At 35.3% G+C, this 115,343-nt stretch carries 114 protein-coding genes and 1 other RNA gene (2 of these 115 only partly in view); 80 read left to right on the forward strand and 35 right to left on the reverse strand.

The genetic code is table 11. The features are described from left to right. On the reverse strand, positions 1–3,660 hold the 5' portion of the coding sequence (locus tag BUR19_RS15190) for an Ig-like domain-containing protein (RefSeq protein WP_139297376.1). The gene continues 2,916 nt to the left of window position 1, outside the view; the window shows 3,660 of its 6,576 coding nt (coding positions 1–3,660); the start codon lies at positions 3,658–3,660; its stop codon lies beyond the left edge, outside the window. Between the two features lie 706 nt (positions 3,661–4,366). Next, positions 4,367–5,437 carry a helix-turn-helix domain-containing protein gene (locus BUR19_RS15195; RefSeq protein ID WP_074236286.1) on the reverse strand — a complete coding sequence of 357 codons (1,071 nt, stop codon included), beginning with the start codon at positions 5,435–5,437 and terminating at the stop codon, positions 4,367–4,369. 378 nt (positions 5,438–5,815) lie between these two features. On the opposite strand from BUR19_RS15195, the gene BUR19_RS15200 reads away from it, so the two are divergent. Then, positions 5,816–6,652: a helix-turn-helix domain-containing protein gene (locus BUR19_RS15200; protein ID WP_245799088.1), complete on the forward strand. Its 837-nt coding sequence runs from the start codon at positions 5,816–5,818 to the stop codon at positions 6,650–6,652. 51 nt (positions 6,653–6,703) lie between these two features. Here BUR19_RS15200 and ypfJ read toward each other — a convergent pair whose 3' ends face one another. From ypfJ to BUR19_RS15225, 5 genes are all read right to left on the reverse strand, one after another. Then, positions 6,704–7,552 (reverse strand): KPN_02809 family neutral zinc metallopeptidase, encoded by an 849-nt coding sequence (ypfJ, locus tag BUR19_RS15205; RefSeq protein ID WP_074236288.1) that lies wholly within the window; start codon positions 7,550–7,552, stop codon positions 6,704–6,706. Between the two features lie 198 nt (positions 7,553–7,750). Further along, the gene (gene ribH / locus BUR19_RS15210; RefSeq protein WP_074236289.1) at positions 7,751–8,239 is read right to left on the reverse strand and encodes a 6,7-dimethyl-8-ribityllumazine synthase; all 489 of its coding nucleotides are present in this window, start codon (positions 8,237–8,239) and stop codon (positions 7,751–7,753) included. Between the two features lie 3 nt (positions 8,240–8,242). Next, complete coding sequence (locus tag BUR19_RS15215) at positions 8,243–8,947, reverse strand: tetratricopeptide repeat protein (RefSeq protein WP_074236290.1); 705 nt, start codon at positions 8,945–8,947, stop codon at positions 8,243–8,245. An 81-nt stretch (positions 8,948–9,028) separates the two neighbouring features. Further along, the gene (locus BUR19_RS15220) at positions 9,029–9,565 is read right to left on the reverse strand and encodes an adenine phosphoribosyltransferase (protein WP_074236291.1); all 537 of its coding nucleotides are present in this window, start codon (positions 9,563–9,565) and stop codon (positions 9,029–9,031) included. Between the two features lie 9 nt (positions 9,566–9,574). After that, entirely contained in the window at positions 9,575–10,741 is a 1,167-nt protein-coding gene (locus BUR19_RS15225; protein ID WP_074236292.1) for an NTF2-like N-terminal transpeptidase domain-containing protein, read from the reverse strand. A gap of 403 nt (positions 10,742–11,144) precedes the next feature. Between BUR19_RS15225 and BUR19_RS15230 the strand changes: the two genes are divergently transcribed. Genes BUR19_RS15230 through BUR19_RS15245 form a run of 4 tightly spaced genes read left to right on the forward strand, consistent with a single transcriptional unit; the run spans position 11,145 to position 13,586 of the window. Then, on the forward strand, positions 11,145–11,576 hold the full coding sequence (locus BUR19_RS15230; RefSeq protein WP_074236293.1) for a RapZ C-terminal domain-containing protein: 432 nt from the start codon (positions 11,145–11,147) through the stop codon (positions 11,574–11,576). A 58-nt stretch (positions 11,577–11,634) separates the two neighbouring features. Next, on the forward strand, positions 11,635–12,348 hold the full coding sequence (locus BUR19_RS15235; RefSeq protein WP_074236294.1) for a nucleotidyltransferase family protein: 714 nt from the start codon (positions 11,635–11,637) through the stop codon (positions 12,346–12,348). Then, positions 12,345–13,055, forward strand: a complete 711-nt coding sequence (locus tag BUR19_RS15240; RefSeq protein WP_074236295.1) for an LOG family protein — start codon at positions 12,345–12,347, stop codon at positions 13,053–13,055. The genes BUR19_RS15235 and BUR19_RS15240 overlap by 4 nt, the downstream gene beginning before the upstream one ends. 57 nt (positions 13,056–13,112) lie before the next feature. After that, on the forward strand, positions 13,113–13,586 hold the full coding sequence (locus BUR19_RS15245; protein ID WP_074236516.1) for a DUF6702 family protein: 474 nt from the start codon (positions 13,113–13,115) through the stop codon (positions 13,584–13,586). A gap of 36 nt (positions 13,587–13,622) precedes the next feature. Here BUR19_RS15245 and BUR19_RS15250 read toward each other — a convergent pair whose 3' ends face one another. From BUR19_RS15250 to BUR19_RS15290, 9 genes are all read right to left on the reverse strand, one after another. Continuing rightward, positions 13,623–14,387, reverse strand: coding sequence for a hypothetical protein (locus BUR19_RS15250; RefSeq protein WP_074236296.1), 765 nt, complete (start codon positions 14,385–14,387; stop codon positions 13,623–13,625). Between the two features lie 52 nt (positions 14,388–14,439). Continuing rightward, positions 14,440–15,177: a sulfite exporter TauE/SafE family protein gene (locus BUR19_RS15255; protein WP_074236297.1), complete on the reverse strand. Its 738-nt coding sequence runs from the start codon at positions 15,175–15,177 to the stop codon at positions 14,440–14,442. Then, positions 15,168–15,617: a FixH family protein gene (locus tag BUR19_RS15260; protein WP_074236298.1), complete on the reverse strand. Its 450-nt coding sequence runs from the start codon at positions 15,615–15,617 to the stop codon at positions 15,168–15,170. The genes BUR19_RS15255 and BUR19_RS15260 overlap by 10 nt, the downstream gene beginning before the upstream one ends. Positions 15,618–15,630: 13 nt before the next feature. Further along, entirely contained in the window at positions 15,631–17,082 is a 1,452-nt protein-coding gene (gene ccoG, locus BUR19_RS15265) for a cytochrome c oxidase accessory protein CcoG (protein WP_074236299.1), read from the reverse strand. 124 nt (positions 17,083–17,206) lie between these two features. Further along, positions 17,207–18,085 carry a cbb3-type cytochrome c oxidase N-terminal domain-containing protein gene (locus BUR19_RS15270; RefSeq protein WP_074236300.1) on the reverse strand — a complete coding sequence of 293 codons (879 nt, stop codon included), beginning with the start codon at positions 18,083–18,085 and terminating at the stop codon, positions 17,207–17,209. A 21-nt stretch (positions 18,086–18,106) separates the two neighbouring features. Next, positions 18,107–18,304, reverse strand: a complete 198-nt coding sequence (locus BUR19_RS15275) for a hypothetical protein (RefSeq protein ID WP_027383357.1) — start codon at positions 18,302–18,304, stop codon at positions 18,107–18,109. 13 nt (positions 18,305–18,317) lie between these two features. Further along, complete coding sequence (gene ccoN, locus BUR19_RS15280; protein ID WP_074236301.1) at positions 18,318–20,603, reverse strand: cytochrome-c oxidase, cbb3-type subunit I; 2,286 nt, start codon at positions 20,601–20,603, stop codon at positions 18,318–18,320. Positions 20,604–20,618: 15 nt separating this feature from the next. Next, entirely contained in the window at positions 20,619–20,804 is a 186-nt protein-coding gene (gene ccoS, locus BUR19_RS15285) for a cbb3-type cytochrome oxidase assembly protein CcoS (RefSeq protein WP_074236302.1), read from the reverse strand. A 111-nt stretch (positions 20,805–20,915) separates the two neighbouring features. Further along, positions 20,916–23,294: a heavy metal translocating P-type ATPase gene (locus tag BUR19_RS15290; RefSeq protein ID WP_074236303.1), complete on the reverse strand. Its 2,379-nt coding sequence runs from the start codon at positions 23,292–23,294 to the stop codon at positions 20,916–20,918. Between the two features lie 95 nt (positions 23,295–23,389). On the opposite strand from BUR19_RS15290, the gene BUR19_RS15295 reads away from it, so the two are divergent. The 5 genes from BUR19_RS15295 (at position 23,390) to BUR19_RS15315 (ending at position 27,642) form a co-directional block, all read left to right on the forward strand. Continuing rightward, on the forward strand, positions 23,390–24,103 hold the full coding sequence (locus BUR19_RS15295; protein ID WP_074236304.1) for a Crp/Fnr family transcriptional regulator: 714 nt from the start codon (positions 23,390–23,392) through the stop codon (positions 24,101–24,103). A gap of 99 nt (positions 24,104–24,202) precedes the next feature. Next, entirely contained in the window at positions 24,203–25,018 is an 816-nt protein-coding gene (gene panB / locus BUR19_RS15300) for a 3-methyl-2-oxobutanoate hydroxymethyltransferase (protein WP_074236305.1), read from the forward strand. Positions 25,019–25,098: 80 nt separating this feature from the next. Beyond that, a complete protein-coding gene (locus BUR19_RS15305; protein ID WP_083600791.1) occupies positions 25,099–25,938 on the forward strand; it encodes a carboxylesterase family protein in 840 nt (279 codons plus the stop codon). 85 nt (positions 25,939–26,023) lie between these two features. Continuing rightward, positions 26,024–26,944 (forward strand): fibronectin type III domain-containing protein, encoded by a 921-nt coding sequence (locus BUR19_RS15310; RefSeq protein ID WP_139297378.1) that lies wholly within the window; start codon positions 26,024–26,026, stop codon positions 26,942–26,944. Between the two features lie 17 nt (positions 26,945–26,961). Next, positions 26,962–27,642 (forward strand): RluA family pseudouridine synthase, encoded by a 681-nt coding sequence (locus tag BUR19_RS15315; RefSeq protein WP_074236308.1) that lies wholly within the window; start codon positions 26,962–26,964, stop codon positions 27,640–27,642. Between the two features lie 44 nt (positions 27,643–27,686). On the opposite strand, the gene BUR19_RS15320 is transcribed toward BUR19_RS15315, so the two are convergent. Then, entirely contained in the window at positions 27,687–29,831 is a 2,145-nt protein-coding gene (locus tag BUR19_RS15320) for an outer membrane beta-barrel protein (RefSeq protein ID WP_074236309.1), read from the reverse strand. A 55-nt stretch (positions 29,832–29,886) separates the two neighbouring features. Next, positions 29,887–31,986, reverse strand: a complete 2,100-nt coding sequence (locus BUR19_RS15325) for an outer membrane beta-barrel family protein (protein ID WP_074236310.1) — start codon at positions 31,984–31,986, stop codon at positions 29,887–29,889. Positions 31,987–32,162: 176 nt separating this feature from the next. Here BUR19_RS15325 and BUR19_RS15330 point away from each other — a divergent pair, with 176 nt between their 5' ends. From BUR19_RS15330 to BUR19_RS15370, 9 genes are all read left to right on the forward strand, one after another. Next, a complete protein-coding gene (locus BUR19_RS15330) occupies positions 32,163–32,510 on the forward strand; it encodes a hypothetical protein (protein WP_139297380.1) in 348 nt (115 codons plus the stop codon). Next, positions 32,507–33,523, forward strand: coding sequence for a sensor histidine kinase (locus BUR19_RS15335; RefSeq protein ID WP_074236312.1), 1,017 nt, complete (start codon positions 32,507–32,509; stop codon positions 33,521–33,523). The genes BUR19_RS15330 and BUR19_RS15335 overlap by 4 nt, the downstream gene beginning before the upstream one ends. Before the next feature lies 1 nt (position 33,524). Further along, positions 33,525–34,211 (forward strand): LytR/AlgR family response regulator transcription factor, encoded by a 687-nt coding sequence (locus BUR19_RS15340; protein ID WP_074236313.1) that lies wholly within the window; start codon positions 33,525–33,527, stop codon positions 34,209–34,211. A gap of 88 nt (positions 34,212–34,299) precedes the next feature. Further along, positions 34,300–34,530: an acyl carrier protein gene (locus tag BUR19_RS15345; protein WP_074236314.1), complete on the forward strand. Its 231-nt coding sequence runs from the start codon at positions 34,300–34,302 to the stop codon at positions 34,528–34,530. Then, entirely contained in the window at positions 34,518–35,732 is a 1,215-nt protein-coding gene (locus tag BUR19_RS15350) for an ANL family adenylate-forming protein (protein ID WP_074236315.1), read from the forward strand. The genes BUR19_RS15345 and BUR19_RS15350 overlap by 13 nt, the downstream gene beginning before the upstream one ends. Continuing rightward, a complete protein-coding gene (locus tag BUR19_RS15355; RefSeq protein WP_074236316.1) occupies positions 35,729–36,451 on the forward strand; it encodes an SDR family oxidoreductase in 723 nt (240 codons plus the stop codon). The genes BUR19_RS15350 and BUR19_RS15355 overlap by 4 nt, the downstream gene beginning before the upstream one ends. A 10-nt stretch (positions 36,452–36,461) precedes the next feature. Continuing rightward, complete coding sequence (locus BUR19_RS15360) at positions 36,462–37,037, forward strand: acyltransferase (protein WP_083600792.1); 576 nt, start codon at positions 36,462–36,464, stop codon at positions 37,035–37,037. 195 nt (positions 37,038–37,232) lie between these two features. Next, positions 37,233–37,784, forward strand: coding sequence for an RNA polymerase sigma factor (locus tag BUR19_RS15365; protein WP_245799089.1), 552 nt, complete (start codon positions 37,233–37,235; stop codon positions 37,782–37,784). Positions 37,785–37,797: 13 nt separating this feature from the next. Continuing rightward, positions 37,798–38,181, forward strand: coding sequence for a hypothetical protein (locus BUR19_RS15370; protein WP_074236318.1), 384 nt, complete (start codon positions 37,798–37,800; stop codon positions 38,179–38,181). A 53-nt stretch (positions 38,182–38,234) separates the two neighbouring features. Here the strand turns inward: BUR19_RS15370 and BUR19_RS15375 are convergent, their stop codons facing one another. Together BUR19_RS15375 and BUR19_RS15380 are read right to left on the reverse strand one after the other, a co-directional pair. Continuing rightward, entirely contained in the window at positions 38,235–40,505 is a 2,271-nt protein-coding gene (locus tag BUR19_RS15375) for an aconitate hydratase (protein ID WP_074236319.1), read from the reverse strand. A gap of 306 nt (positions 40,506–40,811) precedes the next feature. Next, positions 40,812–43,589, reverse strand: coding sequence for a bifunctional aconitate hydratase 2/2-methylisocitrate dehydratase (locus BUR19_RS15380; protein WP_074236518.1), 2,778 nt, complete (start codon positions 43,587–43,589; stop codon positions 40,812–40,814). A gap of 365 nt (positions 43,590–43,954) precedes the next feature. On the opposite strand from BUR19_RS15380, the gene BUR19_RS19300 reads away from it, so the two are divergent. From BUR19_RS19300 to BUR19_RS15445, 13 genes are all read left to right on the forward strand, one after another. Continuing rightward, positions 43,955–44,299: a DUF2752 domain-containing protein gene (locus tag BUR19_RS19300; protein WP_379974339.1), complete on the forward strand. Its 345-nt coding sequence runs from the start codon at positions 43,955–43,957 to the stop codon at positions 44,297–44,299. 22 nt (positions 44,300–44,321) lie between these two features. Next, complete coding sequence (locus BUR19_RS15390) at positions 44,322–44,990, forward strand: WG repeat-containing protein (protein WP_083600794.1); 669 nt, start codon at positions 44,322–44,324, stop codon at positions 44,988–44,990. A 241-nt stretch (positions 44,991–45,231) separates the two neighbouring features. Further along, complete coding sequence (locus tag BUR19_RS15395) at positions 45,232–47,334, forward strand: TonB-dependent receptor (protein WP_074236321.1); 2,103 nt, start codon at positions 45,232–45,234, stop codon at positions 47,332–47,334. A 159-nt stretch (positions 47,335–47,493) separates the two neighbouring features. Then, complete coding sequence (locus tag BUR19_RS15400) at positions 47,494–48,165, forward strand: T9SS type A sorting domain-containing protein (RefSeq protein ID WP_074236322.1); 672 nt, start codon at positions 47,494–47,496, stop codon at positions 48,163–48,165. A 91-nt stretch (positions 48,166–48,256) separates the two neighbouring features. Continuing rightward, entirely contained in the window at positions 48,257–48,934 is a 678-nt protein-coding gene (locus BUR19_RS15405; protein WP_074236323.1) for an HU domain-containing protein, read from the forward strand. Next, positions 48,906–49,430 carry an acyl-CoA thioesterase gene (locus BUR19_RS15410; RefSeq protein ID WP_074236324.1) on the forward strand — a complete coding sequence of 175 codons (525 nt, stop codon included), beginning with the start codon at positions 48,906–48,908 and terminating at the stop codon, positions 49,428–49,430. Before BUR19_RS15405 ends, BUR19_RS15410 begins: the two co-directional genes overlap by 29 nt. Before the next feature lie 76 nt (positions 49,431–49,506). Then, positions 49,507–50,439, forward strand: a complete 933-nt coding sequence (locus tag BUR19_RS15415) for a 2-hydroxyacid dehydrogenase (RefSeq protein ID WP_074236325.1) — start codon at positions 49,507–49,509, stop codon at positions 50,437–50,439. 103 nt (positions 50,440–50,542) lie between these two features. Further along, entirely contained in the window at positions 50,543–51,796 is a 1,254-nt protein-coding gene (locus BUR19_RS15420; RefSeq protein WP_074236326.1) for a serine hydrolase domain-containing protein, read from the forward strand. Positions 51,797–51,831: 35 nt separating this feature from the next. After that, complete coding sequence (locus tag BUR19_RS15425; protein WP_074236327.1) at positions 51,832–52,518, forward strand: hypothetical protein; 687 nt, start codon at positions 51,832–51,834, stop codon at positions 52,516–52,518. A gap of 170 nt (positions 52,519–52,688) precedes the next feature. Next, the gene (locus BUR19_RS15430) at positions 52,689–53,207 is read left to right on the forward strand and encodes a sigma-70 family RNA polymerase sigma factor (protein WP_074236328.1); all 519 of its coding nucleotides are present in this window, start codon (positions 52,689–52,691) and stop codon (positions 53,205–53,207) included. Beyond that, entirely contained in the window at positions 53,173–53,898 is a 726-nt protein-coding gene (locus BUR19_RS15435) for a hypothetical protein (RefSeq protein ID WP_074236329.1), read from the forward strand. Before BUR19_RS15430 ends, BUR19_RS15435 begins: the two co-directional genes overlap by 35 nt. Before the next feature lie 99 nt (positions 53,899–53,997). Further along, the gene (locus BUR19_RS15440) at positions 53,998–55,332 is read left to right on the forward strand and encodes a DUF4252 domain-containing protein (RefSeq protein WP_074236330.1); all 1,335 of its coding nucleotides are present in this window, start codon (positions 53,998–54,000) and stop codon (positions 55,330–55,332) included. 11 nt (positions 55,333–55,343) lie between these two features. Then, on the forward strand, positions 55,344–55,868 hold the full coding sequence (locus tag BUR19_RS15445) for a DUF4252 domain-containing protein (RefSeq protein ID WP_074236331.1): 525 nt from the start codon (positions 55,344–55,346) through the stop codon (positions 55,866–55,868). A gap of 15 nt (positions 55,869–55,883) precedes the next feature. Here BUR19_RS15445 and BUR19_RS15450 read toward each other — a convergent pair whose 3' ends face one another. From BUR19_RS15450 to BUR19_RS15475, 6 genes are all read right to left on the reverse strand, one after another. Then, a complete protein-coding gene (locus BUR19_RS15450; RefSeq protein ID WP_074236332.1) occupies positions 55,884–56,255 on the reverse strand; it encodes an iron chaperone in 372 nt (123 codons plus the stop codon). Between the two features lie 2 nt (positions 56,256–56,257). Continuing rightward, positions 56,258–56,713, reverse strand: coding sequence for a YciI family protein (locus BUR19_RS15455; RefSeq protein ID WP_074236333.1), 456 nt, complete (start codon positions 56,711–56,713; stop codon positions 56,258–56,260). A gap of 63 nt (positions 56,714–56,776) precedes the next feature. Beyond that, entirely contained in the window at positions 56,777–57,982 is a 1,206-nt protein-coding gene (locus tag BUR19_RS15460) for an NAD(P)/FAD-dependent oxidoreductase (protein WP_074236334.1), read from the reverse strand. A 92-nt stretch (positions 57,983–58,074) separates the two neighbouring features. Continuing rightward, positions 58,075–61,005, reverse strand: a complete 2,931-nt coding sequence (locus tag BUR19_RS15465) for a T9SS type A sorting domain-containing protein (protein WP_074236335.1) — start codon at positions 61,003–61,005, stop codon at positions 58,075–58,077. A 104-nt stretch (positions 61,006–61,109) separates the two neighbouring features. Continuing rightward, positions 61,110–64,457 carry a methylmalonyl-CoA mutase family protein gene (locus BUR19_RS15470; RefSeq protein WP_074236336.1) on the reverse strand — a complete coding sequence of 1,116 codons (3,348 nt, stop codon included), beginning with the start codon at positions 64,455–64,457 and terminating at the stop codon, positions 61,110–61,112. 238 nt (positions 64,458–64,695) lie between these two features. Then, positions 64,696–66,330 (reverse strand): T9SS type A sorting domain-containing protein, encoded by a 1,635-nt coding sequence (locus tag BUR19_RS15475; RefSeq protein ID WP_074236337.1) that lies wholly within the window; start codon positions 66,328–66,330, stop codon positions 64,696–64,698. Positions 66,331–66,428: 98 nt separating this feature from the next. Here BUR19_RS15475 and BUR19_RS15480 point away from each other — a divergent pair, with 98 nt between their 5' ends. Next, entirely contained in the window at positions 66,429–68,027 is a 1,599-nt protein-coding gene (locus tag BUR19_RS15480; RefSeq protein ID WP_139297383.1) for a hypothetical protein, read from the forward strand. Positions 68,028–68,066: 39 nt separating this feature from the next. Here BUR19_RS15480 and BUR19_RS15485 read toward each other — a convergent pair whose 3' ends face one another. Further along, the gene (locus tag BUR19_RS15485) at positions 68,067–68,543 is read right to left on the reverse strand and encodes a Dps family protein (protein ID WP_074236339.1); all 477 of its coding nucleotides are present in this window, start codon (positions 68,541–68,543) and stop codon (positions 68,067–68,069) included. Positions 68,544–68,677: 134 nt separating this feature from the next. Between BUR19_RS15485 and BUR19_RS15490 the strand changes: the two genes are divergently transcribed. The 6 genes from BUR19_RS15490 to BUR19_RS15515 all read left to right on the forward strand — a co-directional run bounded on the left by BUR19_RS15490 (position 68,678) and on the right by BUR19_RS15515 (position 76,004). After that, positions 68,678–70,051 carry a hypothetical protein gene (locus BUR19_RS15490; protein WP_074236340.1) on the forward strand — a complete coding sequence of 458 codons (1,374 nt, stop codon included), beginning with the start codon at positions 68,678–68,680 and terminating at the stop codon, positions 70,049–70,051. Positions 70,052–70,174: 123 nt separating this feature from the next. Continuing rightward, positions 70,175–70,588, forward strand: a complete 414-nt coding sequence (rpsL, locus tag BUR19_RS15495) for a 30S ribosomal protein S12 (protein WP_031503575.1) — start codon at positions 70,175–70,177, stop codon at positions 70,586–70,588. Between the two features lie 23 nt (positions 70,589–70,611). Further along, positions 70,612–71,088: a 30S ribosomal protein S7 gene (gene rpsG, locus BUR19_RS15500; protein ID WP_074236341.1), complete on the forward strand. Its 477-nt coding sequence runs from the start codon at positions 70,612–70,614 to the stop codon at positions 71,086–71,088. Positions 71,089–71,094: 6 nt separating this feature from the next. Next, on the forward strand, positions 71,095–73,212 hold the full coding sequence (gene fusA, locus BUR19_RS15505; RefSeq protein ID WP_074236342.1) for an elongation factor G: 2,118 nt from the start codon (positions 71,095–71,097) through the stop codon (positions 73,210–73,212). Between the two features lie 18 nt (positions 73,213–73,230). Then, positions 73,231–73,536 carry a 30S ribosomal protein S10 gene (gene rpsJ / locus BUR19_RS15510; RefSeq protein ID WP_002661363.1) on the forward strand — a complete coding sequence of 102 codons (306 nt, stop codon included), beginning with the start codon at positions 73,231–73,233 and terminating at the stop codon, positions 73,534–73,536. A gap of 239 nt (positions 73,537–73,775) precedes the next feature. After that, the gene (locus BUR19_RS15515; protein WP_074236343.1) at positions 73,776–76,004 is read left to right on the forward strand and encodes a zinc-dependent metalloprotease; all 2,229 of its coding nucleotides are present in this window, start codon (positions 73,776–73,778) and stop codon (positions 76,002–76,004) included. Positions 76,005–76,082: 78 nt separating this feature from the next. On the opposite strand, the gene BUR19_RS15520 is transcribed toward BUR19_RS15515, so the two are convergent. Both BUR19_RS15520 and BUR19_RS15525 read right to left on the reverse strand, forming a co-directional pair. Beyond that, the gene (locus BUR19_RS15520; RefSeq protein WP_074236344.1) at positions 76,083–78,599 is read right to left on the reverse strand and encodes a hypothetical protein; all 2,517 of its coding nucleotides are present in this window, start codon (positions 78,597–78,599) and stop codon (positions 76,083–76,085) included. Continuing rightward, positions 78,596–79,585, reverse strand: coding sequence for a hypothetical protein (locus BUR19_RS15525; RefSeq protein WP_074236345.1), 990 nt, complete (start codon positions 79,583–79,585; stop codon positions 78,596–78,598). The genes BUR19_RS15520 and BUR19_RS15525 overlap by 4 nt, the downstream gene beginning before the upstream one ends. A 117-nt stretch (positions 79,586–79,702) precedes the next feature. Between BUR19_RS15525 and BUR19_RS15530 the strand changes: the two genes are divergently transcribed. The 32 genes from BUR19_RS15530 (at position 79,703) to BUR19_RS15685 (ending at position 100,479) form a co-directional block, all read left to right on the forward strand. After that, on the forward strand, positions 79,703–80,155 hold the full coding sequence (locus tag BUR19_RS15530; RefSeq protein ID WP_074236346.1) for a low affinity iron permease family protein: 453 nt from the start codon (positions 79,703–79,705) through the stop codon (positions 80,153–80,155). Positions 80,156–80,370: 215 nt separating this feature from the next. Then, the gene (rplC, locus tag BUR19_RS15535) at positions 80,371–80,997 is read left to right on the forward strand and encodes a 50S ribosomal protein L3 (RefSeq protein WP_074236347.1); all 627 of its coding nucleotides are present in this window, start codon (positions 80,371–80,373) and stop codon (positions 80,995–80,997) included. Continuing rightward, positions 80,988–81,617, forward strand: coding sequence for a 50S ribosomal protein L4 (gene rplD, locus BUR19_RS15540; RefSeq protein WP_074236348.1), 630 nt, complete (start codon positions 80,988–80,990; stop codon positions 81,615–81,617). Before rplC ends, rplD begins: the two co-directional genes overlap by 10 nt. Positions 81,618–81,621: 4 nt before the next feature. Then, positions 81,622–81,912 carry a 50S ribosomal protein L23 gene (gene rplW, locus BUR19_RS15545; protein ID WP_074236349.1) on the forward strand — a complete coding sequence of 97 codons (291 nt, stop codon included), beginning with the start codon at positions 81,622–81,624 and terminating at the stop codon, positions 81,910–81,912. Positions 81,913–81,931: 19 nt separating this feature from the next. Then, on the forward strand, positions 81,932–82,753 hold the full coding sequence (gene rplB / locus BUR19_RS15550; RefSeq protein WP_074236350.1) for a 50S ribosomal protein L2: 822 nt from the start codon (positions 81,932–81,934) through the stop codon (positions 82,751–82,753). A 2-nt stretch (positions 82,754–82,755) separates the two neighbouring features. Further along, on the forward strand, positions 82,756–83,034 hold the full coding sequence (gene rpsS / locus BUR19_RS15555) for a 30S ribosomal protein S19 (RefSeq protein WP_027383317.1): 279 nt from the start codon (positions 82,756–82,758) through the stop codon (positions 83,032–83,034). A 2-nt stretch (positions 83,035–83,036) separates the two neighbouring features. Then, entirely contained in the window at positions 83,037–83,432 is a 396-nt protein-coding gene (rplV, locus tag BUR19_RS15560; protein WP_074236351.1) for a 50S ribosomal protein L22, read from the forward strand. A gap of 8 nt (positions 83,433–83,440) precedes the next feature. Then, positions 83,441–84,178 (forward strand): 30S ribosomal protein S3, encoded by a 738-nt coding sequence (gene rpsC, locus BUR19_RS15565; protein ID WP_074236352.1) that lies wholly within the window; start codon positions 83,441–83,443, stop codon positions 84,176–84,178. A gap of 78 nt (positions 84,179–84,256) precedes the next feature. Beyond that, positions 84,257–84,682, forward strand: a complete 426-nt coding sequence (gene rplP, locus BUR19_RS15570; RefSeq protein ID WP_074236353.1) for a 50S ribosomal protein L16 — start codon at positions 84,257–84,259, stop codon at positions 84,680–84,682. Positions 84,683–84,693: 11 nt separating this feature from the next. Beyond that, complete coding sequence (rpmC, locus tag BUR19_RS15575; RefSeq protein WP_074236354.1) at positions 84,694–84,879, forward strand: 50S ribosomal protein L29; 186 nt, start codon at positions 84,694–84,696, stop codon at positions 84,877–84,879. A gap of 12 nt (positions 84,880–84,891) precedes the next feature. Beyond that, entirely contained in the window at positions 84,892–85,146 is a 255-nt protein-coding gene (gene rpsQ, locus BUR19_RS15580; protein ID WP_015806738.1) for a 30S ribosomal protein S17, read from the forward strand. After that, the gene (gene rplN / locus BUR19_RS15585; RefSeq protein WP_027383311.1) at positions 85,146–85,514 is read left to right on the forward strand and encodes a 50S ribosomal protein L14; all 369 of its coding nucleotides are present in this window, start codon (positions 85,146–85,148) and stop codon (positions 85,512–85,514) included. Before rpsQ ends, rplN begins: the two co-directional genes overlap by 1 nt. Positions 85,515–85,532: 18 nt before the next feature. Then, positions 85,533–85,853, forward strand: a complete 321-nt coding sequence (gene rplX, locus BUR19_RS15590; protein WP_074236355.1) for a 50S ribosomal protein L24 — start codon at positions 85,533–85,535, stop codon at positions 85,851–85,853. Between the two features lie 10 nt (positions 85,854–85,863). Beyond that, positions 85,864–86,415 carry a 50S ribosomal protein L5 gene (rplE, locus tag BUR19_RS15595; protein ID WP_074236356.1) on the forward strand — a complete coding sequence of 184 codons (552 nt, stop codon included), beginning with the start codon at positions 85,864–85,866 and terminating at the stop codon, positions 86,413–86,415. A gap of 3 nt (positions 86,416–86,418) precedes the next feature. Next, a complete protein-coding gene (gene rpsN, locus BUR19_RS15600) occupies positions 86,419–86,688 on the forward strand; it encodes a 30S ribosomal protein S14 (RefSeq protein ID WP_034962852.1) in 270 nt (89 codons plus the stop codon). Positions 86,689–86,814: 126 nt separating this feature from the next. Continuing rightward, positions 86,815–87,213 carry a 30S ribosomal protein S8 gene (rpsH, locus tag BUR19_RS15605; protein ID WP_074236357.1) on the forward strand — a complete coding sequence of 133 codons (399 nt, stop codon included), beginning with the start codon at positions 86,815–86,817 and terminating at the stop codon, positions 87,211–87,213. Positions 87,214–87,231: 18 nt separating this feature from the next. Further along, a complete protein-coding gene (gene rplF / locus BUR19_RS15610) occupies positions 87,232–87,777 on the forward strand; it encodes a 50S ribosomal protein L6 (protein WP_074236358.1) in 546 nt (181 codons plus the stop codon). Positions 87,778–87,788: 11 nt separating this feature from the next. After that, positions 87,789–88,142, forward strand: a complete 354-nt coding sequence (rplR, locus tag BUR19_RS15615; protein WP_074236359.1) for a 50S ribosomal protein L18 — start codon at positions 87,789–87,791, stop codon at positions 88,140–88,142. 19 nt (positions 88,143–88,161) lie between these two features. Continuing rightward, positions 88,162–88,680: a 30S ribosomal protein S5 gene (rpsE, locus tag BUR19_RS15620; protein ID WP_074236360.1), complete on the forward strand. Its 519-nt coding sequence runs from the start codon at positions 88,162–88,164 to the stop codon at positions 88,678–88,680. An 11-nt stretch (positions 88,681–88,691) separates the two neighbouring features. Next, positions 88,692–88,868, forward strand: coding sequence for a 50S ribosomal protein L30 (gene rpmD, locus BUR19_RS15625; RefSeq protein ID WP_027383303.1), 177 nt, complete (start codon positions 88,692–88,694; stop codon positions 88,866–88,868). Positions 88,869–88,951: 83 nt separating this feature from the next. Beyond that, complete coding sequence (rplO, locus tag BUR19_RS15630) at positions 88,952–89,401, forward strand: 50S ribosomal protein L15 (protein ID WP_074236361.1); 450 nt, start codon at positions 88,952–88,954, stop codon at positions 89,399–89,401. 10 nt (positions 89,402–89,411) lie between these two features. Beyond that, the gene (gene secY / locus BUR19_RS15635) at positions 89,412–90,791 is read left to right on the forward strand and encodes a preprotein translocase subunit SecY (protein ID WP_074236362.1); all 1,380 of its coding nucleotides are present in this window, start codon (positions 89,412–89,414) and stop codon (positions 90,789–90,791) included. A gap of 8 nt (positions 90,792–90,799) precedes the next feature. Next, entirely contained in the window at positions 90,800–91,015 is a 216-nt protein-coding gene (gene infA, locus BUR19_RS15640; protein WP_027383300.1) for a translation initiation factor IF-1, read from the forward strand. Between the two features lie 10 nt (positions 91,016–91,025). Further along, positions 91,026–91,142, forward strand: coding sequence for a 50S ribosomal protein L36 (gene rpmJ / locus BUR19_RS15645; RefSeq protein WP_007839480.1), 117 nt, complete (start codon positions 91,026–91,028; stop codon positions 91,140–91,142). Between the two features lie 14 nt (positions 91,143–91,156). Continuing rightward, complete coding sequence (gene rpsM, locus BUR19_RS15650) at positions 91,157–91,534, forward strand: 30S ribosomal protein S13 (RefSeq protein WP_074236363.1); 378 nt, start codon at positions 91,157–91,159, stop codon at positions 91,532–91,534. 12 nt (positions 91,535–91,546) lie between these two features. After that, positions 91,547–91,936: a 30S ribosomal protein S11 gene (gene rpsK / locus BUR19_RS15655; RefSeq protein ID WP_027383298.1), complete on the forward strand. Its 390-nt coding sequence runs from the start codon at positions 91,547–91,549 to the stop codon at positions 91,934–91,936. A 19-nt stretch (positions 91,937–91,955) separates the two neighbouring features. After that, positions 91,956–92,564: a 30S ribosomal protein S4 gene (rpsD, locus tag BUR19_RS15660; RefSeq protein WP_074236364.1), complete on the forward strand. Its 609-nt coding sequence runs from the start codon at positions 91,956–91,958 to the stop codon at positions 92,562–92,564. 31 nt (positions 92,565–92,595) lie between these two features. Beyond that, positions 92,596–93,591: a DNA-directed RNA polymerase subunit alpha gene (locus tag BUR19_RS15665; protein ID WP_074236365.1), complete on the forward strand. Its 996-nt coding sequence runs from the start codon at positions 92,596–92,598 to the stop codon at positions 93,589–93,591. A gap of 8 nt (positions 93,592–93,599) precedes the next feature. Further along, the gene (rplQ, locus tag BUR19_RS15670; RefSeq protein ID WP_074236366.1) at positions 93,600–94,115 is read left to right on the forward strand and encodes a 50S ribosomal protein L17; all 516 of its coding nucleotides are present in this window, start codon (positions 93,600–93,602) and stop codon (positions 94,113–94,115) included. Between the two features lie 110 nt (positions 94,116–94,225). After that, a complete protein-coding gene (locus BUR19_RS15675) occupies positions 94,226–96,232 on the forward strand; it encodes a glycoside hydrolase family 97 protein (protein WP_074236367.1) in 2,007 nt (668 codons plus the stop codon). Between the two features lie 236 nt (positions 96,233–96,468). Beyond that, the gene (locus BUR19_RS15680; protein ID WP_074236368.1) at positions 96,469–97,845 is read left to right on the forward strand and encodes a DUF4403 family protein; all 1,377 of its coding nucleotides are present in this window, start codon (positions 96,469–96,471) and stop codon (positions 97,843–97,845) included. A gap of 81 nt (positions 97,846–97,926) precedes the next feature. After that, complete coding sequence (locus BUR19_RS15685) at positions 97,927–100,479, forward strand: M4 family metallopeptidase (RefSeq protein WP_074236369.1); 2,553 nt, start codon at positions 97,927–97,929, stop codon at positions 100,477–100,479. A 71-nt stretch (positions 100,480–100,550) separates the two neighbouring features. Here the strand turns inward: BUR19_RS15685 and deoD are convergent, their stop codons facing one another. From deoD to BUR19_RS15710, 5 genes are all read right to left on the reverse strand, one after another. Beyond that, positions 100,551–101,258 (reverse strand): purine-nucleoside phosphorylase, encoded by a 708-nt coding sequence (deoD, locus tag BUR19_RS15690; RefSeq protein ID WP_074236370.1) that lies wholly within the window; start codon positions 101,256–101,258, stop codon positions 100,551–100,553. Between the two features lie 90 nt (positions 101,259–101,348). Continuing rightward, positions 101,349–102,053: a LytR/AlgR family response regulator transcription factor gene (locus tag BUR19_RS15695; protein WP_074236371.1), complete on the reverse strand. Its 705-nt coding sequence runs from the start codon at positions 102,051–102,053 to the stop codon at positions 101,349–101,351. Between the two features lie 2 nt (positions 102,054–102,055). Then, positions 102,056–103,090, reverse strand: coding sequence for a sensor histidine kinase (locus BUR19_RS15700; protein WP_074236372.1), 1,035 nt, complete (start codon positions 103,088–103,090; stop codon positions 102,056–102,058). A 67-nt stretch (positions 103,091–103,157) separates the two neighbouring features. Continuing rightward, complete coding sequence (locus BUR19_RS15705; protein WP_175565921.1) at positions 103,158–103,481, reverse strand: DUF4907 domain-containing protein; 324 nt, start codon at positions 103,479–103,481, stop codon at positions 103,158–103,160. Continuing rightward, positions 103,471–104,451 carry a Kelch repeat-containing protein gene (locus tag BUR19_RS15710; RefSeq protein ID WP_074236374.1) on the reverse strand — a complete coding sequence of 327 codons (981 nt, stop codon included), beginning with the start codon at positions 104,449–104,451 and terminating at the stop codon, positions 103,471–103,473. The genes BUR19_RS15705 and BUR19_RS15710 overlap by 11 nt, the downstream gene beginning before the upstream one ends. A gap of 223 nt (positions 104,452–104,674) precedes the next feature. On the opposite strand from BUR19_RS15710, the gene BUR19_RS15715 reads away from it, so the two are divergent. The 5 genes from BUR19_RS15715 (at position 104,675) to BUR19_RS19000 (ending at position 110,661) form a co-directional block, all read left to right on the forward strand. Beyond that, positions 104,675–106,018 carry a DUF4270 family protein gene (locus tag BUR19_RS15715; RefSeq protein ID WP_074236375.1) on the forward strand — a complete coding sequence of 448 codons (1,344 nt, stop codon included), beginning with the start codon at positions 104,675–104,677 and terminating at the stop codon, positions 106,016–106,018. A gap of 11 nt (positions 106,019–106,029) precedes the next feature. Next, entirely contained in the window at positions 106,030–107,259 is a 1,230-nt protein-coding gene (locus BUR19_RS15720; protein WP_074236376.1) for an OmpP1/FadL family transporter, read from the forward strand. 424 nt (positions 107,260–107,683) lie between these two features. After that, positions 107,684–108,595: a helix-turn-helix domain-containing protein gene (locus BUR19_RS18745; RefSeq protein WP_083600796.1), complete on the forward strand. Its 912-nt coding sequence runs from the start codon at positions 107,684–107,686 to the stop codon at positions 108,593–108,595. Between the two features lie 690 nt (positions 108,596–109,285). Continuing rightward, positions 109,286–110,476, forward strand: coding sequence for a T9SS type A sorting domain-containing protein (locus BUR19_RS15730; RefSeq protein WP_074236377.1), 1,191 nt, complete (start codon positions 109,286–109,288; stop codon positions 110,474–110,476). Positions 110,477–110,487: 11 nt separating this feature from the next. After that, entirely contained in the window at positions 110,488–110,661 is a 174-nt protein-coding gene (locus tag BUR19_RS19000) for a hypothetical protein (RefSeq protein ID WP_175565922.1), read from the forward strand. Positions 110,662–110,988: 327 nt separating this feature from the next. Here the strand turns inward: BUR19_RS19000 and ssrA are convergent. Further along, positions 110,989–111,388, reverse strand: a transfer-messenger RNA (tmRNA) gene (ssrA, locus tag BUR19_RS15735). A 555-nt stretch (positions 111,389–111,943) separates the two neighbouring features. Between ssrA and BUR19_RS15740 the strand changes: the two genes are divergently transcribed. The 4 genes from BUR19_RS15740 to BUR19_RS15755 all read left to right on the forward strand — a co-directional run. Next, positions 111,944–112,780, forward strand: coding sequence for a peptidase associated/transthyretin-like domain-containing protein (locus BUR19_RS15740; protein ID WP_074236378.1), 837 nt, complete (start codon positions 111,944–111,946; stop codon positions 112,778–112,780). Positions 112,781–113,159: 379 nt separating this feature from the next. Continuing rightward, the gene (locus BUR19_RS15745) at positions 113,160–114,134 is read left to right on the forward strand and encodes a ribonucleotide-diphosphate reductase subunit beta (RefSeq protein ID WP_074236379.1); all 975 of its coding nucleotides are present in this window, start codon (positions 113,160–113,162) and stop codon (positions 114,132–114,134) included. A gap of 311 nt (positions 114,135–114,445) precedes the next feature. Further along, positions 114,446–114,706, forward strand: coding sequence for a hypothetical protein (locus BUR19_RS15750; protein ID WP_245799090.1), 261 nt, complete (start codon positions 114,446–114,448; stop codon positions 114,704–114,706). A 10-nt stretch (positions 114,707–114,716) separates the two neighbouring features. Then, positions 114,717–115,343 carry the beginning of a ribonucleoside-diphosphate reductase subunit alpha gene (locus BUR19_RS15755; protein ID WP_262494438.1) on the forward strand. It continues 1,056 nt past the right edge of the window, so only the first 627 of its 1,683 coding nucleotides appear in the window; it begins with the start codon at positions 114,717–114,719; its stop codon lies off the right edge, out of view.

Here is a 115,343-nt window from a genome sequence, read left to right on the forward strand (position 1 = left end):
TCCTACATCATTGTTCAGGATATCTATAGTTACTGGGATGTTAGGATAGGTTTGAGACTGGTCATCGTTTGCAAATATTACAAAATCTACACACTGAGGATCCAATGTAAATCCTGCATCCAATGTAGTAGCTCCACTTACTGCAGCAACAGATGAATCCTGGCCATAAACAGCGGAGATTGGTGTTCCGTCACAAGTAAAGAAGGACATACCTCCGTTTCCTGTGCTGGTGAAAACTTTTTGTGCTTGTAGCTCAGAGAGCGTATAGGCCACATCATACTTCAAACCGCAAGGACTTGTCGATCCCGGTGCTGTACTTATGACACTGCCAGTATATTTAACATATACTGTGGTACTCTTGGTAGGAGTGATCCATACCGGATTAGCAGCTCCGGCAGAAGCCATGCCTGGTGCCCAAGCTGTCGTTGTAAAGTTCGTCAGTTGTTCTCCAGGAATCATATTAAATGCCCAGTCATAAGCTAAACCATTAGCATCAGCATCTACGATTGTGACAGCTGTATAGCTTTTCCCGTTGGCGCTCTCAAACTTATAAGCAGTGGCTTGATTCATCTCCAAAGATGTATAACCCTTGGCTGGAATTATGATGCTGCCATTGCCTCCAAGTCCATTTTTCCAATTCACTGTTATATCTTCATTCAAACTGTTTGTGAATACTGCGTATACAGGAGCAGTAGCCAAGGTTGTGTAAACAGGAGAGTAGTAGGTGCTTCCATAAAAGTTACCTGGCAGCAATGGAATATTTCTGGTTCCATAGTTATCTATCCCTCCAAAAACAAGATCTACACCCACCGGTTTGTTACTGGTGATCACAGCACCGGATTTTATATCATTTGACTTGTTTGTATCTCTGGTTTTATTACCTGGGGGTGGGCCAGCTGTTCCTTCATAGAACCATACCATTCCTTCTGCAAGTGTTGGCGATGTAACATCTACCACGCCATCTCCATTATAATCCAGCTGTACTATAGTACCGTTCTCCGACGCTCTTACAAATAGAGAAGTATAGTCGAAAACTGTAGTCGCAATATTAGGATTCAGTAGAGAGCTAATATTCTCTCCAAAAGGAACTACAAACAATCGCCCGAATTTGTTGGTATCGATCACATTACCTTTGGTATTTTGTACTGAGAAAGTTGCATCACTACCTGTAACCTTGGTAAGGGTCAATAACTTGGTAGAATATATTTTGTCTCTACCATCATATTGTATCGTGGTTTCGGTAGAGGTTCTGCCATCCCCTGTTCTGTAAGGGTTGTTATTATCTAATGTAATGATAGCCCCTTCCGGTAAAATGTCTGTCGGGTATCCCGGAGCAACACCATTAGAGGTGTTCCCGTCTCCCCAGATTTCCGTAGTAGTTTGTGTACGGGTTCCTGAGTTAGGCTCATAACCATCTTCCCAATGGTCATAATAGATAAGCGTATTAGAGTAATTGGCTCTGATACCAATAATCCTCCTAGCGTTGGCAGTACTATTACTTATTGCATCACTTCCCGCACTCATTAGTGCTTTTTTAAGTTCCGCATTTTCCGGGAAAGGCAGATAAAATGTTTTTGGTAAACCAGCGGTACTGCATACGTCAGTCAGGTTGGGCTCAATAGTAACCGTTACCGTAGCCTGGCTGCATGCGCCTGAAGGACCAGTACACACCCTATAGACAAATGTATCTGTTCCTGAAAAATCACCATTGGGTAAATAGGTTACAATACCGCCAGTACCAATTTGTACACTACCATTTGCAGGTTGTGTAGCAATGGTTAACGTACTAGAGTCTGGGCTGCAAAGATCATTGGCCAGAATATTGATTGCTAATGGTGTAGCAGACGGTCCTGTAGCAGCATCTGCTACTGCCTGAATTACTGCCGTGCTTACCGTGAAGGTAGAAGATGCTGTTGTGCTACATCCGCTTGCGGTGGCAGTAATTGTTGACGTTCCACTCCAGTTGGCGGCATAGGTTACCTCACCTGTTGTAGGGTTGATTGTTGGTTGCGTTCCTGTACCGGTATTTGTAATACTGTATGCCATACTATCTGCATTGGCAGATGTAGCTGTATAAGTTATCGTACCTGCACTTGTACATCTTTGAGCTGACAAAGCACTATTAAATACTGGAGCAGCAGGTGTAGGAGCTACCGTTACTGTAAACGTTGCTGTTCCTGGTGTACCACAACCACCATTGGCAGTTGCTGTAATGGTTGCTGTTCCTGACCATGACGCATTATAAGTAACAGCACCTGTAGCGCTATTAATGGTTCCTGCTGCTGCAGGTGTAAGGCTATAAGAAACAGTTCCACCGGAAGATGTTACTGTAGCGGTGTATGTTACTGTTCCTGCGCCCTGACATCTATTGGTAGGCAAACCTGTATCAAAGACAGGTGTTCCTGCAGAGGCCAAAGCATTAGCACCACAAACATCCACAGGGGCAGTGGTGTAATAATAAGGAGCTCTTGTTGCATTGATAGTAGCAGAACCATCTCCTGCATTGCCATAATATTGATTTCCTGCAAAGCCAAAATTCTGTGTACAGGATTTGATAACAATAGTTTGCGCCCCTCCTGACTCTACTGCAAGCATCCGGTCTGTAGTAGGACTGCCAGGATCAATAGTGGAAGTAGTACCACCGCCAGACCTAAGCTTGCTTTGATAATTTTGCCCCCAGTTAAAAATTTGTCCAGTAGTTGTAAGTACATTGATTGATGGATCACTGTCCTGATGTTCAGTAGGTGAGATCCATTTAATGTTATTCATCACAGGACCTGATGCAGAAGTGTATCTGGGCTGTATCCAGTTTAATCGATTAGTGGCAGTCCAGTCACCCAATTCCTTGGAAGAATTATTTCCCATTGAATATAGATTACCGTCGGTATACAAGACATAATAAGAACCCGTACTTGCCATACCAATCATTTTGATGGTACCTGAAGGATTGGGTAAGGTCATTTGCACTGCTCTGGTTTGATTGGCGCTGGCAGAGCCATTTCCTAAATAAGCCCCGGTTCCCCAGGTCCATAAGGTACCATCGGCACACAAAGCCATCAAAGAATTTCCTGACCCTCTCAAGACAACCACATTATCCAGCGTAGGATTACCTGGTGCTGAGGTTGTAACACGATTCCAATTATTATTTGCGGTTGTCAGCCCTGTTCCTGCTGAAGCTGCATTTTTCGTCAATACCCATGCTTCTCCGCTACAAGTCAATAATGCTAAAGACGATTGTGTACCCATAAGGCTTTTAACCTGTTGTGGTTGTACACCCGGAGGCAGACCATAAGTGCTGCCAGATGTGTTCACTCTGCCAAAAGCTGCATTAGGTTGAATCGCAGATGGTATAAAGTTGCCAGGAGTTCCCCAAGCATATAAACCTTCAGTAGTTAGTAAAACGGATTGGTTATTAGGACCAGATGTTCCCCCTAAGGCGACTTTCAGGACAGTACCCTGCAAGCCCGGATAGTTGGTGCTATTTATAACAGTGGGACTGAGTAAATTAGATGAACCGTTGGCAGCAGTTCCGTATCCCCATATCTTAAAAGTACCATCAGCTTCTCGGATTGCATTAGTAACAGAAGCCGATATTATATTATCATACTCAATAGTGGCAGCATCATTGTTAGAATTGAGTCCATAGTTACTGTTGCACACTGTGTTACACTGTGCTTTAAAAATGGGCATACCCGCAAAGAGCAGTGTCGAGAATAATAGCAATTTCAATTTCGGGATGTCACGATCTTTTCGATGAAACCATCGGAATAAGTCAAGCGCCAGAAAAAAGAGATTTTCCAACCCTTTATTTGTGCTTTTTAAATGTTTTATCATCATAGTGTTATTGTTTGTCATCATTTATTGTTTAGATATTACCAACTGAAATTATTATACTTAATGTAAAATAATTTTAGGTTTTGCAATAAGGGATATAATATCCCAAAAAAATAATCGTAAGATTTATCTCACTCAGACAGAGTAAGATATAGACAATTAAGCGGTTTTTAGATAACGCGCTCGAATAAATTTTCGAGGAAAAAATAGTGATTAATCATTTGTGTGTTTTTTTGTTGTGTTTTATTAATTGCTAATGTTCTCAATTGATTCATTGAGGGAGTCTGTCAAAAACAAAAGCGCACAAAGAAATACAGATTTAGTAACCTGTAATAATAAGTGCTGTGTATTTTTCATGAAATTCTAACTGCAGAATAGCCTTAGATCTAACATTGTTTATCATTTGTGTTTGTTTTTTGTTGTGTTTATTTTTAAAATTACAATTGTAACTTTCAGTGGTGCAAGTTAATACTTTTTTTATATACTTTACAAAAAAAAAATAAAATGACCTCATTAAGGTCATTTTATTTTATTATAGTTGATTTAATGCAATCAGATTGGTGGGTGGCTGCTCCTCTCTTATATCCTTTTTTAAGTTATTTATAAAGTAAGACGGCGATATGCCTGTTTCTTTTTTGAAAACAACCGCAAAAACTTCTCTTGAGCCAAAGCCACAGCTTTCCGCGAGGTAACTGATTTTGTATTCCCGATAGATAGGATTTTTATAAAGTACTTCCGTGATGTAAACAATTCTCAATCCATTAATATAGTCACTGAATTTTTTTCCTTTGTATTGCTTTAAGATTTCTGAAAGATATTTGTTGTTGGTGTCAAGATAGGTTGCCAGTCCAGATAAGCTCATATCCTGTCGCAGGTACTTTTGTGATTTTTCAAATTTTGCCAGTCTTGCAAGAATGTGTTTAACCGTGTCGTCATTAATGGATATTGTTTTTGTCTTGTGCTCTGTACATTCTGGAGTGTACAATGTCTCGGCCTCAAGGTCTGGAGAAATCTCAGGAGCAGAAGTCTTGAGATTCTCCATAATGTCTTCATAATTCTGTTCTGATGTGTTTTTGCCCTTTTTATAATAATAGCCTAATAATAGAAATGGTAGAAGAATAATGATGAATAATATACTCTTGTTAATATAAACGGCGGAATGATCTTGATGATCGTGAATGATTTCTGCTATAGAAACGTTGCTTCCAAGTTCATTGATAACGTTCAGATTGTCTTTGATGTCCGCATAAACCACCTTGTATCCGGATTTCGGGTGTTTACTGTCTGCAAATTCTTTGATTTGACTATTTAAATGCTTGTCAGATTGAAGTAATTTTGATTTTTCTGGATCAATCTGGCTTACAATGACCATATCTTTAGTAAAAATCAATAAAGTGTCTTTGTTAATCTGTACTATGACATCCTTTTTGTCGATGTTTGTTTCGTTTTGCTTAAACTCTTCTTCCAAAAATCCCGTATTGTTGAAAATAGAGGCAGCATTTATGCTTCCGAAATTCAAAAGGAACATTATAAAATAAAGCAATCTTTTTTTTTGTAAAATAAATCGGTTTAGCAAACCATTTTTATTTATTGTTTGTTCCATATTATCAGATTAATAGTATACTCCAATATTAGTCAGAAGCAAACAAATAATGCAACTCTTTTGTAGAAGAATGACAGAATTAATGTTGTTTGATTTCCAGAAAAGATTCGGAATTTTAACATTTTTATTTACAAATAAACAATATTGATTGTTAGTATTTTAAGATGATTTTAAAATGTTTTTTATACCCGAAAAAATGTTTTTAGAAATTGACATACATTATTATATTTTTTTTGTAATTTTAGAAATGCTAATAATAATGAATTAATATTATCAAAAATTTAAGTATAATCACTGTTAATGGAGGAATGTTGCTTGTTTGGTGTTATTAATTTCTCTAAAAACAAAAAACACAATAATAGTATGGACTTGGGCAAAATGTTAATCCTGTTGTGTCTTTTTGCAGTGTTTGGCTCTGTAAAATCTCAGTCAATTCATCTTAGTGGAACACAAATTCTCAGTAAATATAATTGGGTTGGAAATTCAATTACCCCATCTTTGTATTCAAAAACTTTAGAGTCTTCTGATCCAAAGAAAAAGATTTCTACAAAAGACCAGATTAAAAAATACACGAAAATACTGAAAGATGAGCATAACAAAAGCTTAATCAAAATAATAGGTTTGTCCTCATCACTTACCGTTTTGGTAGTCGTATTGATGTGGTTGTTTTTTAGTGAAAGAGATAAAAAGATTAAAGATAATTACCATTTGGCGCTTGAAGCATTGAAGGATAAGCCGGCTCCATCCTATGTTAAAAAAAATACTGATGCTGCATTAAGGAGTAATTATACAGAGACAAATAATATTATAAAAGATAGAATCAATATATCCGAAGATACAGAGAAAAAACTTTTGAAAAAGCTGGCTGCTTTTGAAGCTTCGGAAAGATTTTTGAAAAAAGAACTTACACTTACTGCTTTAGCGAGTCAAAAAGGAACCAATCCAAAATACCTTTCGAAGATTATCCATACACATAGAAATCAAACATTTACTGGTTACATCAATAAATTGAGAATGAACTATATTATCCAGAAATTATATGATGAACCTAAATATAGAGAATACAAGATTAGCTATTTAGCAGATGAATGTGGTTATACCTCACCACAGGTTTTCGTAGTAGTTTTCAAAAAAGAAACAGGGCTCACGCCTTCCAGTTTTATAGAACAGCTGAAAACAGAACTAGATAATTATAATAATATGCTGATAGTGTAAATATAAAAACCTCGGATATCCGAGGCTTTATTTTTTTATAAATAATTGATACTATCTAAGTAGAGCGCTGAAAGTGTCACCTTCTCTGATATCTCCGGTATTATAACCTTTCATAAACCATTCTTCTCTTTGCGCAGAAGAACCGTGGGTAAAGCTTTCTTGGTTCACATAACCTTGACCTCTCTTTTGGATATTATCATCACCAACAGCCGCGGCTGCACTCATTGCCTCCTGAATATCACCTGGCTCTAAAAACTTTTCTCTGCTATCGGTTTGTTTTGCCCATAATCCGGCATAGAAGTCAGCTTGTAATTCGTTGGCAACAGAGATTTGATTGGCTTGGGTTTCGCTTCCTCTTTGACTTAATTGATGGACTTTATCCAGCGTTCCCAGTAAGTTTTGGATATGATGGCCATATTCGTGCCCCAGAACATAAGCCACTGTAAATTGTCCAACCTGAGCCCCAAACTTCTGCTGCAGTTCATTGAAGAAGCTCATATCCATATAAATAGTTTGGTCTGCAGGACAATAGAAAGGTCCCATCTCTGAACGTGCTGCACCACAACCAGATTGTGTTCCGCTTTCAAAAAGAACCACTTTGGCTGGTGTGAACTGGATTCCGTTTTCTTGGAAAACTTTGTTCCAGGTTTGTTCATTTTCAGCAGTCAACATTTTTACAAATTCTCTAATGTTGAGCTCTTCTTTAGAAAGTTGTCTCTGTTCGCTTTGTTGTGGGGAAGAAGTTGCACTATTTTGTAAAATTGCAGAGGGGTCGCCTCCGAGGAAGAATACGATGGCTGCAATAATGATGGTTCCTAAGCCACCACCAACCAACATTCCGCCACCGCCAGAGCCGCGTCTGTCATCTACATTGTCACTTCTGTCGTTTGTCCATTTCATAATTAATATTTTGTGTTTTTAAAATTAAGAAATTCTTTTGTAGCTAGAGCTAAAAATTATGCCGTTGTTTGTCAATAGCCCCGATAGTAGCGGCATCTTTTTTTGTTTTTATAGTCATCGTTTGTTTTGATGGTAAAATGTTCTGAAAAACAAAAAAGATATAGCGGATAGCGGGATTAAGCTCCTAAAATTTAATACTTAGAGAGAAAACTTGGTATTGAAATCTATCATTTTCAATGCAGTAACCGCAGCTTCGACACCTTTGTTACCAAGATTTCCGCCACTTCTTGCGATAGATTGTTCTTTGGTATCATCTGTCAAAACGCAGAAAATGGCTGGTGTGTCAGTTAAGATATTGCAATCTTTGATGCCTTGTGTTACACCTGAACAAACAAACTCGAAATGAGGCGTCTCGCCACGTATCACATTACCAATGGCAATGACTGCTGCGAATTTATTGGAACGGCAAAGTTTCATTGTTGCAAAGCTCAATTCGAATGCGCCTGGAACGTAATAAATATGGATGTTTTCTTCTTTGATGCCTTCTGCTTTGAGCGTTTCGAGAGCGCCGTTGCGAAGGTTGTAGGTTACGAAGTCGTTCCACTCAGAAACAACAATGCCGATAGAATATTCATCGGCATTGGTTATATTGAGTGGCTTATAATCTGAAAGATTAGTTGTTGCCATTGTTTAATAATATTTTGTCATTTCTATAAAAGCGTCAGATTGACCATTGTCATAATCCTGGTATTTCTCATCAATCACAGAGAAATATTTTTTAGCATCAGCATTTTTCTTAAGTGCCAAAGCTAGCATTCCTGCTTTTTTTGTGAAATAATAAGACGTGTAAGCGTCATCTGATGCAGAAGAAGCTTTGTCTGCCATTGCCAAAGCATCATCAGCTTTGTTGAGGTTGGATAGACAGTCTGCCATCGCACCATATTTAAGAGCTACCAATACTTTGTTGCCAGAGCTGAATTTGTCTAACAAGTCGTAAGCTTTCTGATAATTTCCTTTTTTGAATTCTATAAGACCAGCGTTGTAAGCAGATAATTTACCGGCTTTTGTGCTTCCGTATTCTTCATAAGTTCCTATGAAACCTGGGTTTGCAACAGATTTTCCACCTAAAGCCAAGTCTTCTTTACCATCGGTCAAATTTTTCTGAGCAGCTAAGTAGCTTCTTGTAGCTTCTTCGTTTTTAGGACCCAAAATGAACTGTTGGTAACCAAACCATCCAAGAACTGCAACAATCAAAATACCGAAACCGATACTCAGTGTTCTTGCATTTTTTTCAAGGAAAGATTCTATGTTCAATGCCTCTTTATCTAGGTCTCTGAAGAATTCTACAGTTTCTTTTCCTTCTTGTTCGTTCTTTTTGTTATGTAGATCTGCCATAATTTTTTAGTAAATGAAGTGCAAATTTAATGCTTTCCTTTTGATTTGCAAAAACTTATTTTTCTGATGAGAGAAAATATTTTAATATTGAAGTATCGAATAGACTTCTGAGTTAAATTTCTTTAGTCTTTCAACACCATTCAAATCTTTTAAATCAATTAAAAAACTGAATTGCGTAGGAATGGCGCCTTGCTTTACAACCAATTTTGCTGCGGCTTCCGTAGTTCCGCCTGTTGCCAGAAGGTCATCGTGAATCAAAACGCGTTGTCCTTCTTTCAAATGCCCGGTTTTCATTTCGATTTCAGCTGAGCCGTATTCCAAATCATATTTTTCTCCAATGAAAGGCGGTGGTAATTTGCCGGCTTTTCTGATTAATACAAATGGAACATCCAAGGCTACTGCAATGGCAATGCCGAAAAGATAACCTCTGCTTTCTATTCCACAAACTGCATCAATCTTGCCTCGGCTGAAATGGGCTAAATCTGCGATGACCTCTTCATATAATTTTGGTTGAAGAAAAATAGGGCAGATATCCTTGAATTGGATTCCCGGAATTGGAAAGTCCGGAATGTTATCTATTGTTTCTTCTAATTTCTTGATTAATTCCGCAGATGCCATTTTTTATTTTTAAGGATTGATTTTATAAGTGGTGATTTTCCAATTGTTGTTCACAGATTTTAGTCCGTAGGTCACATTCAGAGAAGTGGTTTTTCCGTTTTTGTCGGTTACGTCATAAGTTACGTTCACGTTTGCAGAATTATCTTTGTTGTAAGGTACTGCAATATTTTTTACACTGATATTCTTAACCGAACCAAAACCTGAATTCGGATTAGAGAATTTGTCGTAAGAACCCCAATTTGGATTGTCAGCAACTTCGTAAGCTGCTTTGAAGTTCTGAGAAGAAAGGTTGTTCAAAAATTTTGTAACCGTTGCTTTTGGATCAGAAGCGGCTGGCTTTGGAGCTGGTGGCGGCGTTACAATGGTTTCGCCTGTTTGCGGGTCAACTGTAGAGGTAGGAACTTGAAGTGAGTCTGCTACAACTGGCGGCGGAGGCGTGTAAAGTGCTTGTCCATTCACAGGAACGCCCATTTTTATCATCTGTAATAACTTCTTGGTTGTTTTTACAGTCAACTTAATATCAATTTTTTCTTCAAAGATTTTCTCTTTCGGAAGCTTAGCATAAAGAACTGTGAATCCTCTGAAAGCTGGATCTTGCATCAGGTTTTTGGAAGTAGAAATCTTGTTTCCTCCGCTGGAAATTTCCATTACAGTTTCCAAGGCTGCACCTTCAAAGTCCACTTTTCTTCCGTTGTTATCTAATAATTGTGGGATAATGATCAAACCTTTCGAACCGGTTAAACTATCACCGGCAATATTTCTTACATTGATGCTAAGACTCGCTGCGTCAATATCATTAGGATCTTTTTCTGAAGCTGCAACATTACCGAAAATGTTCATCTCTCCAAGACTTGGCGGTGCTGTACTGCTCCATGCGATTCCGTTTTTCTGAGCCACTTGGTCTGCCATTGCGAAAATCTCAGCCGTTTTTTTACCATCCAGAAGTTTTCCAAGTGCCGTGATTTCTGCAATGTCGCCTTCAGCTTCTACACCAAAAGTTTTCAAGATATACAAGGCCTCGTTGAATTTTACTTGTTTCAATGTTGGTAAGCTGGAAGCCATATCATTGATACTTTCCTGGAAGCTTTTGCGGCTGCTCCCATCAACACTTGTTTTTTTGCAACCTACCATAAAGAATAATAAAGTTGCTAAGAGACAGTATTTTATAAATTTCATTTTGTGTGATTTATTTTTAAAAGTAAGGAATATGTTTGATTCGCAAACCTTTATATCAATTAATATGCAAAATTAAATTTAAAATCCATAAAATCTCTATTTGATTTGATTTTTTCCAAGTTTAAGTTTTAGTAAAATATCAAGAATGAAAATTGGAATAAAATAAACAAAAAGAGTTAAATTATCTTTAAATATTTCTTTAAAAATTAAATTTTAATTAATTGGTGTCCGATATGCTTAGGACGAACGAAGGACGAACATAGGATATAGAAAGGACGAACAAAGGCAAGTGAAAATTTTTCACATTCGTTTAATTCTAATTTTTAGTCAAAATTAAGACTTAAATCAATCAAATTTTTTCAAAGAAAATTAAAAAGGGTAACTTTACGGAAAATTAAAGTTAATGCAGAACAAATTGGTTATTGATATTCACAGTTTTTCTTATAAAAAGAAAGGAATTCCTAAAGATGATTCCGGAAACGGCGGCGGTTTCGTTTTCGATTGCAGAGGAATCCTGAATCCTGGAAGAATTGAAGAATATAAATCACAAACAGGAAATGATATTGGCGTACAGGAGTTTCTGGAACAACAAACAGAAATGCCTCAGTTTTTAAAATCAGTTCATAGTCTTCTTTCCATCACTATAGAGAATTATCTGGAAAGAGGTTTTGAGAATCTGCAAATTAATTTTGGCTGCACAGGCGGACAGCATCGTTCGGTTTATTCTGCGATTAAAACTTCGGAATTCATCAAGGAAAAATATCCTGAAGCAGAAGTGAGAATCCACCACGATGAACAATTACAACTTAATCTATCATCGATAAGTGATAATTAATTGTTGATTTTTTTCATTATTAGATCATCAATCTTTTATCAATTATCATTTACATAATATGAAAGCATTACTATTTGCTGCGGGAATGGGAACCCGACTAAAACCTTTCACAGACAACCATCCGAAAGCTTTGGCGCAAGTTAACGGCGTTGCGCTTTTAGAAAGAAATATAAAATATCTCCAGAGCTACGGGATTAATGATTTTGTCATTAATATTCATCATTTTGGAGGACAGATTTTGGCATTTTTAGCAGAGAATGATAACTTCGGTGCTAATATAGAAATCTCCAACGAGTCAGAAGAACTTCTGGAAACCGGTGGTGGACTTTTGTTCGCCAAAAGATTTTTGGAAAACGAAAAGACATTCCTGATAATGAATGTTGATATCCTGACTGACCTTAATATCACAAACTTCATCAAGCTTCACGAAATAAAAGGTGGAATGATAACTTTGGCGGTTTCTGACAGAGACAGTTCCAGAAAGCTGATGTTCAATGATAAAATGTATCTTAAAGGCTGGAAAAACTTGACTACAAATAAAAAAACTGTAGTTGGCGGTATTTTCAAATTAAGAGAATTGGCGTTCAGTGGCGTTCATTGTGTAAATTCTGAGATATTTGAGAAAATGACCAGAACCGGGAAATTCTCTATTATGGACGAATATATGGATCTGATGAAAGAAGATATCATCATCGGTTATCAACACACTGCAAACCTTATAGATGTTGGAAAACCAGAATCAATTACCGAAGCAGAAAGACTATTCAAATGACACAACAAGACGAAGATAAAAGATTACAGGAAAGCCTGAGGCAGAAAACCTGGGACGAGACGATTACGAAGGACAGCTGGATGGTTTTCCGGGTAATGTCGGAATTTGTAGATGGCTATGAGAAAATGGCGAAAATTGGACCTTGTGTTTCGATTTTTGGTTCTGCAAGGTTGAAAGAAGACAACTTTTACTATAAAATGGCTTCTGACATTGCACAGAAAATCACAGAAATTGGATTCGGTGTCATCACTGGTGGCGGACCTGGAATAATGGAAGCCGGAAACAGAGGTGCTAGCGGACAAGGAAAATCAATTGGTCTAAATATCGAATTACCTTTTGAACAGCACTTTAACCCTTATGTTGACAAAGGGTATAATATCAATTTTGATTATTTTTTCGTTAGAAAAGTGATGTTCGTGAAATATTCTCAAGGTTTTGTAGTGATGCCCGGAGGTTTCGGAACATTGGATGAACTGTCAGAAGCTTTGACTTTAATTCAAACCAATAAAATAGGCAAATTCCCCATCGTTTTGGTGGGAAGTGAGTTCTGGAGCGGATTGTTGGATTGGTTCAAAGGAACTTTGTTGAAAGAAGGTTTGATTGCAGAGAAAGACTTGTCGCTTTTCCGTGTAGTTGATACTGCGGAAGATGCGGTTGAGCATATCAAATCTTTCTATGACAAATATTCTGTAAGTGTGAATTTCTAATCTGTGGCATATAATTTGACCAAATATTATATTAAATTTATTAAAACATTACAAAAAATGAAAAAATCAATATTTATATTATCTCTGGGAATTTTGTTAATCAGTTTTTTCAGTTTTAAAGATTTTGACTTCTTCTCGTCTATGACCAAAGTTGATTATATTGATGGAAGCAAGACGCTGAAGTTTACAACAAAATTGAACACCAACCATATTTCACAAGCTGTAAAGATTGATCCATCTACTGCAGGTTTTGAAGCAGAAGTGAAAAAATATGTAAATAACAATGTAGATGTTGCTATAAATGGCGCTGCAAAAACATTGACTTTTACAGGTAGTCAAGTGAACGGCGAATCTGTTTGGGTTTATTATGAAGTGGGAAATGTTTCTGATATATCCAGCTTGAAAATCAAAAACAGTATCCTGATTGGACAGTTTCCAAAGCAAGTCAATATTATGAATATTACTTACAAAGGTACTCTGAAAACGCTCAATTTCCAGAAAGGAAAAGAAAGTTCAGAAGTTACTTTCTAGATAAAATTAAAGTCGGCAATTAGCCGACTTTTTTATTTATTCTGTTTCTATAATAATGACATTGTCTTTGTCCTTGAACTGATGATTCTTATCCATCATTTCCTTGAGATTGAAATTCACTTCGATAGTTTTATTGTCAACTTTCTTAATCCAATCATGTTTTCCTGTGATTGATTTTATTTTCTTATCGAAGACTAATTTGTTTTTCAAATCCATTTCCATCATATTCAGGAAACCATCTATATCTTCTTTTGTTGTTTGCCCGTCGGTTTCGCCACCTTTCAAGAGCGCTTCAAAATCACTTGGAGACATTTGAAGTTTTGACATATCTATTTTCAAAGATTTCCCATCCCAGTCATCGAAAGCGGTATTGTTCATCATAGAGCCTTCTTTACCTAAAAGTGAACCAACTCCTGCTAATTCAGCATTAGTCAAAGGGTCAGATTTTACAGAGAAACCTTTGAAGTTGTCTGCATCAAAATTACCTTTGAAGAATATCTTTTTCATCAGTTTTATAGAATCCGGATTGGTGGCTGCTTTGCCTTCCATTTTCTGCATCTCGTACAAATTCTGCCAGTCACGAGGGTACTTTTCCATTTTCATCAAATCTGAACTTTGATTGAGAGAATCCGGCATAAAAGATTTCATCATTTCCACTGCCTGAGACATATCGATGTCTGTCGCAAAACTCACTTTTTTATCAGCATGATAATGATTGGTTGTAGAAATAGAACACGAGTGGAGCAGGAATAATCCGCAAAATATTATGATTGCTTTCCAGATGGTAGTTTGGGTTTTCATTAATTTCAATTTGTCGATTTAAAATTAATTAAAAATTTGAGATAAACTTCAATTAATGACAATTCGTGTGATCCAGATGGAAACCTTCTTTAGAATGCTGAACGTGCAAAGCTTCGGAATGTGGTGAAACGTAAGGAATTCCTAACTCCAAACCTCTCAGAACGAATAATCCGCCCAAGACAATCATCATCACAGGAATCACTCTCAATATTTTGACCCGAAAAGTGGTCGTAATGAAGTTTCCCAAGAAAACTACGGCAAACATAAACGGAAAAGTCCCTAACCCAAATAACAGCATAAAAACTGAGCTTTGCCAGATTCCGCCTGCTGCTAATGATGCGGTTAACGCCATATAAACCATTCCGCAAGGTAAAAAGCCGTTCAGGATTCCTGTGGCGAAACGGGATTTATAATCTGGTCTTTGGAGGATTTTTCCCAATTGCATTTTGACTTTCAACAAAGCCTTTGACACAAAAGGAATTTTAGCAGCAAAATCTTTTCCTCCGAAAGAAGAAATCGCCATTATAATTAATAAAACTCCGACCGAAACTGTTAAGTATTTTTGAAAACCGGCCAACTCAAAGCTTTGACCAATGATTCCAAGAACTGCTCCCAGAAAAGAGTAAGTCAGAATTCTACCGAACTGATAAGTAATATTTTGTAAGTAGAAATTAGCTTTCTGATTTTTGGTAAGACCCATAGATAAAGCGATAGGACCGCACATCCCAATACAATGGAAGCCGGAGGCAAAGCCTAATCCAATCGCTGATATGATGAAGGTCATTTCCATAGAATATCGTAATCTATCTGATATGATTTTTTATTTTCTGTCCATTTTAGCTTCAAAGTGTATGAGCCTGGAGATAAAACTTTTTTAGGAATTAAGAAAACGTTGTGCTGTAAACCGACTTCCTTTTTTACATCCAAATTAGAATCTTCAGTTCTGAATAATACAAAATTTACTTTATCATCATCCACTTTGATACTCTCCGGAAAAGTAATCATCATTCCTTCACTGGTTGCTTTATAAACTGGTTGTTCTTTTAGTTGAGCTGCATTTTTCTTCGCATCAATGATATTCTGATATTGTAATTCCTCTTCGTAGTAATTATTGGAAATCATTTCTGCATTTTGTTTCCCCATCGGAAAGACGAAAATCAAAAATAAGATGAACAGTATAAAACATCCTAAAGCTATCGCCAAACCGTGTCCCCAATGTAATTTTTTCATTTTCTAATTAGATTTAAAATTGAAATTTGAAAGGTCCCTCAAAGTAAGTGTTATAAGAATCTAATAATTCTCCGTTCATATCATAAACACCCAATTCGAGATTTTGTTTGGACAATTTGATTTGACTTTCTGGGAAACTTACATTGATGGTTCCTTTTATCATCGCATCTCTCTTCAGAACAATTTTGTTGGTTGCACTAGAAGATATTTCTCCGTTTTTAGGTTCGATGATTTTGATGATAACGGTTTTTGTTTCGTTCGATTTATTGAGGAAAGTATAATTATAAGTATTAGTAATTTTTCCATCTCTTACAAAGAAAGTTGACCCGGGAGGTTTCAGGAATTTAGCTTCCATTTGCCCTCTGTTGTAAAGCAGAAATCCAAGGAATCCAACTAACAAAGTCAATATCACAGAGTAAATTTTCATTTTGCCGGAGAATTTGAACTGTTGCTGTTCTTCAATTTCTTTTTCAGAAGCATAACGAATCAATCCTGGTGGAAGACCCACTTTTACCATCACTTCATCACAGGCATCGATACATGCTGTACAATTCACGCATTCCATCTGTAAACCATCACGGATGTCGATTCCTGTTGGACAAACTACAACACACTGCTTACAATCGATACAATCGCCTTTTCCTTGGGCTCTTCTGTCTTCTCCTTTTTTCCATTTGGAACGGTTTTCTCCTCTTTTATAATCGTAAAAAACATTGATGGTTTCTTTGTCTATCAAAACACCTTGCAATCTACCATAAGGACAAACCATTGTACAAACCTGCTCTCTGAACCAAGCAAATACAAAGTAGAATGCTGCTGTGAACATAATCATCACCAAGAAATTGGTTGGTTTTGCAAACGGACCTTCCTGCATTATTCTCAACACCTCTTCATAACCTACGATGTACATAAACATAATGTGGGTTATTACTAATGAGATGATGATGAATATTGTCCATTTAAGAGCACGTTTCCAGATTTTTTCAGAATCCCAAGCTTGACTGTCTAATCTTATCTGCTTATTTCTGTCGCCTTCTATTGCGTATTCTATTTTACGGAAAATCATTTCCAAAAAGATGGTTTGCGGACAAATCCAGCCACAAAATATCCTTCCGAAGGCTACTGTGAAAAGAATAATAAATATTAGTGACGCAATGGCGCCTAAAGCTAAAATAAAGAAATCCTGTGGATAAAATGGCTGACCAAAAATGAAGAATTGGCGTTCTATAATATTGAATAAAAGAACCGGATTGCCGTTGATTTTTAAAAAAGGAATTACAAAATAGATTGCTAATAATACAATACTAACCAAATATCTGTAATTGGTATATTTACCCTTTGGTTTTCTTGGAAATACCCATCTTCTTTTTCCGGTATTATCCATTGTCCCAACAGAGTCTCTGAATGTCTCAGCTTCTACCACCCAGCTTTCAGCCTCGTTGTATTTTTTTTCTGTCCCACTCATAATATTTAGATAAAAAAAGAGATTGTCCGAAAAACGAATTGTAATTAATTCATTTTCCAAATATCATTCCGAATAGAACGATATCCTTGTGACAATCTCTTTGTATGTTAAGTTGTTTTACTGCTTATTTTTCCCAGTGTGCTTCTGTTCCCTGAGGAGCAGCGCCACCTTGTGCTTCAGTAATAGGTGCCTGTTCTTGGTTGATGTGATAAACATAAGCTGCTACCGCCTGCATTTCAAAACCATTAACAACACCATTTTTACCCCAAGCCTGCATTGTTGGGTTGTTTTTACTACCGTTATCTACCATATAGAAAACATTTTTGAACAAAGTTTTCTCAGGTTGATTAATCCAGAAATTATCAGTTAAGTTAGGTCCAATTCCTCCTTTTCCACCTTCACCGTGACAAGAAACACAGTTCGTTTCGAAAACAGCTTTTCCAGCTTCTACATTGTCTTCTGAGAAAACAGCAGTTTCCAAAGTTGGTTGAGTAACAGTAGCCATATACTCACTAATTGCAGCAGTTTGCTCTCTGTATTCTTGCTCGTACTCTTTGTATGGATGTGCAAAATCTGTCAAGAAATAAGATGAGATATATAAAATACAGTAAGCTGTACCAAAATAGAAAAGACCTAACCACCATTTTGGAAGCTGATTGTCAAGCTCCATAATTCCATCGAATCCGTGGTCGATAAGAATGTCTTTTTCTTCTTTCTCACCTTGGCTTTTGAAGGCACCATTCCACAAATATTGGAAATATGGAACTTTGGTTTCGTTAAGATAAGCTGCTTTTTCAGCGTCAGTTAATTTTTTGAATTTTTCGTTTTCAATCAAATCACCAATTGCAGTTTGAATGAATACAACTATAATACTGATTAAAGCTGTCCCCAAGAAATATCTGGACGTTAAAAAGTCAGATGACTGCGAGAACATATAAAACACTACCAGTAATAATCCTAAAACAATTAGAATATTAATATAAACAGGTGTTCTTCTTTTCATAGTTAATTATCTTTAATAGAGTTACAAAGTAAACTTGTCATCGTCGTGGTCTTTTTCCAAAGGTGCATTTTCTTCTTCGCTATAATATTTCTTTGGTCTGTTGATTACGATATAAACCACAACTACAAAGAACAAGATGAAGATTATCATTGCTAAAGTTTGGAAAAAACCAGCGTTTTCCACATTGGAGACGATGTCTTTAAAACTTTGCGGAATCATTTTGTTTTATATTTTAATTACTAGCTGTTTTTACTTCAGTTGTTTTGATATCCGTTCCTAATCTTTGCAGATAAGATATCAATGCTACGATTTCTCTCTTCTCAAGTGGTACAAATTGCTCGCCAGCTTTTGTTTTAGCATCTTTAGCTTCAGCAAAAGATTTTTTAACATCGGCAGCTTCTGAGAAAACATTCTTCACAATTGCACTGGCTTGGTTGTTCATCCAAGAATCCATTGTATCGATTTGAGCTTTTGTATAAGGAACATCGAAAGTATTTTTCATCAATTCCAACTTAGCTTTAGATTTGCTTCTGTCAAGGGTATTTTCAATTAACCAAGGATATCTAGGCATAATAGAACCTGCAGATGTAGACCTTGGATTGTACATATGTTTGAAGTGCCAAGAATCTGGTCTTGCGCCACCTTCTCTCTGCAAATCCGGGCCTGTTCTCTTAGAACCCCAAAGGAATGGTCTGTCATAGATGAATTCCCCAGCTTTAGAGTATTGCCCGTTTTTACCGTTGAATCTTACAACTTCATCACGGAAAGGACGGATCATCTGAGAGTGACAAGCATTACAGCCTTCTCTGATATAGATATCTCTACCTTCTAATTCCAACGGAGAATAAGGTTTAACCGCAGAAATTGTAGGGACGTTATCTTTTACAAATATCGTAGGAAGGATTTCCAAAGAACCTCCAATTGCTAATACAACAAAAGATAATATCGATAAATAAAGCGGCGTTCTTTCTAACCAAAGGTGGAAAGTTTCGCCTTCTTTTCTTCCTTTTTTCACCTTTGCCAAAGCTGGTGCTTCTGCAGAAACATCTTTTTGGAAAGAACCTTTTCTAGCTGTTGCAATTAAGTTTACAACCATAAGAATGGCTCCGGAGAAATATAAGAAACCTCCAACAAATCTCATTTTGAAGTATGGAAGGATTGCTGTTACAGTATCCAACCAGTTTTTATAAACCAAAGTCCCGTCCGGATTGAATTGCTTCCACATTAAACCTTGTGTAAATCCTGAGATATACAATGGAACGGCGTAGAAAATAATCCCGAAAGTTCCTAACCAGAAATGCCAGTTAGCTAATTTTACAGACCACAACTTGGTTCTCCACAAAATTGGAACTAAATAATAAATAACACCAAATGCCATAAATCCATTCCATCCCAATGCTCCTAAGTGAACGTGACCAATAACCCAATCGGTAAAGTGACCTACTTTGTTCACTGTTTTTGTTGCTAAAAGTGGACCTTCAAAAGTTGCCATACCATAACAAGTTACAGCCACAACAAAGAATTTAAGAACCGGATTTTCTCTTACTTTATCCCAAGCTCCTCTTAGTGTAAGAAGTCCGTTCAACATTCCTCCCCAAGATGGTGCAATCAACATAATAGAGAAACCTGTTCCTACTGCCTGAGCCCAAGCTGGTAGAGAAGTATATTGTAAGTGGTGTGGACCAGCCCAGATATATACGAAGATTAATGACCAGAAGTGGATAATTGATAATTTGTATGAGAAAACTGGTCTGTCAGCTGCTTTTGGTACGAAGTAATACATCATTCCAAGAACCGGAGTTGTCAGGAAGAATGCAACCGCATTGTGACCATACCACCATTGTACCAATGCATCTTTAACACCTGCGTAAGCTGAGTATGATTTCCAAGTAGAGAAAGATAATGGAACTTCTAAGTTATTGAAGATGTGAAGCATTGCTACGGCAACCCAAGTTCCGATGTAGAACCAAATCGCAACATACAAGTGTCTTACTCTTCTAATCGCAACCGTTGCGAACATATTGATTCCGAAAATAAGCCAAACAACCAAAATCAAAAGATCAATCGGCCATTCGTGTTCTGCGTATTCTTTGGAGGTGTTAAGACCCATAAAGAATGTGATAATTGTTGTCACCAACATCAATTGCCATCCCCAGAAATGCATCCAAGACAGCGTGTCACTCCACATTCTTGTTTTTAATAATCTTTGGATAGAGTAGTAGAATCCTGAGAAAAAGCTGTTCCCCACAAATGCAAAAATCACCATACTGGTGTGCATCATTCTAATACGACCAAATCCAAAGGCACCCTGAGAATGAACTAATCCCTGCAATCCTTCACTTCTAAGCGTTCTGATTGTCGGGTCATCTGTTCCCAAGAAAAATTCCGGTAATTCAGGATAAAATAGTAACAACGCAGCCGTAAGTCCCAATAAAAAACCTACTAAACCGAAAACGACTGTCGCAATAAGAAAGGCGCGAACAATCCCGTTGTCATAACTAAATTTTTGTGTTTCCATATCTACAAATAGCAATTATTCATTTTCATTTTTAGGAGTTTCCGTCTCCTTATCTGTCTTCACCTCATCGTCAAATAAAATTCTAACGGCAGGTGATTCATCATCTTCAAACTGTCCTTTTTTTGCTCCAATTATAAAGATAACCAAGAAGATAGCAGCTAAAGAAACGCTGCAAATAATCATTAAATAGAGAATCTCCATATCTGCTCGCAAATTTAAGATAAAACAGTCGTCAAATTTAGTGAAAATTACTGACTTTGGTCAGAATGGCCGAAATATGGATAATTTATAATCACTCTAAATAAAGGCGTTCTAAATGTTTATCTTAAAATATTTAGAACTTCTGAGCCAAGTGGAAAGTGTTGTGAATGTAACCACGGTTACAGAACTCAGAGGCATAAAAATAGCAGCAAAAAGTGGGTGCATATGTCCCGAAACCGCAAACCCGACTCCAACAACATTGTAACACAAACTAATTATGAATGTGAATTTTACAATTTTGATAGCATCTTTGGAAAGCTTCAGGAATTTATCCAATTCAGGAATTTTTTCGCCGTTCATAATCACATCGGATGATGGTGTGAAAGAGTTGCTGTCGTCTGCAATGGCGATTCCGACATTACTTTGTTTTAAAGCACCAGCGTCATTCAATCCGTCGCCAAGCATAGCTACTTTTTTACCCTCATCCTGTAGTTTTTTGATGAAATCCAGTTTGTTTTCAGGATTTTGATTGAATTTCATTTCAGAAATTGATGGAATCAGTTTTTCTAAAATTGGTTTTTCAGAAGAGTTGTCGCCACTCAAAATATTGATTCCGTAATTTTTTAAATTTTGGAAAAGTTGAGCCAGATTATTTCGATATTCATTTTTGAAAATAAATTTACCGATGAATTCTCCATTTTTGCTAATGTAAACCGCAGTTTCCATATTTTGAGATTCTTGTGCTGTGAAATTAGCTGAGCCAATTTTGTAAATAATTCCTCTTACTTTTCCCTTATAACCTTTACCTGAGATTTCCTCAAAATCTTCAATTTCAAAATAATCATCATTCACATCAATGAAGTCATAAAGCGATTTGGAAAGTGGGTGATTCGAGTTTTTAAGCAAAGATTTGATATTTCTCAAATCAAATTCCTCGATTTCTGTTCCAATATAATTGATATTCGTTTTTTTATTCTCAGTAATCGTTCCAGTTTTATCGAAAACCAAAGTGTCAACTTTTGCCAGTCTCTCGATAGTTAAGGTGTCTTTAACATAGAATTTATTTCGACCCAAAATTCTCATAATGTGACCAAAAGTAAACGGCGCAGACAATGCTAATGCACAAGGACAGGCAACAATCAGAATCGCAGAAACTACTTGGAACATTTTTTCAAAATCAATAGTTGACCAATAGATTCCTGCAACTAAAGTGATTCCTAAAATAATGAATGTGAAATATTTACTAATCGTATTGGTCATTGTATCAAGACCAGTTTCGAACTTTTTGAACGCTTCTTTATTCCAAAGCTGGGTTAAGTAACTTTGGTCAACACTTTTAATCACTTCAAGTTCCAAAATCGAACCTGATTGTTTTCCGCCGGCAAAAATTTTGTCGCCCGGTTTTTTAGAAATATGAGCAGATTCTCCAGTGATAAAACTGTTATCTATGTTGCCTTCGCCTTTAATTAAAATAGAATCTACGGGAATGATTTCCTGATTTCTAACCATAATTCTGTCGCCAACAGCCAAATCGGATAACAAAATATTTTCCTGTTTTCCATCAAAATCGACTTTGGTAACGGCAATCGGATAGAAAGATTTGTAATCTCTGTCGTAGGATAATGAGTTGTAAGTTCTTTTCTGAAAGGTTTTTCCAAGCAACATAAAGAACAGTAATCCGCAAAGTGTATCGAAATAACCTGGACCATAATCTGTTACAGCTTCATAAATACTTCTTCCATAAAGTACAAAAATTCCCAGAACAATCGGAACATCGATGTTGATGATTTTGTTTTTCAAACCATACCAAGCGGATTTGTAATAATCCGAAGCAGAGTAAAATACAACTGCAGTTGCTAAACAGAATAAAATAATTCTGAATAAGTGTTTGAATGAATGGAACCAAACGTCATCTCCAGAAACATATTCGGGAAAGCTGAAAAACATTCCATTTCCGAAAGCAAAACCGGCAACAGCTAATTTGATTAATAGGCTTTTGTCAAGTTTGTCTTGCTTTTTTTCTGCTGTTTCCAGATTAATCACGGGTTTGTAACCAAGATTAGTCAGGAATTTTGCAACTTCACTCAGTTTTATTTCGTCTTCTTTGAAAGAAATCTGAACTGTTTTTCTTGTGAAATTAACCTGAGAATATTTGATTTTATTATTAATGGTGTGAAGACTTTCCAATAGCCAAATACAAGAAGAACAATGGATAACAGGGATTTTGAAAGTCACAAGCGTTGTTCCGCCTTCGGAGAAATCAACAACTTTTGTGAAAATTTCGGGCGTGTCTAGATAATCAAACTGAGCGTTGTTCTCGTTGCTCGGTCTGATTCCGGAATTTTTATTGATATTGTAAAAATTGTCGAGATTGTGAAAATTCAGAATTTCATAAACCGATTGACAACCGTTGCAGCAAAAGATTTTCTCATCGAAAAGAAGTCTTTCTTTGTCGATTTTCTGACCACAGTGAAAGCATTGTTCTGCCATTAAAAAATACTCAGATATTTGGATTGCAAAATTACATCAAAAATCTTGGTATGTAGTGTTAAAAAGTCTTATTTTTGCTGACAAATGTCATAGGTATGTCTCTTGAACAACAATTGGTTATAGAAGAAAATTTCTCAAAAGCATTTAACAAAGAATCTTTGCGCAAAAGTCTTAATCCCGAAGATTTTGAAGTTTACAGCAATGCACTTAAAGTTCTGGAATTTTCAAAAGGTGATGTCGTTTTCGACGATGGTGAGTCGCCGAAGGGTGTTTATTTTATCGAAAAAGGAACTGCAAAATTATCGAAATCAGGTGTTTATGGTAAAGACCAGATTCTTAGATTCTGCAAGGAAAACGATTTGATAGGTTACCGCTCTTTGCTTTGTGGTGAGAATTTTCAGGCTAAAGCAGAAGCAATGACCCCAATGAAAGTTCAGTTTTTACCATCTGATATTTTCTTGAAACTGTTAGAAGTTGACCCAAAACTATCTTACGCAATGCTTCAAAAAATTGCTTACGAATTGGGTGAATCTGCAAACACTGTAACCTTCCTTGCACAAAAAACGGTAAGAGAAAGATTGGCAGAAATCTTAGTTTTGCTGGAACAAAAGTTGGGAACAGACCCGGAAGGTTTTATCAAAATTTCCTTGACCAGAGAAGAAATCGCTAACCTGATTGGAACTGCAACAGAAAGTGCCATTAGATTAATTTCCGAATTCAAACAAGATGATTTGATTTCTGTGGAAGGGAGAAATATCAAAATCCTCAACAGAGAAAAATTGATCAAGCTTGGTCACGTGGTGATATAAGTGATAATCGATAAATGATAATTGATTTTCAATTCATCGTACATTTATCATTCTTATTTTAAATCATTTATCAACTATAATTTATCATTAATAATCCCTATGTCTGTACATTCTGAAATTAAAAAAATCACGACTGAGACCTTACGAAAAATGAAATTCGATAAGGAAAAGATTACAATGCTGACGGCTTACGATTTTACAACAGCGAAAATGGTAGACGCAGGTGGTGTAGATTCTATATTAATTGGAGATTCTGCGGCAAATGTAATGGCTGGTCACGAAACAACTTTGCCAATCACACTTGACCAAATGATTTACCACACACAATGCGTTGTTCGTGGTGTGGAAAGAGCTTTGGTTGTAGCAGATTTACCGTTTGGAACTTATCAAAGTAATCCTGAGAAAGCTTTAGAATCGGCTGTGAGAATGATGAAAGAAGGTGGTGCTCACGCTGTGAAAATCGAAGGTGGAAAAGAGATTGAAGATTCCATCAGAAAAATTGTGAATGCAGGAATTCCTGTTTGTGGACATCTTGGATTGACACCACAAAGTATCTACCAATTCGGGACTTATAAAGTAAGAGCAAAGGAAGATGCGGAAGCTGAAAAATTGATTTCTGACTGCAAATTGTTGGAAGAATTAGGATGTTTTGCAGTTGTTTTGGAAAAAATTCCTGCAGCACTTGCAAAAAAAGCTTCGGAAAGTATTTCTATTCCTACAATTGGAATTGGAGCCGGACCGGATTGTGACGGACAAGTTTTGGTTTATCACGATATGGTTGGGATGAATCAAGGTTTTTCTCCGAAATTCTTGAGAAGATATCTTGACCTTTATTCAGAAATTACAGGTGCGGTTTCTCAGTATGTAAAGGATGTGAAAAGTTCTGATTTTCCGAATGAAAAAGAAAGCTATTAAACTTTAATAATAAACCACAAAAGTCACAAAAGAAATATTCATTAAATCTTTTGTGACTTTTGTGGTTAAAATAATAAAGAATGATTTCTAAAATTCTTACAATTCTATTTTCTGTCATATTTCTATTCTCTTGCACGTCGCAGAAAATGAAATATGGAACTAAGACTGAAATTCACGACAAAGCCGACTCTTTACAATCTTTATCCAGAATCAAATACATTAAAAGTCTGGATTATTCTGCTTTCAAAGCTGGGAAATTTGATAATGGAAAAGTCGCTGTGAATTACCGTTTTCTGAAACCAAAAACAATTGAACAAAATAAGAAATATCCTTTAATTTTGGTGTTTCACGGTTCTGGTGCAATTGGAACAAACAATACTTCACAAATGGGTATTTTGTCCAAAATGTGGCTTCTTCCGGATAACAGAGAAAAATATCCTGTTTATGTTTTGTCTCCTCAATTTCCAATTCGTTCATCCAATTACCATTTCGATGAAAGCAGAAATGTCAAAGTTTCTGAATCTAATGAGCATCTCGATTTAGTTCTAAAGTCCATTGATTCTTTAGTTATTAATGAAAATATTGACCCCGACAGAATCTACGTCATGGGATTTTCTATGGGAGGTGCGACGACTTCTAATGCAATTTCCAAAAGACCGGATTTGTTTGCAGCTGCAATTAATGTTTCCGGAATTTCTCAATTTGATAAAATGAATGAACTTCTCACAATGCCGATTTGGATTGTTCACGGAAGTTTGGATACGGATAATTTCCCTCAAAGCAATTTCAAATTTTTTGATGAAATGAAATCTAAAGGCCAAGTTTTTCTTTGGGAATATAAAGACAAATACCACAACAATATCCTTTCTGCAGAACTAGTGGACGAAATCCCGAAATGGCTTCTGCAACAACATCAATAAAAAATATCAGATAAAAAACAGGTTGTTATTGCTGGAATTATAAAAAATAATATTTTTACAGCAATTAAACACAACAATGATGAAAATGACTAATTTCTTTTATTTACTATTAATTGTATGTCTGTTAGGATGTTCAAGAGAAGAACATACAGATGAACAGGGAAGCAGTTGCGGAAAAGTGAGCAATGTTTCTTTTAGTGCTAGTAGCTCTACTATAACAATCAATTACTCTTCCGGAGACGGTACCAATTCTTATAAAATAGAGTATGGACTTACAGGTTTTTCGCAAGGCTCGGGAACTTCTTTCACAACTTCAAATACTTATGCAGAGATAGGTGATCTGGCTTCATCCACTACTTATGATTTTTATATTACAGGAATCTGCAGCAGTACGGAAAATAGTGTGCCATATAAACTATCGAGTGTCACTACCCAACAAAGTCAGTGCAAAGGAAGTACATCGGTACAGTTTTATCAATATGATCCTAATGAAGTGGCATTACAATTTTCTTACTCGGGAGGAAGCGTATATCAATATGAAGTAGAATATGGACCAACGGGATTCAAATTAGGAAAAGGGATAAGACAAAAAACGGAAAGTTGGAGCAGTTCTTTATCTATAAAAAATCTTACTTATGAAACTGCGTATGATTTCTATGTCAGAACGTTTTGCTCAGAAGGTGACCCAAATCAATTCAAAAAGTTTAGCTATACAACAGGAACTTCTTGTCCAAAACCATTTAATCTAAATAGCTATGTCATATCTGGAAGTTGTAATGTTGGGTTAGGAGCTACAAGAGGTTTTAGTTGGGATTCTTATGGAAGTCCGCAGAGTTATACAATCTCTCTGATCCAGGATGTGAACAGTGCTCCAACCGCTCAAACTTTTACAACCTCTAACAAATCTATTGCAATAAGCAATATGTATTGTAATTGGAAAGGGTTTTATGTAAAATCTAACTGTGGAAATAAAAGCAGTGAATGGGCTGGACCATTTATTTTTTAATATAATTATAACAACTAATGGAATCTTCTCAAATCGTTTACGAAGACAATCATATGATGATCATCAACAAAAAAGCCGGACAACTCGTCCAGGGTGATAAAACTGGTGATTTGTCTTTGCTGGAACTGATTAAAGATTTCATCAAAAAAAGAGACGATAAACCAGGCAATGTTTTTCTGGGCTTGGTTCATAGGATTGACAGGCCAACTTCCGGTTTGGTTATTTACGCCAAAACTTCCAAGGCACTTTCCCGATTAACTCAGATGGTAAAGAATCGTGAAGTTAAAAAAACGTATTGGGCAGTTGTTGGAAAAGAAATGATTCCGAGTTCGCAGAAATTGGTTCATTATCTCCAGAAAAACGAGAAAAATAATAAAGCAATCGTTTATACCAAGCCGACTGCAGGCGCAAAAGAATCGATACTTACCTACAATTTGATCAAGACCTTAGACAATTATCTTCTATTGGAAGTCGATTTGGAAACAGGAAGACATCATCAGATCCGTGCTCAATTGTCAAAAATCGGAGTTCCTATCAAAGGCGATTTGAAATACGGTGCGCCTCGTTCCAATGCTGATGGAGGGATCTCACTTCACGCCAGGAAACTGGAATTTGTTCATCCTGTTACGAAAGAGAATATACAAATCATAGCGCCAGTTCCGCAGAACGATGCAGTCTGGAAAGCTTGTGAAGAATAAATTAATAAAAAAAACCGAAAGAATTTCTTTCGGTTTTTTTAGTTTTATAAAGTAGAGGTTTCTTCTTTCTTCTCTTGGTTCAGCATATTCGGAGCTTCTTTCGCCAACTTGTTTTTCGTTGGGATTTTATAATTGAAAGAAAGTCCAAAGTTTCTTGTGTCATTCTTGTTTCTAATGTAAACATTTGGAAATGCATTTGTTGTTCTCAGATTCGTTTCGTTGGTGTTGAAAACATCATTAGCAAATAAGGTAAGTGTCATTCTATCTTTATTAAATTTTCTTGATAAAGATAAATTCAGTGTGTTGTAGAATGATTTGTTTGGATAGAAAAAGAACTCATTTCCTTTTGTAAGGTAAGTGTAATTCGCATTGAACTTTACTTTGTAAGGTAAAATAAATTGTCCTGATATGTTATAAGTCCAGTAACCTTTCGGATTAATGATTTGATCTATTTGTTGGAATTGATATGAACCGTAAAGGAAGATAAAACTTACCTGATCTGGATTCATATCCATTTTCATAATGTCTTTGAAAGGGGTGTTGAAAATGGCCAAAGGAATTGGGAATCCGATGTTGAAATTATGTGTTTTCAGGCGGTCAAGATTGTTACTGGTTTGTAAAATCACATCGCCTTTTCTCTCTACAATCTGCACGATTTGATTTTTGGTATTAGTAAAGTTGTATCCGATAAATGCATAATTCAAAGCGCTTAACTTAATCTCAAAATTATCAAAAATCGTTGGCTGAAGATTGGGGTTTCCAAAGAAATCGATGTTATTGCCTCCGTATCTGGTGTTATTTGGATTTAGGTTGGCAACATTTGGTAGCGTGATTTTCTTATTATAATTGACATTAAAGAAAGCGATTTTTGGAATAATGTTGTACTGAATGCTCGCATTCGGGAACACTTTGAATTTTTCAAAAGGTACCAGATCTTTATAGATTCCTTCTTCAGGATTTAAACTAATTCCATTAATATTATAATATTCTCCGCGAAGTCCCAAAGCAAAATCCATTTTTCCTTTGGTGGCACTAGCTTCTGAATAAAATGCGGTTGTTTTACTTTTGTAATCCAAATTTTCTATTCCATAACTATCTGCTGAAAATTCCAGTTGATCGTAGTAAGCACCTAAACTTAATTTTCCTTCATCCAAAACATTAATCGGTTGTGCATAATCAACTCTGAAATTATAAACATCTTGATTGGAACCATTTTTACCAATGTTTTTCATATCTGAAAATGCTGGTGAAATCTTCTGATTAGCTTGCTCAAAATCATTACTGAAATTAGTATAAGAACCTTTAAATTCTAATTTTTTGTTTTTATCAACAAATTTTTTCTGATAAGTCGCAGTCACTTCATTTCTCGTATTGCCTTGGTCAATTTTGTCCTTATCAATAGATTCTTGTCCATTCCTCAACGAATAGGCATCTACATAACGGTCAGAAGAACCTAAAGAAAGATTGTAATTCAAAAGCAATCTATCTTGTCCGATATCAAAAGTGAAGGCACTTCGCAAATATTGATTTCTGTTGACATTATCATTGTAAAGTCTTGAAATTTCGTCAATCGTGGATTTGGTTTCGCTTTCGTTATAATTTTGTCCGACATTGAGCTGCCAGCCAAACCATTTATTTTTCGAATTAAGTGTTAAACTATTATTGAATTTGCTTCTAAAATGATCATAATTACTGAAGCGATAACCTCCGGCATAAGTTGCAGACAAATACGATTTTGCATTTTTGCTCGTGATGATATTGATAATCGCGCCACCAGAAGTTGCAGGAAACTCTGCTCCAGGTTGTGTAATGATTTCGATTTTTTCGATGCTGTTTGCAGGAAGTCCTTCCAGATAAGCGGTTAGTTGCGTGCTGTAGATATTCAATGGTCTTCCGTCCATATAAACATCTAACGATTTTCCTTGGTAAATCATCCCAGCCATTTCGGAAACCACTAACCCAGGAATTTTTTGCAATCCTTCTAATGTATTTCCGGAGTTAAGATGTGGTTGCTCCGAGAAATCGTAGATCGTTCTGTCTGCTTTTTGTTCAATTGCTTTTTTAGTTTTGGTAATGGTGACTGCTTCTATTTCTTTTTCTTTGTTGTCATCTTTTTTAGAAGTTTCCTGTGCGAAGTAGATTTGACTTAGAAATAATGCAGAGATTGGAAGAATAGATTTTACTTTCATAGTTTAGTTTGTAATTGATTAGACTTCCAAAACCTCGATTTGTTACATCGATGAACTATTGAGCTCTATCTTTTTCTTCGAAATTGATATTCTTTTTATTGATCTGCTTTTTGTTTCCGAAAGTGTAATTCACGCTCAGACGCAGGCTTCTTCCGTCCCAATAGTTATTAAAATGCTGACTGTTATCAGTGAAATATTTATCTCCACGGAATCTTTGTGCAAAAATGTTTGTTACCGTTGCATTGATTTGAAGTTGCTTTTCCATTAGAGAGACCTTGATTCCGGAATTCAGATTAGAGAAATTGTGGAAGTAAGAATTCACGTTTTTGTAAGGTAAACTTTGGTCGTAGTTTAGGAACAGAGCAACCGTTTTTGCTTTATTTAAAGTGAATGTATTGTTGATAGAATAACTTACCGAAGTTCCTTTTGAGGTTTCTGCCTCGATGTTGAAAACTTCCGAGTTCTGATAAGATGCATTCGCAGAAATGGTAGCCTCCCAAAATTTGAAGAAAGTATCTGTATAAGAAACATTAGCTCCATAAAAATTATTGTTATAGTAGTTCTGATAATCTCCATTTTGAGAAATACCATCCAAGTATCCGATTTGTCCAAAAGCATTAGTCAATCTAAGATAATAAATGCTTGTCGAAAACTTGTTGTTATACGTATAACTTAGTTCATAATTGTTGATGTAGGAAGGCTTCAGCAAAGGATTTCCTGATGAATAAGAATATGGATTTTCATACCAACGGAACGGATTCAGATTGCTCATACTAGGTCTGTTGATTCTTCTGGAATAGGACAAGCTGAAAACATTTTTATCCTCTTTATAAGAAACAAAAGCCGAAGGAAACCATTGCCCGTAAGAGAAATTATTCACAGAGCTTTTTACAACTGTATTTTCATAACGGATTCCCGCTTTCGTTTCCCAATGTTCTCCGAAATTTTTCGCAAAACTTCCGTAAACAGCATAATTTTCCTCGCGATAATTAAAAGTGCTGCTTTTTTTATCATCAATGACATATTGATTTTCTTTTAAATCCAGATATTTTAAATCTGCCGAATTTCTGAATTGATTGAATTTCACGCCTGTTTCAATCGTTCCAAATGAAAAAGGTAATTCCAAATCACCTTGAACGGAGAAAATCTGAGGCTTGATTTTTGACAACGTTTTCACATCTTGAATGGTATTTTCAGGAAGCGTTAACGTTGAAAAATTAACTTCTGTATCATTATTATTTCTGTAAAAATTACTAGCAAAACTCAATTTTTTTCCAAGCGAATCCAACTTCAAATCATAATAAGTGCTGAAAGTTTGCGTCGGAGATTTTTCTCTGTGAAAAGTATTGGTTAACAAGTTTTTTTCTGTCAAATCAGAAGCGATGTTTCTTGTGGTGTTGAGAATATCCATTCCTGATTTTTCGTGTCCGAAAATATACTCAATCCCAACTTCTGAGTTCTTGTTGATTTTGTAAGATGCGTTCAAACTTGGTGTCAAATCTTGCCACATATCTTTTCGTGTAGATTCACTGTAATTCTGAGATGCTCCAAGGATGTTATATTTTTCATTAGCACGTTTTGCACCTTCTATATAACTTGTTTTTAAACTTAAACTAAGTTTCTCGGTTTGATAATTCAAAGTTCCATTCGTGCTTCCGTTGAAGTAAGTTCGTTGTGTCAAACCAGTGCTGATATTGCCGCTGAAACCAAGATTCGGGTTTTTCTTTAGAATAATATTGATGAGTCCGCTATTTCCTTGTGCTTCATATTTCGAAGGTGGCGTTGTAATCACTTCTATTTTCGAGATATTTTCTGAACGAATCGATTTCAAATAATTCAAAAGTGCAGTTCCTGTGAGATTCAGCATTTTCCCATTAATCATCACATTCACGCTGCTTTTTCCTGTGATAGAAATCGTTCCGAGATTTTCATCTACTTTCAGCATTGGGACATTGGCAAGCGTTTCGCCGGCATCCATTCCTTGAGAAGCGATTGATGCGTCGACATTGAAAATCAATCTGTCAGCTTTTCTCTCCAAAAGTTTTTTCTTCACAAGAATATTGACTTGTTCGATTTCTTTAAGACTGTCTTTTTGAGTCTGCGCAAAAGTTGCTGTTGAAAGTAGAGTTGCGATGAATAGGTATTTCAGTTTCATAAGTTTATTTTAATCGTTGTAAAATCTTGATGCAAATGTATTTTCAAGACTTTCCTTATGAAATAGCGTTTAGATTTGATGAGGTTTTAAGTCGACCAAAATATTTTCATCGGTAAAAAACAGGCGTTCATAGAAATTGCCAGTCAAAACCCTTTTGTTGTTACTACTTTTGAGCTATGAAAAAATTAATACTCATTCTAATTTTAATATCTACGGTTTCCTGTATTGGTAAACATAGAGTAGACGTCTGGAAAACGATGATGATTGCCTCTGGCGACAGCATTATTATCAATAAAGTAAAATCGCCCGCAACTTTATCAATTAAAAACCTATCAGATAAAGAGGTAGAATTGGTTTCTAAATTGACTATGCAAAAAAGTATAGAAGCGCAATCCGAATTTAATTACAGATTGCCAAAAAAGAGCAATTTGATTTTAGTGAACGCAAACGCAGAACCAGTTTCTATACATTTGCACTATTCTTCTAATAAACCAATTATCATTAATAACAAAGAACTACGATGAAAAAGAAACAAATCATTTGGCTTCAAATCATCTATTGGAGTCTCAATTTTTTTGGAACTGTGATTACGCCTTTGTATTTCTTTGACAGAGAGAACAATTTGCAGAGTACGGTTTTGAGAATTACCTTTTTTCTCGCGGGGATTATTACGTTCTATATTTGTTATTTGGTCATCATTCCAAAAGTTTTCAGACAGGAGAAAGTTTACACGGTTATTCTTTCATTTTTCCTGTCGATTCTCTGCTTTGCGACAGTCCGATATTTGATGGAGGAAGTTTTGCTGCCGGCTACTTTTGGATTTAGAAATTACAATCAGGAAACAGGATTGCTTTATTACTTTTTTGATAATATTTATTACGGCTGTATCAATGTCTTCATTGCTGGAATAATGTGGTTGTTGGAAAAATTTGGAGTGATTGAAACCGAGAGACAAAAACTGGAACAGGAAAGAAACGAAGCGAAAATTCAGGCTTTGAAGACGCAGATCAATCCGCATTTTATTTTTAATACCCTAAATAATATCTATTCTTTGGTATATCAGAACTCCGAAAAAGCGTTGCCTGCGATTGAGGAATTGAGTCAATTGTTAAGATATAGCACGAAGGATTTGGAGAAAAATTTCATTCCATTGGAAAAGGAAATCGGTTATCTGGAAAGTCTGATAGAATTGGAAAAACTCAGAATCAAAAATCCGGAATTATTAATGATTGAAAAAAAAATCAATCATTCCAACCTTAATATTTCGCCAATGCTTTTGGTCCCATTTGTAGAAAATGCATTTAAACACGGCGATTTCAGTGGGAAAGGTTTCACTATGAAGATTTCGGATGACAATCAAACTTTGAATTTCCACCTTCAAAACTTCAAAAAACAAAGGTCAAAAGATTCACTTTCCGGAATTGGAATTGGGAATGTGAAAAAACGACTGGAAATCCTTTATCCCAAAAGACACGAACTGAACATCAGTGAAACGGAAACCGAATTTTCTGTAGATTTGAAAATTGATTTGAAATAAAATGAAAAGGATAAAATGCATTGTTGTAGATGACGAACCACTTGCAGTTTCTTTGTTGGGAAGTTACGTTGAGAAAATTCCGTTTTTTGAGCTGGTTTTTTCAACGGAAAACCCAATTGAAGCTTTAGAATATATTCAGAAAAACGAAGTCGATTTGATTTTTTTGGATATTCAAATGCCGGAACTCACGGGAATCAATTTTATGAAAATCGTTGGCAATAAGATGAAATATATTCTCACAACAGCTTATGCAGAATATGCTTTGGAAGGCTATGAACATAACGTTGTGGATTATCTTCTGAAGCCGATTTCGTTTGCTCGTTTTGAAAAAAGTGCATTAAAAGCGCAGGAACGGTTTGCAGTAAATCAAGATTCTCAGGATTCTTATTTTTTTGTCAAATCTTCCGGACAGCAGCATAAAGTCAATTTCAATGATATTCTTTTTATAGAAAGTATCAAAGACTATGTCAATATCAAAACTGAAAATCAGGAATACATTGTTCTTGATACTTTGAAATCTTTGGAAAATCAATTACCGGAAAATTTTGCCAGAGTTCATAAATCATTCATCATCAACATTGATAAAATCGAGAAAATGGATGTTAAGAATGTCTCTATAAATTCTGATATAGAAATCCCAATCGGAGAAACTTATAAGTCCGAATTCTTTCTGAAAATTAAAAAATAATAGTTTATATCCATAATATTCTAAATTTCTTCACTTCTAATTGTAAACAAAACAGAAATATTGTTAATTTTGCAAGAAACACATAAAGATGCAAGAAAAATTATTGACGATTATCAACTCCATCAAAAAGAATAAATTCGAAGAACCCGTTTTGGAAATCACTCCGGAACAGACCCTTAGAGAAAATCTTAATTTCGATTCTTTCGATCTGGCTGAACTTACCGTTAAAATTGAAGAAGAATTCGGAATCGACATCTTCGAAGATGGTTTAGTCAATACAATCAACGAAATCTATACAAAACTTCAATGTTTTTCTTAATAGATCAGAATTTTTCTTTGTCTTACGAAGAAATTCTGACAGAAGTCAATACATCTGATTCATATACAGATTGCTACATTTACCCAGATTTGAAATCTTTTTTTCTCAACTGGATTTTTGCATTGGTCAATGAGCAAAATATTGCGTTGATGGATTCTGATATTTCTGAAAAAGAGATTCTGTCAAACGATTTAAAGATCAATCAATTAATCAAAATTGAAAATCCGAAAAAGTTTTCTTCAGTAGAAGAATTGATCAATTCAATTAAAAATTCTCAGTCGGAGATTACATTATTTACTTCCGGAACAACTGGTTTTACAAGAAAATTCACGCATCCTTTGAAAAATCTGATTAGAAAGATTAATGTTTCTGATGAGAGAAAAAATGATGTTTGGGGTTTTGCTTTTAATCCGACTCACGTTGCCGGCGTTCAGGTTTTCTTTCAGGCAATATTGAATCAAAATCTTTTAGTCAACGTCTTTTTGGCGCCGAAAGATTTTATAATTGATTCTATCAAAAAATACAGAATCACAAATCTTTCTTCCACTCCAACTTTTTATCGATTGCTTTTGCCATTGAAAGAGTCTTTTGATTCGGTGAAAAAAATTACTGTTGGTGGCGAAAAATCTGACGCTTATTTGATTTCGGAAATAGAAAAAGCTTTTCCTAATGCTAGAATCAACAATGTTTATGGTTCTACGGAAACAGGACCTCTGTTTTCTTCTCAGAATGACGAGTTCTTTGTTCAGGAAAAGCATATTGGTTTGATAAAAGTGATCGATGACGAATTGTATATCCATAAAGATTTATTTGGAAAAACAACGCAACTGAATTTGATTGATGATTTCTACGCAACTGGCGATTTGATTGAGTGGATTGATGATGAACAAAGAAGATTCCGATTCACATCAAGGAAAAATGAATTGATCAATGTCGGCGGTTACAAAGTGAATCCTTATGAAGTGGAAGACGAATTAACTCAGCACCAAAACATCCGAAATGTAAGAGTCTATGGGAAATCCAATGCTGTTTTAGGAAATATCATTTGTTGCGAAATAGAACTGCATCCAGATACAGAATTGAGAGAAGAAGAAGTCAGATTTTTCTTGAACGGAAAGATTCAAAACTTCAAAATTCCCAGAAAAATAACTTTTGTTGATAAAATAGAATTAACCAGAACCGGAAAAAAGAAAATAGTATGAATGCATTGATAACGGGAGTTTCCAGAGGTGTCGGTTTAGAAATCAGCAGATTGTTTCTGGAAAACGGGCATAATGTTTATGGAATCAGCAGAACCGAATCTGAAAAATTAAAGGATCTTGAAAAGCAATATCCAGAAAATTTTTTCTTCAAGACATTCGATTTGTCCAATCCGGAAAATATCCAACAAGAAGTTTTCAAAGACTTTGTCAAAAATCAAATTCCGATACACGTATTGATCAACAATGCGGCGATGGCTTATGATGATATTGTTACGAATCTTAATTACGAAGATTTGAAAACAATGTTCGATGTCAATCTGTATTCGCCAATGTTTTTGACGAAATATGCCATCAGAAATATGATTTATAACCGAGTTTCCGGAAGCATCATTCATATTTCTTCGATTAGCGCACACACGGGTTACAAAGGACTTTCCATGTATGCCGCCTCCAAAGGCGCTTTGCAATCTTTTTCCAAGAATATTTCCAGAGAATGGGGAGAACGCGGAATACGTTCCAACATCGTCGTTCCTGGTTATATGGAAACCGCAATGAATGCAAAACTGACTCAGGATCACAAAAACAGAATCTTCAAAAGAACCGCATTGAAAAAAGAAACCGATATGCAGTCTGTGGCAGAAACCGTTTTGTTTCTAGCAAGTGAAAAAGCAAAATCGATTACTGGACAAGAAATTTTTGTAGATTCCGGAACATTATAAAACACAAACTATGATCAATCTAATATATAAAGCATTGAATATCATTCCGAAAACGATTGCGAAAATCGAGAAGCTATATTCCTACAGTATTCTCAATTCGCATTCCGGAGTCACGCTTCATTCGGATCTTAAAATAGGAAAGGCGACTACTTTTGAGCTGGATGATAATGCCAAATTCAAGATTGGAACAAATGTTATTTGGAGAGATCATAATGCCATTAGAATAAGAAACGGAGGAACATTAATTTTCGGAAATAATGTAGATCTCAGTCATTATATTTCCATCAATTGTCTTGATAAAATAGAATTGGGCGATGATACATGCATTGCTGAAGGCTGCAAATTCTATGATCATGACCACGCTTTCGATACAAAACCAGAATACATTTGGCATAAAAACAAATTCAACACAGCACCAATCATCATCGGGAAAAATGTGAAAATCTATAGTAATGTTACTGTTCTCAAAGGCGTAACAATTGGCGATAACTGTATTATTGGTGCAAATTGCGTTATTTCCAGAAACGTTCCAGCCAATTCCATCATCTTCGGAAAACACGAATTGATGAGGTTGCCGTTGATGTAATTTATTTGGGCAGCTATTTCCGTCTTCCACTTCCAATCTTTTTATTTTTTTGCAAAAAAATAAAAAGGATTTCCGCTCAAGCCGGGCTGCGTGTAATTCAATATTTTAATGATACTTTAGAAAAAAATAAAAATTTTTAAAGTAAAAAAAAATCAGCGTCGTCATATTCATATGGAGTCGCTATCTTTACAGCAAATGGCCGAAAAAAAATCTGCATCGATTACGGAAGTCGTAAAAAATTACGGCTCTCAGCTCTTGCGCTTTATTAATTCTAAAGTGGCAAAGACAGAAGATGCAGAGGATATTCTGCAGGAAGTTTGGTTTCAAACCAGCCGATTGACTAACTTGAACGAGTTGGAAAATGTCGGTGCCTGGTTGTATTCGGTTACCAGAAACAAAATCATCGACAGTTACAGAAAAAAGAAAAGCGAATCTCTGGAAGATTTTGTTTATCAGGATGAAGACGGTGAACTGAATGTGAAAGATATTCTTTTGGCTGATGATAGCAATAGTCCGGAACTCGGTGTTTTCAAAGAGATGTTCTGGAATGAGCTGATGAAAGCTTTGGACGAATTGCCGGAAAAACAAAAACGGGTTTATATCCAAAACGAATTGGAAGATAAAACGCTACAAGAAATTGCTGACGAAGAAGGCGAAAACATAAAAACAATCATTAGTAGAAAATCATACGCCGTAAAACATCTGCGCAAAAGATTGCAAAGTCTTTATGATGATTTGAACGATTAATATTTAGAATAAAATGAAAAGAAATAAAAAGAAATTTTGGTTAGCTATTCCTTGCATTATTGCAGCGATAGGTTTATTTGTATGGTTTTTCCAATGGCTTTGGAACATCCTTTTGCCTGACATTTTAGGTGTGAAAGCGATTAATTATTGGCAATCTCTGGGGATTTTGGTCTTATCAAAGATTTTATTTGGAGGGTTTAATGGGAAGAAAAAATTCGGGAGACGACATCATTTTGAAGGACAAGATGCTATGAAAGAAAGCTGGAAGCAGAAGTTCGAAACCCAATTCTGTGGCAGCGAAGAAGAGCGTGAAAAGTTCAAAGAAATGTGGAAACAACGATTCGAATCTAAGTTCTGCAGACCAGAAGAGCCTCGGACAGAAGAAAGTAAAGCATAAAAAGAAAAGTCTCACAATTTGTGAGACTTTTTTATATCTGTAAAGTAAGTTTTTTAACTTTCTTTTTCCATTGCTTTGATAAGATTAAGGGCAGAGCCAGCTTTGAACCAGGCAATTTGTCCGGCATTATAAGTATGGTTCGTTTTAACAATATCCTTAGTTCCATCAGCGTGAACAAATTCCAAAGTCAATTGTTTACCTGGTGCAAATTGGTCTAAGTCTAAGAAATTAATTGTATCATCTTCCTGGATTTTATCATAATCTTCTTTGTCTGCAAAGGTTAATCCAAGCATTCCTTGTTTCTTAAGATTGGTTTCGTGGATTCTGGCAAAAGATTTTACCAAAACGGCTCTCACACCAAGATGTCTTGGCTCCATTGCTGCGTGTTCTCTGGAAGAACCTTCTCCATAATTCTCATCACCGACAACAATCGTTGGAATTTCTGCAGCTTTATATTGTCTTGCAGAATCTGGGACTGGCTTATACTGGCCATCCAATTCGTTCTTAACATTGTTGGTTTCCATATTGAAGGCATTCACAGCTCCGATCAACATATTGTTGGAAATGTTGTCAAGATGACCTCTGTATTTCAACCAAGGTCCGGCCATAGAAATGTGATCGGTAGTACATTTTCCATAAGCTTTGATGAGTAATCTTGCGCCTGTGATATTTTGTCCATCCCAAGCTGGGAATTCTTCTAATAACTGAAGCCTGTCTGAGGTTGGAGATACAATTACCTCTACATTAGAACCATCTTCAGCAGGTGCAATATAACCGGGATCATCGACATCAAAACCTAATTTTGGAAGATCGTCTCCGCTTGGTTCGTCCAGCATTACCTCAACACCATCTTTATTTTTTAATTTATCAGTCAAAGGATTGAATCTCAAATCTCCTGCAATTGCCATCGCAGTTACGAGTTCCGGCGAACCAACGAAAGCATATGTGTTTGGATTGCCGTCCGCTCTTTTGGAAAAATTTCTATTGAATGAATGAACAATCGTATTTTTTTCCTGTTTTTCAGCCCCTTCACGAGCCCATTGCCCGATACAAGGTCCACAAGCATTGGCAAAAACTTTACCACCGATTTCATCAAAGGTTTTTAGGAAACCGTCTCTTTCGACAGTAAATCTTACTTGCTCTGAACCTGGAGTGATGGTATATTCAGCTTTTACTTCAAGATTTTTTTCTTTAGCTTGTTTAGCAACAGAAGCAGCTCTTGCAATGTCTTCATAAGAAGAGTTGGTGCAGGAACCAATCAATCCAACTTCAATTTTTGTTGGCCAGCCGTTTTTCTCAGCAATTTCTTTCATCTGAGAAATTGGCGTTGCCAAATCCGGAGTGAAAGGTCCGTTAAGATATGGTTCTAAAGTATCAAGATTGATTTCGATAACTTGATCATAATATTTTTCAGGCTCTGCGTGAACTTCTGGATCAGCTTTCAAAACGTGAGCAATCGCATCAGCTGCATCAGCCAAATCTTCTCTGTCTGTTGAACGTAGATATTTGCTCATATTTTGGTCGTACTCAAAAATAGAAGTTGTTGCTCCGATTTCCGCTCCCATATTACAAATTGTTCCTTTTCCGGTACAAGAAAGCGAATTAGCACCTTCTCCAAAATATTCTACAATAGCACCAGTTCCGCCTTTTACAGTAAGGATTCCTGCAACTTTTAGAATAATATCTTTTGGAGCTGTCCAACCGTTAAGTTTTCCTGTTAGTTTAACACCTATCATTTTCGGGAATTTCAGTTCCCAAGCCATTCCTGCCATTACATCCACAGCATCAGCGCCGCCAACTCCAATAGCGACCATTCCAAGTCCACCAGCATTTACAGTATGAGAATCAGTTCCAATCATCATTCCACCAGGGAAAGCATAATTTTCTAAAACAACTTGATGGATGATACCAGCACCAGCTTTCCAGAAACCAATGCCATATTTGTTGGAAACGGATTCTAAAAACTGATATACTTCGTTGTTTTTGTTATTTGCATCTACCAAATCAGTTGCAGATCCAACTCTTGCTTGAATCAAATGGTCTAGATGAACTGTGGAAGGAACTGCTACTTTTTTCTTTCCAGCCTGCATAAATTGTAAAAGCGCCATTTGCGCCGTCGCATCCTGCATTGCCACTCTATCCGGAGCAAAGTCTACATAAGATTCTCCTCGTTTGAATGCTTCTTTTGTCTGTGAAGAAAAAAGGTGAGCGCAAAGAATTTTTTCTGAATAAGTAAGAGGTCTTCCCATAAAAGCTCTTGCTTCGTTTACTCTGGTTTCGAAATCAGAATAAACTTTTTTGATCATATCCAAGTCAAAAGTCATATCTCGATTTTATTTTTATTGTTAAATTAATTCCCAAAATTCAAGGGCTGAAGTTGAGAATTTTACTGTAATGATTTATCAAATACTATTCCTATAGCTTTTAAAAGAGGATTAATAAGTTGAATAATCACAATGTTTTATGTCTATCAAGTTAAGCAAAAAATGAAAATTTTATCATTGACATAGGTTAAAATAATTCCAGTCGCTCTTAAATGGAAAGATTCTAAACAAAAAATGGAAGACTTCAAAAAGAAATCTTCCATTTTAATTATTTGAAATAGTTTTTCGACTACAATTTAAAATCTATTAGTGACCAACGGTAACCAATTCTTTGATAGATGGCACGAAAGTAGTTAAGTCAATTCCCTCAACAGCTTCTTTGTATTCGTCGATATTTGGAATTCTTCCAATAATCGCAGACAATACAACTACCGGAGTAGAAGCCAATAAAGATTCCCCTTTTTTACGTTCTGAATCTTCAACCACTCTTCCTTGGAAAAGTCTTGTAGAAGTTGCCAAAACAGTATCTCCTTTTTCAGCTTTCTCCTGGTTACCCATACAAAGGTTACAACCTGGACGCTCAAGATACATCATATTTTCATACTGAGTACGAGCTTCACCTTTTGGAGCATTATCATTAAATTCAAAACCTGAATATTTTTCTAACAATTCCCAGTCGCCTTCAGCTTTTAGTTCGTCAATGATATTATAAGTAGGAGCTGCAACAACCAATGGTGCATTGAATTCTACTTTACCATTTTTCTGTTCAAGATTTCTCAACATTTGAGAAACGATTTTCAAATCGCCTTTGTGAACCATACAAGAACCTACGAAACCAAGGTCAACTTTTTTCTCACCACCGTAGAAAGTAAGGTCTCTGATTGTATCGTGTGTATATCTTTTAGAAACATCGTCATTGTTTACATCCGGGTCAGCAATCATTGGCTCAACAATAATGTCTAGGTCAACAACCACTTCAGCATAATATTTTGCATTTGCATCCGGAGTCAAAGCTGGTTTATCACCCGTTCTGATTTCCTCGATTCTCTTGTTTGCTTTGTTAATTAGACCTTGAAGAACGTGATTATGGTTATCCATTCCTTTGTTGATCATAATCTGGATTCTGCTTTTCGCAATTTCCAATGATTCAATCAAAGTATCATCTTCAGAAATACAGATAGAAGCTTTTGCTTTCATTTCTGCAGTCCAGTCTGTAAATGTAAATGCCTGGTCAGCCGGAAGTGTTCCGATGTGAACTTCGATAATTCTTCCTTGGAAAACATTTTCTCCGTCAAATTGCTTTAACATCTGAGCCTGAGTTGCGTGAACTACATCACGGAAATCCATATGCTCTTTCATATCACCTTTGAAAGTCACTTTTACAGATTCAGGAATCGGCATTGATGCTTCGCCTGTTGCCAAAGCAAGAGCTACAGTTCCAGAATCAGCTCCGAAAGCAACACCTTTAGACATTCTTGTGTGAGAGTCACCTCCGATGATGATTGCCCATTCGTCAACCGTAATATCGTTAAGAACTTTGTGAATAACGTCTGTCATTGCGTGGTATTCACCTTTCGGGTCACGTGCTGTGATCACTCCGAAATCGTTCATAAATTTCATTAATTTAGGAATATTAGCCTGCGCTTTTTTATCCCAAACAGAAGCCGTGTGACATCCAGACTGATAAGCTCCGTCTACAATTGGAGAAATCACGGTTGCTGCCATAGATTCTAATTCCTGAGAAGTCATCAAGCCTGTCGTATCCTGAGAACCAACAATGTTTACTTCTACACGAACGTCTGAACCTGCATGTAATAATTTACCTTCCGTAACACCCACTGCATTTCTGTTGAAGATTTTTTCAACAGCAGTCAAACCTTGTCCTTCGATAGAAATTTCTTTAGAAGGTGCGAAAACTGTAGGAGCTGTAATTCCTAATGTTTTTGCAGCAAAAGTCTGGATTTTTTTACCGAAAACGATAGCGTAAGAACCACCGGCTTTGATGAATTCTAATTTTTGAGGAGTAAATGATTTTGAAATATCTTTCAATTCAGTATCTCCGTTGTATAATTTCTTTTCTTTGGTATTGATTGTAAGAACAGTTCCTGTAGCAACAGAATATTTTTCTTCTAAAACAATATCACCATTTTCATTACGAACAGGGTTTCCATTTTCATCTGTTTTTTTAACCCAGTTTTGTAGGTCAATTCCGATACCTCCGGTTACATCAACTGTCGTTAAGAAAATTGGAGAAATACCGTTTGTTCCTGCTACAATGGGAGCGATGTTTACGAAAGGTACGTAAGGGCTTGCTTGTTTCCCAGTCCAAAGTGCAACGTTGTTCACCCCAGACATACGAGAAGAACCAACTCCCATTGTTCCCTTTTCAGCAATAAGCATTACACTTGCATCAGGGTGTTGAGCTTGAAGCATTTTGATTTCGTCCTGCGCTTCAGGTGTAATCATACATTTCCCGTGAAGTTCTCTGTCTGAACGAGAGTGAGCCTGATTTCCCGGAGACAATAAATCTGTAGAAATATCACCTTCACCAGCGATGAAAGTAACTACTTTAATTTCTTCTGCAACTTCAGGAAGTTTAGTGAAAAATTCTGCTTTTGCATAGCTTTCTAAAATATCTTTAGCGATTACATTACCAGATTCGAAAGCTTCTTTTAAACGTGCTGTATCAGCATCATATAAGTAAACCTGAGTTTTAAGAACTTCAGCAGCTGGTTTTGCAGTTGCATCGTCATTTCCTAAAGCTAAATCAAGTAAAACCCCAATTGAAGGTCCTCCTTTCATATGAGATAGTAATTCGAAAGCGAAAGTTGGTGTGATTTCTTCAACCACAGATTCGCCAAGAATAATTTCTTTTAAAAACTTAGCCTTTACCCCTGCAGCACTTGTTGTACCCGGTAAAGTGTTATAAATAAAAAATTTAAGAGAATCAGCTCTGTATTCATTATTTGTGTCTTTGATTTGTAAAATGATCTCGCTCAATAAATCAGCGCTATCAATCGGCTTTGGATGAAGCCCTTGGCTTTTTCTTTCTTCAATCTCTTGGATGTAATCCTGATAATTCATAATAATAGAAGTCTTTTCATTCTTTAATTTAGAAGATTTGTTACTATTGAAAGACTCAGATAGAAACAAAATCTATGTGTAGTGAGATAGTTTTCAGATTTTTATTTAAATAAGTGCCTGATTCTATCGATGAAATTTAATTTCTTATTAAATTCGCCCAAATTTACGAAATTCTGAGCTTTTTTAAGAATAGAATAATTTAGATTAAAAATAAATTAGATGTCTTTTATCTATATTTTATATTTTTATCATAATAATTTATATTTTGAGAATCGGAAATCAGATAGAAATATATCATTTTGGAAATCAGTAAATTAATTAAAAATAATAAAAAAGAGATAGGCGTTTTTGTCTTTTTCCTGATTTTGATTTCCATTTATTTTTTCTTTGATCCTTCGAAAAATTCATATTTCCTAAAGTGTCCACTAAAAGAATTAACGGGTTATGATTGTGCAGGTTGTGGTGTGCAAAGGGCTTTTCATGAATTGCTCCATTTCAGATTTTCAAGAGCTTTCCAATATAATCCATTATTTGTTATAGCAATTCCTTTCTTATTGTTATTCTTTGTGTTAAAGTCTTCTAAAGCTTATACTAAAACATGCTGGTTTTATAATTTTTTGAAAAGTAAACTGTTTTTTTTAGTCGTTTTAATAATAGTTTTATTATTTTCGCTTTTCAGAAATACGGATTATTACAAAAGTCTTTTCTGAATTTCTAACACACAAACTGACGATGAAAAAATTACTAAGCTTATGTCTCACAGGCTTCTTTCTTGCGACATATTCTCAAATGAAGGATACGGCTGTTCCTGCACTTATTCCTCAGACTATCAATCAAAAAACGGGTTACGTCAATCAATCAGGTAAAGTTGTTATCCCAGCCGAATATCATATTGCAATGTTCTTTTCCGAAGACTGTAACTTACTTAATTCTCCCAATGAAAAAATTAGAATTTATGGTTCTGCGGATTATGCAACAGTTGAGAAAAATCAAGTTTCCTACAGAATAGATAGAAAAGGTACACGGGTTTACCAGTATAAAAATGAAGATCTGGGTAAATGTACTTTTCCATACGAGTCTCCAAAGTATAAAGCTTTTGTAATGAATGGTTTTTACGGTTTGGTTAGCAAAGAGAATGTAGATTATAAAAACTATAAAGATTTTGAAATCTATCCACAGTATCAGATGTTGTATGTATTAGATAGTGATAAAGAAAACCCAATGATTGTTGCAGTTTTGGATAATAAATTTGGTGTGATTAATAAAAATAATCAAGTGGTTATCCCATTTGTTTATGATGATATCAAAACTAATCTAAGCTGGAAAACGGCTAATCTATTTGAAGTTTCCAAAGATGGGAATCAATATTTTTACATCAATAAAAATAATCACGCATATTAATTAAAATTTTTCTAATTTCGCAGTCAGAAATTTAAGGGGTGCTGTAACAAGCTGAGATTATACCCAATGAACCTAGAACAGATAATGCTGTTTAGGGAAACATTCATTATAGATGATGAATGATAAAAGATGAATGATTAATAATAACGTTATAAAAAATCATTTATCAATCATCAAAAATCATTTATAACCATAATCGCCCCTTTTATTCTCATAAATTTTAACAATTAAATTTAAAAGAATGAAAGGATTTATTTTTTTAGGAGTGTTCATTGCTCCATTTTATTTTTCTCAAACTACAGATTCTACACAAGTTACAAGTATTCAGGCTGTAGAATTTACCAAAAGAACACCAACTGCGAAAGCAATTATTAATGTTCAAAAAGATTTAGCAGATAAAAATTTGGGCCAGGATTTGCCGATTCTTCTAAAAAATCAAATGTCTGTCATTTCAACTTCCGATGCAGGAAATGGTGTTGGTTACACAGGTTTTAGAATCAGAGGAACGGCCGGAACCAGCATCAATGTGATGATGAATGGTGTGCCTTATAACGATTCAGAATCTCAAGGGACTTTCTTCGTTAACGTTCCGGATTTGACAAGCTCAGCATCGCAAATTGTGATTCAGAGGGGTGTTGGAACTTCAACGAGTGGCGTTGCGGCTTTTGGTGCTAGTGTTAATGTAATTTCCAAAGATCCAGAAGAGGCTTTTTCTGTAAAAACGGATGACTCTTATGGCTCATTCAATACTTACAAATATTCTGCAGAAATCAATTCGGGGAAATTTTGGAAAAACCGTTTGTCTGTGATGGGACGATATACGCATATCCATTCTGATGGTTATATTGACAGAGCTTCTTCCAATCTTTATTCTTATAATTTTTCTGCTTTGTTTCAGGAGAAAAATACGGAGTTAAGGTTTTTAGCTTTTGGAGGAAAAGAAAAAACTTATCAAGCTTGGAATGGTGTTGATAGAGCAACTTGGGAGACTAATCCAAAGTTCAATTATTCAGGAGCAATCTATGATGCAAACTGGGAAAATATCGTAGATTTTTATGATAATGAGACGGATAATTACAGACAAAATCATTATCAATTATTATGGAATCAAAGATTTTCTGACAATTGGAAATTAGAAACTACAGCGCATTATACCAAAGGAAAAGGGTATTACGAAAATTACAAGCAAGGCGATCCTTTTGCACGATATAATTTACCTAATCAATTGGTGAATGGAGCTGAAGAAGAGTACGGCGATTTTATCAGAAAGAAATGGTTGGACAACAATTTTTATGGTATGATTTCTACTTTGTATGGAAAGTTGGGCAATCTTGATTTGAATATTGGGGCGGTTGCCAATCAATATTATGGAAAACACTTTGGCAATGTAACAGGCGTTTTTATACCAGAAATCAATGAGTTTGAGTATTACAGAAACCGGTCTTTGAAAAATGAAATTTCCGGATTTGCAAAAGCAATTTATAAACTCAATCAATTCGAATTCTTTGGAGATTTGCAATTGAGAAACATTGATTATGATACAAAAGTGATTACCCAAGGTGATAAGGAAGGTTTGGATTTAGATAGAAAATGGACGTTCTTTAATCCGAAAGTCGGGATTAATTATAATATTGAAAACGGAAAAGTGTTTTTGTCATATGCCAATGCACATCGTGAGCCAAACCGAGACGATCTTTTTGCAAATCCGAGCACAAAAGAAGAAACCCTACACGATTTTGAGGCAGGTTGGGAACAGCAATTTGGAAAGGTTGTGTTGACGGCTAATGCCTATTATATGGATTACCAAAATCAGTTGGTTTTGTCTGGTAGAATCAACAATATAGGCGAGTTTATTCGTGAGAATGTGGACAAAAGTTATAGATTAGGTATCGAATTATCCGCTCAGAGTAGACTTTCAGAAAAAATTCAGTTAGGAGCCAATTTATCTTTGAGTCAGAATAAGATTAAAGAAATCAATTCGGTTCAAAATGATGCAGATGTTGTTTTGAAAGATTCTGATATTTCTTTTTCGCCTAATATCATTGCGAATGGAAATGTGGTTTATTCGCCATTCAAAAATTTCAATCTTGGTGTTACAGCGCAATATGTGGGCAAACAATATTTGGATAATCTAGAAACTGCTGATAATCAATTGAAAGATTACTTGGTTCCAGATTTCAATATGTCTTACAAGTTACCATTACAGAAACAAGAAGTGACTTTTAGATTTTTATTAAATAATTTCACTAATACTAAGTATGTCAACAACGGTTTTAGTGGACCATATTACTTCTCACAAGCCGGAATTAACTTCCTTTTTGGGGTTTCTTTGAAGTTTAAATAAAATTTTAATGTTGATTATTAATTAGTTATGTTGTTTTTAAGGTCTGATTGTAAATTTTTTGCTATTAACTTAAAATTAATATTAGATTTACAGATAGTTCAAAACATTTTTGTGAGGAATGGTTTGAATGATTTATATAGACCTTAAAAATTAACATTTATGAGAAAATTTTATTCTTTAGCACTTGCTATGCTTGCAGGTGTGGCTGTATCGGCGCAATTAACAACCCAAGTAGTAAGCGCTGGCGTTTTCAAACTAACTTATGGTGCAGCTAATGATTATTCATTTTATGATCCAGGGTTTGAAGTTCCAACATTCTATGTCCATACTTGGATTACACAAGCTGATAATTCTGCAAACATATCTTATGATGATTCTTGGAACAACTCTAATGTTACAATGAACTGGAGCGCAGCTGATAATGCTTACGTCGGTATAATTGATTTGAATACAAAAACATTCACCAATACTAATAATATTGTCTCTGGCGGTACAACAGTTCAGAAAGTGGGGATTGTTTTCAAAGATCAGCAAAATGGTGCAAGTAAACAATCTGCCGATTCTTCCGTTGTTGGACCAACAACGCTTGCTACAATGGCAGTTTCAGAATCTAATGGAAAGTCAAAATCTCAGGTTGCAGCCGGAAAATTATTTACTTCTGTAAAAGGAAATCTGGATATTACAGTTTATGATTTCGGAGGAAAAGTAATCAAGACCTTAAAAGTAAACGCAAATGGAAATCCAATTGATCTGAACCTTTCTCAAAAAGGAATGTTCTTGGCAACGATTTCTGGCAACAACATCTCAGAAGTTGTGAAATTTGCATACTAACTTTAATTAATTCATATCAAATCAAAAAGGTTGCTGTAAAAGCAACCTTTTATATTTTCTTTAACATCAAAAATTATGTAGTTTTGTGGCGATGAATTTTGAATATCTTTTATATCAATATCTTCTGAAGCATAATAGGGCAGAAGTTCCGGAATTTGGTGTTTTCGAACTTACCAAGGAATCTGCCAAAATTGATGCAGAAAACTCTATTATTATTCCTCCGAAAGAAACCGTTACTTTCGAGTATAATCCGTCTGGTTACGACAATCAGCTAGCAAAATATATTGCTGATGAAACCAATTCCAATCTTTTCATTGTTCAGATGAATTTGAAAAATGAAGTGGCAAAGTGGTTTCAGAAATTACAGACTGAAAATGTTCTTAATCTTGAGAATCTAGGACAATATCAATTAAACGAAGATAACAAGGTTGTTAAAGTAACAGATAATGATGATGATGTCTTTGGTTTTGAAAAAGTGGATTTGCAACATCTTAAAACTTTAAAATCAAAAAATAATTTTACAGAAGATTACAGCTTTAATAAAAGTGTAATCTGGACTTTTCTAAGTGTAATTGTTGTTGGAGTAGCAGCGTTATTTCTTTTTGGAGACCAAGAATTAATATTCGGAAAATCATCAAATATCCCGAAAAAACAAATTGTCAAAACAGTTGAGAAATTAAAAGTTTCGGTCGCTCCCAAACAAGATTCTATAAAAACAGATAGTATAAAACCTACAACTAATGCAAAAATCCAAAAAACCAATAGATAGCCTTACGGTAATGACGAATATTGTCTTACCCAACGAAACCAATTCATTAAGAAATCTTTTCGGAGGCGAACTGTTGTCAAGAATGGACAGAGCGGCTTCTATCTCAGCAACAAGACATTGCGAAAGAAGAGTTGTAACGGCGTCTGTTAATCACGTTTCTTTCAATCATCCGATTCCAGAAGGTGGAATTGTCGTTTTGGAATCCAAAGTTTCCAGAGCATTTGGAACTTCTATGGAAATCTATGTGGATGTTTGGTTGGATGACCCGATTAATCAGACAAAAATTCAAACCAATGAAGGGATTTATACTTTCGTGGCAGTTGACGAGTTCAATCGCCCGATTCCAATTCCTCAGTTGGAGCCAGAAACAGAATTAGAAATCATTCGTTTCGATGCTGCTTTACGAAGAAAAGAATTATCGTTAATCCTTTCCGGAAGAATGAAACCTGCAGATTCTGTGGAACTCAAAAAATTGTTTTTAGGCACAGAAGAATAAATATACGAGCTTTTATTAGCTCGTTTTTTGTGATATTTAAACTAAAACCTTCGACCTTATTTCTAAAACCTTCCCAATGAAAATCATTCAACTCGATAAAAATCATCCATTAATTTCTGAACAATTGACTGCAAAAGGTTTTGTAGTGGAAGAAGACCATTCTTCAACTTACGATGAGGTTTTGGAAAAGATTGAAGATTATGAAGGAATCATCATCCGAAGCCGAATACCATTGGATAAGAATTTTTTGACCAAAGCTTCTCATCTCAAGTTCATTGCGAGAGTAGGAGCAGGAATGGAAAATATCGATACTGAAACAGCTGGGAATTTAGGAATCAAATTAATTAATTCGCCGGAAGGAAACCGAGATTCTGTTGCGGAACACGTTGTTGGAATGTTGTTGATTCTGATGAACCGATTATTCATTGCGTCTAATGAAGTGAAAAACGGAATCTGGAAACGAGAAGAAAATCGTGGTGATGAATTGTTGGGAAAAACTTTCGGGATCATTGGTTACGGAAATATGGGAAAAGCAACGGCAAAAAGACTTTCAGGTTTTGGTGTTGAGGTTATTTTTTACGATATTTTACCTAATCTTTATGATGAATTTGCAACGCAGGTTTCTTTGGAAGAACTTCAAAAAAGAGCAGATATTCTGAGTCTTCATATTCCTTTGACAGAACAAACTCATTATTTGATTGATGAAGAATTTATTTCAAAAATGGAAAATAATTTTTATTTCGTCAATACGGCTCGTGGAAAAAATTTAAAAACTAAAGCTTTAGTACAAGCCATTGAATCAGGCAAAGTTTTAGGTGCTTGTCTGGATGTTTTGGAATACGAAAAGTCATCTTTTGAAAATCTGGAAACCGAAAATCAGGATTTGAAGTATTTATTAGATTCTGAAAAAGTGATTGTTACGCCGCATATTGGAGGATGGACACATCAAAGTAAAGAAAAACTTGCTCAAGTTATCGTTGATAAAATTCTTGGAGATTTTAAAAATTAAATCTCGAAACATTTCTCCACATTTAACAATTCTTAAGAAAATTGATGTCTTCTAAAAACTCATTTTATGTTAACTTGCGAGCCTTAACGAAGTTTGGAGAACAATGAATTTTAGAAAAATAATTACAGTCGGTCTAGCAGTCGCAACCATCATTTCCTGCAAAAAACAAAAAGAAGAAACAGCAGAAATTTACCAATCCAAACTTCCCAATTACAGCAACGTCGATTTATCCAAAGTATTTACGCCAGCAGAATCTACTTTAGAAAACGAATCCACAATCCTTCCTGTCATCAATAATTATTATCAGAAGGTCTGGGAGCAAGGTGACCTAAGTGGTGGAATTCTTGTTGCTAAAGGTGATAAAATTATCTTCGAAAAATACAGAGGTTTTGGCAGAGAAAATAAACAAATGCCAATTGATGAGAATACGCCGCTTCACGTAGCTTCAGTTAGCAAAACAATGACAGCAATGGCTGTTTTGAAACTGGTTGAAGGAGGAAAGCTAAGATTAGAAGATGATTTGACTAAGTTTTTTCCAAAGTTTCCTTATAAAGATATTACGGTTTTCAGTTTGTTGTCACAGAGAAGCGGACTTCCAAAATATGAACATTTTGACCAAGGCATCAAACCTGCTCCGGAAGAATTAAAAAAAGACTTCATTACGAATCAGGATGTTTTGGATATGTTGATTAAATACAAGCCGGAATTGGCGCGACTTTCTAATACTGGCTTTATGTATTGCAACACCAACTTTGCTTTGCTAGCGCTGATTGTAGAGAAAGTGACTGCAACACCCTTTCCGGAAGCGATGCAGGAGATTGTTTTCAAACCATTGAAAATGAATCATACCTTTATATTCCAGAAAAAAGATATTCCGACAGCTTCACAATCCTTCTTTAGCGGTTACAGATTATATCCTTTGGACAAACTGGATTTGATTTATGGCGACAAAAATGTTTACACAACGCCAAAAGATTTATTGAATTTTTCAGTCGCTCTCTTTTCAAAAGATTTTTTGAAACCTGAATTGGCGAACAAAATCTTCGAACCTTACAGCAACGAGAAAAAAGGCATTAACAATTATGGTCTTGGTTTCCGAATGAAGGAGTTCGATAATGGCGAAAAATTGACTTATCACAATGGTTGGTGGCACGGAACCAATTCGGTTTTTGCGCATCTTCTTAAATCGAAAGTGACGATTATTGCTATTGGAAACAAGTATTCACAAAGAGTTTATTCCGCATTGTCGTTATCTGGATTGTTTGAAAATTTCCCTTTTGAAATGGAAAAATTCAATAAGACAATGAATCCTAAAGGCACCTCGGCGGAAAGTGATTCCGCAAATGTTGGAGATTAAAATATTTTATATATTTACTAAAAAATAATAACTCGATGAATAAGCTTAGTCTGATACTCACTCTCACTTTATTGACTTTTTTAACAAATAAATTTTCCGCTCAAAATGGGAATTCTAATATTACTAATGGTAATACCAATAGAGAAACACTTGTTATGAGGTCTGGGTACAAAAGTACTATCGAAACAAAAGGTTCCCCATATTTATATAAGGAATACAAAAAAGCAAGAATCGCTAATAACAAAGTTTTAGTTGATATGCGTTACAATGCATATAAAGATGAAATTGATATTGTAAATAATGGGCAAAATATGACAATTTATAAAAGGACAGAGTATTCTCCAATCCATATTATTGATAGTGATGAATATTTATACTTATTAGAATATCCATTCAAAGGAAAAAATCTAACAGGTTACTTATTTGAGGTTAAAAAATTTGCTGATTTTGCAATTTTCATGAAAATTTCTAAGGATTATGAAAAAGGTAGATATGCACAAGATTCTTTTGATATTGATAAAGAGAATAGTTATGAAGATTTGCCGGATATATTTTATATACAAAAAAGCAACGGAGAAATTTTAGAAATGCCAAATAGAAAGAAAAAATTAATTGAAATATTCCCGGATAAAAAAGATAAGATTGAAAAAACAATTAAAACGGATAAAATTGATACGCAAAATTTGAATACTTTATCACAAATTTTCACAGCCCTTTCATAAAATATTTTATTTTAAATAAATTGATTATCAGAACTTTAATGATTATTAAAGTTCTTTTTTTATTTTTGATGTAATAAATTATGATTGACAGATGTCTTACTTTTAAACAACCAAGAAATTATAAGGTTTCAAGATTAAAAGCTTTTAACCTCAAACATTAAACTGAATCTATGACTCAAGACAACTTTAAACAAACGGTTTATATTCTCAAGGATGAGATGTATCGTTTTGCGAAAAAGTTTTTGATGAGCGCAGATGAAGCCGAAGATGTCGTAATGGATTTAATGATGAAATTTTGGCAAAAAAAAGATGAATTAATGGTTGTGGAAAATTTGAAAAGTTTTGCCCTGAGAAGTGTAAAAAATGAATGCCTGAACCGTCTGAAACATCACGAAGTTAAACTCGGATTTGCAAGTCAAACAAGACATAAATCAGAACTTTATCAGATAGAAACCAATAATATGAGAGAGCAGATTTTGGGATTCATTAACCAACTGCCCGAGAAACAAAAAATGGTCATTCACTTAAAAGATGTCGAGGAATATGAGATTTCAGAGATTTCGGAAATTATGGAGATGGAGGAAAACGCAGTCCGCGTGAACCTGATGAGAGCCAGACAAAAAGTGAAAGATTCAATTAACAAACTTTATGAATATGAAAACAGACAGATACAAGGATTGGGAATCTAGATTCTTCGAAGGCGAAGAGTTGACGCCGGAAGAGCATCTGTTTCTCAAAAACGAAAGTGATAATCCTTATTTTTCTTTTCTGAATGAAGAGAAACAGGATAAATTAGATATAAGCTTCGAGGATTTCTTGAAGAAAACCGAAAAGCCAAAAATAGTTGCACTTCCGGTTGTAAAAAGAAAATCTTACACACAATATTGGATGGCTGCAAGTTTGGTTATGCTAATGGGAATCAGTGGATTTTGGATGTTCAATAATCCCGAGAACATAGCACCTCAAGTGGCTAATCATACTGTAAAGCCTAAGAAAGTTGAAACACCAAAAGCATTTCCAGTTGAAGAAACTCAGACTCGACAGCCGGTTTTAGCTCAAGAAAATACACAGCCAGAAAAGCAAACAATTGAGAAGAAAAATATAGTTAATAATCAACATTCAATAACACAATTTGCTTCTCATCAACCGAAAGAAATTAATAAAACCAATAATCAACCCCAAAATCAAGTAAACTCAGATTCGGACTACAACCCAAATTATGTTATCATCAATGGAAAACCAATCTACAACGAGCAGGAGGCTATTGCTATAACAGAGGATACTTTTAATTATTTTGCAAGTAACGTTACCCAAACCATAAATCACGCAGAATCTGCCCAAAATCAATCATTGGATTTTTACAGGATTCTTAATTTTTAATATCAATCAAAATGAAATCGCTATCTACGAATCTTCTGAAATAGTACTAACGAAATGGCGATTGCATAAGACCTTAGACAACAATTTATAAAATTACTTATGAAAAAAATATCAATATTCATTGTATTATTTCTTCTGTCTACTAATATTTTCGGACAAACAGAAGAACTTAATAAGCTCTTTGATAAGTATCAGGACACAGAAGGTGTGACCTCTATCAAGATTGCAAAACCTATGTTCAAGTTATTGAATAATCTTAAAATCGATAACGAAGAATTAGGTAAAATACAGCCTTTGCTTGCCAAGGTTAATGGACTGAAAATGCTGATTCTGGAAAAACCGGAAACATCAAAAAATTCTCTTATAGATGAGAAGAAAATAGAGAAAGAAATTTCTAATTCTCTTAAAAATATGAAGTATGAAGAACTGGTGACCGTGAACAACCGCGATGCTAAAATCAAATTTATGGCTCAGGATATCACAGCTAATGTTATGGATAATTTGATTCTTAACATTATGTCAGAAGACAGTTCTGTTCTGATGATGCTGGATGGAAAAATCTCTATGGATGATGTGAGCAAAATGATGGAGGAGAGCCAAAATGTAACTTCTATTAATCCTGCAAAAACGATTAATTCATCTACATTTTCTCAGACCAGTACATCCACTCATTCGATAACTGACGGTTCAGGTACAACAACTTTTACAACTACAGATAAATCTGGTACGTCAACAAATGTTGGAAGCGAGAGAAATGTTCCTGCCTTTAACGGAATAGAAACTTCTTCGGGTGTTGATGTAGAATTTAGTCAAAGCCCAAAGCAAAGTGTTGTCGTAAAAGTAGAACCTGAAAAACAACAATACGTTATCACGGAAGTTGAAAATGGCGTTTTGAAAATCTTTGTAAGAAATAAAGGTGTTAAGAATCTGAATTTCAACAGTCTTAAAGTGATTGTTTCCGGACCTAAATTATCAAAATTGATTACTAAATCCGGTTCTATTTTCAAAGCGGTTACACCAGTTAATGAAACTACTTTTGCAGCAAGCTGTTCATCTGGATCACAGGTTTCAGGAGACTTTAAAATCTCTACAAATACAGCATTAGATGTTTCTTCTGGAGTAAGTGTAAAATTCAATCTTGAAACTAAGTCTCTGGCTTTGGAAGCTAGTAGCGGAAGCTCAATCAAATTAACAGGAAAAGCGGATTCGGGAGTTTACAGCGCAAGCAGTGGAAGTTCTATCTCAGCAGGGGATTTCGTAACCAAGTCAGCCGTTGTAGATGCTTCTTCCGGGTCAAGCGTAAAAATCAATACAACAGAGAGTTTAACAGCAAGTGCAACATCCGCAGCGTCTGTACAATACAGAGGAAATCCTTCTAAAGTGACAAAATCTGCCAATGAAAGAACAGGTTCAACAATTAACTCAATCAACTAAAAACTAAAATTATGCTAAGATTCTTATACATCATTATTTTGACGATTGTCGGTTTTTTTCTTCAGTCGTGTATGCTTTCTCAAAATAAAGTTCACACCGATTTTTTTGACAATCCTGGATTCAAAGAAAATTCGACTTTTGTCAGCATCAATGTTCCTACCTTTTTGGCTAAGTCTTATGTGAAGAATGCTTTGAGAGAAGATGGCGAAAGTCAGGAAGTTATAGACTTGGTAAAGAAAATCAGTGATGTGAAAGTTCTGATTGTAGAAAGCTCCACAACACCTGTGAAAGCAGAATTCCAGAAATATCTCACCAAGAATAATTATGAAGAATGGATGTCTGTAAAGCAACAAGGTCAACTTATTAGCATCAATGCACAACAGTCAAAAGACTTAATCAAGAGAATGATAATCACCGTTAATGATGATAATGACGAAAGTATTTTTGTTGATGTAAAAGGAAAATTTTCGCCGGATGACATCTCAAAAATCATCAACGCAACAGAAAAAAATCAAATCAAAATTCATAGAAACTAAATTTTCAATTAACCACTATTTTGTAGTGGTTTTTGTGTTTTGTAGAATCTTGAATTTTCTATAAACTGCAATTTTACTAATTAATTCTAATGGAAGCTCCGAAGATAAAGGAATCTGAATAGCACCTTTTGAAGTCTTATAATTTTCCAATTCTTTTTCAAAAACAACAATCGCTTCCGGGCCTGGATAAATTCCAATGTGATTTTTGTAAGCCGCAAAATGAACTAAGTTCTTATTGTTAAGTGTAAAAGTCGGCATTGCATATTTGATGCATTCTTCAACTTCCGGAATTTCATTTTTAATTTCAATTCTGATTCGCTCTAATTTCTCAATCATTTCTAAATTAAAATCAGAAAAGTAATCCTCAAAGTTTTTGTAGGTTTTCATTTTTAGAAATGAACTTTGGTTACCTTGTCGTGAGATTTCAGATACAGCGGAAGCGCTGCGGAACCGTACCATTTGTAAATTTCAACATCAAAGATTCCTGACTTTACAGATGGGTCGGTTAAAACTAAACTTTCGGCTTCTTCTTTAGTTTTCGCATCCAAAATGAAAATCCCATTATAATCATTTGGATTTTTCTCCAACATTGGTCCGGCTACGATCAGTTTTCCATCTTTTGCCAATTTGTTGATGTTTTCCATATGACCTTTCATCAATTCTGATTTTTTGGACTTATCCGTGATTTCAGCTTTTCCTTTTTTGAGAATTACCAAATAATACGATTTCATTCCATACTGGTCGGCACCAAGAGAATCTGCTAATTTTTGGTCAAATCCTTTATTTTGAGCATTGATGAATGACGAAAATAATATTAAGGAAAGAATGGTAAATAGTGATTTCATCTTCTGAAGTTTTATTTCAAATTTAGAACAAAAAATAAAATCTCAAATATGCGCATAAGATAATTATCTTCTGAACCTGAAATATTCTGTCAATTCGTGCTTTTTACCTTTAAGAAAATCTGAAGCCATTGCCATCCCGATGACCGAGAATGTGATTCCATTTCCGCCAAAACCTAAAACAAAATAAGCACTCGGAAAATCCGGATGTTGGCCAATGTAAGGCAATCCATCTTTGGTTTCGCCAAACGTTCCAGCCCAGACGAAATCGGTTCGAAAATCATTATTAGGAAGATGTTTGTCTAATTTTTTGACCAGCTTTTGTTCTTTTGCGTGAAGAAGAGAATCTCTTTTTTTGGCATTGACAAATTCCTCATCTTCACCACCAATCAAAACTCTGTTATCATCTGTTGTCCGCATATAAATGTAAGGTTCTGCTGTATTCCAAACCAAAAGGTCATTCAGTTCCTGATGTTTTTTCTCATTTTGTTCGCCAACAATTGCGAAAGTTGATAACAGGTTTACAAATTTGTCTTTAATGATTTCTGTACTTTCGAAACCATTGCAGAAAATGACTTTTTTTGCTTTAATAATGTTTCCGTAATCTGTTGTTGCAGTAACGCCATTTTTCTTATAATCGAAATTAATGATGTCGGTTTTATCAAAAACCTGCAATCCTTTCTTGTGGTTGTAATTCAGAATATCGTGAGCCAAACAAAACGCATCTATGCTTCCGCCTTGTTCGGAAAGAATTCCGCCAAACGTATTTTCGATTTTGAATTGCTTTTTAATCTCTTCTTCCGAAAGCCATTTCACAGGAAATCCAGCCGCTTTTCTCGCCTCGAATTCTTTTTTCAAATCATCAACATCTTTTTTGAAGGCAGCAAAATAAAGCGATTGTTTTTTCTTGAAACCACAATCAGATTTGACTTCTTTCGAGATTTTCTGCAAATCATCAATCGAATCATAACACGCCCAATAAGATTTTTCTGCACCTTCTTTTCCTATCATTTCTGAAAGTTCATAAAGCGGAACATCGATTTCGTATTGCAACATAGAAGTTGTGGCGCTCGTACTTCCATTCCCGATTTCACGACGGTCAACCAAAACAGTTTTGAAACCGTCTTTTATCATTTGATGGGCAAGAAGAGAACCTGTAATTCCACCTCCGATGATGAGGATTTCTGCTTCAATATTTTCTCTTAGTGATGGATAAGAATGTTTGATGCCGTCTTTGACTAGCCAGAATGGTTCTGGAGATTTTAATTTCATAGTTTCTCTTTGATTTGATTGTTGTACTAATCAAAAAGTAAACCGTTGGATTTTTGAGAATAAAAAACCGCAGAAATTTCTGCGGTTTGATTTTATTTCTTAATGAATTTTGAAGTAAGATTGTTTTTATCTGTTGTTATCCTTATGTAGTAAACACCACTGATGAGTTTTTGGACATCTATTTGGTTGTTTGAATTGAATTCTGCAGTCACTTTTCTTCCGATGGAATCGTAAATCTCAATATTGTTTATTTTTTCTTTTGTGGTAATGTTTAGGATATCGGATGTTGGGTTGGGATAAATGCTAAAAATGTCTTTTGGAAAGTCTTGAGTAGCCAATTCTTCTTTTTCTAAAAATATTGTAACAGCATTGTAACCTCCAATATATCCGTAATCAAAATTATCTAAAGGTTTAGCAACCACTTGAGCTAATATTGATATTTTATTAATCCCGTATACATCTACAATAGGTGATGACAAAAAGAGACCTAGTGGTTTTTGCGATAATAGATTACCACTTCCATCTAATTTTAGCAAAATACTTTGTTTATAATCTTCATTCAAAAGTATTTCAGAATTACGGTAAGTCAATTTCCGTTTAAATGTAGGAGTGATATAAAGATTGTCTTCTTGATCTTTAGCAATCATATATTTAGCTTGATAACCGTAAGATGTTTGTGCTGTTTCGGGAGAATATAATGGATAAGACCAGAGAATATTTCCGATGGTATCTAACCTTGTAATGATATCTGTCGTATGGATAAAAGTATTGCTACTAATGTAAGGGTTCGTAAACTGAATATTGTCTGCAGTGGTGTTTCCTTGCGTATTTCCATAAATTGCAAATCCCGTTGATAATTTACAGATACTATTGATGTAAAAAGGCTGATAACCTGATCTACCTGAATTGAAATCTTTCCCACTGATTACTTGACCTGAAGCATTCATTTTTAAAAATATTGCTTTTGAGTTAACATTATTATCAGAAATTGTGATAGAATCATAAGTTAGGCTTCCTGAATGCGTTGTATTGAAAAAAAGGTAAATATTATTTGCTTGATCCTGTTGGATTAGGATGTTGTCGTAAGTATATGGAAATGAACGTAAAAATGATATATTTCCAGATGTACTTAATTTACAGACCATCATACTTTTCGTCGGAAACGAGTAATTCGATCCCAAATATTGAAAGTCGCCAGATACCAGACCAACTAACAATGTTTCACCGAATTCTGTAGCAAAGATTCCCCGATTTTCCATTGTGCTGGAAGAGTTTAAAGGAACAAATTTATTTTTAAACAAAAAATGTCCATCCGAATTAATCTTAGAAACCAAAAAATCACCTGCATTTCCGTAGAATTTCTCTCCATTACTAGCAGTTACTTGGCATTGATTAATGATTTCATTTCTACATTTTACAATGTAAGAAATTTCTTCACTGTTATTAATTCCAGTATCATTCCCATATGATTCCGATGGAAAATCTTCATATTCATGTGATTGTATATTCCATATTATACTTCCTGATGGCGAAATTTTGGAAATACTCCTGTTAGTTTCAGATACAGAGAACATTGAAGTTCCGTAAAAAACAGGAACACTCTTCGAATGATTAACATTTTGATAAGTATTACCATTTTCAAATGTTTTAAGAAGATTACCATTAGAGATTGTTCCACCTAGGTTTTCATCACTATATTTTTTTATTAACAAAGGATTGCTATCACTTGCATTTCCCTTAAATGTAAGTGATGCGTGATAATCTGATGGTATTGCAATATAATCTTCAGTATCTGTATAAGCTACATTAATTGATTTTGAAGAGCCTCCAGAATTGTAGCCGTTTGGGATATGGTAAAAAGAAGAGAGGTGTCCTTCCGAGCTAATATTAATTAAACCTCTAGCATTAAAGTATAAAATTTGATTATCTATACCAATAGAAAAATTGGGAAAATAAGAAGTCAAATTTATATTGTAGTTACGTCCTTTATTCATAAGAAGTGATGCGCCTCCACTACTAGGATACTTGTAAAACCATTTGTAATTGGTGAAGTCCATAGAAAACTTTCCTAAAATCATTAGAGCACTTCCGATTTGCAAAGAATTTTGTGCGATAGGCATAGCAAACAAACCATTATTGCTTTGTGCGATGATTTGAAATGTTGAATAGCCAGCAAAAGAAACATACAGATAATTATCTTCAGAAATGAGAACATTAAATCCGGATAAATTTCCATAATTGTTATTGTTGAAAATTCTTAAATAGTTTGTTTCAACTAAATTAGAATCAGTTTTTAGGATAAAGCTAGAAAAATCCTCAAAGTTATAATCCAAAATAGAGACTGGATCATGCGCTTGGCAATTTAGATAAAGCTGATTGGCTTTCGCTTCAAATTGAGTGATGTATAATTTATCAAATTTCTTCTCCGCAATTTTGTCTCCAGTGAAAATATTAAATTTTACAATAGTTTCTGCATTAATTAATGCATAAAGATTATTTCCATCAATTCTCATTGAAATGGTAAGAGGAAATGATCCGGCTTTTTTAGGGAGTTCTTTGATCCACAATAGATTCCCACTAGAATCAAATTTTAATAGTACTTGATCAAAGTCCTTATTATCAGCAGAATTATTGACATTGTTAAGTGTAATAGCACCTTCAAAAGCTGCAATGATGTAAATGTTATCCTGCGAATCCATCGTTACAGCATTGGGGACTAATTCTCCCATCGGTCCCGGATCTAAGGTTTTAATCCAAATTTTGCTACCATCTACCTTTGAGTTTTTTGATATATACAAACTGCTGATACCAGTAGAATTAATAGTTTCATTCATAAACTTGTAAGGCCCGTTCGCTTGACCGACTGTAATATGGTCAAGATTTGAATCAAATATTGTTTGGAAAATCATCCCTCCTCCGTAGGTATTAGCATGAAAACCTTTTACAATTTCAAAAGAATTATTATTCTGGGAAAATACGCTTAAGCCTAATATAAAACTAAATATAAAATAGAGTTTTTTCATAGTTATCTTTTTCTCAAAATTAATAAAAAAACCTAAAAGAATTTCTTTTAGGTTTACAAAAGTGTGTTTTTAACAGTTATTTTTTTAAATTGTTATTGAGGTAGTTACATATTTCTTCTGTACTTTCCACCCACTTCAAACAAAGCATTGGTAATCTGCCCAAGAGAACAATATTTCACGGCATCCATCATCACTTCGAATAAGTTTTGTTGGTTGATTGCTGCGTGTTGTAAAGTTTTCAAAGCTTCTGCAGATTTATCCTGATTAGAATTTTGGAAATTATGAAGCATTTCAATCTGGGATTGCTTTTCCTCCTCAGTCGAACGGATCACTTCTCCCGGACGGACCGTTGGCGAACCATCTTTTCCAAGGAAAGTATTTACACCGATGATTGGATATTCTCCTGTATGTTTCAACCATTCGTAATGCATCGATTCTTCCTGAATTTTTGAACGTTGGTACATCGTTTCCATCGCACCCAAAACGCCACCTCTTTCTGTAATTCTGTCGAATTCTGCATAAACAGCTTCTTCAACTAAATCCGTTAATTCTTCAATAATAAATGAACCTTGAAGCGGATTTTCATTTTTAGCTAATCCTAATTCTTTATTGATAATCAACTGAATAGCCATTGCTCTTCTTACAGACTGCTCAGTCGGAGTTGTAATCGCCTCGTCATAAGCATTGGTGTGCAATGAGTTACAGTTATCATAGATCGCATAAAGTGCCTGAAGCGTTGTTCTGATGTCATTAAAATCAATTTCCTGAGCGTGAAGCGAACGTCCCGAAGTTTGAATGTGATATTTCAACATCTGGCTTCTTTCGTCTGCGCCGTATTTCAGTTTCATTGCTTTTGCCCAAACTCTTCTTGCAACACGTCCGATCACAGAATATTCAGGGTCGATTCCGTTGGAGAAGAAGAACGATAAGTTCGGTGCAAAATCATTGATATCCATTCCTCTTGACAAATAATATTCAACATACGTGAAACCATTTGCCAAAGTAAATGCCAACTGAGAAACCGGATTTGCACCTGCTTCTGCAATATGATATCCTGAAATAGAAACCGAGTAGAAATTTCTTACTTTTTCTGTGATAAAATATTCCTGAACGTCACCCATTAATCTTAAGGCAAATTCAGTGGAAAAAATACAAGTATTCTGAGCCTGATCTTCTTTTAGAATGTCAGCCTGAACGGTTCCGCGAACGGTTGCGATGGTTTTAGCTTTAATTTCAGCATAAACATCTGCCGGAATAACTTCATCTCCCGTAATTCCTAATAATTTTAAACCTAAACCATTATTGGAAGGAGGTAATTCGCCGTTATATTTTGGTCTTGCTAAACCTTTATCGTCAAATTTTGCTTTTAAAACTTCCTCAACCTTAGCCTCAAGCTTATGTTCAGCAATATATTTTTCAACATTCTGGTCAATGGCTGCATTCATAAAGAAAGCCAACAACATCGGCGCTGGTCCGTTAATCGTCATTGAAACGGATGTTAATGCATTCACCAAATCAAATCCTGAGTATAGTTTTTTAGCATCATCTAAAGTTGCAATAGAAACTCCCGCATTTCCGATTTTTCCGTAAATATCAGGTGGTAAAGCTGGATCTTGTCCATACAATGTTACCGAGTCGAAAGCCGTAGACAAACGTTTTGCAGGCATTTCCGCAGAAACGTAGTGGAATCTTCTGTTGGTTCTTTCCGGTCCACCTTCTCCGGCGAACATTCTCGTTGGATCCTCTCCCGTTCTTTTGAAAGGATAAATTCCGGCAGTGAAAGGGAATCCTCCCGGAAGATTTTCCTGACCTTTCCATTTAATCAAATCACCCCAGTCATTGTATTTTGGTAACGCAATTTTCGGAATTCTAAGATGAGATAAAGATTCTGTTGAGGTTTCAACTTTAATTTCTTTTCCACGAACGAAATAAGAATAAAACTCAGCCTTGAAAGCCTCTTTCGTATCATCCCAGTTTTTCAGGAAGTCGATATTTTCCTGTTGAAGATCTTTTTCTGCTTTCTGATATTCAGTATCTAAATTTTCATTTGTAAGGAATTTTTTAACACCTTCAATATGATACATTTTTCTGGCTAATTCTGCCTGCTTTTCAACATTGGCGTCGTATTGTCTGTTGTTTTCAACAATTTCAGAAAGATAACGGACTCTTTTTGGAGGAATGATCGTTACTTCGTCTGTAATTTCCTGCTCAACAAAACCTTGTAGATTTAAACCAGCAAATTTATCGTTGACTTTAGAAATCAATCTGTTGTATAACTCTGTCGTTCCGTGATCGTTGAACTGTGAAGCCTTTGTTGTATAAACCGGCATATCATCCAACGGACTTTCCCACAATAAATGGTTTCTCTGGAATTGTTTTCTTACTGCTTGAAGTGCATCTAAAGCACCACGTTTGTCAGATTTATTTAAAGCAACCAAATCTGCGTAATCCAACATATCGATTTTTTCCAACTGCGTTGAAGCTCCGTATTCAGGAGTCATTACGTACATTGAAACATCTGCAAAATCTGAAACTTCCGAACCTGATTGTCCGATACCCGAAGTTTCCAAAATGATTACATCAGGATGAGCCAATTTCAACACATTTAATGCTGAATGGATGAATGGAGAAACAGAAACGTTGTTTTCTCTTGTCGCCATCGAACGCATATAAACTCTTGGATCATTGATCGCATTCATACGAATTCTGTCTCCCAACAATGCACCTCCGGTTTTCTTTTTCGATGGGTCAATGGAGATGATTGCAATTTTTTTATCTGTATTCGAACGTAAGAAACGTCTTACCAATTCGTCTGTTAAAGAGGATTTTCCTGCTCCGCCAGTACCTGTGATTCCGATGATTGGAATATTTAAGTCTTTTGATTTTTCGTCAATTGCTTTTACCAAATCTGGTTTTTCTTCTGAGAAGTTTTCAACGGCGGAAATGATTTTTGCAATGCTTGTAGAATTTTCAAAACTGATGGAATCTAAATCTTCAGCAGTAACTTCTTTTCCTGTCGCGAAATCTGATCTCTTTACCAGATCATCAATCATTCCCTGTAAACCAAGCTCACGGCCGTCGTCCGGAGAATAAATTCTGTCGATTCCGTAAGACATAATATCTTCGATTTCTTCAGGGAGAATTACACCGCCACCGCCACCGAAAATCTTGATTTGCGGAGAGTTTTTTTCTCTTAAAAGGTCGTAGATGTATTTGAAATATTCGTTGTGACCGCCTTGATAAGAAGTTAATGCAATTGCGTTGGCATCTTCCTGAATGGCTGTATTTACCACTTCTTCAGCAGATTTGTCGTGGCCAAGGTGAATGACTTCGCATCCCGTTCCCTGAATCACACGGCGCATAATATTGATGGCCGCATCGTGCCCGTCGAATAACGACGCTGCAGTCACAATTCTTACTTTGTTTGTTGGAGTATATTTTGTGCTTTCCATTTCTTAAATCGATAGTTTCCAAAGATAATATTTTTTGGGAAATGGCAATGAGGAGGGAAGATTGATGTTTGGAAGATGAGAGATTGAGAGTTGAGAATGGGAGGGTTCGAGAGTTTTTTTTGTAGGTGATTGAAAACGAAATCCCATAGCCCCGATTGCAGCGGTTACCCCACAGCAAGCCTTGGGATTGCGGCTGCGCGAGGAGTATGAACGGAAAGCGGGATTAAGCTCCTAAAAATTATTGTTTGATGAACTTGAAGTTTTTATTACCTTCCTGTGTTTTGATAATCAGCATATAAACACCGCTTGGCAATTTGGAAACGTCGATTCTGGATTTGGATTCAGATAGCATTTGTTTTCCACTCAAATCGTAAATATGAACTTTCTGAATGTCATATTTTGTGCTTACAATATTCAAGAATTCTGAAGTCGGATTTGGGTAGATGTTGAAGTATTTGGCGGATTCTTCTGTGCCCAAGACTTTAACCAAAGAAATCGGCTCTCTGAAAAGCGACAAATCAAAAACCACTGAATTGTCCAGAACGGAATATGTATAAGCTTCTGCTGTGTAAGTGGCATAATCTGATTCTTCCACACTTGCGAAATTGAGATCTGCAGTGGTTGTATTGGTTTTTTGATCCAGATTTTTGTACCAAGTAAAAGTGTAATCGCTACCAGATAAGGACTGATCTAACTTCGCAGGTTGGCCGATAACGCCTAAAACTTCTTTCAAACCATCATAACGCTGAGGCGAATAATCCAAATCGGTTTGCACATTATAATCAACAACATAATTGGAAAGTTGTGTCTTGTTGAATCTGTTATTGCTGAGGTGTGTAATTGGAGGAAGTCTGTCGTTGAGATCACCTGAAAGCTGATTGCTGTTAAGATTTAGCATCAATAATTTAGGCATCGCAAGAAATTCTGATGGGAAATTGCCGGAAAGTAAATTGTTGTTCAGGAATAATTGCTGAAGATTTGTCAATCCTGTAAGTAAAGAAACACCGCCAGAAATTTTATTTCTTCCAAGATTAAGTGTTTGCAATTTTTTAAGTTGCGGAATTTGAGACGGAATCTGAGCTAACTGATTGTTTTCTAAAGATAACCAAGCCAAATTTTGCAAGGTTGATAATCCGGAAGTATTTTGTTCGGTAATATTATTATTACTTAAGTTAAGGCTTACCAGCTGTGTCAACTGAGAAACTTGAATAGGGATTTGAGCTAATTGCAATCCTGACAAAGAAAGGTTTGTCAATTTGGGATGATTTGCAATATTTCCAAAAGCATTAGCTGGGATTGGATTATTATCAAGAATCAAAGTTTCAAGATTGGTGAAAGCTGTGATTTTTGCAGGAATGGTAATTAATCCCAAATCGGAAATATTCAGCGTTTTGATATTATTGAAGTTTTGCAACAAACCATTAACATCCGGAATCGTAAATAAATTTCCGCCCAAAGCCAAATCATCTACATTGAAAAGCCCTGTTAAGGATTGGGTTGGATCTCCAGTCAATCTATTATTGCTAATATCCAATTTTGTTAACAAACTAAGGGAAGAAATTCCTGCAGCTACATCGCCGGAGAGTTGATTATTACTAAGATCTAGCTTTGTGAGCTTTGGAAATGATGTTAGATTTGATGGGAAATTACCCTTAAGCGCATTTCCTGTAAGATTAAGTTCTGTAACCGCTCCGTTTTTCACAGAAATACCAAACCAGTTGCGTGGATCTTTCTCCAGATCCCAAGTTCTGTTCCAGTTTTCGCCATCTGTAGCGTTGTATATACTGATCAATGCGCTACGTTCTGCATTGGAAATACTCCATTGTGAGAACAGGGAATTGGAAATCAGTAAAAAGAATAGAATTTTTTTCAATTGTGTATAAGATTAATGGGCAAATATAAGAGATAATAGAATTAGTTAATCTGATTTTTAAAAAATTAATGATATTTTTATGCGGTAAAGAAGAATGTATGCCGAAAAAATTATTCTATTATTTATTAATCTTCACTTTAGCTATTGCTTTTTATTTTATTCATTCATTCTATATCGTTAAAGGTAATGTTTTTGTCTATCCATTAGATGATGTTTATATCCATCTGGCTATTGCTAAAAATTTTGTACAATCAGGATTTTGGGGTACTAATGTTGGCCATTTTGATAGTGCATCCTCCTCAATTCTTTATACTTTAATACTAAGTTTTTTAATTAAAATTTTCGGAGATAATGTTTATTATCCAATGCTTGTAAACATAGTTGCGGGGTACTCCACAGTTTACTGTATTTATCGCTATTTTGTCGATTTTTATTCTTTGAGAGAAGTAAAATTCGGAATGATGATAAGTATTTTCTGTCTATTATTCACAATGGTGTTTTTTGGGATGGAGCAAAGCCTGCATATGCTGCTATCTGTTCTGGCTATATATTTCATAAAACAAAATGAAAAACATGGATATCGAAATAAAGACTTCATAAAACTACTTGTAGTGATTCTTTTTTTAGGAATGATTCGTTTTGAGAGTATGTTTTTTGTAACGACTTTTTCTGTTTTATTATTTATTAATAAGAGAATCAAAGAAGGCTTTAGTATTCTAACAGCAGGTTTTCTACCAATCCTTATTTTTGGTTGTATTTCGATAGAAAATGGTGGCTATTTTTTTCCAAATTCGGTTCTTATAAAAGGGAATTATCCTGAAGGGAATATATTTTTAAGCATTTGGGTTATATTTAAAAGGGGTATTCTTACTAATATTTCTTTTTATAAACTTTTTCTTTTTCCTTTTATTTGTATAGGAATTTATTTATTTAGTCGCTATAAAAATAAATCTATTAAAGAAATATTTAAAAATGAGACCATTATTATAGTCGTTGTATCTACAGCTTTGATGCAGAGTCTTTTCGGGATGATTAGACACCGTTACGAAAATTATCTTTTACTAATGTTTTTTATAATTGTAGTCTCTGTTTCACACGATTTCATAAAACCAAAATTGCAAGATTCTTTAAAAAAGAAGGTTCAACAGATTCTATTCTTAGGGTCGTTTGCTGCTTTTGGAGGTTTAGGATGTTATTTGGTTTGGTACTTCCATTTTATATCTATTATTGCATCGAAAAACATCCAGGAACAACAAGTTGAGATGTCTCGATTTTTAAATGATTACTACCAAGGAGAAAAGGTTGTTGCTAATGATATTGGCGCTATTTCTTATTTTTCAAATGTTAAAATACTGGATATTATAGGTCTTGGATCTACAGATGTTACGCGATTCTTTGTTAATAATAAAAACCGGGATGAAGTACAGTTCAACAATAGCTTTCATATCTTTTTAACTCAATATATAAAGAATAATAAATATAAGATAGCTGTTATTTATCCTGACTGGTATCCTGATAAGCCTCCAAAACATTGGATTCCTGTAGCTTCCTGGAAAATAGAAAACAATATGGTAGCCGCGAGAGACAAAGTCGTTTGGTATGCTTTTGATAGAAATGCAGCAGATAATCTGCGGGAAAATATCAAAAAATTCAAACTGAATAAAAATGTAAAACAGGATATTATTTATAAAAAGTAAAACCATCAATTTGATGGTTTTTACTATAATTATACGAATTTATTTTCCTAGATAAGAATTATACATCCATACTTCTTTTTCTTGCTCGGTAATATAATCGCTCATTTGAGAGTTAGTTCCTTCGTCTCCCGCTTCGTCTGTAATGTCCAGAAGTTCTCTTTGAAGATCAATAACAATTTTAAAAGAATTTAAAATAATTTCGACACTTTTATTGCCATCACTTACTTCTTGGCTCTCTTTGATAGTAGAAACTTTTAAGTAATCAGAATAATTGTGCACCGGAGTTGCTCCTAATGTTAGGATTCTCTCAGCTATTTCATCTATTTTAAGAACTAAACTATTATATAACTCTTCGAATTTTGGATGAAGTGTGAAAAATTGTTCTCCTTTTATATTCCAGTGTGATCCTCTGGTATTTTGATAGAAGACAGAATAGTTAGCTAATAATGTATTTAGTTTTTCTGCAATGTTTTTGCAATCAGCTTCCTTTAGTCCGATTAATGCCGCATTTTTCATAATTTATTAAATGTTGATTAAGTTTTTTGAAAAGAAAATTCTGTGCCGAAACTTTTTTATAATATTGAATAAAGTTATAATTGTTTTTTAGAAAAAAAATAAAAATTCTTATTATTGTGATTATAATTTAAAAAATGACAAAGTATATAGTTTTAGCTGTATTCATTTTAATTCTGAATTTCGTTCATAGCTTTTTTCTTCCTTCGGGAGGGGTTTATGTAGATAGTTTGTCATACTTTGGGATTGCTTCTGATCTTCCAAAACCAGAAACAGATTTGTTTCCTTTAGGGTATCCTATTGCTTTGAGAGGTTTTTACGAACTTTTCAAAGATTATTTTTGGGCTTATAAGTTTTTGAATACTTCTATGATTCTTGTAATCTTTTTGTTTTCATACATCAGAAAATTTTATTTTAAGGAAACAATATTGCTTTTTACAGGAAAGACTTTTTTGTTTGTTTTTTTTATGGCAATTTCAGAAAGCCTGTTTATATTTCTGTTTTATTTCTTGATTTATTTCTTGTATCAGATTCTTGTCAGAAAAACGTTGCGATATAAAGATTGTATTTTCGCTTCATTAATTTTGTTCGGAATGTTTACTGTAAGATATTCTGGAATTTATATTTATTTGTCATTGTTGATTTTCACGGCTATTTTCTTTTTTAAAAATTGGGATAAACAAAAGCTATTTGGTCTTATTACCATTGTTATTATTTCAGGATTGGGAATTACAGGATATCTCTTGTTTAACATTACAGAATTTGGAAGTTTAACTGGGGAGAATCTGAGAGGTAAACCGGCTGAGATGCTGCCTGTGTATGTATTAAGAGACTTGTTAGGAACTGCCAATTCTATCAATCCTTACATTGGTCTTAAGCCAGCCTCTAATAGCTTTCTTAGTCTAACCTTTCAATGTTTTATACTATTGATAGACATCTTTGTTTTAATACACTTTTTAAAATTTTTCAAGAAAGCGAAAGAAACAAATGCTTATTCTTTTCACATGTTTTTATGGGTAACAGCTGTTTGTTATGCTTGTTGTTTAATTGCTTCCGGTTGGTTTCAGCAAATTGAAGAAATGAATACAAGAATGATGGCTGCAGCTAATGTGTGCATATTTTTTTCTTTTCTGATATTGTATTTCAAAACAAAAAATTCTGATAAAAGAATTTTTAGAATAGCATGTTTCTTTTTGGCTTTTATAACTATTTATAGTTTGAAAAATCCTACAAATTATCTTGATAATAAAAATCAAATAGAATCTCAAATGCCAAAATTCGCTAATAGAAAATTTTTGATAAACAATGAAAGAGAAGGAGCTGAAATTTACACAACATATCATATACCTATTATTAACAAAACTTTCCGCTACAATCATACTAATAATCAGAAAGGAAATTTGAAGCAAGACCTTGCTGGAAGCATCAATCCAAAAATTAAATGGTTGAAGTATGATACAGTAAAAGATAAGTCTCAGGTGCTTTACACTTCAGAATTGATCTTGAAATAAACTTTAGCTTTGCTTTCATTCAAAATAAATATTGGAAAATTCTATCATAAATTAAATTTTCATAACTACTTGTGGATTAAAAAATTATTCATATTTTTGCAGCCTAAAATAAAAAGCAATTAAATGCCTACTATTCAACAATTAGTTAGAAAAGGAAGAGTCGCACTTACCAAGAAGAGTAAATCGGCTGCCCTTGATTCTTGTCCACAAAGACGAGGTGTATGTACGAGAGTATATACTACCACTCCTAAGAAACCTAACTCTGCACTTAGAAAAGTTGCAAGGGTAAGACTTTCAAACGGTAAAGAAGTTAACGCCTATATCCCGGGCGAAGGACATAATCTTCAAGAGCACTCGATAGTATTGGTACGCGGAGGGAGAGTTAAGGATTTACCAGGAGTTAGATACCACATCGTAAGAGGTGCGTTGGATACTGCTGGAGTGAACGGAAGAACACAAAGAAGATCTAAGTACGGAGCTAAGAGACCAAAACCAGGTCAGGCAGCTGCTGCACCAGCTAAAGGTAAGAAAAAGTAATCATTAAATAAGGTACAGAAACAATGAGAAAGACAAAAGCGAAAAAAAGACCGTTGTTACCAGATCCAAAATTTAATGATCAATTGGTAACTAGATTCGTAAACAACTTGATGCTAGATGGTAAAAAATCTATCGCATTCAAAATATTCTATGATGCATTGGATATCGTAGAAACTAAAAAAGGAGAGACTGAAAAAACTTCATTAGAAATCTGGAAAGATGCATTAACAAACGTTATGCCTCACGTAGAAGTACGTTCTAGAAGAGTAGGTGGAGCTAACTTCCAGATTCCTATGCCAATCAGAGCGGATAGAAAAATTTCTATGGCAATGAAATGGTTAATCAAGTATTCTAAAGCTAGAAATGATAAGTCTATGGCTTTGAAATTAGCTAACGAAGTTGTAGCTGCTTCAAGAGAAGAAGGTGCGGCTTTCAAAAAGAAATCTGATACTCACAAAATGGCGGAAGCTAACAAGGCTTTCTCACACTTTAAATTCTAATTAGAAATGAGTAGAGATCTTAAATTTACAAGAAATATTGGTATTGCCGCACACATTGATGCTGGTAAAACTACCACTACAGAAAGAATTTTATTCTATACAGGTGTAAACCACAAGATTGGAGAAGTTCACGATGGTGCTTCTACAATGGACTGGATGGAGCAGGAAGCAGAAAGAGGTATTACTATTACTTCTGCTGCAACTACTTGTTCTTGGAATTTCCCAACAGACCAGGGAAAACCACTTCCGGAAACTAAACCTTACCACTTCAACATCATCGATACACCGGGACACGTTGACTTCACGGTAGAAGTAAACAGATCTTTGAGAGTACTGGATGGATTGGTATTCTTATTCTCTGCAGTAGATGGAGTAGAGCCTCAGTCTGAAACAAACTGGAGACTTGCTGACAACTACAAAGTTGCTAGAATGGGATTCGTAAACAAAATGGACAGACAAGGTGCTGACTTCCTTAACGTGGTAAACCAGGTTAAAGAAATGTTAGGATCTAACGCAGTTCCAATCGTTTTACCAATCGGTGCTGAAGAAGATTTCAAAGGTGTAGTTGACTTAATTAAAAACAGAGCGATCATCTGGGATGAAGCTGGACAAGGTGCTACTTTCGAGGTAGTTCCAATTCCGGAAGATATGAAGGATGAAGTTCTTGAATACAGAGAGAAATTAGTAGAAGCTGTTTCTGAATATGACGAAACTTTGATGGAGAAATTCTTCGAAGATCCGGATTCAATTACAGAAGAAGAAATCAATGCTGCATTGAGAGCTGCTACTATCGACTTATCTATTATCCCAATGACTTGTGGTTCTTCATTTAAGAACAAAGGAGTACAATTTATGTTGGATGCAGTATGTAAATATTTGCCTTCTCCATTGGATAAAGATGATATCAAAGGTACTGACCCAAGAACTGATGCTGAAATCACAAGAAAGCCATCTGTAGATGAGCCTTTCGCAGCATTAGCATTTAAAATTGCTACTGACCCGTTCGTGGGAAGATTAGCATTCTTCAGAGCATACTCTGGAAGACTAGATGCAGGTTCTTATATCTTGAACACTCGTTCAGGAGATAAAGAAAGAATCTCTAGAATCTATCAGATGCACGCAAATAAGCAAAACCCGGTAGAATATATTGAAGCTGGTGATATTGGTGCTGCTGTTGGATTCAAATCTATCAAGACAGGTGATACAATGTGTGACGAGAAAAACCCAATCGTTCTTGAATCGATGGTTTTCCCTGATCCGGTAATTGGTATTGCTGTTGAGCCTAAAACTAAGGCTGACCAAGATAAAATGGGTAACGCTCTAGCTAAATTGGCTGAAGAAGATCCTACTTTCACAGTGAGAACTGACGAGGCTTCTGGACAAACGATCATCTCTGGTATGGGTGAGCTTCACTTAGATATCATTGTAGACCGTATGAAAAGAGAGTTCAAGGTTGAAGTAAACCAAGGACAACCTCAGGTAGAGTACAAAGAAAACTTAACAAAAGTTGCCAGCCACAGAGAAGTTTACAAAAAGCAGTCTGGTGGTAAAGGTAAATTTGCTGATATCGTATTTGAACTAGGACCTGCAGACGAAGGTAAAGTTGGTTTAGAATTCATCAATGAGATCAAAGGTGGTAACGTTCCTAGAGAATTTGTTCCTGCAATTGAAAAAGGATTTAAAGCTGCAATGAAGAACGGTCCATTGGCTGGTTTCGAAGTTGAAGGTATTAAAGTTACTCTTAAAGATGGATCTTTCCACGCGGTGGATTCTGATGCTCTTTCTTTCGAAATGGCTGCAAAATTAGGATTCAAAGAAGCGGGGCGTGCTGCTAAACCAGTAATTATGGAGCCTATTATGAAACTGGAGGTTGTAACTCCTGAAGAATATATGGGTAACATCATTGGTGACCTTAACAAGAGAAGAGGTACGATCAGTGGTCAGGAAGAAAAGAACGGTGCTGTTGTAATCAAAGGTTCAGTTCCACTTTCTGAAATGTTTGGATATGTTACTACTCTAAGAACACTTTCATCAGGAAGAGCTACTTCTTCTATGGAATTAGAGAAATACCAAGCTACTCCTCAAAACGTTGCTGACGATATCATCGCAAAAGCAAAAGGTTAATTTTTTAAAGTACAAGAAATGTCACAAAGAATCAGAATAAAACTTAAATCTTACGATTACAACTTGGTAGACAAGTCTGCTGAGAAAATCGTAAAAACGGTAAAGGCTACTGGTGCTGTTGTAAACGGTCCGATTCCATTGCCAACGAATAAGAGAATCTTCACAGTGTTGAGATCTCCGCACGTAAACAAGAAAGCTAGAGAGCAGTTCCAATTATCAGCTCACAAGAGATTGATGGATATCTACTCTTCTTCTTCTAAAACTGTTGATGCTCTAATGAAATTAGAACTTCCTTCAGGAGTTGACGTAGAAATTAAAGTGTGATAATTGAGCCTTTTGGCTTATCATCTTAATATAAATCCCTTTTCGAAAGAAGAGGGATTTTTTTGTTAGTAATAAATTATGATACCTTAAAATAAGCTTAAAATTATATTTAGAAATTTTATCAAAACAACAGATTTTTATAGATAAATTGAATTGATTTGTTAAAATTATAATGTTATTTTAAAATTAACAATATATTGATAATAAAACATTACATTTGTCGACTTAATTTTAAAAATATGAAGAAAGTTTTATCATTTGCGCTGATTTCGGTTTCCCTGGCTGGATTTGCGCAAAATGGAAAGTTGTGGAAAAAAACAACTATTTCAAACAAATCTGCTGTTGAAGAAAGTAAGCAGTTTCTTAAGAATCCAAGTTTGTATGCTTTGGATTATACGGCACTGAAAAATACATTGCAAGGTGCTCCAAAAAGTACAGAGTATGTAAAGTCAAAAATTATTGTGAGTTTCCCAGACTCTAATGGCGAATTCGAAGATTTCAGAATCTATGAAAAGTCGAATTTCGAACCGGCTTTGCAGGCAAAATATACGGATATTCGTTCGTATGTTGGAGAAAGTGTATTTGGAAATTCTAAAATTTATTTCAGTGTTTCTCCTCTTGGATTGTCTACTATGGAAATGCATAGCGATAAAACTATGGATATCATAGAACCTTATGCAACAGATTTATCCTCATATGTTGTTTTCAAAAGAACAGATGATAAAGGTATAGCCAAAGAATTTGAATGTAAACTTCCAAATACGGTAAAAGGCAATTCTCAAAATGCAGATAGCAAAAGTGCGGATGATGGATTATTGAGAACTTATAGACTAGCACTTTCTTGTACAGGAGAATATGGCGCTTGGGCTGGATCAGTAGCTAACGCATTAGCTAGAATGAATACAACAATGACTCGTGTAAACGGTGTTTTTGAAAATGAGTTTGCAATTCATATGAATCTAATTGCCGAGGAAGAAAATATTATCTTTACTAATTCTAGTACAGACCCATATTCACCAGCCTCTACTGGAGCTTCTGGTGCTTGGAATGATGAATTAAAAGCTGTTTTGATGGGGACAACCTACGGGATCGGCGATGCAAAATATGATATAGGGCATTTATTTGGACGTTCTGGCGGTGGTGGATCGGCAGGATGTATAGGTTGTGTATGTAATAGTACCAATGCATATAACTCTACTTACCAATGGTATGATCACAAGGGACAAGGATTTACATCTCCAGGTTCTGGTGCTCCATCTGGAGATAATTTTGATATTGATTATGTTGCACACGAAATTGGACATCAATTTGGTGGATGGCACACCTTTACTCATGGTGCGGAGGGTAATCCTTCCCAGATGGAGCCAGGTTCTGGTTCTACGATAATGGGCTATGCAGGTATTACAAGTAAGGATGTTCAGCCACATTCTGACGCTTATTTCCACTCTGCATCTATTAGAGATATTACAAATTATATGAAAAGTACAGCCGGTAATTGCGGTGTAAATACGGCTACAGGCAATGCGGCTCCTGTTGCAAATGCAGGTGCAGATTATACTATTCCTAAGAGTACACCTTTTGCATTGACTGGTTCTGCTACAGATGCCAATGGAGATGCGCTTACTTATGACTGGGAACAATTTGATCTTCAAAACTCCACTACTGCTAACCCAACGGCAACCAAGACATCTGGTGTTAATTTCAGATCCTACTTACCAACAACTTCACCAACAAGATATTTCCCAAATATGACTACTGTTTTAGCAGGAAGTTTATTTACAGTTGGAACAGAATTGAACGTTGAATATCTTCCAAATGTAGCAAGAACCCTTAATTTCAGATTAACTGTAAGAGATAATAAAACTGGTGGAGGAGCAAATGCTTATGATGATATGAAAGTGACTGTTAATGCGGCGTCTGGCCCATTCAAAGTGACAGTTCCTAATACAGCTGTGACTTATGCTGGTGCCAGTACACAAACGGTAACTTGGGATGTAGCTTCTACTACCGCTGCTCCAGTCAATTGTGCTAATGTAGATATTTTGATTTCTACAGATGGCGGTACAACTTGGTCTGCTTTAGCAACATCTGTTCCTAATGATGGGTCAGAATCTGTAATCCTTCCGAATATAGATACAACAACTGCCAGAATTATGGTAAAAGCCAATGGTAACATTTTCTTTGATGTTTCTGATGCAAACTTTACGATTACTAAAACTGAATTAGCTGTTAATGATGTAAACAAAAAGTCAGTACAGGTTTACCCTAACCCGGTAAAAGATGTTCTGAATGTTTCTAACGTTTCTTCAACTTCATCTTACGAGATTTTCAATGCTGCTGGACAAGTGGTTTCCAGAGGAACTTTGGCTACAGGAAAAGTATTAGTAAACCAATTGACGAAAGGAGTTTACTTCATCAATATTGATGATAACGGAACGGTTGTTAAAACGAAATTCGTTAAACAATAATATAACTCAATCTTACTCAAATCAAAGCCACCTCAAAATATGAGGTGGCTTTTTATATTAATTAAAATCGAAATCTTACTACTTTTTGGTATAATACCCAAAATACAGACAACTACTTTGGAGATTTTTATAAGTCGCGGTTTGGCTGTAGTTAGCTTTCAACTGAGCAAACGCTGTTCTGTATTTATCATTCTTGGTTTTGTTGAACAGCAACTCTTTTTGCTTATACTTTTCATCATAGTTCGGATCGTTATATTCTATCTTCAGTGGATTGTTGGCAGCCCACTGGTAATATTTGCCTTGCTCGGCACTTGCCATCTGGAACAGGATTCTGGCTTGGTTCTCTTTATCCTTTGACAAGTCCAATGCTTTTTTGTAGTAATTGATAGCGAGGTCAAAGTTGTCCGCTTCTACATAACTTCTGCGGGAGAAGTTTTTGTAATAGAGGTAAAATGGCGATTGCAACTCGTTCCCAAACTCAAACTTAGGACCATTATAATTATCGACATCCATCACAAACAACTCACGGAAGTAACCGAGAACCGAAGTGTTGTAAAGCAGATTTCCCAACAACTGATTCGCTAGTCTGGCTTTGTCGTCATTCCCTTTTCCTATATTTTCCAATTGGATTACAGCGTCTGCCAGTTCTACTTTGTTCATTTTGTTTTTAATGAATGGGAAGTTGGAAAGACCTTCCGTCTTCATAGATTCTTCTGGCTTACTCTGGAAACTCTCCCAAACATTATACCCGAAAACGAGACTGGAGATATTATTGAAGCCATTATAAACGCCATTCTCAAAGGTCATCGGTTTCTGGACATAGCTTGTGCCATCTTTGCTCCATTCGTACACTAGTCTTGGAATACCTTTGAAGTTTTTGGCTTTCTGGTAATATTCCTGCGCTTTTTTGAAATCCGCCAATCGCATCGCTCGGTCACCATAGATCACATTGAAGAAAGACTGGGGATCGGCAACATCTTCCATTTTCTTCACGAGGTAATTTTCCAATGCGGTTTTGTTGGACTTTTTATAGAAAGCTTCTACCTTTCTTACCAAATCTGAGTTCGGGTTGTACTGAAGGTCCGAAAGGCTGTTATTCATCAGAAAAGATTTGGCATCTTGCTTTTCTATGAAGTAGCGATTGGCAAGGATATCCAGTACAAAATCTTTGGTAGCAGGCATCGTTTCCCAGTTTCTATTTTGAGCTTTTTCCTCAAAAACTGTGGCATATTTTTTCATGATCAGATTTTCAAATGCCGGTGTGATGGTCGGCTGAGAAACAATCTCATTCAGCATTTTGAATTTCTCTATTTCTGCCAGATACTGTTTATCTGTGGTTTTGATTTGAGACAGGATGGTTTGACTTCCTTTGTAATCGGTATTCAGGAATTTGATATAGGCTTCGCAGATTTGCCAGAATTCATCATTGCCTTGTTTATTTTTTGCTGATATAATTGTTGTTTCCAATTCCTTAGCAAAGTCTTTGCTTTCGTCTGCATAATTGTCCGGAGCATAGACTGGCAATCTTTTATTTCGGAAATGCTCGCATTGATCATCATTGCAATAAGGATTCACTACCAAATAATTCCTCTCCAGCTGATTGATTGCACGCACAGTAAGGACTTTCAGAATGTCAGACTCCGTATTGTTCGCAATCATCTTATTCATAATCGGAACCGGATTGTTGAAAGCGCTGTATGCCAATAGGAAGTACGCCATATTCTTGTCTTCCGGTGTTTTGGTCTGTGCTAAGATTTTGTTGAAGTCTTTATCTGTCGCCAAAAACATAGAGTTGTAGGCGCTTTCTTTCTTATTCTTGGTATTCTTGAACACTTGGAAGAAATCCCAGTTAGCTTTGTCCAATTGGTTCAGCCCGCGTTCTGCACCTGCTTTTTGGTCGAGTGCATAATAGTACATATGATTTTTCAGCTTCAGCGGTTCCACGTAAGTCTGGAAAGAATCTATTGCTGTTTTATATTTTCTGGAGTAATGATTGAAGCGCACAATCTGGTATGCATATCTCAGTTTGATTTCCGGATTGGTAGCCGCTTTGTAAAGTGAAATTAAGGCTACGTTTGTTTTAGCGTAATTCAGTTGAGTTGCATTTTTGTCTTTCGGGTCGCTTGTCCGGTAAGAATAGGAATCGGGATTCTCAACATAATTGATGCGCATGTAAGGTTCCATATACTTCGCCTGAATCAGATAATCCATCGCTTCCTGATATTTGCTATAAAAACCTTTTCCCAGTTTCTGGAAGAGCTGATGCGTGAGTTGTCCTTTCTTAAGGTTATTCAGATGTTTGATGTCTACCTTTGTGATAAGGGCATTGGTTTCGTCATACGTCAATTTGTTGTCAAAATATTTAACCCAGGATTCTATATTCTCATCCGGAACATTTTTGTCAAGCTTGCCATCATAGTCGTAACCATAAAAGTGACTGCTGTAGGTTAGAAGAAAAGGTTCGTAAGTTTTGTTGTGAATGATTTCCTGCGCAAAGATATTGAAGTAATCATAATCTGGATCATACCAGCCACAAGCATTATAACTCTGGTTGAATCCTAAAAAGAGGGCAGCGGTAATTATTATTTTTTTCATTGGAAAAGGGTGTTGTAGTTTTTGGTGAATCGCTCATCTAAGTGATAGTAGATAATATGGAATGGATAGTCTAGTTTTCCATCTATAAAATTAAGACTTTCTATAATGTCTTTTTCGGCAATCTCCTCGATTTTAATTTTGAAGCCTTTGTTAAGATAGAGTCCGAAATAGAAATCGTCTTTCAGAACTTCGAAGTTATTTTTATTGATCATTTTGAAGTTTTTATTTTGCATCAATTCTTCTGCCGTTAATGCATTGATCAGTTTTTTCTTTCCGAGATGATTGGTAACGATTCCCCAGGAATAGATAGGCAAGGCGATATCCAGTTTTATAGGATAATCTTCCAGATTTCGCAGATAGGACTTCAAAGTCCGGACATCCAGAATTGAATTTTGTTCTTGATTTTCCAAAGGCGAAGACGTGGCGTAACACATCAGGTACATTTTATCAACCGGCGGAATTCCGGTTTGCAATTTATCTTTCACCTGATGAAGCCGAAGCGTGCAGGTGATATTTTTCTTCGAAATTTGTTTCAGTGCTTGCAGAAATTTGAAATAATCATTTTTTGTAGAAGCGGTCCAATCACTATCGATTTGGATTTCGTTTTCAAGATTAAGCTTATGATTTGAATGTATTTTATTAATACGCTCATTAATCTTAACAGCCAAAAACTGAATATCGTTTGGTTTGATATTGAACCAAGTCTCATTCGTGATGAAAATAACGGGAACGATTTTTTTGTCAGTCGAAATTTCTTTGTTGATATTAATAATCCCAACTTCTAAAAATTGGTCATTCTGTTTAACAACATCAAAGAATCTTGTGTAGAGATTCCCCACTTTACTTTTATTGAGTGTTTGCTGTTCGTTTTTGTTGAGATTAAAAGTCGATCGCCAATAGTAGAAACCATAATCGTGATTGTTGTTGGTTTTGGTGCAATTGGTCAGAAGCAAAATACAAATCAAACACTGCAAAATACTTTTCATAGAAACTGATAATTAAGAAGTCTAATATTAATAATTAAAATGAAAGATTGAAAGTAAAAACCAGAAAATAAATTCCATTTTACAATCCACCTTAATGTCTAACTTTGAAAATAAAAAATGAACAATAAAAATCTATTTGAAAAATTCTCCAATTGGGCTACTAATTTCACAGGCAGTTCATACGCATTTATTGGAGCTGTTTTGATTGTGTTGCTGTGGGCAGTAAGTGGTCCAGTTTTCAATTATTCAGAAACTTGGCAGCTGGTAATCAATACCGGAACTACGATTATTACATTTCTGATGGTTTTCTTAATCCAAAAAGCTCAGAACAAAGATGGTAAAGCCATCCAATTAAAACTGAATGAACTCATCGCAGCGAGCAAACAAGCCAGCAACAGGATGGTAGATATAGAAGATCTGACGGAAAAAGAGTTGGATCAGCTACACGCTTATTTTGTGAAAATTGCAGAGCTGTCCAAGCAAAGAGAGAATATTCATAAATGTTATTCTATAGATGCTGCGGAGAAAAAACACCATAGCAAATATAACAATGCAAGTCAGGAATTGTAAATCTGACATTTTAACCTCAGTCTAAAAGTGAATTTTTCACCAAAATCTCGTAACTCACAAAAAATCAAATAATTTCTGAATATTTATTTGTCAATATAAAAAATATTCATAAATTTGCACACTCATTTTAGGGAAGGAGTATGCCTATTTCAGACATAGAATATTACGAAACCCACTAAAATGCTAAGTTTAAATATAATAGATATATATAAATAATGTCAGGTATTATTGGTAAAAAAATCGGTATGACATCTTTGTTTAGCGAAGAAGGGAAAAACATTCCTTGTACAGTTATTCAAGCAGGTCCATGCTCGGTTTTACAGGTCAGAACCGAAGAGGTTGACGGGTATGTTGCCGTACAACTAGGTTTCGATGACAAGAGTGAGAAGAACGTTGGTAAAGCGTTAGCTGGTCATTTCAAAAAGGCTGGTTCAGCTCCTAAAGCTAAGTTGGTAGAATTCAGAAATGCATTCGAACACGAAGTTAAAACAGGAGATTTAGTAGAAGTTAACATGTTTGCAGAAGGTGAATACGTGGATGTAACAGGAACTTCTAAAGGTAAAGGTTTCCAAGGTGTTGTTAAAAGACACGGCTTTGGAGGTGTAATGCAAGCAACTCACGGACAGCACAACAGACTTAGAGCTCCAGGTTCTATCGGTGCTGGATCGGATCCTTCGAGAGTATTCAAAGGGATGAGAATGGCTGGTAGAATGGGAGGTAAGCAGGTAACTGTTCAAAACCTTCAAGTGTTAAAAGTAGATGAAGAGCAAAATCTTTTAGTAGTAAAAGGTGCTGTTCCGGGAGCTAAAAATTCTTATGTAATTATCAAGAAATGGAACTAGTAGTATTAAATACATCAGGAAAAGAAACCGGAAGAAAAGTAACTCTTGACGAAACAGTTTTCGGAATTGAGCCAAATCAGCACGCGGTTTACTTAGAGGTTAAGCAATATCTTGCTGCGCAGCGTCAAGGTACTCATAAATCAAAAGAAAGAAGCGAAATTACTGCTTCTACAAGAAAGCTTAAAAAGCAAAAAGGTTCAGGATCTGCGAGATATGGTGATATCAAGTCGCCAACTTTCAAAGGTGGAGGTAGAGTTTTTGGTCCAAAGCCAAGAGACTACAGATTCAAATTGAACAAAGCGCTTAAGAGATTGGCTAAAAAATCTGTTTTGTCTCAAAAATTGAGAGATAACAGTATCAAAGTTTTAGAGAATTTGAGTTTTGATGCTCCTAAGACTAAAGAATTCATCACATTGTTGGATGCTTTGACTCTTACAGGTAAGAAATCATTATTCGTACTTCCTGAGGCTAACAAGAATGTATATTTGTCTTCAAGAAACTTGCCTAAAACAAGAGTGTTGAATTATAACGAGATTTCTTCTTATGATTTGATCAACGCAGGTGAGATTATCTTCTTAGAAGGTGCAGTAGAAAAATTTCAGGACAACTTAAAGAAATAAATCAATGTCACTAATTATTAAACCAATTATTTCAGAAAAAGCAAACTATCTTACAGATTTAAGAGGTGCTTATTCTTTCTTGGTTGCTCCAAAAGCAAACAAGATCCAAATTAAAGGTGCTGTAGAAGCAGCTTACGGTGTAAAAGTAGCGGACGTTAGAACGATGATTTATGCGCCTAAAGTTTCTGCTAAACATACAAAAAAAGGACTTCAAGTTGGAAAGACCAATAAATTGAAAAAAGCTGTGGTAACACTAGCTGCTGGAGAAGTTATTGATATTTTCGCAACAAATTAATTAATTATAAATAATAGTAATGTCTGTTAGAAAATTAAAACCTATCACCCCGGGACAGAGATTCAGAGTTGTTAATAACTTTGAGGAAATTACTACCAACAAACCAGAGAAATCTCTAACAGTTGGTATTAAAAAGTCAGGTGGACGTAACCAAACTGGTAAAATGACCATGCGTTACACCGGCGGTGGACACAAAAAGAAATACAGAATTATCGACTTCAAAAGAAACAAATTCGATGTTGAAGCTACGGTAAAAACTGTAGAGTACGATCCAAATAGAACTGCTTTTATCGCTTTGGTAGAGTATGCAGACGGAGAGAAAAGATATATCATCGCTCCAAACGGGATCAAAGTTGATCAGAAAATTGTTTCTGGAGAAAATGTAGAGCCAAATGTAGGTAATGCAATGAAATTGAAAAATATTCCATTGGGTACTGTAATCTCTTGTATCGAATTGAAGCCTGGTCAAGGTGCAATCTTAGCAAGAAGTGCTGGTTCTTCAGCTCAATTAACTTCTAGAGATGGAAAATATGCAATCGTTAAGTTACCTTCTGGTGAATCTAGAATGATTCTTACAGAATGTATCGCAATGGTTGGCTCTGTTTCTAACTCAGATCATCAGTTAACTGTATCAGGTAAGGCTGGTAGAAGCAGATGGTTAGGTAGAAGACCAAGAACAAGACCAGTAGTAATGAACCCAGTTGATCACCCAATGGGAGGTGGTGAAGGACGTTCTTCTGGAGGTCACCCAAGATCTAGAAACGGTATGCCGGCTAAAGGTTACAAAACTAGAAAGAAAAACAAAGTGTCTAACCGTTACATCGTATCTAAAAGAAAATAATTATGGCAAGATCACTTAAAAAAGGACCATTCATTCATCATACTTTAGATAAGAAGGTTCAGGCAAATGTAGAGTCTGGTAAGAAGACTGTAATCAAAACTTGGTCTAGAGCATCTATGATTTCTCCAGACTTTGTAGGTCAAACTATCGCTGTACACAACGGGAAATCTTTTATCCCGGTTTACGTTACAGAAAACATGGTTGGACACAAATTAGGCGAATTTTCTCCGACAAGATCTTTCAGAGGTCACGGTGGTAACAAAAATAAAGGCGGTAGATAATCATGGGATCAAGAAAAAGAGAAAGTGCATTAGCACGTAAAATAGCAAACCAAGATGTAGCAAAAGCGTTACACAACGATTGCCCATCTTCTCCAAGAAAAATGAGATTAGTTGCTGATATCATTAGAGGAGTAGAGGTAGAAAAAGCTTTATCTATTCTTAAATATTCTAAGAAAGACGCTTCTAATAAATTAGAAAAAGTATTGCTTTCTGCTATCGCAAACTGGCAGTCTAAAAACGAAGGTGCTGATATCGAAGAGGCTAACCTAATCGTTAAAGAAATATTTGTAGACAGTGCAAGACAATTGAAGAGACTAAGACCAGCACCACAAGGTAGAGGTTACAGAATCAGAAAAAGATCAAACCACATTACATTAATCTTAGGTACTAAAAATTAATTCAAGGTATGGGACAGAAGACAAATCCAATTGGTAACAGATTAGGTATCATCAGAGGATGGGATTCTAACTGGTTTGGCGGAAACGATTATGGAGACAGAATCGCGGAAGACTACAAAATCAGAAGATACCTTGAAGCAAGATTATCTAAGGGAGGTATCTCAAAAATTTATATTGAGAGAACACTTAAATTAGTAACAGTTACAATCACTACAGCAAGACCAGGTTTGATCATCGGTAAAGGTGGACAAGAGGTTGATAAATTGAAAGAAGAATTGAAGAAACTTACAGGTAAGGATATTCAAATCAATATTTTCGAAATCAAAAGACCTGAGTTAGATGCAGTTTTAGTTGCTGATAGCATTGCTAAACAAATTGAAAACCGTATCTCTTACAGAAGAGCTGTGAAAATGGCTATCGCTTCTACAATGAGAATGGGTGCAGAAGGAATCAAAGTTCAAATCTCTGGAAGATTGAACGGCGCTGAAATGGCACGTTCTGAAAACTTCAAAGAAGGAAGAATTCCTTTATCTACTTTCCGTGCAGATATCGATTATCACATCGGTGAAGCATTGACTCAATACGGTAAGTTGGGTGTTAAAGTTTGGATTATGAAAGGAGAGGTTTACGGTAAAAGAGACCTTACTCCACTTGTAGGACAACAGAAAAAAGCACCTGCTGGCGGTAGAAACGAGAGAAACGACAGAGGAGAAAGAGGAGACAGAAAACCAAGAAGAAATAATTAATAAAATTTTAGAGGATAGTTTTTAAATGACCGTTACTTTTTTAAAATCTAAATTCTAAAATCTAAAATTTAAGAAATTATGTTACAACCAAAAAGAACCAAATTCCGTAGAGTTCATAAGATGAAAATGAAGGGGATTGCTCAAAGAGGTAATCAACTTGCATACGGAACATTCGGAATCAAAGCGACTGAGGGAGCTTGGGTTACTGCAAGACAAATTGAAGCAGCTCGTATTGCTGCTACAAGATATATGAAAAGAGAAGGTCAACTATGGATCAAAATTTTCCCAGACAAACCTATTACCAAAAAACCAGCGGAAGTACGTATGGGTAAAGGTAAAGGAGCTGTAGAATATTGGGTAGCTGTAGTAAAACCTGGTAAAATAATGTTCGAACTTGGTGGTGTACCTTACGAAGTTGCAAAAGAAGCTCTTAGGCTTGCTGCTCAGAAGTTACCAATCGTTACTAAGTTCGTAGTTGCAAACGATTTCGTTAAACCTCAATAATCTCTATTAAAATGAAAAAAGCTGACATCAAGAATTTAAGCGTAGAGGATATCAACGTACAATTGGCTGAAGCTAAAGCTAACTATTCAAAATTGAAATTAGCTCACAGAATTAGCCCAGTTGAAAATCCAATTCAGATCAGAGATTTGAGAAAAACGATTGCAAGACTTAACACAGAGTTAACTAACAAACAATAATTCCTTTTTACAATGGACAGAAATTTAAGAAAAGAACGTATTGGAATAGTTTCCAGCAATAAAATGGAAAAAACTATTGTTGTTAGTGAAACTACCAGAGTAAAACATCCAATGTACGGTAAATTCGTTTTGAAAACGAAAAAATATACTGCACACGATGAGAACAATGAGTGCACAGAAGGAGATACAGTTTTAATCACTGAAACTAGACCTTTGAGCAAGAGCAAAAGATGGAGATTAGTAAGAATCATAGAAAAAGCTAAATAATGTTACAAACCGAATCAAGACTAAAAGTTGCTGATAATACAGGTGCAAAAGAAGTACTAGTGATCAGAGTTCTAGGTGGTACTAGAAGAAGATATGCTTCAGTTGGTGATAAAATCGTTGTAACTATCAAAGATTCTACACCATCAGGTAATGCAAAAAAAGGACAAGTTTCTAAAGCAGTTGTAGTAAGAACTAAAAAGGCAGTTAGAAGAAAAGATGGATCTTACATCAAATTCGAAGACAATGCTTGCGTACTTCTAAACGCTGCTGGTGAAATGAGAGGAACTCGTGTTTTCGGACCAGTTGCTCGTGAGTTGAGAGATAAAGAATATATGAAAGTAATTTCATTAGCTCCTGAAGTACTTTAATTTTAAAATTTTAAGAAAATGACAAAAGTTAAAATAAAAAGAGGAGACAATGTACTAGTTACTACTGGAAAAAATAAAGGTAGTAAAGGTGAAGTTCTTGAAGTAATCAAAAAAGAAGGTAAAGATCCAAGAGTAGTAGTTGCTGGTGTAAACATCGTGAAAAAACACGTTAAGCCATCTGCTTCTAACCCTCAAGGTGGAATTGTAGAAAAAGAAGCTTCTTTACATATCTCAAACGTAGCACTAGTTGACAAAAACGGTAAAGCTACTAAAGCAGGTTACAAAGTAGACGGAGATAAAAAAGTAAGAGTAGCTAAAACTACCGGTGAAACTTTATAATTAAATTACGATGGAATATATAGTAAGACCAAAACAACAATATAAAGAGAAAATTGTTCCTGCAATGATGGAAGAATTTGGGTACAAATCTGTTATGCAGGTTCCTAAATTGGAGAAAATCGTTGTAAGCCAAGGACTTGGTGCAGCTGTTCAAGATAAAAAAATCGTGGACTATGCTGTAGAAGAATTGACTGCTATCACTGGACAAAAAGCAGTAGGTACTCTATCTAAAAAAGATGAGGCTGCTTTCAAACTAAGAAAAGGTATGCCAATCGGAGCTAGAGTAACTCTAAGAGCTGATAAAATGTATGAATTCTTAGATAGATTAACTTCTTCTGCACTTCCAAGAATTAGAGATTTTTCTGGAATCAAAGCTGAAGGATTTGACGGAAGAGGTAATTACAACTTAGGTATTACTGAGCAGATTATCTTCCCAGAGATCGTGATTGACAAAGTGAAAAAAATCCAAGGGATGGACATCACTTTCGTAACAACTGCGAAAACTGATAAAGAAGCAAAATCATTATTAACTCACTTCGGTTTACCTTTCAAAAAGAACTAAGAGATGGCTAAAGAATCAATGAAAGCGCGTGAGCGCAAAAGAGAAGCTACTGTAGCTAAATATGCTGAAAAAAGAAAAGCTTTGAAAGAAGCTGGAGATTATGATGCATTACAGAAATTGCCTAAAAATGCTTCTCCTGTAAGATTACACAACAGATGTAAACTAACAGGAAGACCAAGAGGATACATGAGAACATTCGGTATTTCCAGAGTAACTTTCCGTGAAATGGCTAACAATGGTCTTATCCCAGGAGTTAAAAAAGCTAGTTGGTAAGCAATTAAAAAAATCGAGGCAATTAAGTTGTTGAGATACTAAAGATAGAGATGTCAGATTCTGATATCTCTATCTTCAAGTCTTTTCAATACTGGTTGTCATTAACCAATAATTTAAAACAAAGAAATGGTAACAGATCCAATTTCAGATTTCCTAACAAGAGTAAGGAACGCACAAAGCGCAGGCCACAAAGTGGTGGAAATTCCTGCATCGAAAATCAAAAAAGAGATCACTAAGATTCTTTTTGACCAAGGTTATATCTTGAACTACAAGTTCGAGGATAATGCAGTTCAAGGAGCTATCAAGATCGCTTTGAAGTATGATAAGCAAACAAACAAACCTGCTATCAAGTCTATTCAAAGAGCTTCTAGACCAGGTCTTCGTCAGTACAAAGGTTCTGAGGAACTTCCAAGAGTACTAAATGGGCTAGGTATAGCTATCATCTCTACTTCTAAAGGAGTAATGACTGATAAAAAAGCTAGACAAGAGAAAGTGGGAGGTGAAGTAATTTGCTACGTATATTAATTTTTTAAAACAAGGAAAATGTCAAGAATTGGTAAAGCAATTATAGAAGTTCCTGCTGGAGTTACAGTTACCGAGAAAGAAGGTGTTGTAACGGTTAAAGGTCCTAAAGGAGAATTATCTCAGGAGCTTACAGGAGGAATCAGCTTCTCACAAGAAGACGGTGTACTTACGTTCACTCGTCCTTCTGACTCAAAAGAACATAAAGCGCTTCACGGTTTATACAGAGCGCTTATCAACAATATGATTGTTGGTACTTCTACAGGTTTCACTAAGCAATTAGAGCTAGTAGGAGTTGGATACAGAGCATCTCACAATGGCCAAAGATTAGAATTGGCTCTTGGATTTTCTCACGGTATCGTATTGGAGCTTCCAAAAGAAGTGACTTTGGATACATTGACAGAAAAAGGGAAAAACCCGATCATTACATTATCTTCTTACGATAATCAACTTCTTGGAATGGTGGCTGCTAAGATCAGATCTTTCAGAAAACCTGAGCCTTACAAAGGAAAAGGTGTGAAATTCGTGGGCGAAATCATTAGAAGAAAAGCCGGTAAATCTGCATAAAATTTAAGAAAATGGCATTAACAAAAGTTGAAAAACGAATCAGAATCAAAAGAAGAGTAAGAGGGAAGATTTCCGGATCTGCAGAATTACCAAGATTATCTGTATTCAAAAGTAATAAAGAAATCTACGCTCAATTGGTAGATGACAAAGACGGTAAAACATTAGTATCTGCTTCTTCTAGAGAGAAAGGAGTAGACGCTAAAGGAACGAAAGTAGAAGTATCTGTAGCAGTTGGTAAAGCTATCGCAGCTAAAGCTAAAGCGGCAGGTATCGAAAGTGTTGTATTTGATAGAAATGGTTTTGTGTATCATGGTAGAGTGAAAGCTCTTGCTGACGGTGCTAGAGAAGCAGGTCTTAAATTCTAATTTTAAAAATCTAGAAAACATGGTAGATAGTAATATAGAAAGAGTTAAACCTGGAGGATTAGAATTAAAAGATCGTCTGGTTGCTGTTAACAGAGTAACTAAAGTAACCAAAGGAGGTAGGGCATTTGGATTTTCTGCAATTGTTGTTGTAGGAAACGAAGATGGTGTTATCGGTTACGGACTTGGTAAATCTAAGGAAGTTGCTTCTGCTATCGCGAAAGCTGTAGAAGATGCTAAGAAAAACTTAGTGAAAGTTCCTGTAATCAATCACACAATTCCTCACCAAACTTCTGCTAGATACGGAGGTGCTGATATCTTTTTGAGACCAGCTTCTCACGGTACAGGACTTATCGCTGGTGGTGCTGTAAGAGCGGTACTAGAGTCTGCAGGTGTACACGACGTATTGTCAAAATCCAAAGGTTCTTCTAACCCTCACAATGTTGTGAAAGCTACTTTCAACGCATTGTTGGATATCAGAAGACCAGAAGAAATTGCAAGAATGAGAGGTGTTTCTCTAAGTAAAGTGTTTAACGGTTAATCAATATAGCAATGGCAACAATCAAAGTAAAATTAGTTAGAAGTGCTATTAATCGTTCTAAAACTCAAAAAAGAACACTTGAAGCACTAGGATTTAAGAGACTTCAACAAGTTGTAGAACACGAAGCTACGCCTTCCATTTTAGGAATGATCGCTTCTGTAAGTCACTTATTAGAAGTTCAGAAATAAGAACAATAGACATAGAGAAAAGAGACTCGATTTTAGCAGTCTCTTGTCTCTTATCTTTTAATCTATAATCTCACAATACAACAATGAATTTAAATAATTTAAAACCATCAGCTGGTTCTACATTCAGCACAAAAAGAATTGGTAGAGGCCAAGGAAGCGGATACGGTGGTACTTCAACAAAAGGACATAAAGGTCAAAAGGCTAGAGCTGGTTATTCTCAGAAAATCGGTTTCGAAGGTGGACAGATGCCTTTGCAAAGAAGACTACCTAAATTTGGTTTCAAAAATATTAATAGAAAAGAGTTTAGAGCAATCAATCTTGATACTATCCAAACTTTGATCGATACTAAAAACATCACAGGTGATATCACTAGAGACGTTTTGGTAGAAAACGGTCTTGCATCTAAAAACGAATTAGTAAAAATCTTAGGAAGAGGTGATTTGAAATCTGGTGTTTCTATCTCTGCTGACAAGTTTACTAAGTCTGCTGAAGAAGCAATCAACAAAGCAGGAGGTAAAGCAATTACTCTTTAATTAATAACTAATGAAAGAATTTATACAAACACTTAAAAACATTTGGAGTCTAAAAGAGCTTAGGGATAAAATTCTCCTGACGCTTTCTTTGGTCCTTGTGTATAGATTCGCATCTTATGTTTCTCTTCCTGCTATTAACACGGCGGAAGTAGGAAACTTATTACAACATTACCAAAATCAAGGCGGGAACCAACAAGGGGCCGGCCTTTTGGGTTTATTGTCATCTTTCACAGGTGGAGCTTTTAGCCGTGCCTCTATTATGGCATTGGGAATCATGCCATATATTTCGGCATCTATTATTGTACAGTTGATGGGAATGGCTATTCCATATCTTCAAAAGTTACAGAAAGATGGTGAAAGTGGAAGAAATACTTTGAACCAAATTACCAGATGGTTGACTATCGGGGTTTGTCTTGTACAGGCACCATCATATTTGACATCTGTTACGCAATTCTTTTTACCTTATTCACAGTTTTCATCAGCATATTATGTTGATCCGGCATCTCTGATGTTCTGGTTACCAAGTATCATTATTTTGGTAGCAGGGTCTGTATTTGCAATGTGGCTAGGAGAAAAAATTACGGACAAAGGTATTGGTAATGGTATCTCTATTTTGATTATGGTGGGTATCCTTGCAGATCTTCCGACTGCATTTTACCAAGAAGTTCTAACACAGAATGGTAAAGGTGGATTAGGAAGCATCATGATTTTAGTAGAAATTGTATTCTGGTTATTGGTAATTTTATTAGCTATCATATTATCTGTAGCGGTAAGAAAAATCCCAATCCAGTATGTAAGTAGAGCTCAGGCAAGAGGTGGTGTAAGCAGAAACTTGATGGAAGGTGCTAGACAATGGATTCCATTGAAGGTGAATGCCGCTGGTGTAATGCCAATCATCTTTGCACAAGCATTAATGTTTGTTCCTGGATTACTTACGAAAGTTGATGAATCAAATACGTTTTTGGCTGGTTTCAAGAATGTTTTTAGCTGGCAATACAACGTATTGTTTGCGTTATTGATTATAATTTTCTCATTTTTCTATACAGCAATTACCATTCCTGTAAATCAGATGGCTGATGATTTGAAGCGTAATGGTGGGCTTATTCCTAAGGTTAGACCTGGAAAAGAAACGGCAGATTATTTGGATGATATTTTATCCAAAATAACTTTGCCTGGTGCAATATTTTTGTCTATCTTTGCAGTCCTTCCGGCAATAGTGCACGGAGCGTTTGTTCAGACAGATAGATTTGCTCTCTTTTTTGGGGGGACATCGTTGTTAATTATGGTTGGAGTTATCTTGGATACCGTTCAACAAATTAACACATATCTGCTGAACCATCATTATGATGGGTTGATGCAATCTAAATTATCAAGATCATCAAACCTTTAATAGAATAAATGGCTAAACAGAAACATATAGAACAAGACGGCGTGATTACGGAAGCACTTTCCAACGCGCAGTTCCGTGTAGAGCTGGAGAATGGGCATGTTTTAATTGCCCATATTTCTGGTAAAATGAGAATGCATTATATAAAACTCTTACCTGGAGACAAGGTAAGACTCGAACTCTCTCCTTATGACTTGACTAAAGGGAGAATAACTTTTAGATATTAAAATTAACAAAATGAAGGTTAGAGCATCTATCAAAAAAAGAAGTGCTGATTGCAAAATTGTACGCAGAAAAGGCGTGCTTTTCGTAATCAACAAAAAGAACCCTAAATTTAAACAAAGACAAGGTTAAGAACCAATTAAATTATGGCGAGAATTTCAGGTATTGATTTACCAAAGAACAAAAGAGGCGTTATCGGTCTTACTTACATCTACGGTGTTGGAAGAAGTACTGCTTCAGAAATTTTGAAAAACGCTGGAATCAGCGAAGACAAGAAAGTCAACGAATGGAATGACGATGAATTGGCTGCAATCAGAGGTTATATCTCAGACAACGTAAAAGTTGAAGGAGAATTGCGTTCTGAAGTGCAATTGAACATCAAGCGATTGATGGACATAGGATGCCAACGAGGAATACGTCACAGACTAGGACTACCTTTAAGAGGCCAGAGAACGAAAAACAACTCTAGAACCCGTAAAGGAAAGAGAAAAACAGTTGCTAACAAGAAAAAAGCAAGTAAATAATCGTTAGGAATTATGGCAAAACAAACTAAAGTAGTTAAAAAAAGAAAAGTAAAAGTTGAGGCTATTGGTGAAGCGCATATTCAGGCTTCTTTCAATAACATCATCATTTCTTTAACAAATAAAGCAGGAGAAGTTATCTCTTGGGCTTCTGCCGGTAAAATGGGTTTCAGAGGTTCTAAAAAGAATACTCCATTCGCAGCTCAAATGGCTGCAGAAAACTGTTCTCAAGTAGCTTTCGAAGCTGGTCTTAGAAGAGTTAAGGTGTTTGTAAAAGGTCCAGGTGCTGGTAGAGAGTCTGCAATCAGAACTTTACACAATTCTGGAATCGAAGTAAGTGAAATCGTTGACGTGACGCCTATGCCTCACAACGGTTGTAGACCACCTAAAAGAAGAAGAGTTTAATTTTTAGAATTTACCCATTATGGCAAGATATATTGGACCTAAAACAAAAATTGCTAGAAAATTTGGTCAGGCAATTTACGGAGACGATAAAAACTTCGAAAGAAGAAAAAATCAACCACCAGGACAACACGGTCCTAACAAAAGAAGAGGTGCGAAAAAATCAGAATACGCTACTCAGCTAGCTGAAAAGCAAAAAGCTAAGTACACTTATGGTATTCTAGAAAAGCAATTCGCTAACCTTTTTGATAAAGCTCATAGAAGCAAAGGTGTAACAGGTGAAGTTCTTTTACAACTTTGTGAGTCAAGATTGGATAACGTTGTTTACAGACTAGGTTTTGCTAAAACAAGAGCTGCTGCTAGACAATTGGTTTCTCACAGACACATCACTGTGAACGGAGAACTAGTTAACATCCCTTCTTATTTGCTAAAAGCTGGTGACGAGATTGCAGTGAGAGAGAAATCAAAATCTCTTGAAGTAATTTCTAACGCTTTAGCATACAAAGCAAATTATGAGTGGTTACAATTCAATGACGAGAAAAAAACTGGTACTTTCACAAGTGCACCTGAGAGAATTCAGATTCCTGAAGATATCAAAGAACAGTTGATCGTCGAATTATACTCTAAATAATAATTTTTTCAAATTTTTGCTCAACCAGACTATGGCAATTTTAACATTTATAAAACCCGATAAAGTAATCCTGTTAAATTCAACTGATTTTAAAGGACAATTCGAATTCAGACCTTTGGAACCAGGTTTCGGGCTTACTATCGGTAATGCATTGAGAAGAGTTTTACTTTCTTCTCTGGAAGGATATGCTATTTCATCTATCAAAATAGAAGGCGTAGAGCACGAGTTTTCAACTATACCAGGAGTGATTGAAGATGTTACGGAAATCATTCTTAATCTTAAACAACTTCGTCTAAAAGCTAAGACAGAAAACCCAGGAACTGAGCAGGTAACTGCAAAAATCTCTGGTAAAAATGTAGTTACAGCTGGAGATCTAGGAGAGTCAATTGTAAATTTTGAAGTTCTTAATCCAGATTTGTTAATTGCTACTTTGGCTGAGGATGTTACGTTTGAGATTACTTTCAACGTAGAAAAAGGAAGAGGATATGTTCCGAGTGATCAGAACAAATCAAACAATGCTCCTGTTGGGACTATTGCTATTGACTCTATCTTTACACCTATCAAGAAAGTACAGTACAGTATCGAAAATTATCGTGTAGAGCAAAAAACAGACTACGAAAAATTGGTATTGGATATCGAAACTGATGGATCTATCACGCCTCAGAATGCTTTAACAGAAGCTTCTAAGATTTTGATTTATCACTTCATGTTGTTCTCAGATGAGAGAATCACTCTAGAGACGGAGGCTGTAAAAGCTTCTATCCAATATGACGAAGAAACACTTCACACAAGACAACTTCTTAAGTCAAAACTAGCAGATATGGATCTTTCTGTAAGAGCCCTTAACTGTTTGAAAGCGGCTGAAGTAGAAACTCTTGGAGAGCTTGTTTCTTTCAGTAAGTCTGATTTGATGAAATTCAGAAATTTTGGTAAAAAATCTTTAACAGAACTTGAAGAATTGGTTCACTCAAAAGGACTAAATTTCGGGTTTGATGTTGCAAAATATAAGTTAGACGCTGATAAATAATCCTTAAAATGAGACACGGTAAAAAAATAAATCACTTAGGTAGAACAGCTCCGCATAGAAAAGCAATGCTTTCTAACATGGCTTGTTCACTAATTGAACATAAAAGAATCAACACTACTGTTGCTAAAGCTAAAGCTTTAAGAGTTTACGTGGAACCAATCCTTACTAAAGCTAAAGAAGATACAACGCACAATAGAAGAACAGTTTTCTCTTACCTACAAAGTAAAGAAGCTGTTACTGAATTGTTCAGAACTGTAGCTCCAAAAATCGCTGAAAGAAATGGTGGTTACACAAGAATCATTAAAACTGGCTTCAGAGCTGGTGATTCTGCTGATATGGCAATGATTGAATTGGTAGATTTCAACGATATCTACAATCCAAATGCAGAAGAGAAGAAAACAACTAGAAGAAGTAGAAGATCTACTGCTGCGCCTAAGGCTGCTGCAACTGTTGAAGCTACAGAAGCTAAAGTTGAAGAAACTCCTGCTGCTGAAACTGCTACAGAAGAAAAAACTGAAGAATAAGAATTCTAAGTTTTTAAATATAAAACCACCTCACTTCGAGGTGGTTTTTTTGTGCATACTGGTTTCAAAAGTTTATTTTTGTAAATATATACAACCTTAAAATATTATTAATGAAAGTAAACTGCAGAGATTTTCTCAAGATCTTATCTGTCGTTATCTTACTGTTTGGATTCTCTCCAACAGTAGATGCACAAAATCTTAAAAATGACATTGTCAAATCTCCGGACGGAAGCATTACATTAGAATTTGGGACCAATCAAGGTAAAGTGTTTTACAAAGTTTCCAAGGATGGGAAATCTATTCTGAATGATTCTTATCTCGGCTTTGAATTGAAAGAAAGTTCTCTTAAAGATAATTTTTCAGTCAAGAACATCTCTCACTCTAAGTTTGATGAAACCTGGCAGCAACCTTGGGGCGAAGAAATTGATGTGAGAAATCATTACAATGAAATGAAAGTCTCTGTCAAAGAAAACTCAAAATTAGCAAGAGAGTTTGTTATTAATTTCAGAGTGTTTGATGATGGATTTGGTTTCAGATACGAGTTTCCAAAGCAAAAAAATCTGAAGGAATTTGTCATTATGGATGAGCTGACAGAATTTAATTTTGCTGATGACCATAAAACCTGGTCGATTCCTTACAATACAGAATTCTACGAAGGTTTGTTCAAGTCCAATCCTATTTCCAAATTGGATACTGTTGCAACACCTTTGACAATGGAAACCAAGAGTGGACTATTCTTAACTGTTCATCAAGCAAATTTAACCGATTATGCAATGATGAATCTTGCCGGAGATAAAACCTCAACCAAACTGAAAGCATATCTCACACCGTGGGCAACCGGAGAAAAAGTTTTTGCAAAAGCACCTTCAGTTACACCTTGGAAAACAATGATTATTGCGAAATCTGCCGGTGATCTGATGCTTTCAAGATTAATGTTAAACCTTAATGAACCAAATAAATTAGGTGATGTTTCCTGGATTAAACCAGGAAGATATATCGGAATCTGGTGGGCCATCCATATGGAAAAGTACACTTGGAAAGCGGGACCAAACCACGGTGCGAAAACTGAAAACGTCTTGAGATATATCGATTTTGCAGCTAAGCACAATTTTTCCGGAGTTTTAGTGGAAGGCTGGAACAAAGGTTGGGAAGATTGGAAAGACTTCAAATTCTCTGAACCTTATCCGGACTTTGATATCAAGAAAATAACGGATTATGCTAAGTCCAAAAATGTGACGTTAATTGGTCACCACGAAACTGCTGGTAATACTGTTAATTACGAAAGCCAAATGAGTGATGCATTTGCTTACTACAAGAAATATGGTGTTGATGTCGTGAAAACCGGTTACGTTGGTGGAAAACTAGATGGTAAACAACCTCACAGCAGTCAGTACGGTGTTCGTCATTACAGAAAAGTCATTGAGGAAGCAGCTAAGCACAAAATTATGATTGATAATCACGAACCTGTTATGCCAACTGGTTTGCAAAGAACTTTACCTAATCTAATGACGCAGGAAGGTGTTCGCGGACAAGAATGGGATGCTTGGTCAAAAGATGGAGGTAACCCTCCGGAACATACGACGATTATTCCTTTCACAAGAGGTTTGGCTGGTCCGATTGATTTCACGCCAGGGACTTTCAATTTCACTAATCCTGTGTTGCCGAATACAAAAGTGCACACGACTTTGGCTAAGCAATTGGCTTTGTCTGTTGTCATTTACAGTCCGTTGCAGATGGCGTCTGATATGATTGAAAACTATGAAAACAATCCAGCTTTTGAATTCATCACAAATTGTCCTACGGATTGGAGCAAAACTGTAGTTCCTGATGCAAAAATTGGTGATTTTGTAACCATTGCAAGAAAAGATAAAGCGTCTGAAAATTGGTTCTTAGGGAGCATTACCAACAAAGATGCAAGAACCGTAAAACTAGATTTGAAGTTTTTAGATGCTGGTAAGAAATATAAAGCGAAGATTTTCCGAGACGGAAAAGGTGCAGATTATGAAAAGAATCCTTATCCAGTTATCATCGAAGAAAAAGAAGTAGACAGCAAAACTATTCTGTCCGTTGATTTAGCAAGAAGTGGAGGAGTAGCTATTATTTTTACTAAGCTTTAATCTAATTCAGAAGCCACCGCAGGTTTAAAAAAACGCAAATACATTTTATATGAAAGATACGTGCGTTTTTGAGATACTCCTCAAATGGGCTATCCATCGGGCCTGCCGAAGGTCGTTTTTTCGATTAAAATATCAACGAAAATTAATAAAAGAGAGTAAGATTTCCTTGCTCTCTTTTGTTTTTCTCATCAATAAAACCATTAATTTTACGTTTTTAAATTTTATTAAAAACATTTATGAGTCTAATTCGAAAATTCGCATCCACATATTTTTTACTGGTAAGTTTCATTGCATTTTCTCAAGCAGAAAATCCGATTTATACCTTACCAAAAATCAAATCTAATATCACACTTCCCGTTTCGCTCCCAATTTCAGAGATCAATAATCTCATCAATCAGTCTGTAAAAGGCGTTTTGTATGAAGATCAATCTTATGCTGATAACAATAATGATCAGTTCAAAGTAAAAGTAGAAAAACAAGGGAATATCGCGATAAAAGCTTTGACGAATAACAGATTAATGATTTCTGTTCCTTTGAAAATATGGGCGGAAAAAGGTTACGGAACTCTTGGAGTTTATTTATACAAAGACACGAATTTTAATTTGATAATGAATTTCATTACCAGTTTGACGGCAACGGCAGATTGGAAACTCGATACAAAAACAACGACTGCTGGTTTTGTGTGGACTCAGAAGCCGGTTTTAGATTATGGCAAAGTAAAAATCCCTATTGCATCTTTTATTGAGTCCACATTGAAAGAGCAGCAAGGAAAGTTTACCACAATTATTGATCAGCAGATTAAAACGAAATTCAATCTTCAGCCTTATTTGTTGATGGCTTGGAATCAGTTTTCAAAACCGATTAATGTTTCTGAGGAATATAATACTTGGTTAAAGATTTCGCCACAAAATACCTATATGGCGCCACTCCAGGTCTTTCAGGACAAAATCAAAACGACGATTGGAATTGATTTGTATTCGGAAACTTATGTCGGGCAAATTCCTTTGGCGACAAGAGATGCGGTTTCTGTTCCGAATTTCATTTTAAACCCCAATCTTCAGAATATCTTCAATCTACAGACGACTGCCAATATCAGTTTTGATGAAGCAACAAGGCTGGCAAAGCAACAATTCCAGGATAAAGAATTTGCAATGAGCAGCGAAGACAAAAAGGTGAAGATTACCGATATCTCCGTTTATCAGGAAAAAGAAAATATCGTAATCGAAGCGCATACAACCGGCGAAGTGAACGGAACTGCTTTCATCAAAGGAAAACCTTTTTACAGCGCAGATGAGCATAAAATAAAACTGAAAGTCACAGATTTTAAACTTAAAACAAAAAACTTTTTCCAAAAAGCTTTGACTGTTTTGTTCGAAGGCAAAATCAGAAGAATGATTGAAAAAGATTATGGTATTCCGCTTCTTGATATCGAAAATACTTCCAGAAAAAGTCTCACGGAAAACTTCAATAAAGAATATGTAAAAGGCATCAAATTACAAGGACAAGTTCTCGACTTGAAACCAACTCAATTCCTTTTATCTGAAAAATATATTACGATTGTTATCGACACCAAGGCGCAATTGCAAATGAATGTTTCGGGGTTGAGTTTTTAATAACGTTTGTTAGTTTTCTTTGTGTTTTATTGATTAATATGCTGTAGATATTGTATATATTTGTCAGCAATTAAATTTAATATGAAGAAAACTTTTACTCTGGCACTTGCTTTAGCTTATGTCTGCGGATTTTCCCAAGAATCCAAAGAATTGGCTCAACTTAAAAAGCAAACCAATGCCAACGTTACAATCAGTAACAGCACCTCAAACCCTAATTTTATTCTTTTCAACGATTCCAAAGCGCTTCAGCTGAAATCTTCTGGGGCAAAAGCAAAAGCTGCAGAATTCCTTGCCAACAACTTCAAAGCTTTCAATTTGAAGTCGGCAAATGATTTGGTTTTTGTAGAAGAAACGACCGACAATTACGGTTTGAAGAATGTAATTTATATGCAGCAACATCAAGGTGTGCCTGTTTATGATGGTGTTCTTAAATTCCATTTTAATGGCAAAGAAGAATTAACATCTATTAATGGTAATGCATTATCTAATATCAAAGTTAGTTCTACACCTGATATTTCTTTGGTAGAAGCTGAAAGTATTGCAAAAGATATTGTGTCTAAGCAAGATCTGAATCAATCCAATACACCTTTAGAAGCTTTGAAAACCAAGCTTTTGATTTTTCCAAAAAATCTTGCTCAAGGCGGTATTGTAACACCATATTTGGCATACGAAATTGAGGTTACGAACAAAAAAGATGTGAGAGAATTTCTTTTCATCAATGCTCATACAGGCGAATTGGTAGAGCAGTTTACTGGAATTCACCCTATCGATAGGAAACTTTATGAAACCAATACCAATTCTTCTAATCTGAAGTGGAAAGAAGGAGATGCTCTTCCTGGAACACTCAGCAGCTGGCAGCAAAATGAGGTTATAACATCTGAACACGTTTATAATTTCTTCAAAAATGCTTTTGGATATGTTTCTTATGATGCAGCAGATCACACGATGATTACTGTCAATAACGATCCTACGATATCTTGTCCTAACGCAAGATGGAACGGAACTTACGCTGGATATTGTGACGGAACTGCAACGGATGATGTGATTGCACACGAATGGGGACACGCTTATACTGAATATACAAGTGGATTGATTTACCAATATCAGTCAGGCGCATTAAATGAGTCTTACTCCGATGTTTGGGGAGAAACCATTGATTTGTTTAATAATTATATGGACGAAGGTGAGAATCTTAGTGTAAGAACTACTGCTTCTTGCTCAGGCTCTCTTCGTTGGAAAATGGGAGAAGATGCGACATCTTTTGGTGGAGCTATCCGCGATATGTGGAATCCCAATTGTAATAGTCAACCTGCAAAAGTGTTGGATGCAAACTACTATTACTGTGGATCGGCAGATAATGGAGGGGTACATACCAACTCAGGACCTACCAATCACTTGTATGCGCTTCTTGTAGATGGTGGAACTTACAATGGTTATACAATCACAGGAATCGGGTTTGTGAAAGCAGCTCATCTCTGGTGGAGAGCTCAGAAGAATTATTTGACGGCAACAAGTGATTTTGCCAATTTTGCAGATGCATTAGAAGCTTCTGTTAATGACTTGATAGGCGTTAATTTGCAAGGATTGTCTACTACAACTACTCCTGCAGGTTTAAGCGGACAGTCATTCACTTCTGCAGATATTCAAAATATTAAGAACGGAATTCTTGCTGTACAATTGAGATCTTCTCCGGCTACTCAATGTAATTATCAGCCTCTTTTGAAACCTGTTCCAGATCTTTGCGCTGTGGCAACTTCTAATCCTTTGTTCAAAGAAGATTGGGAAAATGGATTAGGAAACTGGACAGTCACAAATATTCCTACAAAAGCATCGACTTGGGAAGCCAGAGACTGGACAGTAAAAAGTGATTTGCCGAAAAATAGAGCAGGTAAAGCAATTTTCGCAGTTGATCCAATCAATGGAGATTGTGCATCTAATCTACAAAACGGAATTCTACGTCTGGAAAGTCCAACAATTACCATTCCGACCTTCTCAACTGGGAAATATGAAATGGCTTTCAATCATTATGTAGCAACAGAATCTACCTGGGACGGTGGAAACATTAAGTATAGCTTGAACGGTGGAAACTGGACACTTCTTCCAATAACTGCTTTCACACAGAATGGTTACAACAGTGTCTTAGACGGAACTTCTCAAAGTGATAATCCACTGAAAGGGCAAAGAGCGTTCACAGGAACAGATGGTGGTTCTCTTGGTGGAAGTTGGGGACAAAGTGTGATTGATCTTTCTAAAATCGGTGTTGTTTCCGGCTCTAATATCAAATTTAGATTTGAACTGGGAACAGATGGCTGCAACGGGATCGAAGGCTGGTACTTAGACGAAATCTACGTTTATAACTGTAGTTCTCTACTTGCGGTAGAAGATGCTCAGAAACAAAACTCAATCAGTGTTTATCCTAACCCGACTTCAGGATTTGTAACGATTCAGAATAAGAATAATTCTAACCTGAAGAATGTTGAGATTTATAATGTTGCAGGACAATTGGTTCAAAGATTCAATGTGAGCAATGCAAAAAATGCTTCTCTGGATATGAGTCAATTAACGAATGGAACTTATGTTCTGAAAGTAGTTTCTGAAACAGAAAGTAATTCTGTAAAAGTTATTAAGAAATAATTTTTCGATTATTAATCATAAAAAAAGCTTCTGAATTTTCAGAAGCTTTTTTATTTCTAATATGAAATTGATTAATATTTAATAGCCGTTTCAAGAGATAATTCCATCATTGTTCTCAATGCTTTTTCTCTTTGGTCAGCAGAGATTTGCTCATGTGTTGGGATGATGTCAGAAACAGTTAAAATCGTTGCTGCATTTTTGCCAAGATGTTTTGCGTTAGCAAAAAGCGCAAAAGCTTCCATTTCTACTGCAGGACAATTGTGTCTCACTGCAATTTCCGGAACAGCAGGATCTTCTCTGTAGAAGATATCGCTGGAGTGGATGTTTGTTGCTTTCGCTTCAAGACCTAATTCTTTTGCCGTTTCATTGATTTTATCAAAAGCACTTCCTTGGTTAGAAATGGCATCTTCTTCTATTCCCCAAGCAAATTTGGCATAAGTACTTTCACTTGCTGCATTTTCTACATTCAGGATGTCGAATAACTTCAAATCTGTGGAATAAGCACCACAAGTTCCGATTCTGATAATAGTTTCAACCTCATATTCTGTAAATAATTCGAAAGAATATATCCCGATACTTGGGAATCCCATTCCGCTTGCGCCAACAGTAATTTCTTTACCTTTATAATTTCCTGTGTAGAAATAGATATTTCTTGTTTGACTTACCAGTTTGGCGTCGGTCAAAAAGTTATCAGCAATATATTTTGCTCTAAGTGGATCGCCGGGCATCAAAACCGTCTTTGCGATTTCTCCTTTTTTAGCACTAATGTGAACACTCATTTTTATGAATTTTTTTAAGACCGTGAATATAAAATTTATAATCCGATTACTGAAATTGATTCTGAAATAAAATTCACAAGCTTGATTAATTTATTTATATCTTTCAATAATTCCTGACAGATAGGTTTTGTACTTTTCACTCACCGGGATTCTTTCGTTGCCAATAGTTAAGCTGTTTTTGCCCACACTTTGCAAATGTTGAAGTGAAATAATATGCGAATTATGGACTCGGATGAAATTATCAAAATTCATCTTTTCCATGATTGATTTCATTGTTTGATGTACAATCAGTTTTCTGTTATGAGTATAAATCACAATGTAATCTTTCAGCGCATTGATTCTCATAATTTCATCCAGATTCAGTTTCACATCTTCATTATTGGATCTTACGAAGATGAAAGATTCTTTCAAAGCATTACTCGTTTCCTGCAGGATTCTTTTGTTATTATAAAGATTAAAACACTTGTAAGTCGCCTTCAGAAATCTCTCGAAAGAAAAAGGCTTCAGAAGATAATCAATCACATCCATCTCAAAACCTTGGATGGCGCAATTGTCATAAGCCGTTGTAATAATCACATTTGGGAGTTTGTTAAAGCTTTTCAGAAATTCTAGTCCGGAAATGTTCGGAAGATTGATATCCAAAAAAATCAAATCAACAGTGTTATTTTGCAACACATTGATGGTTTCTTGGATGTCGTAACAATTCGCTACAAGATTCAGAAAAGGGATTCTGGAGATATATTCCTCAATCACGTGATGAGCCAATTCTTCATCATCTACTATTATACAATTCATATTTAATTTAATTGAAGTTTTAAACTGATTTTGTACTCGGAGCCATTATCATCAATATCCAATTGATATTTTTCAGGATAAAGCAAATCGAGTTTCATTTTTGTATTCTTGATACCAAGCTGATTATTATCTGTTCTGTCACTCGGTTTGTTCTCGTAGAAATTTTTGACATTGAAGTCCAAAATGTGATCTTTCAAATAAACTTTGATATCAACAGGACCTTTTCCAAAATCTGCATATTTGAAAGCATTTTCTATGAAAGTCAGAAGCAATAAAGGTTCAATTTTATAAGCCTCGAAGTTGCCATAGAATTGCCAATTGATATTATTGAATTTGTTAAACCGAATCGACTGAATTTCGATGTATTTTTTGATATTGATGATTTCGTCATTCAGATTATTTTTCTGCCCGTTTTTATCATTCAGAACATAACGCATAATATCAGATAAAACCAAAATCACTCTCGGAGTATCCTTGGATTGCGTAATTGATAGAGAATAAATACTGTTCAACGCATTGAAGAAAAAATGAGGATTGATTTGTTCTCTCAGGATCTTCAGTTCGCTGGATTGTCTTTCAAATTCCAAAGCTTTTATCATTTTCTGATTTTCCATCCATTTGTCAACAAAGAATAATAATGTGCTGAAAATGATTGAAAACAATCCGATTTTGAAAAAGATGTCGTGGAGATTCAGTCTTTTATGCATCATTCTTTCCGGTCTTGGGAAACCTTTTGGCGGAAAAGGCGGACGATGCATTGGTGGAAAAAATAAAATAGTCAATCCAATGTATATCACAAAAAACAAAATCACGATGATAAAAATGGTCTTTGGTTCTTGTTTGATAATATAAGGCAATGACCAATAATAATTGAGATAAAATAAAAAAATGGCTGCCACAAAAATCTGCAGATTGATTAGAAACAGAAAATTCCCAAAGACAGAATAATCCATTATCAATTTGAAAACGATAAGAATTATCCAGATAATCCAATGATAGATGTAGGTCGTTTGTAAGCGTTTCAGAAACGTTTTCATAACAAGTATTTAAATTCTTTTTTTAACCGCAAAATTCCTCCAATATCAGAATTGAAGGAATTATTGCTTAGTGAAATTTTTGGATTTCGTATTCAATCTTCATTGAGTCCAGTTCATCTACCGAAATCCGAGGAATGGATGAGTTTTCTATTTTTTGTACCACAAGACTGGCGGTTTTCATAGCCTGTAAGCTGTCTTTGAAAACCTGTTCGCCAGCTATTGCCGGTATATAAGGCTGATCTATAAAGGTTTTCTTGTTTTTGATGATTTGATAACCATAACCTGCCTTTTGTTGAGTGATTTTGATGTCAATTGGATTGCTTTTTTTCTGACATGTTATTAAACATATTCCGGAAAAAAGCATCGATTTCCACAAAGTTTTAGTCATCATCGTTTTGTGTTTCGTTTGGATGTAGAACCCAGATATCATCAAAGTAAGAAGAGCCGCTGTTGCCTGTCAAAACATAACCATAAGTTCCGAATGAGAATGCACAAGCACTTTCTCTGGAAGAACCTTCGAAGGCTGATCTTTCTGTCCAATCGTCTGTAGAAGGATTATATTCCCAAGTGGAGCTGGTAACACCACTTACAGAACCTGTGGAAACATAGCCCAATCCGTTAGCTGAAAAAGCTGCAGTAGAAGCTCTGTTTTGAGTGTCATCATCGTTGCTCGTGTCTGCTTTTCTAGTCCAGGTTTCTGCCGATGGATCAAATGCCCAGAAATCTGCAACAAGACTGTTGTTATTGGTTCCGAATCCTACGTAAGCAATCCCGTTAATAACGAAAGCTGCCCCGTCTCTTCTTTTAGATCCTCCTAAACTTACAATGCTGCTCCAGCTGGATGTTGCCTCGTCATATTTATAAAAATCTTTCAACTCACTTCCATCGTATCCTGTTCCTACAAAACCTTTACTTCCTACTCCAAAAGCTAAAGCTGCGTATCGACCAGTTCCAGGAAAATCTGCAATCTGCGCCCAAGAATTAGAAGAAGGATCGTATTTGTAAAAATCACTTAACTTGTTGAGACCATCGTATCCTGTCCCTACATAGCCATAAGAAGTGGTTGCGAAACCAACTGCAGAACTTCTTTTCACACCAGGGAAATCTGCTTTCTGAGTCCAGGAATTAGCATCCGGATTGTAGCTCCACAGATCATTATAATAATATTCGCCATCGTAACCTCCGGTTAAATATCCTTTGCCATTTACCACAAACGCAGAAGCATTGGAACGTGGTTTACCGTCTAAATCTGAAACCCTTACCCAATTTCCTACCAACTCATCATCATCATCATTTTTGCAACTTGATAATAAAAATATCCCTGCAAGAGCAAGGATTAAAACCGAAAGTCTTTTGTCCATTCTTATTTTTTGATGCAAATGAATTTCATTCTCAGGATATTTGAAAATTTTTTAGACGAACGTGCATTTTTTATCGTTAAACTCATTTATTGTTTCGATGCTTTTTGAATTTTAATTTAAAATCAAATTGGTCTATATAAAATCACGACTTGTCGAAAACTAACAGTGAAAGGAAGAAAAAATTTTAGCCCTAGCTTGCACGCCCGTATGTTTACAGAAAAAAATGTACAAATATGTCTTGTTGTGTGTTACAATTCTCCTTCTCTATTCCTGTGAAAGAGAAAGTAACACTTATGAAGTAGGAAACTCCTTGGTGTCTGCCCAGTCCAAAGTAGTTATGATAGATACGCTCACGCTGAAAATGTCAACTATAATGAAGGATTCTGTGATTACATCAGGGAAAAGCGCAATGTTGGTGGGGAATATCAAAGATAATACATTTGGAAAAGTAACGTCTGCTTCTCTTTTTGAACTCACGCCGTCCAGTTATTCTTTGGCGACAACGACCAATGTTGTTTTTGATTCTATAGTAATGTATCTAACGAATAATGATTTCTATTATGGAGATACGCTCAAAACCTTCAAGATGGATGTTCATCCGTTGGAGAATAGAATCAAACTTAATAATGGTTATCTTTATAATAACAGTTATTTCAAATATTCCTCTACTTCAATAGGAAGTGCAGAATTTCTTCCAAGACCTAATACAGACAGTAGTTTTGTTAAGATCAGGTTGGATCAATCTTACGGTCTTGGAATCTTTAATCTATTAAAAAGTAAGGATGCAAGCAGCCAGGAATATTTTCTTAATTTTTATAAAGGTTTAGCATTGGTTCCGTCTTCTGATAATAATGCAATGCTGCGTTTTGGGATTAATTCTTCTTATCAGGTTCAGATTAGTAAAACAACTAAAGAAAAAGTATCAAATACAGTCAGACTATATTATCATACAGCTTCAGTTAACGGAACAGAAGAAGTAAAATATACATTAGATATCAATCCGAGTACATCTTATTCCTACAACAAAATCCAAAGTGATTTTTCAGGTTCAGAATTGGCTAATCTAAGTCCTATAAATCCCATCGAAGCTAAAAATCTGGGAAATAAAACTTATCTGATGGCAGGAATTGGTGTTTATACTAAAGTTGAGATTCCTTATCTGAAAAGTCTGAAAAGCCTTTATAACAATTATAAAATTATCAGTGCCAATCTTGCTTTGAGTCCTGTTGCTGGATATTATTCTAAAAATTTTTATAACCCGAGCCCACTTTATTATTACCTCGGAGATAAAAAGAATAATATAGCTTCCACTTTTTTACAAACTGATGGAACTACAGAAATTCAAGTTAGCCTATCCGATGAAAGTGAGTTTCAAAATGATTATGGTTATAGTTTGGATATGCTCAGTTATGTCAATAATATCCTGTCAGAAACTTCAGATTCCAATTATAATGTTCTGATTTATCCATCTTCTTATCTGGATGTCCTCTCTGGTAAAGTCGTGTTTGGAAGCCAAAAGAACAATACCAATCCGGCAAAACTTAAACTTTATATGTTAGGTTATTAATTCAGAATTTTATGAATCAGAATATTAAAATATTGATGTTTCTTGCAATTATTGTTATGCAAAAAGCATTGGCACAAGAATCTTCTCCCTATTCTTATTTCGGCATTGGAACGATGAATAATGTAGATAATGCAAGGAATATTGCTTTAGGAAATACGGGTATTGCTTTAGAATCACCAGATTATATTAATTCAAAAAATCCGGCATCTATTACAACAATAGGGATGCAGAATGTGATTTTTGATGTCAGCGGTTTACTGAAAAGTAATACGATTTCCAGTAATCAAGGAAAAGACAGAAGAATTAACGGAAATTTTACCAATCTTGGTTTGGCTATGAGGATTAGCAATAGATTTTCTGTAGGAGCAGGTGTCCAGCCATCTACTTCTACAGAATATAAATTTGTTTCTACAATCCCAGTAGAAGGAACTTCTGGTACTTATCCCATTACTTATGAAGGAAGTGGCGGAATTACCAATCTCGGTGTTACTTTAGGTTATAAGATTGATAACAACTGGAGTATTGGAGGGAAAGCGAAGAATAATTTTGGAACTATTATCCGCAAAGAAATCATTACTACCAATTCTGAACTCGAAATTAGTCGGAATATAAGATATACTGGCTTTAGTTATGGTTTGGGAACTCAATTCAATAAATATTTTCAAAAAGAAAGACTTCAGTTGACTTTGGGAGCTATCATTAATTTCAAAAGTAATTTAAATGCAAAAGGAGAAGCTGTTTATACAGAAAACAGAGATTATAACAATAGTATCACAACAAAGTTAACTTCAAAAGATTCTACACTTCCTCTAGAAATGGGAGTTGGAGTAAGTATTTTGAAAAACGACAGATATAGATTCAGTTTTGATTTTACGCAGAGCAATTGGAATGAAGTTAAAAACACAGTTACAAACGAAAAATACTACAGGCAGCAAGTCTATGGTTTAGGTTTTGAGCTTCTTCCGCAAAGAAAAAACAGTCAGATTCTTTCAGAGAATTTAATTTATCGAGTTGGACTCAATTACGACACAGGGTATTTTAAAGTTAATAACCGTGAAATCAATAAAATGGAAGCAATGGTTGGATTAGGAATTCCGATGAACAAAATCATTTTGAATGTAGGATATGGCTATGGCAAACGAGGCATTTTTACTAATGCAGCCATAAAAGAGAATTATCATAGTTTAAATCTTAGTATAGATTTTCTAGACAAATGGTTTGCGAAAAGATATATTAATTAAGACAAGATATATCCATTTAAAAACAAAAACTCCATTGTAATCAATGGAGTTTTTGTTTGCCAATAGTGCTTTAATCTTTTAGACCTGTTTTTTTAAAGATAAAAACAGCACAGACAATTTGAAAATTAATTTATCAATACAATATCTTCTTCTGAAATACAACATTGATGTGGAATGAATGCCGCAAAAGAGTACTTATTTTGGCTTGTTTTTTATGAACTCAAAAATGTTATTTTACAAATTAAGAATATTGTAAATCAGAATTTTATTGAATTTTAGTGTAGAATTATATCAGAAAAAATTCTATACTTTTTTCGCATAAGGAAATTCATAATTATATTTTTGAGAGACAAATCAGTGCTAACACGGCATAATAAAAATATAATTAAAGAAATTATCTATGAGTCTGCGACCTCTCTTTCCTATGAAATATAATGTTTTTTCTTGGGCAAGACAGCCTCACCAACCAAAATTAGGACTCAAATTTTCCCTCTTTTTCTTCTTCGTTTTTCTTTCATTTTTTACAACCAAAGCCCAAAGTATAAGTCCAGAAAATAGAGATTGCATTAAGTTAATATGTAAGACTTTTTCTATCATTAATTATAAAAGTGAATTGGGTAGTGAAGCTTTGAAGGAACTCACAAATATTTCAAAATTTGATCATAATAGCAGTATAAAAAAAGTAACTGTCCAAATTCCGACTCAGCAGATTATAAAAGATAATGACACGAACTCAAAAAAGACAATCACAAAATTAGTTTACACTGCAATAGGGATTCTTGCGTTGGGGGCAATTTTATTTTTTATTTATCGTAAAAGGAACAATTCTTTATTACATACAAAATACAAAGGTCTTTTAGATAAAATTCAGATTCAACAAAAAACTGAAATTCCAGATCTATCAGACGTTCAGGATGAAAATATTCCAAAAGAACAATCCAGTAATATTGCAGATGAGACTTTTAATGCAATTTTAAAAAAGATAATCAAGTTTGAAAATTCTGATAAATATCTAAAGAAAGATATCAACCTAACTTGGCTTTCCAACCATTTGAATACAAATACCAAATATTTATCAGAAGTTATAAAAGTCCATCGAAATAAAAGCTTCAATAACTATATCAATGGGCTTAGAATAGAGTATATCACCAGACAATTGTACGAAAATCCAGTTTACAGAGAATATAAAATCACTTATCTCGCCGAAGAATGCGGCTATGCGTCGCCGCAGGTTTTTGTGATTGCGTTTAAAAGGGAAACGGGCGTTACGCCATCTTATTTTATAGAGCAATTGAAAGATCAGTCAAACGAAAATTATCAGGAATCGATATCATAAAAAAACACTCTTCGTTGGAAGATTGTTTTTTTTGTGGAGTTGGAGGAATATGAACTATATTTCAGTGGCGATTTTCCCAGAATGCGAATTGAAATTATTGGTCAATTTCAGTAGGTTTTCAATCTTGATAAACAGTGTTCGTAGTTCTATTTAGCATAAACTTTTTAAGGTTATAAAAGAATTTCAGTAGCTTACTTTCTAAAATTTTTACAAGCAAAAATATTATGCCTGATGCGTAAAGGCTTTTTTTTTAAATATTGTGATGCTGACAAATGTTTTCCTGACTTCTCAAATGATGGTTTCACGATAATAGGTCAAATTCAATTTATATCAGCTAAGAATTATATTAAGTTCATCATTCTCCAAATGTATGTATGTATGTATGTATGTATGTATGTATGTATGTATGTATGTATGTATGTATGTTAGAGAACATATTAATTTTATATCTTTTTTGAAATCGAGGGAAAAAAAATTAAAGATTATTTGGGCCAATTCTTAAACAATAAATTGGAGGTAACTGGCGTGGAGAAAGAAATGTTTTATCGTATTACCTTGTGATAATATAATGTTCATAAAACATTATTTATGTTAAATTAACATTAATAGTTTGTAATAATTCAAGTATTATATAAGAAAATTGAATTTATCAAAATTCTTTATTAACTTTAACACAAATAATTAACCAATATGAAAACTTTTTTAACAGCATTTTTACTGTGGACATTCCATTTTAATTGTACAGCTCAATGGGTAGAACTGAATGTGGGTAACGTGAGTGCAACGTTTACGGATGTTTATGCCATAACACCAGATATTGTGGTGGTTGTAGGCTCCAATGGAACTATTCTCAAAACGACGGACGGTGGCACAACGTGGCAACAGAAAACCTCTGGGACTAACCGATATTTACAAAAGATTCGTTTCTCTAATTCCAATATAGGATATATCATTGGCGACCAGGGGACTCTCTTAAAAACAACAGATGGAGGCGAAAGCTGGACTTCTATTAACACAGGTTACTCAGAGTATTTTGCATCCCTATCTCCTGTAGGTGATAATGTGGTATATATCGCTTATGAAGAACATCTACTGAAAAGTGAAGATGGTGGAATAACTTGGCAAAATTATCCTTTGGATTTTTATATTGGTGACATACAGTTTTTAACACCAGAAATTGGTTACTCATCAAAAAGTAACGGGGGAATGTTAAAATCTGAAAATGGTGGTGAAACTTGGCATGATACAGCAGGTTCATCTTCTTTTCATTTTATTAATAATACGACAGGATTTTGCTATTTGGAAGGCTTAAAAAAAACGAACAATGGGGGGGATAACTTTATACAGCTAGGTTATGGAAGTAAAAGCCTTAAAAAAATCTTAGCTATTAATGATAATGCAGTTTGGGGTATTCTTTGGCCAACAATGAACGGAATAGGTGAAGGTATAGTAAAAATGAGTTACAACCCTGAAAATGGATATACCGAATCTTATGAATATGATAGTGAAACACAAAGGAAGTTATCCTTTTATTTCAGTAATGAAAAGTTAGGTTATGCAGTAGGTTATAAAAATGATAAAGGTGCTATCTGGAAAAACACTACAGGAGAAATTATGACAACTAATGAGACTGCAATTAAAAATTTAATAAGCATCTATCCAAATCCTACTTCTAATGAGGTTAATATTGATTTGAGCAAGTTATCAACTGATAATGTGGAAGTTTCTATTGTTGATGTTACCGGCGGGTTAATGTATTTAAAATCAAATATGTCAGACAAAAAAATTAAAATAAATACTTCAAACTTCGTTAAAGGACTTTATGTACTTACAATTAAAACAAAACATCAAAAATTCTCTCAGAAGTTAATTATTAGATAAAATGAACTACCATGAAAAAACTCTACACCGTTCTTCTACTGTTGATCGCAATAGAAGTGTATACACAAGTCTCATATTCATATGTAACACAGTCTTCTGGTTTCCAAATCGTAACCGAAGGTTCTTACAAAGTAGTTAAAAATGAGCAAAGGGACGGCTTTACTACACAAGTGGGAGCGCCTTAATCATTACAATTTAAAAAAAGCCTTGAAAATCAAATCTAAAGGCTTTTTTTACACATACGAAAAAATATATAAGATTCATTTCGATGGTTTATAGTTAGATTTCAATAAGTGTGTAGATTGCTTAATAAATTATGCTCGGCGGTTTCAAAGGAAAAATGTAAAAGGAAACAAAGCATCCATTACGAGACAAAACTGTCGTTTTATGGTGAAGAAAATAAATTTTTGCCTGAATCTTTTCCAAGGAGAGAAAAATGTTAAATCTATACTAGCGCCTAAAATGGCGCCTTGAAATAAAAAACCCTATAAATCAGTTGATTACAGGGTTTTTGGTGGAGTTGGAGGGATTCGAACCCTCGTCCAAACAAGCAATACGCAAGCTTTCTACATGCTTATTTTGCTATTAGTTTTCGAGCTTAAGCAGAGAGCAAACACCCAACTTAAACCTTAGCTTCTAAAATTTTCGAGTCTTGACCGAAGCTTCCAAGACCTTATTTCCGCATTCCTATATCCCAGAATCCAACGTCGCAGAATAGAACATTGGTGAGACATCTTGCTTCCTTACTATCTTCGGGAAACGCTTGAATCTACTAAACTTCGATTATTAAGCTGCAAGAGCGAACTCTTCGTTGCCAGTTAAAATTTTGTAGCAAGGGATTTAAGAGATCGCGCTACGGTTCTCTGCATGCTTACTTACCCATTGGTCTTGCTGTCGAAACCAGTCAACCCCTTTTTTTAAGATAAGACAACAAATTTACACAAAAAAAACAGGCAAACAAAATTGCTCATCATTTATCAGCTATCATTCATAATTATTTGGGCGTATCCCTCGCCAAGGCTGTCCATCCGCTCGGGTCGGGCTGTTCGTTACAATCTTTTTTGCGCCACCATTTGTCAGGCTGAGGCTCTCGAGCCTAAGCAAAAAAGGATTTCCACTACCATCCCTTACGCGCTGCACAAAAAACAAAAACTTGTCAACAACTAGAATCTGCCTTCAATACAAGTTAACTCAGAAAGAAATCTGCAAAATCATATAAATCTGCGAGAAATTTCAAAACCTTTCCTAGGCGAAGCGTCTTTGCGACCTTAAAAATATATTCCATGCAGATAAAAAATCTGTGCGCACTTTGCGTTCAAAAAAAATCCAAATTAATTTAACAAAATCCAAAACCCCAAATTCTAAAAAAATCACAAAACAGGTTAAAGTCGGTTAAACTATTAGTTAAGAAACCACACTTCACAATACAGAAGTTCATTAAGATTAATTTTGCACAAACTTCCGGCTATGAAAATAAAGTTATTCTCGCTTCTTATTCTTCTTTTTTCAATCAAGATATTTTCCCAATCAGATTATATTCTCGGAAATATCTCCAATGAAAGCGGCGACAAATTACCTTTCGCAAGTATTTATAACCTTCGCACAGATCAAGTTGTAGCTTCAGACAAAATGGGAAACTTTGCCATCGCAGCAAAACCTACCGATGAACTCAGGATTGTAAGACAAGGTTACGAAAGAAAAGTAGTAACATTAACATCAGAAAGTTTTTCAAAAAGTCTTGAAGTTCGGCTTGTAACAATTCCTATAGAAATAGAAGAAGTAACTCTGGCATTCAAACCAACCGGAATTCTCAAAAAAGACATTGCAAGACTCAATCCTCCGGCAAAAGTCACCATACTTAATATGGCAATGAATAACTATATGCGAACGCCAATGAACGAAGTTCCCCCAACAGCCAAAATACCATCGGCTTTTGCACCGAGAAATCCAGGCGAAGGACAAATGAATTTATTTTCCATCGGTTCTGGAGGTGGCGGACTTTTAGGCGCAGTTGCTGGCTTGGTGACCAAAAAAGGAGAATCATCCAGAACAACCGCCAACTATGCCGAAAAACAGGAGTTTTACAAACGTGTGAAGGCTGCGATAGATTTAGAATATTATACAAAGTACGGTTTAGACGAATATGATTTCGATATCTTCCTCGCTTATGCCGATGAACAAAAAGGGCTTTCCAAAAATTATAGAAACAATTTTAACAAAGCTGCAATAGAATTTAGTCTCAAAGAGGTTTTCGCAGAGTATCTCAAGACTCATAATTTTTCCAAGAAAGTTTCCGAAGGTTAATATTTTTAACCTTTTTTCGATTTGTTAATATAGAACTCAAAACGTACTTTTGTTTTGTTTAGTTGTAAGTTGTTTATTTTAAATAAATAAATGTAGTGCTGTTTAATTTAATTTAAACGAATTCATAGTTTTTGAGAGTTGTATTTTCTCGCAAATTCCCTATTCATAGCTCTTTTAACATAATGTGGAAAACTTTTAAGGATGATTGTCAGTTTTTTGTCTTTTTTCCGCCTTTCGCTATTTTATTTTTAGACTTCAATCTCTACTTTTGTGTTACCGCTTTTGGAAAAAAATGTAATTCCGTTATGTGCTAAAAAATAACAGATTACGCCTTTTTCTAATTCACAAAATAAATTTAATAATTGATAAACTGCTGATAATGGGAATTTTTGATAAGAGAGTAAGCTATAAACCTTTTGAGTATCCGGAAGTTCTACAATTTGTAGAAGCCATCAACAAATCTTTCTGGGTGCACTCAGAAGTAGATTTTACAGCAGATGTTCAGGATTTTCATTCTCAGTTGGAACCTCACGAAAAAAATGCAGTTAAGAACGCTTTGTTGGCAATTGCGCAAATCGAAGTAAACGTAAAAACGTTTTGGGGAAATCTTTATCAGCATCTTCCAAAGCCGGAATTGAACGGTTTGGGCGCAACTTTCGCAGAGTGTGAATTCCGTCATTCCGAGGCTTATTCTAGATTATTGGAAGTTTTGGGATATAACGATGAGTTCTTGGACGTTGTTAAGGTACCAGCAGTAAAAAACCGAATAGAATATCTTGGAAAAGCGCTTCAACATGCTAATTCCAACGATCCGAAAGCTTATATGTCGGCTCTGTTGTTGTTCAGTATTTTGGTGGAAAACGTTTCACTTTTCAGTCAGTTTGCGATTATTTTGTCGTTCACGAGGTTTAAAGGTTATATGAAAAACGTTTCCAACATTATCGCTTGGACGTCTGTAGATGAGCAAATCCACGCCAACGGAGGAATTTATTTGATTAATAAAATCCGTGAAGAACAGCCAGACCTTTTGACAGAAAGCGATATCGAAGCGATTTATGACTTGGTAGATGAATCAATTGAAATGGAAGGTCACATTTTGGATTGGATTTTCGAACAAGGCGAATTGGACAAATTCTCGAAAAAGAACCTTCTTGATTTTATGAAATACAGAGTAGATGACTCTTTGAAGAAAATCGGGATGAAGACAAGATACAACGTAACGCCGGAGGATTACAAACCGATGATTTGGTTTGAAGAGGAAGTTTTTGCCAACTCTATGGACGATTTCTTCGCAAAACGTCCGGTAGATTATACAAAACACGATAAGAGTATTACAGCGAACGATCTGTTCTAAACTAATTTGGGCGCCTTTATCCGCCTTCCGCTCCCGCTTTTTTCTTTAAAAAAGAAAAAGAGCTCCGCTCAAGTCGGGGCGCAACATTGGTAAAGAAAACAATTTTTGTCATCCATTAGAAAATCTAGCTTTCTAAAATGACAACAGAACGAAGGTCAAAGTGAGCAATCATTTTAAATTAATAAAAAGAAAATTTTAAGAAATATTTTATTGATTCTTGGAGTTTTCTTTTTTATGCGATAAAGCCAAATATTAGTCTGAGTCGCTTTGGTTTTATTTAAATATTAGTCATCAACTAAATTTAAATAAATATGAACTCAGAGATTATTTCAGAAATTGAACACATTCAGTCAGAGGATTTCCATTTAGGAGAATACATTTATATGGGAATGGGTTTGACGAAAGGACATAGGGTATGTATGGCCGTAGCCTACAAAATTGATTATTGCATCAAAAAAGCAAAGCAGTTTGAAGAGATGAATGAAGAAGTGACCTTCACTCATATCAACAAAGTAAAAGTAGGAGAATTGGAACAGAGCAAGAAAATACTTCTGACTAATTCAGTAAATTAAAAAAAAGAAAATTAGCAAGCAAAATAATAAAGTTATGATGGACGAAAATATAGATATCTGGTGGCTCAACGAAGAGTCTGAGCAAATGCTTAACAGAGGTTACCTTTTGAAAGGGGAAACTGTGGAAGGCGCAATCGACAGAATTACAACTGCAGCAGCAAAACGTCTTTACAAACCGGAATTGCAACCGGCTTTCAAAGAGATGATCGTAAAAGGCTGGATCAGTTTTTCTTCTCCGGTTTGGGCCAATATGGGAACACAGCGTGGTTTGCCGATATCTTGCTTCAATGTTCATATTCCGGATAATATCGAAGGAATTACTCACAAATTGGGTGAGGTCATTATGCAGACGAAAATTGGAGGCGGAACTTCAGGGTATTTCGGAGAGCTGAGAAACAGAGGAACAGCGGTTACGGATAACGGAAAATCTTCCGGAGCGGTTTCTTTTATGAAATTGTACGATACAGCAATGGACGTAGTTTCTCAAGGTGGTGTGAGAAGAGGTGCTTTCGCAGCTTACCTTGACATCGACCATGGAGATATCGAAGAGTTTTTGAGTATCAAAGATATCGGAAGTCCAATCCAAAACTTGTTTACGGGAGTTTGCGTTCCGGATTACTGGATGCAGGATATGATT

The organism is Epilithonimonas zeae (genome assembly GCF_900141765.1).
GTDB classification, from domain to species: Bacteria; Bacteroidota; Bacteroidia; order Flavobacteriales; family Weeksellaceae; genus Epilithonimonas; species Epilithonimonas zeae.

What these genes read in the sequence shown, in the direction of transcription:
- BUR19_RS15195 (WP_074236286.1), bottom strand. Translation starts at nt 5,437, where the DNA reads ATGGAACAAACAATAAATAAAAATGGTTTGCTAAACCGATTTATTTTA.
- BUR19_RS15200 (WP_245799088.1), top strand. Translation starts at nt 5,816, where the DNA reads ATGTTAATCCTGTTGTGTCTTTTTGCAGTGTTTGGCTCTGTAAAATCT.
- ypfJ (WP_074236288.1), bottom strand. Translation starts at nt 7,552, where the DNA reads ATGAAATGGACAAACGACAGAAGTGACAATGTAGATGACAGACGCGGC.
- ribH (WP_074236289.1), bottom strand. Translation starts at nt 8,239, where the DNA reads ATGGCAACAACTAATCTTTCAGATTATAAGCCACTCAATATAACCAAT.
- BUR19_RS15215 (WP_074236290.1), bottom strand. Translation starts at nt 8,947, where the DNA reads ATGGCAGATCTACATAACAAAAAGAACGAACAAGAAGGAAAAGAAACT.
- BUR19_RS15220 (WP_074236291.1), bottom strand. Translation starts at nt 9,565, where the DNA reads ATGGCATCTGCGGAATTAATCAAGAAATTAGAAGAAACAATAGATAAC.
- BUR19_RS15225 (WP_074236292.1), bottom strand. Translation starts at nt 10,741, where the DNA reads ATGAAATTTATAAAATACTGTCTCTTAGCAACTTTATTATTCTTTATG.
- BUR19_RS15230 (WP_074236293.1), top strand. Translation starts at nt 11,145, where the DNA reads ATGCAGAACAAATTGGTTATTGATATTCACAGTTTTTCTTATAAAAAG.
- BUR19_RS15235 (WP_074236294.1), top strand. Translation starts at nt 11,635, where the DNA reads ATGAAAGCATTACTATTTGCTGCGGGAATGGGAACCCGACTAAAACCT.
- BUR19_RS15240 (WP_074236295.1), top strand. Translation starts at nt 12,345, where the DNA reads ATGACACAACAAGACGAAGATAAAAGATTACAGGAAAGCCTGAGGCAG.
- BUR19_RS15245 (WP_074236516.1), top strand. Translation starts at nt 13,113, where the DNA reads ATGAAAAAATCAATATTTATATTATCTCTGGGAATTTTGTTAATCAGT.
- BUR19_RS15250 (WP_074236296.1), bottom strand. Translation starts at nt 14,387, where the DNA reads ATGAAAACCCAAACTACCATCTGGAAAGCAATCATAATATTTTGCGGA.
- BUR19_RS15255 (WP_074236297.1), bottom strand. Translation starts at nt 15,177, where the DNA reads ATGGAAATGACCTTCATCATATCAGCGATTGGATTAGGCTTTGCCTCC.
- BUR19_RS15260 (WP_074236298.1), bottom strand. Translation starts at nt 15,617, where the DNA reads ATGAAAAAATTACATTGGGGACACGGTTTGGCGATAGCTTTAGGATGT.
- ccoG (WP_074236299.1), bottom strand. Translation starts at nt 17,082, where the DNA reads ATGAGTGGGACAGAAAAAAAATACAACGAGGCTGAAAGCTGGGTGGTA.
- BUR19_RS15270 (WP_074236300.1), bottom strand. Translation starts at nt 18,085, where the DNA reads ATGAAAAGAAGAACACCTGTTTATATTAATATTCTAATTGTTTTAGGA.
- BUR19_RS15275 (WP_027383357.1), bottom strand. Translation starts at nt 18,304, where the DNA reads ATGATTCCGCAAAGTTTTAAAGACATCGTCTCCAATGTGGAAAACGCT.
- ccoN (WP_074236301.1), bottom strand. Translation starts at nt 20,603, where the DNA reads ATGGAAACACAAAAATTTAGTTATGACAACGGGATTGTTCGCGCCTTT.
- ccoS (WP_074236302.1), bottom strand. Translation starts at nt 20,804, where the DNA reads ATGGAGATTCTCTATTTAATGATTATTTGCAGCGTTTCTTTAGCTGCT.
- BUR19_RS15290 (WP_074236303.1), bottom strand. Translation starts at nt 23,294, where the DNA reads ATGGCAGAACAATGCTTTCACTGTGGTCAGAAAATCGACAAAGAAAGA.
- BUR19_RS15295 (WP_074236304.1), top strand. Translation starts at nt 23,390, where the DNA reads ATGTCTCTTGAACAACAATTGGTTATAGAAGAAAATTTCTCAAAAGCA.
- panB (WP_074236305.1), top strand. Translation starts at nt 24,203, where the DNA reads ATGTCTGTACATTCTGAAATTAAAAAAATCACGACTGAGACCTTACGA.
- BUR19_RS15305 (WP_083600791.1), top strand. Translation starts at nt 25,099, where the DNA reads ATGATTTCTAAAATTCTTACAATTCTATTTTCTGTCATATTTCTATTC.
- BUR19_RS15310 (WP_139297378.1), top strand. Translation starts at nt 26,024, where the DNA reads ATGACTAATTTCTTTTATTTACTATTAATTGTATGTCTGTTAGGATGT.
- BUR19_RS15315 (WP_074236308.1), top strand. Translation starts at nt 26,962, where the DNA reads ATGGAATCTTCTCAAATCGTTTACGAAGACAATCATATGATGATCATC.
- BUR19_RS15320 (WP_074236309.1), bottom strand. Translation starts at nt 29,831, where the DNA reads ATGAAAGTAAAATCTATTCTTCCAATCTCTGCATTATTTCTAAGTCAA.
- BUR19_RS15325 (WP_074236310.1), bottom strand. Translation starts at nt 31,986, where the DNA reads ATGAAACTGAAATACCTATTCATCGCAACTCTACTTTCAACAGCAACT.
- BUR19_RS15330 (WP_139297380.1), top strand. Translation starts at nt 32,163, where the DNA reads ATGAAAAAATTAATACTCATTCTAATTTTAATATCTACGGTTTCCTGT.
- BUR19_RS15335 (WP_074236312.1), top strand. Translation starts at nt 32,507, where the DNA reads ATGAAAAAGAAACAAATCATTTGGCTTCAAATCATCTATTGGAGTCTC.
- BUR19_RS15340 (WP_074236313.1), top strand. Translation starts at nt 33,525, where the DNA reads ATGAAAAGGATAAAATGCATTGTTGTAGATGACGAACCACTTGCAGTT.
- BUR19_RS15345 (WP_074236314.1), top strand. Translation starts at nt 34,300, where the DNA reads ATGCAAGAAAAATTATTGACGATTATCAACTCCATCAAAAAGAATAAA.
- BUR19_RS15350 (WP_074236315.1), top strand. Translation starts at nt 34,518, where the DNA reads ATGTTTTTCTTAATAGATCAGAATTTTTCTTTGTCTTACGAAGAAATT.
- BUR19_RS15355 (WP_074236316.1), top strand. Translation starts at nt 35,729, where the DNA reads ATGAATGCATTGATAACGGGAGTTTCCAGAGGTGTCGGTTTAGAAATC.
- BUR19_RS15360 (WP_083600792.1), top strand. Translation starts at nt 36,462, where the DNA reads ATGATCAATCTAATATATAAAGCATTGAATATCATTCCGAAAACGATT.
- BUR19_RS15365 (WP_245799089.1), top strand. Translation starts at nt 37,233, where the DNA reads ATGGCCGAAAAAAAATCTGCATCGATTACGGAAGTCGTAAAAAATTAC.
- BUR19_RS15370 (WP_074236318.1), top strand. Translation starts at nt 37,798, where the DNA reads ATGAAAAGAAATAAAAAGAAATTTTGGTTAGCTATTCCTTGCATTATT.
- BUR19_RS15375 (WP_074236319.1), bottom strand. Translation starts at nt 40,505, where the DNA reads ATGACTTTTGACTTGGATATGATCAAAAAAGTTTATTCTGATTTCGAA.
- BUR19_RS15380 (WP_074236518.1), bottom strand. Translation starts at nt 43,589, where the DNA reads ATGAATTATCAGGATTACATCCAAGAGATTGAAGAAAGAAAAAGCCAA.
- BUR19_RS15390 (WP_083600794.1), top strand. Translation starts at nt 44,322, where the DNA reads ATGAAAAAATTACTAAGCTTATGTCTCACAGGCTTCTTTCTTGCGACA.
- BUR19_RS15395 (WP_074236321.1), top strand. Translation starts at nt 45,232, where the DNA reads ATGAAAGGATTTATTTTTTTAGGAGTGTTCATTGCTCCATTTTATTTT.
- BUR19_RS15400 (WP_074236322.1), top strand. Translation starts at nt 47,494, where the DNA reads ATGAGAAAATTTTATTCTTTAGCACTTGCTATGCTTGCAGGTGTGGCT.
- BUR19_RS15405 (WP_074236323.1), top strand. Translation starts at nt 48,257, where the DNA reads ATGAATTTTGAATATCTTTTATATCAATATCTTCTGAAGCATAATAGG.
- BUR19_RS15410 (WP_074236324.1), top strand. Translation starts at nt 48,906, where the DNA reads ATGCAAAAATCCAAAAAACCAATAGATAGCCTTACGGTAATGACGAAT.
- BUR19_RS15415 (WP_074236325.1), top strand. Translation starts at nt 49,507, where the DNA reads ATGAAAATCATTCAACTCGATAAAAATCATCCATTAATTTCTGAACAA.
- BUR19_RS15420 (WP_074236326.1), top strand. Translation starts at nt 50,543, where the DNA reads ATGAATTTTAGAAAAATAATTACAGTCGGTCTAGCAGTCGCAACCATC.
- BUR19_RS15425 (WP_074236327.1), top strand. Translation starts at nt 51,832, where the DNA reads ATGAATAAGCTTAGTCTGATACTCACTCTCACTTTATTGACTTTTTTA.
- BUR19_RS15430 (WP_074236328.1), top strand. Translation starts at nt 52,689, where the DNA reads ATGACTCAAGACAACTTTAAACAAACGGTTTATATTCTCAAGGATGAG.
- BUR19_RS15435 (WP_074236329.1), top strand. Translation starts at nt 53,173, where the DNA reads ATGAAAACAGACAGATACAAGGATTGGGAATCTAGATTCTTCGAAGGC.
- BUR19_RS15440 (WP_074236330.1), top strand. Translation starts at nt 53,998, where the DNA reads ATGAAAAAAATATCAATATTCATTGTATTATTTCTTCTGTCTACTAAT.
- BUR19_RS15445 (WP_074236331.1), top strand. Translation starts at nt 55,344, where the DNA reads ATGCTAAGATTCTTATACATCATTATTTTGACGATTGTCGGTTTTTTT.
- BUR19_RS15450 (WP_074236332.1), bottom strand. Translation starts at nt 56,255, where the DNA reads ATGAAAACCTACAAAAACTTTGAGGATTACTTTTCTGATTTTAATTTA.
- BUR19_RS15455 (WP_074236333.1), bottom strand. Translation starts at nt 56,713, where the DNA reads ATGAAATCACTATTTACCATTCTTTCCTTAATATTATTTTCGTCATTC.
- BUR19_RS15460 (WP_074236334.1), bottom strand. Translation starts at nt 57,982, where the DNA reads ATGAAATTAAAATCTCCAGAACCATTCTGGCTAGTCAAAGACGGCATC.
- BUR19_RS15465 (WP_074236335.1), bottom strand. Translation starts at nt 61,005, where the DNA reads ATGAAAAAACTCTATTTTATATTTAGTTTTATATTAGGCTTAAGCGTA.
- BUR19_RS15470 (WP_074236336.1), bottom strand. Translation starts at nt 64,457, where the DNA reads ATGGAAAGCACAAAATATACTCCAACAAACAAAGTAAGAATTGTGACT.
- BUR19_RS15480 (WP_139297383.1), top strand. Translation starts at nt 66,429, where the DNA reads ATGCCGAAAAAATTATTCTATTATTTATTAATCTTCACTTTAGCTATT.
- BUR19_RS15485 (WP_074236339.1), bottom strand. Translation starts at nt 68,543, where the DNA reads ATGAAAAATGCGGCATTAATCGGACTAAAGGAAGCTGATTGCAAAAAC.
- BUR19_RS15490 (WP_074236340.1), top strand. Translation starts at nt 68,678, where the DNA reads ATGACAAAGTATATAGTTTTAGCTGTATTCATTTTAATTCTGAATTTC.
- rpsL (WP_031503575.1), top strand. Translation starts at nt 70,175, where the DNA reads ATGCCTACTATTCAACAATTAGTTAGAAAAGGAAGAGTCGCACTTACC.
- rpsG (WP_074236341.1), top strand. Translation starts at nt 70,612, where the DNA reads ATGAGAAAGACAAAAGCGAAAAAAAGACCGTTGTTACCAGATCCAAAA.
- fusA (WP_074236342.1), top strand. Translation starts at nt 71,095, where the DNA reads ATGAGTAGAGATCTTAAATTTACAAGAAATATTGGTATTGCCGCACAC.
- rpsJ (WP_002661363.1), top strand. Translation starts at nt 73,231, where the DNA reads ATGTCACAAAGAATCAGAATAAAACTTAAATCTTACGATTACAACTTG.
- BUR19_RS15515 (WP_074236343.1), top strand. Translation starts at nt 73,776, where the DNA reads ATGAAGAAAGTTTTATCATTTGCGCTGATTTCGGTTTCCCTGGCTGGA.
- BUR19_RS15520 (WP_074236344.1), bottom strand. Translation starts at nt 78,599, where the DNA reads ATGAAAAAAATAATAATTACCGCTGCCCTCTTTTTAGGATTCAACCAG.
- BUR19_RS15525 (WP_074236345.1), bottom strand. Translation starts at nt 79,585, where the DNA reads ATGAAAAGTATTTTGCAGTGTTTGATTTGTATTTTGCTTCTGACCAAT.
- BUR19_RS15530 (WP_074236346.1), top strand. Translation starts at nt 79,703, where the DNA reads ATGAACAATAAAAATCTATTTGAAAAATTCTCCAATTGGGCTACTAAT.
- rplC (WP_074236347.1), top strand. Translation starts at nt 80,371, where the DNA reads ATGTCAGGTATTATTGGTAAAAAAATCGGTATGACATCTTTGTTTAGC.
- rplD (WP_074236348.1), top strand. Translation starts at nt 80,988, where the DNA reads ATGGAACTAGTAGTATTAAATACATCAGGAAAAGAAACCGGAAGAAAA.
- rplW (WP_074236349.1), top strand. Translation starts at nt 81,622, where the DNA reads ATGTCACTAATTATTAAACCAATTATTTCAGAAAAAGCAAACTATCTT.
- rplB (WP_074236350.1), top strand. Translation starts at nt 81,932, where the DNA reads ATGTCTGTTAGAAAATTAAAACCTATCACCCCGGGACAGAGATTCAGA.
- rpsS (WP_027383317.1), top strand. Translation starts at nt 82,756, where the DNA reads ATGGCAAGATCACTTAAAAAAGGACCATTCATTCATCATACTTTAGAT.
- rplV (WP_074236351.1), top strand. Translation starts at nt 83,037, where the DNA reads ATGGGATCAAGAAAAAGAGAAAGTGCATTAGCACGTAAAATAGCAAAC.
- rpsC (WP_074236352.1), top strand. Translation starts at nt 83,441, where the DNA reads ATGGGACAGAAGACAAATCCAATTGGTAACAGATTAGGTATCATCAGA.
- rplP (WP_074236353.1), top strand. Translation starts at nt 84,257, where the DNA reads ATGTTACAACCAAAAAGAACCAAATTCCGTAGAGTTCATAAGATGAAA.
- rpmC (WP_074236354.1), top strand. Translation starts at nt 84,694, where the DNA reads ATGAAAAAAGCTGACATCAAGAATTTAAGCGTAGAGGATATCAACGTA.
- rpsQ (WP_015806738.1), top strand. Translation starts at nt 84,892, where the DNA reads ATGGACAGAAATTTAAGAAAAGAACGTATTGGAATAGTTTCCAGCAAT.
- rplN (WP_027383311.1), top strand. Translation starts at nt 85,146, where the DNA reads ATGTTACAAACCGAATCAAGACTAAAAGTTGCTGATAATACAGGTGCA.
- rplX (WP_074236355.1), top strand. Translation starts at nt 85,533, where the DNA reads ATGACAAAAGTTAAAATAAAAAGAGGAGACAATGTACTAGTTACTACT.
- rplE (WP_074236356.1), top strand. Translation starts at nt 85,864, where the DNA reads ATGGAATATATAGTAAGACCAAAACAACAATATAAAGAGAAAATTGTT.
- rpsN (WP_034962852.1), top strand. Translation starts at nt 86,419, where the DNA reads ATGGCTAAAGAATCAATGAAAGCGCGTGAGCGCAAAAGAGAAGCTACT.
- rpsH (WP_074236357.1), top strand. Translation starts at nt 86,815, where the DNA reads ATGGTAACAGATCCAATTTCAGATTTCCTAACAAGAGTAAGGAACGCA.
- rplF (WP_074236358.1), top strand. Translation starts at nt 87,232, where the DNA reads ATGTCAAGAATTGGTAAAGCAATTATAGAAGTTCCTGCTGGAGTTACA.
- rplR (WP_074236359.1), top strand. Translation starts at nt 87,789, where the DNA reads ATGGCATTAACAAAAGTTGAAAAACGAATCAGAATCAAAAGAAGAGTA.
- rpsE (WP_074236360.1), top strand. Translation starts at nt 88,162, where the DNA reads ATGGTAGATAGTAATATAGAAAGAGTTAAACCTGGAGGATTAGAATTA.
- rpmD (WP_027383303.1), top strand. Translation starts at nt 88,692, where the DNA reads ATGGCAACAATCAAAGTAAAATTAGTTAGAAGTGCTATTAATCGTTCT.
- rplO (WP_074236361.1), top strand. Translation starts at nt 88,952, where the DNA reads ATGAATTTAAATAATTTAAAACCATCAGCTGGTTCTACATTCAGCACA.
- secY (WP_074236362.1), top strand. Translation starts at nt 89,412, where the DNA reads ATGAAAGAATTTATACAAACACTTAAAAACATTTGGAGTCTAAAAGAG.
- infA (WP_027383300.1), top strand. Translation starts at nt 90,800, where the DNA reads ATGGCTAAACAGAAACATATAGAACAAGACGGCGTGATTACGGAAGCA.
- rpmJ (WP_007839480.1), top strand. Translation starts at nt 91,026, where the DNA reads ATGAAGGTTAGAGCATCTATCAAAAAAAGAAGTGCTGATTGCAAAATT.
- rpsM (WP_074236363.1), top strand. Translation starts at nt 91,157, where the DNA reads ATGGCGAGAATTTCAGGTATTGATTTACCAAAGAACAAAAGAGGCGTT.
- rpsK (WP_027383298.1), top strand. Translation starts at nt 91,547, where the DNA reads ATGGCAAAACAAACTAAAGTAGTTAAAAAAAGAAAAGTAAAAGTTGAG.
- rpsD (WP_074236364.1), top strand. Translation starts at nt 91,956, where the DNA reads ATGGCAAGATATATTGGACCTAAAACAAAAATTGCTAGAAAATTTGGT.
- BUR19_RS15665 (WP_074236365.1), top strand. Translation starts at nt 92,596, where the DNA reads ATGGCAATTTTAACATTTATAAAACCCGATAAAGTAATCCTGTTAAAT.
- rplQ (WP_074236366.1), top strand. Translation starts at nt 93,600, where the DNA reads ATGAGACACGGTAAAAAAATAAATCACTTAGGTAGAACAGCTCCGCAT.
- BUR19_RS15675 (WP_074236367.1), top strand. Translation starts at nt 94,226, where the DNA reads ATGAAAGTAAACTGCAGAGATTTTCTCAAGATCTTATCTGTCGTTATC.
- BUR19_RS15680 (WP_074236368.1), top strand. Translation starts at nt 96,469, where the DNA reads ATGAGTCTAATTCGAAAATTCGCATCCACATATTTTTTACTGGTAAGT.
- BUR19_RS15685 (WP_074236369.1), top strand. Translation starts at nt 97,927, where the DNA reads ATGAAGAAAACTTTTACTCTGGCACTTGCTTTAGCTTATGTCTGCGGA.
- deoD (WP_074236370.1), bottom strand. Translation starts at nt 101,258, where the DNA reads ATGAGTGTTCACATTAGTGCTAAAAAAGGAGAAATCGCAAAGACGGTT.
- BUR19_RS15695 (WP_074236371.1), bottom strand. Translation starts at nt 102,053, where the DNA reads ATGAATTGTATAATAGTAGATGATGAAGAATTGGCTCATCACGTGATT.
- BUR19_RS15700 (WP_074236372.1), bottom strand. Translation starts at nt 103,090, where the DNA reads ATGAAAACGTTTCTGAAACGCTTACAAACGACCTACATCTATCATTGG.
- BUR19_RS15705 (WP_175565921.1), bottom strand. Translation starts at nt 103,481, where the DNA reads ATGATGACTAAAACTTTGTGGAAATCGATGCTTTTTTCCGGAATATGT.
- BUR19_RS15710 (WP_074236374.1), bottom strand. Translation starts at nt 104,451, where the DNA reads ATGGACAAAAGACTTTCGGTTTTAATCCTTGCTCTTGCAGGGATATTT.
- BUR19_RS15715 (WP_074236375.1), top strand. Translation starts at nt 104,675, where the DNA reads ATGTACAAATATGTCTTGTTGTGTGTTACAATTCTCCTTCTCTATTCC.
- BUR19_RS15720 (WP_074236376.1), top strand. Translation starts at nt 106,030, where the DNA reads ATGAATCAGAATATTAAAATATTGATGTTTCTTGCAATTATTGTTATG.
- BUR19_RS18745 (WP_083600796.1), top strand. Translation starts at nt 107,684, where the DNA reads ATGAAATATAATGTTTTTTCTTGGGCAAGACAGCCTCACCAACCAAAA.
- BUR19_RS15730 (WP_074236377.1), top strand. Translation starts at nt 109,286, where the DNA reads ATGAAAACTTTTTTAACAGCATTTTTACTGTGGACATTCCATTTTAAT.
- BUR19_RS19000 (WP_175565922.1), top strand. Translation starts at nt 110,488, where the DNA reads ATGAAAAAACTCTACACCGTTCTTCTACTGTTGATCGCAATAGAAGTG.
- BUR19_RS15740 (WP_074236378.1), top strand. Translation starts at nt 111,944, where the DNA reads ATGAAAATAAAGTTATTCTCGCTTCTTATTCTTCTTTTTTCAATCAAG.
- BUR19_RS15745 (WP_074236379.1), top strand. Translation starts at nt 113,160, where the DNA reads ATGGGAATTTTTGATAAGAGAGTAAGCTATAAACCTTTTGAGTATCCG.
- BUR19_RS15750 (WP_245799090.1), top strand. Translation starts at nt 114,446, where the DNA reads ATGAACTCAGAGATTATTTCAGAAATTGAACACATTCAGTCAGAGGAT.